Origin of the sequence: Colwellia sp. Arc7-D, from assembly GCF_003061515.1 — a bacterium.
Taxonomy (GTDB): Bacteria; Pseudomonadota; Gammaproteobacteria; order Enterobacterales; family Alteromonadaceae; genus Cognaticolwellia.
Genome location: NZ_CP028924.1, coordinates 1,153,428 through 1,268,770, shown reverse-complemented (window position 1 = coordinate 1,268,770; position 115,343 = coordinate 1,153,428). Strand labels below are relative to the sequence as shown.

The window sequence follows — 115,343 nt, the reverse complement described above, 5'->3', positions numbered from 1 at the left end:
TTGTGTTAGAAAAATACACACCTTGGAAAACAACAGTACATAAACTGTCTGAACAAGCTTTATATATGGTTTACCCATCAGGATCTGGCCCATGGCGTATTCAAACCGTGCCGGTTGAACCAGGATCATTCGAAGATAGAAAATCATTACCTGCTCCATGGGCTGGCTTGTCGAACGAAGCGCTGCAAGAAGTTACCGGTATCGACGATGCGATGTTCTGTCACAATGGCTTATTTATCGCCGGTGCAGAATCATTTGAAAGTACCATGAAAATGGCAGCTATCGCGCTAGAAACACCCTAGTATTGAGTTAATGATATAACTATAAAACGATAAAAAAAGGCATAATGTCATAAAGTGACTTATGCCTTTTTTATAAATCAGCCAATGATAAATTGTGCAGTTCAGGGATTATAACTTCGCTTAGCTTTACTTAACTGAGCTTTACTTAACTGAGTTTTACTTAATTGAGCTTTGCTTAACTTGCTTTGTGAGCAATATACTAAGTAGCCGATTTTAAATTTAGGGTATTCATAAATAGCCTAGGATCAGCAATTTTATCTAGCATCGAATTATCTGGCAAACAATCATCGTCCACATAATCAACAAAATCTCCAGCAGAATCAAACACTAAAATATCTAACGCTAATCGGTCTAAGCCATATAAACCACGATGGATCATATCAGCTGAAAATACCAGTAAATCGCCAGCAGCTAAGCTTATTTTTTTACCGGTTGATAAATCATCACTACTCAGCTTGCCCTTTTCTTCTTGTCGAACATTGAACTCTTCTTCGTTATCCCAACGCTTATGCGTTTCTGGCACAAGTTCCATACCTAGCTCATCAAAAAGTGGAACTCGTAAGTGCAGTACTTGTGTTTGTTGAATGGCAAGTTTCTGGCCTGCAAGATCATGATCATACTGGCAGTCACGGTGCCAGAAGTCTTTTTGGGCAGGATTAACAGGATTAAAAAATAATTGGGTATTCATAAATGCAGGTTTGTTAGCGATCACTGACTCAACAATATCCATCACTTTTTTCGAGCTAATAAAATTGAACAAGGCTATTCTATCGTCGCTTGCTAAATATTCGCTGCCGGTAATAAGTGAAGAATTAAACGCTTCTTCTTGATAAAACGTAGCATTGTCTTGCTGCCATAATTGATGAAATTTTAACACCACGGCTCTAAGTTCTGCTATTTCTCCAACACTGAAATAACTCCTCACCACAAAGAAACCTTGTTCTTCATAATTGCGCTGCCATTGACCACTACTTTTTAACATTCACTACGCTTGCCCTAGGGTATTTTATAACAGCTATTATAGCCGTTTGAAAAACCGAATGCCTAGTCAGTAACTTACTTTTGTTGTTATTATCTAACGATTACCGCTACCTATTGTTGAATAATGTTGAGACACATTTTTTATCAAATATATAATTAAAGATTGTCATCAATGTAATATTTAGCCATGGTATTGTACTTACATATTATTTCTAAAATTCAGTTTCAATATTAGTTAAGGAATACTTTTTTCATGACCGCATCGAATTATCTGGTTAAACAAATTATGACTTTTTTCAATTACCGAAAACTTATAACGACCTGTGCACTTCTACCAATGCTGGCAAACGCAACTATTGCTGACGAAAACTTTGAGCAGTGCAAAATCAACTTAGCAGAACGTGCAAAAAACACAGGATTTTCCACTTATATAACTCAAACCGTTATTGATAATATTACGCCTATTGAACGCGTTATTACTTTAGATAAAAAACAACCTGAATTTACCCAAACCTTTGAGCAATACATCAAAGCCAGAGTGAGTAATTATCATGTCCGAGTTGGCAAAGAGAAACTACAACAAAACAAAGTACTATTTGATAGATTGGAAAGTAAGTACGGAATCCCCCGCCAATATTTAGTGTCATTTTGGGGTTTAGAAACCGTTTTTGGTAAACATAAAGGTAAAATGTCAGTGCTTAACTCGCTAGCAACACTGGCATGTGATCAACGCCGTAGTGAATTTTTCACTCTAGAATTATTAAACCTGTTCACTTTAATTGAAACAGAAAAAGTGAAGGTTGAGCAACTACAAGGTTCTTGGGCAGGTGCTATGGGACATATGCAGTTTATGCCAACCGCTTTTTTAAAATATGCCGTTGATGGCGACAATGACGGCAACGTTGATATTTGGCAAAGTGAGGCTGACGCACTAACTACCGCGGCTAATTACTTAAACAAGATAGGTTGGCAGGCACAAGAACGTTGGGGCAGAGAAGTTAAATTACCTGAAAACTTTGCCTTTGAGAAAGTCAGCTTTGATCAATACTACCCGCTGAGTTACTTTCAACAATTAGGTGTTACCAAAACCAACAACCAAGCACTATCGAGCTACGATATTCAGGCAGAACTTTATCTTCCTTCTGGTCATCAAGGGCCCGCTTTTTTACTCTACCCTAATTTCAACGTTATTATGACGTGGAACTTGTCGAAAAGTTACGCGCTTTCAGTCGGTTTATTAGCAAATAAGTTAATTGGTGTTGACGGGCTTAAGTTTTTGCAAAGCCAACAAGCGTTAGATAACAGATATAGCTTTGAAGAAATGAAAACGTTACAAAGCCAACTCAATACATTAGGTTTTGAAACCGGTAAACCTGATGGGATTTGGGGGCCGAAAAGTCGCGACGCTATTCGCTCATTCCAACTAAAACATCAACTTATTGCTGATGGATATCCAAATAAAGCTCTGTTTTCAAAAATTAAATTAGTTATGAGTGAAAATGAAGAAGAAAAAACTGATATCAATAAACAGAGTTAATTATAGTTAAATAAATATTTGGTTTGATGGACTAAAATCCAACCTAAATAAGGCTTACGGGGAATAGCATAGCGTTGAATTATTGCTTTTTGTAGGTCGGATTTCAGTCCGTCAATCGTAAAGTGTGCGATTAACTTAAAGCAAATAACATTATTTATTTAATACCAACTCAACTCTTCAATCAATTCATAAAGCACTTTCAGTTCAAGGGTGTATTTTGCTTCGTTATAAGCGTCAGTTTCTATAACCCCTGCAGCTAATAAGGCTTCTGTTGAATTAGATAAATCTTTTAACCTGTTAACTTTAATGGCTTCTGGGCCGGTATAAAAACAAAGCGGGTTACTATCAAACATTTGTTTTTCGAACTCTAACCCTGTCCATAATTGTAATTCTGTTGTCGTTACACGGAAGTTTTTTAACTTAATGCGCTGCTTAGCTTTAGTAGTTCTTAACGTGTCGGTATCTTGGAAGAATATATATGCTGAGGTAACGAGCTTATCGTTATGGTCAACATAAGTAAGGGTTTTCCAAAATCCTGAAGGTATACGAACGGGTTCAAAGCCAACACCTTTAGTTAAAAAGCGATCGCAGGTAGTAAAAATTGGCCCTGTCATCACAATTAATTTATTGTCTTTTGATAAACTGAATTTAGAAACCGCTGTTTCTGGTACACGCCATTCGTCTTCATTAAAACACTTATGTTGCATAGAAGCATTAGTATAAGCACAGCTATCATTGCTAGCAGATAATGCTGTATTGTAATCCCCCAAGTAACTGCGGTACGTCTAGTTAAATGTCCTCTATCCCACGGTGTTCCGATATAAGCACTATTGGTTATTTGATTATTTCTCCCGACACGCGCATCAATAAACCATTTACGACCTTTATAACCCGATACCGTCTGCGCAATGGCGTTATCAACATTGGCAGCGGAAAATAGCGCCTGCTTGGTAGACTTACTCATAATGAGCGAGTAATGAATATAAGGAATGACTACATTGCCATCCAGTAAGCCCGGTGGTTGTAACACATCACCTGAAAGGGATAAGCTTGGCTTAGGCAACTCAATGTTGAATGAAGGTAAAAAATCTTTTTGATAACCATCGCGCACAGGGTAATTCCACCATCCTTGTTAATGTATAATTAAGTCTAGACAAGTTATAAAAATACACAATATGCAGCCCCACCTTAGAAAACCGTAAGCAAAGCGTAACGGCGCTTAAATAAACATCAAAATTCACTCGCCATTTATTACTGTTATAAAAAAGAAAAAGCAGCCGAAAATGGCTGCTTCATAGTCTAAGTAATGCTTTTCATTTAAAAACTAACCCGTATTTCGCATTCCCGTTGCGATACCTGTCATGCTAACCATTAATAGCTGTTCACAAACCGGATGTTCAGGTTGTTTTCGTAAACGTTTTAATGCTTCTATCTGCAATAAGTGCAAAGGTAGCAGGTACGGACGGCGTAAATTAAATGAAGTCAGGTTCCAAGGATCACTCTCCAAAGACTCTGTTTGTCCAAGTAACTCAAGCACTGTTTTTCTATCCGCGGTTAACTGTGTTCTTAATGCTTCGCCCATGGGCAGTAAGCTCTTTTCAACTAAGCTTTGATCGTATAATTTAGAGATATTAATATCAGACTTTAAATACACCATTTCAGTCAGCGAGATACGGGCTCTAAAGTATGGCCAGTTATCTAGCATATCTTTAATCGCGTCTTTGTGCGTTACACCTGCATCTGAAATCGCCTGACCAAAACCTAACCAACTGGGTACTACTAATCGATTTTGGCTCCATGCAAATATCCACGGAATAGCACGTAACGATTCAATACCGCCGTCAGACTTACGTTTACTAGGACGAGAGCCTAATGGTAAAGATGACAGCTCTTGCTCAGGGGTGGCTTGTCGAAAATAAGTAACAAAATCGTCTTGCTCACAGACATAGTCACGATAAATATCACAACTGCTTTGTGCCATGTCTTCCATCGCTTTTCGCCATGTGGCTTTCGGCGCAGGTTGCGGTTTAACTAAGCTGGCTAATATTGCACTGGCATATAAATGTAAGCTCCTTACGGCTAAATTAGGTAAACCAAATTTAAAGCGAATGGTTTCGCCCTGCTCTGTAACTCTTAGGCCACCTTCTAAAGTTCCTGGAGGTTGCGATGCAATAGCTGCATGAGCTGGCCCGCCGCCACGGCCGATAGTGCCACCTCGACCATGAAATAATTTCAGCACAATATTATGACTTTTAGCTGCTGCAACTAATGCTTCTTGAGCCTGATACTGCGCCCATGCTGCAGCTAGCACGCCAGCATCTTTTGCTGAATCACTATAACCTATCATTACGTGCTGCGCGCCATGCGTACGTTTTGTGTAATCTTTATCGGTTAATAACTTATCAATAACACCTGCGGCACTGTTTAAATCGTCTAGGGTTTCAAACAGTGGTGCAATCGGCATATCCCAAGTAAGGCCTGTCGCCTTCATTAATAAGTTAACCGTTAGAACATCGCTTTGCTCACTGGCCATCGAGATAATATAGATACCTAATACTTCTTTAGGTTGTTCTGCTATGAACTTGAACGTATCGAGCACTTCTTGCGTTTGCTCGCTCCATGTTACTTTCGGTAAGAGTGGTCTTGGGTTGTTAAGTTCTTGTTGAAGAAATTCACAACGTTTTTGTTCATTCCACGATAAATAATCGCCTAAGCCTAAACTTTGGGTAATTTCTGAAATGGCTTGATCATGAAATTCACTGTGTTGGCGAACATCAAGCTTAACTAATGAAATCCCAAAACAATGTATTTTACGAATAACGTCTAGTAACATTGAATTAGCAGCTCGGTCGAGTCCTGCAGCTAATAAGTTCTCACGACAAATAACTAAAGGCTTGAGCAATGCTTCTGGGCTAGCGATAACGCCACTAGTTTTATTTTCTTTCAACAGCGAAACACTACGCTCTAGTTGTGCAATGGTTTGCTTTAAAATATGACGATAAGGACCAATGTTATCAGTATCCGCAACGATTAATTCATCACTGGCTTTATTCATCGAAAGCTCAAGATAGAGACTTTGAAAATCGATTAAATACAACTCAGCCGCCAGCAGCCTTGCATTAATAATCGCTTGTTTACTTAACTTGGCAGTAACAAACGGATTACCATCACGGTCACCTGCCATCCAACTTGCCATAGTTATTGGTGTTGCATCTAAAGGTAATGCTTGGCCAGTAACCGCCCGACATAATTCGTCAAGCTCACGCACAAAAGTCGGTACAGCAAACCATAAGCTATCGCGAATAGCATCTAAACCCCAGCGCGACTCGTCTAATGGAGTTGGGCGTTGCGAACGTATTTCACTGGTGTGCCACGCTTGTTCAATTAACTCTTCAATGCGGCCATTTAAATCAGCACCTGATTGCGCTAATTCTTCTGCAACTTCATGGTATTTATGAATAAACGTACGACGATTAACTTCTGTTGGATGCGCAGTTAACACTAACTCAATATGGAGTTTATTAATGGCTGACAAAAATGCTTCTGGCGTACAACCATTCACTTGCTCTTTTAAAGAGGCTAATGGGTGTGGTAAATCAAGCTCTGCTAAGCCTTGTTCGCTAGTGGTATGTTGCTGCTCTGCAATATTAGCCAGATTCAGAAATTGGCTAAACGCGCGACCATAAATTAATAAGTCCTGTTCATCGCAAGATTCAAATAAGGTTTGTAGCTCATCAATAGCAAGCGTGTCTTGTGCAACACCATCTTTGGCAAGTAAGCGTACACGCTCAACATTTTCTAGCCAACGCTGGCCTTTATCATTGGCAATGGTTTTACCCAGTACCGAACCAAGTGAACGAATATTTTGTGATATGGTTTCTAACATACTTTGTTCTCTTATTAAGCTAAGTAACATAAGCGTAGAATTAATTTCAAATAGAGTCTAATATATAAAATTAATCTTTATCATAGACAAAAATCTATATGCCATTAAATTTGCAGTCAAACCGGCAGCCAACAATGAGGCAATTACAACTTATTCAAGCGTTGGCACGTTATCAAAGTTTGTCAGTTGTTGCCGAAAATCTGCATATATCGCAACCATCAGTGTCTATTCAGTTAAAGAATTTAAGCGATTTAATCGGCTTACCTGTCTACCAAATGCACGGGCGAAAACTAACCCTAACCGATGCAGGTAAGGCAGTGTTGCGCAGTGCAAATACCATATTTCAAAGTTTAGATAATCTCAAAACTGATATAGATAATTTACAAGGCGTGATCACAGGCACCTTATTAATTTCAGTTGTTACCACTGCACAATATTTTTTACCCTTGTTGCTAGCCGCCTTTGCCAAGCAACATCCAAAGGTCGAAATTAAGTTAGAGATAGGTAACCGAGAAAAAATACAAAGTCGACTCATTGATAATCGAGATGACTTTTATATTTTCAGTAATATTCCACAAAATGTAAAAGTGCTTGAAACACCTTTTTTAGATAATGAAGTGGTCGTAGTGGTGCCTGAAAATCATGAGTTAGCACAATTTCCAAAAGTGAGTTTAGCGCGCTTAAGCCATTACCCATTTATTTTGCGTGAGGCAGGCTCTGGTACTCGCGAATATACCGTAGAGCTATTTAAACAGCATGGCCTGACCTTAAATGAAAAAATGACCATTGCCAGTAGTGAAGCCATAAAACAAGCGGTTGCAGCGGGTTTAGGCATATCTGTGCTTAGCAAACACAGTTTAGATTTTGGTATTATGCCAAGGGTGAAAATTATTAATGTTGATCACTTTCCCATTCGCAGTAAATGGCGATTAGTGCAAAACGCCTCTCGACAGCCAACCCTACTCGCAAACGCTTTTCATAAGTTCATGGTAGAAAATGGCGACGATATTTTATCAACAGCCGTACAGAATAATTTGTAACAATGTGTAAAAATATGGCTAAGTTATCGACAATTTTTTACCAAATGATATAGTTACTTTAACTTTATAGTATTTATTTACCTAAAAACTCAATAATGTCGACTTATAGAATATAAGGAAATATTCAAATGCTAACTAACATTTCAACAAACTTTTATGACATTATGTTCGGAGATATTAATACTAATATCCCCATGAGTAAGCTAGAAACTAAAGTACTGCAAAAAGTTAAGCTTATTTTAAATACCCCTTCTAGCCTTAGCCAACAAATTCCAGTACTACCCGCGATGTTAGTTCGCTTGTTGAATGCAATTGACGATCCCGACACAAGTGTACTCAGCTTTGTTAAAATAATTGAGCAAGACCCCGCATTTGCTTTAGCTGTTCTAAAAGCAGCCAACTCCGCCCTTTATCATCGCGGTGACAAAGAAATAGTCTCGTTAAATCGTGCTATTACTTTTTTAGGGCTATCGGGTCTGTTACGTATCGCCACTACGCTCTTAATGGCTAAAGTTATTCCAAGCAAGCCGATTTATTACATTATGTTTGGTAAACAAATTTGGCTTCATTGTGTACATTGTGCAACGCTTTGTGAGCTTTTAGCGGCAAAGCATGATGAAAACGTTTTCGATGCTTACTTCTTGGGCTTAATTCACGATCTTGGAAAAGTCATCGTGTTTGATTGCTTATCACATGCGCTAGCTGAAGAATTATCAAGTCTGCCAGGCACAACCGTATTTAAAAAATTGATGACTGAAATGTCGGTTAGCATTAGTTATCTAATAGCCATTGAGTGGAAACTACCAAAAATTTACTGCGAAGCTTTGAAAGAACAACAAACTAAACCCAGCTCAGCTTTAGCTGCATTGTTGTATAAAGCAAATCAATTAACTGAATTATATTTAATGGTAGATAAAGGCATAATGTCTGATGCTGAGTGCGATAAAATACTCACTAAAAATGCCATAGATAAAAGTATTTGGCTTGAGTTTACTCATAAAGCCCCTGAAATAGAAAACAGCATAATTTAAAAATTCGTTTAAACAATATCAGAATATTTATAAGACCATTTATAAGACTAAAGACAATAAGCTTGAAAGATTTCAGCCGATTCTTATCGAGAAAAATGGTACTTTAGGTTATTAACAATAATGATTTGTTATCAAAACCGCTACGCCAAATCAATAAAATAAACGCCACATTATTTCATGACGCTATTAAACGTAAACAAGTTAATATAGCGAACTCAATTTAGTAAAGTAATTTACTTTTCAAGTGCTTCTAGCTTAAGTCTAAGTGACTCAACACGTTCTCTATTAACATTAAAGTCTGAATACCCAAGTCTAGACGCTGAACGAACATGTATAGTTGTTTGGTACATTGAAGATTCAGGGAAGTAAAACTCCACATCATCAACAAAACCAAAAAGGTCTGAGGTAAACTCAGCTCTAACATAACGACTTTCGGTCACGGTAACTTTCGAGTTTTCCAACGAGTTAATAACATTCAAAATGTTATTTTTAACTACACCATCAGATCCTTTAGAAACAATCGGGTTAATGTGGTGCGCTTCATCTTCTGCAAAACTATTAACACAATTAGGTTTATCTGGGCACGGCGTTAATTGGCCATTATCAACACCTAAAATGGGCGCATTTGATGAACAACCGGTTAACGCGATTAAACTTGATAAAATAATACTGGTGAAAAAAACTTGTGAACATTTGTTCATGGTGTTGACTCCTAAATGTATATATAAGCGCTATAATAATGGAGTCTGATCTTATTATCTGCTTTTTTATTTCAAGTGCTTAAGTAAGCATTGTTAGCTAATTACATTCAAACTAAAGCTTTTATATTTAGCGCAAGTTTGAAAAACTGAAGGTGAACTATCATTTGATCTTCAACAGATAAAACCGCACAATCCTCCCCCTGCGCTAAACCACAAACGTATACGCAAATAAACTTAAAGCTGCACATTTTAATTTCAATCAGCAAAGCAATCAGAGTAGAAATAATGTCTTCAAAAATACAACTGAGCAAAGAAGAGCTTAGAGAAAACAAACTTACCCGTGATGAATACTTATCGAAACCAAAAATCCCACTAATTGTGGTATTAGATAATGTAACCAACAGCTATAACATTGGTGCCTTTATTCGCTTGGCTGATGCTTTTGCTATTGAAAAAGTGATTGTTTGTGGCACAGGAGCATTGAGCATTTCAGATAAAAAAATGAAAAAAGCATCAAGAAATGAAGCTAAATGGGTTTGTGTTGAATATAACGAAAGTACCACCTCATGCTTACAAGCTTTGGCAGATGACGGCTATTCAGCTTACAGCGTTGAGCTATGTCGTGATTCAGTTGACTATACCTCAGTTGCCTACCCTGCTAAGTGTGCACTAGTATTAGGTAATGAACGCAAGGGTGTCAGCGAAGCCGCGTTAGAAATGAGTCATCAACAAATACACATCCCCATGTTTGGCATGGGTAACTCACTGAATGTTTCAACCGCTGGCGCTATAGTTTTAGCTGAATGTGCTAACCAAATTAGAAAACTACTCTAAAACAACACCAAACCGTTATAAAAAAGAGCTAACCAACTCAGTGGCTAGCTCTTATCAGTTCAAATGCACATGGATTTAATTCAAATGGTATTAAGGTTACAAAAACCCCTTAAGCGTATTTTTGTATGTGAAGATCCATTTGCGGGAAAGAACTATTTAAGACTTCAACTGCAAAGGTTTCTATATACTTTCTCGTTCAATTGGAAATACACGCCAAAATAACCTGGCGCATTAACCCAAGCTGACAGTGGTAAGTGAATAAATGCGCTTTATCTTGCGCTTCATAATGATGAACTAACAGATAGTCACCTATTTGCTAGTTCATCTCGTTTATGGCTCACTAAGTATGAAGTTTATCGTTCAGAAGTGTATAACTCTACTTACACTTATTAACCTTAACTTGTTTATTTTACAATCGCTTTCAGGTAGATAATAAGTGGATCAGAAGATTTCTTTACTATCACTGGCAACATACTAACTAAGGGTTCTAGGGCTAATGTGGTATTGGATTGCGCAGCGGTTTCTATAAATGCTAGATGTTGCCCTAAAGCCTGACAACCAATTGAACTAGCACTGCTTCGAATGGTATGCGCATGGTCAGCAAGTAGCTCTATATCTCCTTGCTGATAGGCACTACAAATTTGTTGCACTCCTTCATCTATTTCGGCCAAAAATAAATTGGATATCTGTACAAAAGCACTTATACCAATATCGTCTAATAATATACTGGCAGTATCTTGCACAAACCAATCTTTATCAGAGTCTTGTTTCGCTATATTCAACTGTTTTTTAGGAGAAATTGGTGCTGTATAGTTATCTAATGATTGCACAGGTAACCATTGCGATAGGTGACTATCAAGTAATATACGATCAATTGGCTTACTCAGCACTGCATCCATGCCACTATCAATAAAACGCTTATGATAGTGATCTCCAACATGTGCTGTTAACGCTATTATTGGAAGCTGGGTATTGCTCAGTGTTTCTCGCAATATTTTAGTTGCACTCACACCATCGAGAACTGGCATAGATACATCCATGAACACCAAATCATAATGCGTTTCACTAATTTTATCGATTGCTTGCCTACCGTCACCCGCGACGTCAACGGTAAGTCCTCTCCCTTCAAGTAAAATACGAGATAGAAATTGGTTAGTTTTATTGTCTTCAACTAGCAATACATGACCATTGAAAGATTGATCGACTGGCTGAATAAGCTGAGGTTTGATGATAGGCGTTTTAGCAACTTCAACAGGAATAAAAAAATAGAAAACCGCACCTTGCGCAGGTTTCGATTCAAAATCTATCGTTCCCCCCATTAACTCGACCAGTCGCCGAGAAATATTTAACCCCAAGCCTGTACCACTGTCTTTCTCACCTTGCTTAGCATCAAAAGTTAAAAAGGGTTTAAATATATTAGGCTGAATATCCAAAGGAATACCCAGACCTGTATCACATACACTTACCTGCAAATACTGCTGTTCATTCAAACTTACAGTAACTTTTATTTGACCATTTTCAGTAAACTTAACCGCATTACTTAACAAATTAATCAAGACTTGACGAATTTTAGCAGCATCAGCTCTAAGCCAAGGAGCAATATTATCTTCGATTAATAAGCTGAGTTCACTTGCTTGTTCTCGTGCCCGAGCATCAACAACCATTAAAGCAGATTGTAAAATATGTTTAAGATCAAAATCAATAGGCTGGTTTTCAAAACCACCTGCTTGCAGCTTTGAATAATCAAGCACATGGTCTACAACATATTTTAAATTTTCAGCCGAATTTTTTACAATACTAAGCATTTCACTATTGCGAGGACTCAATTCACTGTTATCGATTAATTCTAAAGCAGTAACTACCCCCGTTAGCGGTGTTCTCATTTCGTGGCTCATAATAGCAAAAAAGTCAGCCTGAATTTGACTCGCTTTTTCTGCTTTATCTCGGGCTTCTCTTAGCTCACCCGTCAGATTCTTTAGGTCAGCAATATTATTTTTTTCGGTAGACAACAGCATAAGTTGATCAAGCTGAGGATCCCAAGGCTTGAATTCATTCATCATTAATTGAGTGTCAGGCTGGTTAGTACTCATCCATGCTAACCAAGGTGCACCAACAAATATTACGTGCTCGCTGTCATCATCTAAGGTAACAAATTGTCCTCGCATGGCAAAATTACCATCGCATAGAACAAGCAATGCCATACTGTCTCGCGCATTTATAATACTAGAAAAGTCTTTGAGTCTATGGGGTCTGGTGACAGCAAATAAGTCAAAAAAATTTGCTTGCCAAATGTCAGGTTCGCATAAGTCTGTGTCTGGTAAATACTTGCATAAGGTAGGGCTTGGCTTACTGACTTTCATTTGTCTATTAACAGTAAAGAATACTGATGCAAGCTGCTTAATAACGTTAATACTATTATTTGTTGTTGCTGTATTCATGGGTAAGATAACCAGCTCAGATTAATGAATGACAAAGTGAATTACACTGGTTTCACCTTGACTAACCTGAACTTTCTCTACAGGTTCAAATGTTAATGTAGAGCCAAAACGTTTCGCTAACCCTTTTATAACACCGATCACAAATGGAGTGAGTCCTTCACGTTTACTTTCGTAACGAAGCGCAACGCGGTTGTCGTTGTTACTGACTTCAAAATATGGGGGGGTATAACCTATAAAAGTAGATGTGATACGGTCATGTAAATCATTGGTATGCTGTAAAAACTCCAACAAATTACTGCCTGTACTATCAAGTAATAGTCCATATGACTCTGGTGCAACGACTGTCGCCCAATAGTAACCAAACGCATCTAAACAATCTGCAGGACTTGCATTAAGCTGTTCTGAGGCAGCGCCTACCAATGCATATGTTACTTGGTCGTCATATTGTTGCATACTAACAAAAGAATCTACCGAAACGCCCGAAGCTTCAAATATTTTATTCCAACAATCAGCCCCGTGGTTTTCAGTAATCATAGCTTTCAATGATTTATTAATCAGTCCGTACATCTGCACTACTCCGGTGGAGCTAAAATACTATAGGTCAATTGAAGTCATCATATTAACCTTACGAGAAAATATGACCTAATTGAAGGTTATATCGTTAAGATTTTCCACCACTCGCTTTAATAGAAGCGCCTTAATTGGCTATTCTAAAACATAAAGCAGTAAATATTTGTGCCAAACTACATTACTATCTCTGCCAAACTATAACTAAGCATACGGTAATTATCAAATAAGCTATATCTGCAACATTGAGCACAACCTAAATTAAAAACTCATGACTGATAGCTAATCTCGTATTAATAATTGAACTCAATCGCCGTTAGCCTTAACATCTTATTTATCTGTTCATTGGCGTTTGAGTTAATGTCACTGACCTATACCTATTAACAATAGTGTTTAACAATAGTGTTTAACAATACCGAATAACTTAGCTGTTAATTATTACTGACTAAATTATCACGGCTAAAACCGTAACCACTTTAACGAGTGCCTAATAAAAATTAAGTGAGTTTTTGTGTCATCTTCTTTTACCAGCAAAATGCCTAATGTAGAAACCAGTATTTTTACCGAAATGTCGATCATGGCGAATCAATATCAGGCGATTAATTTATCTCAAGGTTTCCCTGAATTTGATACCCCTAATTTTTTGAAAGATAAAATTAATCAAGCGATCAGTGAAGGGAAAAACCAATACTCACCGTCAAACGGTTTGCCTGAACTATTAACGCAAATTGCTGAAATGGTGCATAGACAATATCAAACGCATTTACCCGATGCGCAAAAACTTGATGGACTAAACAACGTAACAATAACCTCTGGTGCTACTGAAGCGTTATGGGTTGCTATACAAACACTGGTGCGGCCAAATGATGAAGTTATTATTTTTGATCCCGCTTACGACTCATACGAGCCCGCCGTTGAACTTGCAGGCGGTATTTGTCGCCATATCACGCTTGATGCACCTGACTACGCAATAAATTGGCCACGAGTAGAGCAAAGTATTAATGAAAACACTCGCGCCATTATTATTAACAGTCCACACAACCCAACGGGTTCAATACTGAGTGAGTTTGACCTTAAAACACTGCAAAGCTTAGTTGAAAAACATAACCTCTATGTAATTAGTGACGAGGTTTACGAACACATGACTTTTGACGGCTTACGCCATGAAAGTGTGCTTCGTTATCCTAAACTGTTTAACCGTAGCTTTGTCGTTTCTAGTTTTGGTAAAACCTTTCATTGTACTGGTTGGAAAATGGGTTATTGCACCGCACCTAATGAACTTATGGCCGAGTTTAGAAAAATTCATCAATACGTGACCTTTTGCTCCTTTACGCCTGCACAAATTGCTATTGCACAAATGCTAAAAGAACAGCCAGCACATATCACTGAATTAGCGAGTTTTTATCAACAAAAACGCGATGTTCTGAATAATGCATTAAAAGACTCTCGCTTTACTTTGCTGCCATCTAAAGGCACATATTTCTTATTATTAGATTACTCGGCAATTTCAGCGCTAAATGATCGTGAATTTTGTCAGTGGTTAACTAAAGAAGTAGGCGTTGCTGCCATTCCGCTTAGCCCGCTGTACCCTGTTGAACAAAGGCCGACTTACCATAAAAATAATAAAGTGATCAGACTTTGTTTTGCAAAAAATGACGACACATTACGTAAAGCAGCGAAAATATTATGTCAACTTTAACCATAGTTGCCGTGTAATTCGACATACATTGCTTAGTTCAACACACTAATTTCAAACACTTAGAACAGCTGATTTTAGCGTATTTTATTGTCAATAAATCGGTTGATTTATAATTACTGCCTGAAACTTTTTTAGTTGATTTTTGTATCAATAGAGATGACATATAAGAGCTTAAAGATAGCAGTATTGCCTTAGTGTGGTTAAAGCAAATTACACATCAGTACAAAGGTGTAAGTGAAGCCGCATTAACATTAAGCAGGTGCTATCGTTTTAGCTGAGTGTGCTAATCAGTTCAGAAACTAGGTTAAAAACACTTTATCGTTATTATTTCATTGCTTTGTTCATCGCTCATAATATATAACATTAACCCAGTTTAAAGTTCAGTGTTGCTATCGTTAACTAGCAAAGCAACCAGTGGAATAACAACCAAGGAATACCCCATGATAAATGGCGCTCGTGTCTATTTTTGCATTTCTATTTTGTTTTTATCAATATTCTCAACCACGGCTAATGCTGCGGATAAAGTGTCGCAAGCAGCCGTAGCCATACCAGATAAATACGCGGCTAAAGTCGCTGAAGATATACTGCTGGCTGGTGGTAATGCGGTTGATGCTGCCATTGCAACGGGCTTTGCATTAGCCGTGACTTATATAGACGCCGGCAATATTGGTGGCGGTGGTTTTATGCTTATTTATATCGACGGCAAAGCCTTATTTTTAGATTATCGTGAAACCGCTCCCCTCACCGCACATCGCGATATGTATCTTAATGATGAAAAAGCGGTTATCCAAAATTTAAGTTTAATTGGTGCTAAAGCGCCAGGCGTACCAGGCACAGTTGCTGGCTTTTGGGAAGCGCATCAACGCTTTGGTAAACTGCCGTGGAGTAAGTTAGTAGAACCCGCTATAAAATTAGCAGAACAAGGGTTTATTCCAGCCAATATCTTGGTTGATGACATACAAGATAATTACCAACGCTTTAACGGACTAACTAATTTTCAAAGTTACTTTGGCAGCGTTGAACACGGAAAAAAATTCAAACAACCTGAGCTTGCAGCAACGTTAAAGCGCATAGCAAAAAATGGTAGCAAAGAGTTTTATCATGGTGAAACTGCAAAATTAATTGTTAAGCAAATGCAAAAAAGCGGCGGTATTATCAGCGCACAAGATCTTGCACAATACAAAGCAGTTTGGCGAGAGCCTTTAAAAGCTAATTGGCGCGATTACCAAATTTTATCTTCACCACCACCCAGTTCTGGCGGTTTTGGTGTTATTCAATTACTTAAAATGAAAGATTATTTAAGTAAAGAATTTGAAGGCGTTGCACATAACTCAGAGCAATATGTTCATTTAGTCGCTGAAATGGAAAAACGCGTATTTGCTGATCGCGCTGAATATCTGGGTGATCCTGCTTTTGTCGATATTGACATGACACACTTAATCAGCGACGAATACATTAAACGACGTGCAATGGAAGTTAAACCAAATGCCATATCGCGTTTAGAGTCAGTCAACCCTGGTCTACAATCACCTAACACCACTCACTACTCGATTGTTGATGCTGATGGCAACGCTGTTTCAAATACCTACACTATTAACTGGGCATATGGATCTGGCGTAGTGGTTGAAGGTGCAGGATTTTTATTAAATAACGAAATGGACGACTTTAGTGTTAAACCGGGTGTCGCTAATATTTTTGGCGTTGTTGGCAATACCGCTAATGAAATACAACCGGGCAAGCGCATGCTTTCATCCATGTCGCCCACCATACTTTTACAAGACAACAAAGCCGTAATGGTGATTGGTACACCGGGTGGCTCAACAATTTTCACCTCAGTGTTCCAAGCAGTGGTTAATATACTCGATTTTAAAATGACACCGCTTGAAGCTGCTAGCGCGAGTCGTTTTCATCATCAATTACTACCACCAGATTTAATCACCCAAAGCCCTTCACTTCCGCTTCCTGAAAGTACGATTAAGGCTTTAACCAAACGCGGTTATCGTGTTGAACCTCATAGCTGGGAATTTGGTGATATACAGGTTATTTACAAAGACGGAGAACAACTTATTCCGGCCTCAGACTCGCGCGATAGAGGCGTTTCAAAAGTAATTGATATAAAGTAATTGCTTGAAAGTAGTTGGTTTAAAGGAATAAGTTGAAGTTAAATCGTAAGGGTCAGCGTCATGGCAATATATAAAATGCACCTGACCCCATTTAACGCTTATTTTGCATGAGACTGACGAGTATCATCTTGGTTTTGGTCCACCCACTGAATATCCTTATAATTAAAACCTTTTTTAAGCGTTGGTTTTACAATTTCAAAATATGGCGACAAGTCAAAATCTCTTGGAATAAAGTGGCTGTAATGCTTTTTTTCTAAACGACTATTGGTAAAAATTTTAGGCTTCAACCGTGAAAAACCGCGAGCAGGTAATTCTGCGGTTTCTGTCAATTTATCCTCTTGAATTTTTAAAGGTAAAATAGGATAACGAATAGACTGAAAAGCCTGTGCAATTAAAGTAGAGCAAATCGCCTTAGTTGGATCACCACTACCAAACTCAAGTAATCTTCGTCGAAAATGAAGAGGTACTGGCGGCGTTGGCAGTAAATATCGCATCAAATCGATAATATTTTTAGTATCGTATTGCATGCCAATGCGAGAAGTAACAAATGCTAATAACGCTTCATTATCATTTTTTGTCAGGCCAAACGGTCGACAAATACGCATATTAAATCCAGCGTATTTTTCTAACGGAACAGTACAAACGCCATCAACTAAATCAGCCTCTAACAAAGGTAACATGTTAGGTTTATCGCCAATATAAATACATACATGAGACCAAGTAGACTGCGTTAAATATTTAATAGCAGTACTTATGCGACTATCACCTTCTATCAATAGTAAATCACCCGGCAAAAGACTCTCATTTAACTGCTCAATCGAAAGCGTACTAAATGTAGTATATGAGTCACGAGGCTTATTTAAAAACGTAGCTAATTTATCGCCAAATGCATTGCCAATACGAGAGAGAATGCTCTGTTTTTGATCTTGTTTATTTACCGACATTACCAATACTTAACCTGTGTTAAACGCTAAAGTTTTGCCAACATTAATCTCTCATCGGCACCGGTTTCTTATAATTAACAGCATAAACCTAGCAACTTTTGCATGCAACGTTCTATAAGCCCATAAACTGAAAAACAATATTTTCTTAGCAAACTTGATATAAAAATACTTACTGTAGTAGTTTTATCTGCTCACAATGATCAGCTTATAACGCCATACATTTACCGTAGTTCAAAAGCTAATTTTTGCTTATTTGTGCAATAAAGTTTCAATTAATCACATTTATTAAAAAAACACAGCTTCTAAAGCCACACGTAATATATTGATTTAAATATAAATAAAATAATTTCATCATTTTTTAAAATTAAATGTTGCACAAATTAAAAACGCACATTATTATCTCGCCGCTTCTTGATGATAGCCAATCCGAGTACATTACAAATTTAGTTTGTAGCAAGGCAAATGAGCAACTATCCAAGAGTGAATTTGACTGTGCATAAGCACTATTAATATCACTTAACTGACTCGCAGATAAATATTATCCGAGCAGTTGCTTAGGACGTAATAGATACGTTCTTTTACTCGGAGAATACCATGGCTTTATCAACACAATTAAAAGACTTCAAAATCAAAGTACCTGCAGCAACGGTTGCGGCTAACCAAAGTGAATGCTTTGCTTATACACAACCATCTAATCAAGAAGTTGAACAACTAGCAGCACAATTTGGCGCGCCTTTAATGGTACTTGACTGCGAAGCTATTCGTCGCCAATACCATGCACTTAAAAACGCATTACCTAATGTTACCCTGCACTTTGCATTAAAACCTTTGCCATTAGCGGCAGTTGTTCGCACATTGCTAGCTGAAGGCGCGAGCTTTGATTTAGCCACCAGCGGAGAAGTTGATTTAGTTGCAAGTGAAGGCGTACCAAGCGAGCGCACCATTCACACGCACCCAATTAAGCGCGATAGTGACATTCGTGATGCATTAGCCTACGGCTGCACAGTATTTGTGGTTGATAACATCAACGAATTAGAAAAATTTATTGCTTATAAAGACCAAGCAGAAATTTTAGTACGTTTAAGCTTTCGCAATAAAGATGCCTTTGCTGATTTATCTAAAAAGTTTGGTTGTAGCCCAGAAATGGCAATCGAAATTATTACTTACGCACAACAATTAGGCATTCGTATTAAAGGTTTATCGTTCCATGTTGGTTCGCAAACAGCTAGCCCAATTAAGTATGTTGATGCAATTAACGCTTGTGCAAAAGTTATTGCGCAAGTTAGTGAGCTTGGCTTGCCTGCATTGAGCACATTAGACATTGGTGGTGGATTTCCAGTGCCTTACAGCGCTGATGTATTGCCAATTGATGTGTTTTGCGCGCCAATTAATGTTGCCCTTGCACAATTGCCAGAAACCATGCAAATACTAGCAGAGCCTGGCCGCTTTATTGTTGCAAGCTGTGTAACTAGCGTGGCATCTGTCATGGGTCAATCTGTGCGTGAAGGTAAAACATGGTACTACTTAGATGACGGTATTTACGGCTCGTTCAGTGGCTTAATGTTTGATGAAGCAGCATACCCAATCGACAGTGCAAAACAAGACGGCATGCGTTTTGACTCAGTACTAGCAGGCCCAACATGCGACAGTATTGACGTAGTAAGCGAATCAATTATGTTACCTAAGCTAAACAATGGTGATTTAATTATCAGTCGAATGATGGGTGCATACACTCTAGCGACTGCTACCGATTTTAACTTCTTCAAACGTGCAGAAGTAGTGGTATTAAATGAGCAAGTTCACAGCCAAGTATTAACGGGCTAATAGCTTAAGCAAGTTCCCCCGCTATAGATACGCAGGCTTGTATCTGTACAAACATAAAGCGCAGTTTACTACTGCGTTTTTTCTTTAAACAATACTGGGTTTATTGAAAAAGTATAAGAGACATTGCATTACTAATTAACTATGCCACTATAATTGTGTTTTTAATAAAGCAAAAGCGATCCTGATGTTCTCAATTTCTAATACTTCACTCATTATTGTATTTAGGAAAGTGGATGTTTTGTTATTTCGCTTTATTCAATAACGGTTATATATGCTAGAATATAACCATATTATTAATTGAAAATTATTAGGCGTATTTCATGTCTGCACACTCAACTTACGACATTTGTGTTGAACCTATAGAACTTTATAAATTACTTAAAATTGCCAATATGGTTGGCGGTGGCGGCGAAGCTAAAACCATGATCAGTGAAGGTAATATTAAAGTAAATAACGAAGTTACCGTGCAAAAGCGTAAAAAAATTCGCCACGGCGATATTATCGAACTAAACGGTAAAGCTATTAAAATCGCTTATAACCCTGCTCAAAAATCAGCAGAGTTCATTAATACCGTTGTTTCAGCGACTAAAAATGCAAAAAAGAAAAAAAGAGCTAACAGTAAAGCGCCGGTTACTTCATCAGAAACGGTAACTAAACCTTCAGCTGAGCGAGTGAAAAGAAAACCTACTTCAGTTTAATTAGGCAAAGTTTTACTCTTAGTCGAGTTTACATAGTAGATTTTAAAAATAACATTCAACATGTTATAACTACAAAAACCGAAAAACTTAATGATAAGGCTTTTCGGTTTTTCTGTTTATATTCAGTAAAAATAAAATAGCCATAACGCTAACCTTATTGACCCGTTAAATTGCTGAGCTTTGCTTAATGATATAAATAATGGCTAAAATACCTCAACTTCTCGTCAATCGCACAATATATAAAGGTAATCATGTGATCAGAACTTTACTAGTTTTACTTAGCTTATTTATCTCATTACAAGTGTTTGCTGCAAATACGCAGGGACAATATATTCAACCGAGTAACTTATCCCCGAAAGTGCGTATAGAAACCAATATGGGCAATATCATTATTGAGCTTGACCGTTACCGATCGAAAATTGCGGCTAATAATTTCTTAGGTTATATCACCCGAGGACAATATGATAAAACGTTAATCCACCGTGTTGAAGAAGGCTATCTGATTCAGGCTGGTGGTTTTATGACTAACTACACTGAAATTGAGTCCGACGAGCCTATTTTTAATGAATCAGGCAACGGTTTAACAAACAGCGAAGGCACAATCGCGATGGCGAAACAGCTTAACGACGCGCATTCTGCAACCAGCCAATTTTTTATTAACCTTAATGACAATACCAATTTAGACCCAGGCAGCTCGTGGGGCTATGCTGTATTTGGCGAAGTTATTGAAGGCTATGAAGTATTAGAAGCGATCGCACAAGTAGAAGTGGGTTACAGTGAACAATTAGGCTACACCACAGTGCCGAAAAAAATGATCACCATAATAAGAGTTGTCATTCTTGATGAAGAAAAAGCAGATGAATAGTTAATTGGAATAACCATCAAATAATAACGGCCAACCAGTAAAATATATGAATTAAATTGATGCTTACTTAGATTGCTCGCAGCTAAGAATCAATAAACCTGACCCCCATTGATTCTTGATTCCTTTATAGCTGCATACAAGCAACGGTCAATGATTAAAAATACCTATATCTAACTAAATGGTCACGGCGAAAGATAGAAATTTAGTATTTATTGATCATAGTATTTATTACTTCAACAACCTCTTCTGATTTTTTTAGGTTTAATCCATCTGGGTGTGGCTGCGAAAACTGTCCTTTATCGTTATCAAAATATTGACCAGAATGTTCAGCAATACCTTCTTCTAATGCCAAACGTTTTAATATTTTCGCGCCAATACTTAAATCATGTCCTTCAACACCAAACCCTTCTTTTACCATTTTTGAGGCCAATAAAGATCCAGGATTAACGGCAATAATTGCAGGCCCTTTGCCACCAAATTTTTCGGCAAGTACTTTGCTCCACATAGTAATAGCCAATTTGCTTTGAGCATAAGCTTCCATATCACTCAGTTTTACTTTTCCAAGTAATGCCTGAATATTTACAGGTGATTGGGCGGCCGAAGAAAGGTTAATAATTCGTCCTGAACTCCCAAGTAAAGGTGAAAGCTCTTGGGCAAATATATATGGCGAAATTGTATTAACAACAAATCGAAGATCTAATCCATCTGGTGTTATTGTGTTATTTGATTTAAATATACCAGCGTTATTGATGAGTACATCAAAGCTCTTATATTCATTCTTAATATCTTCTACCAATTTTTTAACATCAGAAAGAACAGATAAATCAGCTAAATAACTGTTGATGCTGCCTGCATTGGGTATTGCAGCCAATAAGCTTTTAACTGCTTTTAACTTTTCAACATTACGTCCATGTATTAATAAGTTATGTCCATCAGACGCTAAAAGTTTTGCAGTTTCTAAACCAATGCCATCAGTTGCACCTGTGATCAGGATCATTTTTTTCATGTTGTTCTTCCTTCAAAAAGTAAAAGTTATACTGCAAAGTTATGCTAAAAATCTAGGTCAAAAAGTTAGGTTGTAAAATCAGGTAGTACTTCATTCGCAATACGTTTTAAAGTTGCTGGAGTAATCAATTTTAGATACTGAACTGTCAATCTAATCTTCTATAAGAATGACTAAAACAATACTAATCGGTTAGGCTTGAAAATACGATGGTAACCTCGACTAACCCATTCAAAATAAACTTGTTATAACAAGGAATCTATTTCAAACTTCACTACTTTTCATTTTCTTGTCTGTTTTACCTATTTACTTAAGTGCAATGCGCCAAAATTAACTAATTTAATATTAACGCATAACAAATTAAGCTAAGCCTCAATGCCTTCAATAAGAAAGTGATTGCTAATAGAACCTGCGCTGCGCGCTGCAAGATGCGGAGCATAGTCAGGATCTTTCATAAAGGCAACTGCTGACGCTTTTGCTGGCCACTCAATAATAACTCGTAGTGTTGCATTGTCACCTTCACCTTCTAAACGCTCGTGGTTTGCTGTTCGAGCAATATATTTGCCACCGTGTTTAGCGACTACAGCATTAGTTGGAGCAACATAATCAGGTATCCAATCTTCATTGGTTGGTGTTACTTCTATAACTGAATAATAAGTCATCATTTTTTCCTAAACTTTTATTAGTACAATATTAACTGGCAAAGCCGCTAAAGGGCTTTAACCAAAGAATGCATTAAACGTCTACAACTACTTTGCCCATGCCTTGACCACTTGAAAGGCGATCGTGTGCTTTACCTGCTTCTTCTAAACTAAAGGTTTGTTCATCTAATACCGGACGTAAAGCGCCAGCTTCAGCTATCTCAGTTAACGTGTTAAGAATGTGAGCATGGTTTTCACGTTTATAGTTATGCAACATAGGGATCAACATAAACACCACATGCAATGAAAGACCTTTAAAATGCGCTACGCTTAAATCTAATTCCACCATAGCAACCGTTGAAGCAACATGGCCATTTAACGAGGCGGCGTTAAATGAGTTAGTCATGTTTGCGCCACCAACTGAATCAAATACCACATCAAAACCATTACCTGCGGTATGTTTAGCAACGTATTCTTCAACGGTTTCGCTTTTGTAATTAATACCTTTTGCGCCTAGCGATTCAATTAAAGCTAATTGCTTGTCACCACCACTTGTAGCAAAAACATTAGCACCCATGTAGTTAGCAAGTTGAACGGCGATATGTCCAACGCCACCTGAGCCGCCATGTACTAATACATTTTGACCTTTGCTTGTATTAGCGCGTGTTAATCCTTCGTAAGCGGTAATGCCAACCAAAGGTATTGCAGCCGCTTCGCGCATAGTTAAATTTTTAGCTTTTTTAGCCATTAAGTTAGCATCGGCAACTATGTACTCTGCCAAGGTTCCTGGTAAATCTGCTAATCCACCAGCACAACCATAAACTTCATCTCCTACTGAAAACTGAGTAACACCAGTGCCTACAGCTTCAACAACTCCGGCAAAGTCCATTCCTAATACTGCAGGTAATGGTGGCGCAAGAGGTAAGTCATCACCCATTAGGCGGATCATGGTATCAACCGTGTTTATACTGCTCGCTTTAATATTAACAAGCACATGGCCAGCTTTAACTTCAGGCTTTGCGATATCTGCTACTTCAAATACTTCTGAACCACCAAAATTTTTTATGATCATTGCTTTCATGAGATTTACCTTTTTGATTAAGTCGTTAACTAATAGATGTCATTTAATCGAGTAAGTATATTTACTATTGATTATTTTGATAATAGACTTAGTTAAAGAATCACTTTATATTTTTTATTGATAATCATGAATATTGAACACCTTAAACTTTTTATAAGAATTGCAACGACTCATAACATTAGCTTAGCGGGCAGTGAGTTAAGGTTATCTCCTGCGGTTGCAAGTGCTCACATCAATAAACTAGAAGCTGAATTAAGGGTAAGATTAATTCATCGAACGACTCGTAAAGTGTCACTTACTGAAGAAGGAAGAGCTTTTCTTCCTCATGCTGAAGATGTTATCTCTAGTGTTGAAGCAGCACGAGCTTCTGTTGGCGCGGGTAACGCATTTCCCAGAGGAACATTACGTGTAACAGCCCCAGCTTCTTTTGGGCGAATGCATATACTGCCTGCACTAACAAAATTTTTAGCCTTATATCCTGATTTAAATGTTGATTTAAAACTCTCTGATACCATTGTTGATCTGGTTGAGGGTGGGTTTGATATCGCCATTCGTAACTCTGCATTAAAAGATTCGAGCTTAATTGCGAAAAAATTAGCCCCAGACAGCAGAATATTATGTTCATCACCCGCATATTTATCCAAAAATGGAGAGCCAAAAACTCCAGAAGAACTAAATGAACATCAATGTATTACATTAATAGGCTTGGATGATTGGGCGTTTAAAACGCCAAAAGGACAAGTAAACATTAAAGTGAAAGGTGCTTTAAGAACTGATAATGGAGAAGCGGTTCGAGATGCTTGTTGTAACGGTTTAGGTATAACCATAAGCTCTAAATGGAGTGTTCATAAACACCTTCAAAGTGGTGAACTTGTGCAAATACTTAAAGATTATCCTATTGCGACTAATACAGCTATTTGGGCTGTTTATCCTAGCTCTAGATTACTTGCGCCAAAAGTGAGAGCCTTTATCGATTACTTTGCTGAACATTTTGGGGATTCTCCTTATTGGGAATAAATAGCAATTTAATGTGTACCTGCCTTTAGTTATTTAGTTAGTTGGATAAAGAATGAAATCATCAAACACTTGCTTTTTTACTGGCAACTTTGCGTTTGGTAACCAGTTAACTAACTGTTCTAGGTGCTGTATTGTTAATTCTAATTTACGCTCATTTTTATGCGCTTTGGCTGTAAATGGATAGTCGACACCTGGTTGTTGTGTCATCTCAATATGAGTACCTAAAATGTGCTTTACTGTTTTTGTTTGAGCATATTTGTACAGCTTTTTCATGCTCTGACTAAAAGCCTCAAAATTTTCCTGTTTAAAGTAAATGCGTCCGGGATATAAAGAATCTCCGGTAAACAAAATCTGAGTTTCATAATCATATAACGCTAGGTGAGCATCTTGGTGTCCTGGTAATGGTAAAATATCAATGCGCCGACCGCCCAAATCTAATTGATACATGCCATCTGGCCAATGATTAAAACCAAAGAAACGCTTAACCGAGTCAAGATCTTTGCCAATTATTTGCGTATTAGGTTTGTCTATAAATAAGCTATCGCCCGCCACGTGGTCACCATGTCCGTGGCTATGACTAACAATAAGCTCAATGGTGTTGAGCTCGTTATCAATTAACCACTGTTTGATAACATTATCGACTATTTGGCGTTGACCAAAGTCTGACGCGCCAGAATCTTGCATTAATACTTTGTTTTTACCAAACAACAAATAGATAAAAGGGGCTTCAAAATTAGTACACACTGACTGGCGTATAATAAATAGATTTTCATCGTACTGATGCACTTGCCCCTTAGCTTCTGTCGCGCAATTAACACCATTTATCCACACTTTAGGGAATGTCTTAGGAAACACCTTTGAAGCTGCTGTCGAAGACCAACTTGTCAGTACTATTAAGGCTATTAATATGAAAGATGAATGGAATTTTTTTCTTAAATAAAGCGGAAACATATGGCGCACTCTTAAGCGTTTGGGTGTTAAAAACCTTAGCAGTAAGATGGATTTTTTTCTAGTTATTAACTGTGGTTAACTGAGCTAAACAAGCAGTGAACTAAAAAAGACGAGTTTGCCCTTAGCTCACCCTCGCTTCGCTTGCAGTTAAATCAATAAAGGCTCAAGCGCCTTTAACTATTCAAGTATTAATCTATAAATTCCCTTACCATCTACCGCAACATAGATATAGCCATCGGGTCCTTGTTTTACATTACGCACACGGCTTAGATCATCTTTAACTATTTCCGCCTTAACAACTTGGTTACCATCAAGTGTTAGCATAATGACCTGACCAAACTTTAATGAACCAACCAGAATATTGCCTTGCCAATTGGGATACTTGTCACTGGTTACAAACGTCATACCTGAAGGTGCTATTGATGGATCCCAGTACCATAGAGGTTGCTCCATACCCTGCTTTTTCGTTAAGTCGGTAAAAGAAGTACCTGAATAATTAATGCCATAACTAATCACTGGCCAGCCATAATTTTTACCTTTGGCAATAAGATTAACTTCATCACCACCACGCGGACCGTGCTCATGGCTAAAAATATCGCCTGTTACAGGGTGCTTGGCCATGCCTTGCGGGTTGCGATGACCATAGGAATAAATTGCAGTTTTAGCGCCGTTAGTTTTAACAAAAGGGTTATCATCGGGTATACGACCATCATCATATAACCGATATACTTTACCAGCATCACGGGTAATATCCTGCGGGTTAATATCTCTTTGGCCTCTATCACCAATAGAAAAATACAAATAACCTTCGTTATCAAACGCTAATCTGCTGCCAAAATGAGAATTTTTTTTACCGTAAGCTTGAGCAATATAAATATCTTCTTGTTCGCTTAGGCTTTTACCATCGAACTTTGCCCGCATAATGGCGGTACTTTTATTGCCTTTGCCGTCAGCTTTTACGTAAGACAAATACAGCCAAGCGTTATTGGCATAGTCGGGGTGTAAAGCAATATCAAGTAAACCGCCTTGACCTCCAGTAACTACCTTTGGCAAACCCGTAACATTCTCTGCACTACCACTGCCCTTTTTTACGACTTTTAACTCGCCACTGCGCAAGGTAATTAACAAATCACCATTGGGTATCCACGCCATGCCCCAAGGAATACCTGAGTCAGCAAAATACAACTCTGAGACAAGTTTTGTCTTTGTTACTTCAGCGCTATTAACGAAAAAAGGCATAAATACACAAGCCAAAAATGGCATCAGCATTTTTTTTCGTAACCTAATGCTAAGTAGCTTGATCTTAAGTAATTTTATCTGTTTTAGTGGTGGCATAATTGTTACTCCTTATGAACTCGACTAATGTCATGATAAGTGATTTAGTGACAATTAAAAGTAAAACTTATTTACTCAATTAAACAAGATAAGACATTATTTTAGTTAACAAGAAGTTATTACGGATGGCTTGATAAGTTTGGCTAATTTAAATCTAACAACACGACATAGAGACTTAAACAGCCAAACAGTGATATTGAACAGCATTAACTTCAATGCTAGTTGTCACGTTTATTTATCTTCCAATGTTGGCCAAACAAAAGGTGCAGGTTTGCTGGAGGTCTTTTCTACTGCTGCTGTTTTTTGAGAGAGTATGCCCCTGATCACATTCCCCGTTGCTTTATGCTTACTGCAAAATGTTTTCAGATATAAAATTTCAACTCTACTGCGTGCCCAAGGGGTTGTACGGAGAAATTTTAAACTTGATTTAAGACGCGGTTTATTAGTAAAACAACGAATATTAAGTAACTCACCCATCTTATCCCAACCAACTTCTTTCTCAAGTTCAGTGAGGATTTGTTCAAGTTTTATGCCGTGAAGCGGCTCATTACCTTTATTCATTAGCTACCTAAAATCAAAAAATAGCATTGTACCAAGTTTCCTTAAAATATTAACTATGCCACTCATAATAAATTTTAGCGACGTAAGCTGGCTAAGTCTCACCAAAAGATTAGAAGGTATATCAGGCTAATTAGGGTCAGGTACACATTAACAACATTTATCCATTTAACTCTTTGAAAAGAATACCCTAAAACCTTGTATTATATGTGTCTGAGGGTTGTTTACTTTGAGTAATAATATCCTTGAAATTTAATGTGTATCTGACCCTACTTTATACAAAGCCAATATTATAATAATTAGGGTCAGGTACACATTAACAAAATCTGCCCATTTAATTATTATTCACCCAAAACTCAGGTAAGATAAATAGCGGCTAGTTGTTTACTTTTAGGAAAGCTCTGCTGAAAATTTAATGTGTACCTGACCCTACTTTATATTTTAACCATACAAAGCAAAAAAAGCGTTGAGATAACTCTCAACGCTTTTATATTTGCTACTTAATATTAACTAACTCAGTATTTCTAACTCAGTAATGTCTCACTAAGTGTTAGTCCAACATATAGGCACGCAGTAACGACTGGTCTGTAGTGCTATTGTTTTCGTCAGTAACGATAATTCGCATATGGATAAAATCTCCCGCTACACCTTCATTTGGAATAGTGGCATACCATTGACCGTTGATTTTCTCTACAGTTGCGTTTTCATCAATATCCTCTGGCAACACTTTAGTGCGGTTGTAAGGAAAAGATACCTCTTCATCAACTCGACACGAAGTGAAACGATACATCTGACATTCTCTGCCAACGCGGTAAGTTACTGAAACATTTGTCAACTCAACGTCACCATCACCTTGGTTTTTACCACTGATTTTAATACGAACTGGCGAGTTAGCTTTTGCGGTATTCTCTAAATCCAAAGGAATATCGATCACAGGGATCAAAATATCTTGTAAACCCTGTTTTTCGGCACTCGTGGTAAATGTATGCATTACATATAATTCTGATCCTAAAAGTTCTTTAGCAACATGCACATTACCAACGCCGCGTTTATAGGTGTTAATAGAATAGCCAATTTCTACACTTTCATCCGGTAATTCTAAATAACCATTGGTTAAGTAAGCTTGCTGACCATCTACCGATATTCCAACTGCAGAGCTTAAACTGTAACCTAAGCCACCATCATGACCAGCAGCATCTCCATATGAAGCATTGTTAATGCTTAAAAGGTTTGTATCTCTGTATCCACGAGGAGTTCCGTTAGTTATTAACGTTGATCCCCAAGGCGCTTTATCCCAAGACGTTACTTCTCTTGCACCTTTGGTGAGCTCACGAGGGCCATCGAATAAGCCACCATCAGTATTAAACCTAACTGTTGGCATAACCAAATTAGTCCAAGTAATCGTTGGCTCTTCGAATTTTGCACGTTGTTTATCATTAACCGGCTTACCATCATTTTGCTTATTCGACTCTGAACCCGTGAAATATTCAGTACGCACAAGCGGCGCTATCAACATTTGTGGGCTACCCGTCGCATAAAACTCACCAGTACTTGGCAATGCAGCATAAACATCGGTAAATTTAGGGCGTTCAGCACCTTGGGTATAATGCTTTGCTTCAATAGCAGCTAAATCTTTGTCTTTAACACGTAATGTACCCGTTTTGATATAACCATCTTCTGAATGAACTAATGAATAAACATAAGGCGAATATTCATGCGCAGTGCCTGACCAGCTGACTTGTAAACTACCGTTAGCGTCTATTTCTTCGTACAACTTAGCCATTTCTTCCTGAGTGATTGTAACAACCGGAATCGCTGGATTACCTGAAATAGTAGCCTTGTAGCGCCCTGTTCTGTTTACAACTGAGCCTATAATACCTATTGCACCAGCATCAATCGCTTTAGTAACTTGTACACTGGTAATATAATAATCAGCGTCAACTAACGCAATTTTACCAGCAACATCAAATTGACTCCAATCAGTAGAATAACCACCATCGCCAACAGCTACTACTTCAGTAGAGCCTTCGCCATTGAATGTTCGTGCTCCACCAGCCAATATATAATCAATAGTGGTTCCTCCAGCAGTCGTTATAATAGGTTTAGGTGCAAATGCACGTGTGGTTACAAAGCTGTTGAAGCGAGGGTCATTACCTTTAGATAAACCATAAAAATCAGTAACATAGTCAGGCGCTAATTCAGTGGCAGCTAATTTCAGCACTTCTTGGTCACTTAAGGCATAAGTAAAGCCAAATGAGAAACCTTGCATTTCAGAAGGTTTATCCGTTTTGAATGTTATTTTTTCAGCGGTATTAGCGTCAAAAACAATCTCTTGATCAGATGCTAAATCAACACTTAATTCCGCCATCATTGTCGCAGACTCAACTAACCCACCGTAAGATGTAGGATTGTCGTAAGTCATGATATGTGCAACAACGCTATAACGACCTTTAGGTAACTCAATCGTTTTAGTGCCAGCAACAAAACTCGAACTTGAACCCCAGTCATCTTCATCACTAACAATATAGAATTTCGAAGGACTTGCCGCAGGCAAACCTAAGCGGTCTATCGCTGTTAAGGTTAAATTCATCGTCGGTGGTTCTATCCAAAATGACACTGGCACAGTAACTTTTTCATTGTCAGCACTTACCCAGTCACCACTTTTACGGCTATTTTTACCACGAGAATTCGATACTTCGCTGCCAATTAAGCGGCCAGTAATAGCGCCATAAGTCGCATTATCTAAAGCAACAGTAGGATCAATCCATAAAGGTACGCTGGCATTACCGTTTGCTGGAATCGTGATCTGTTCAACACTTAAACCTGCTAACTTTTCAGTTGCAATGACAAGTCCGTTGTCACCTAAAAAGCTTAACTCTAAATCAAAGGTTACATCTTCGTCGCTTAAGTTAGACAGAGAAACACTGGTTTGAGTGAGGCTATTTTCTTGTTGATAATCAAAAAAGCCTAGCTCCATATTAGGCGGAGCAATCACCGATTGAACAATCGCTCGATTGACATCCATTGGTCCTGCACCTTGGTCTAGCACATGGGCATCGGTTGTTGAAACTGACGACGTTAATACCGCTTTCAGCTGACGCGGCGTTAGGTCAGGTCTAGCTTGCAGTACTAAAGCAGCACCACCAGATACATGTGGAGCAGACATTGAGGTGCCTGAATATGCACGATAAGCAGTTTCACCTTTACCACCTGAAGCACTAGCAATAACAGCTACGCCCTGAGAAGTAATATCAGGCTTAGCTGAGTGACCGTCTGGAGAAGGACCACGACTTGAAAATTCAGCTGTTTGACCAATACGGTCAATAGCACCAACGGTTAAAGCACTGGGTGCACAACCAGGCGAACCTACGGTTTCACGTGTGAAACTGTTACCAGCAGAAACAACAAATAAAGCATCATCACTTAGCTCTTCTAACATGTCGACTAATGGACCGCTACAAGACGTTGCAGAGCCACCTAATGACATACTTACAATATCAGCGCCATTATCAACAGCCCATTGCATGCCAGACAAAATACCAGAAGTTAAGCCACCACCAGCATCATTAAGCACTTTACCAATTAATAATTGTGCGCCGGGTGCCATACCTACATATTTACCATTAGACTCAACACCAGAGCCAGCTACCGTGGAAGCCGTGTGCGTACCATGACCATTAAGATCGTCAACACTATTAGAGCCAGAGCGGTTAAAATCGTAAGATAAAATAACATTACTCGCTAAATCTGGATGATCAGTATCGTAGCCAGTATCCAAAACAGCCACTTTAACGCCTTCACCATTAAAACTCATAGCATGTGAGCCATATGCACCAGTTAAAGGAACAGTAGGTGATGTTTCATCAATATCAAAAAACTTATGCCACCATTTGTCTTTACCATTTTTATCTTTTTTGTTCTTTCCTTTAGCTTTATCTTTTGACTCTTTATGGGCTTGTACCATTGCATCAAGCCAAACACCTTCAACAGCGGTATTTGCCGATAGATTTTCTAAAACATTACTCAGTTCAGCTTTTTCAACCGACATCACGACACTATCGATAATATCGAATGTAGCTTTCAACTTTGCGCCAGGCATATCCATTGAAAATGGCTTGCCACTTTGTGTATTTTCACGATATTCGACAATAACTTGAAGTGAGTCTGAACGTGCATCGTCGTAACCTGCTTGATAAAGCTTGTCGATATTAAACAGCTCTAAATCTAGGCTGCCAGAGTCGATACGATCTTGCGCCGCTGCTGGGATCACATACGTTTCACCTCCGCGTTTAAACATACTGGTAAAAACATCGCCACCATCTTTGTCGACTAATCGAATACCGCCAATAGTGCCGTCAGTATTCAAACGTGCTGACACTTTATCGCCAGTAATTAAAGTAAAACTTAAATTACGAACAGACGAAGTGTATTCCGTGGAATTTTCGTTGGCCTGTGCCTGTGGTATTAATGCAGCCATTAACCCAAGACAAACGGTTGCTTTGAGAGCCAAAGTAACCATGTTGCTTTTAAATTTACCTTTCATGTAAATTTACCTCCCTATGTTATGTAGAATTATATTATTTGTAGTTATAAAGCGGATAAGAAATTAACGAACGGCTGTTAATGTTTCAAAATCCAGTGTGTAAATTGGTTTTTATCTCGTTGAAAGTTGCTCAAATCTATACCGACATTTAATGTTAATAATGCTTCATAGCTTCATCTAACCAGACTTTTTTAATAGTCGAATCATGCACAAGCTTGTTCCATACATGTTCGGCAACGTGCTTATTAAACGTGACTAATTGGCTATTAATCTTCTCAAATACCACGCTACTTATGTCGCTGCTAATAGCCTTTGGCTTATGCTGCTTATGGTATTTCACCAATACTGAAAAGGTGTTTAATGTGCTGTTATTTATAGTCATTTGGTATAGTTTGCTCATGTTGAACAATTCAACATCGATCAAACCTGAATCTACGTATTGTTGTGCTGACAGAGGAACCACATAACGGTAGCCATTACGTAGTGAAGTAGTAAAACCCACAGGTTGCTTATTTTTAGCTGACAGTAAGTTCATACCACTTTTACTTGCTAAAGAACGAGCAACAAGGGTGTCACCGTTTATTAAAGTGATGCTTATAGGATTTTGTATATTGGAGCTGTCATGTAAAACCTGCATATCATCGCCAAGAACTCGTGCGCTAGCCATCCCAATCGACAGCACCTCAATACTGGTAAATATTGTTAATCCCAAAGCCAGATAGAGCACAATTAGCGATGCTGTGACTTTACGAAACATATTCATCAAATTGCTCCTTCGAAGCATGATTAAGCAGAAAAAATTAAACTTAAATTGCTGTTTAAAAAATATTCAACAACGTTAAATGTAACTTTTTTTTAACTTTTTCCAACTTGATTTGTGTAGCATTTTGTAGCATCACTGAGTGTAATGAATAATAACTATAATAAATTCAGTGGTGTATACCATACTGAGTTGTGGGTAAGTAGTTTGTTTTACCTAAGCTAGTTGTTGATTGAATTGTTGTGATGGGAACTTGAGAACGTTGAAATAGCGCGGCAATCATAATGATTATTGGAATTACGGAAGATAAGCAATCACCCTAATCTCATCATAAAAGCGGTGTCTGGTTGGTTGGCTTGCTTATAATCACCAATTGGAGATTAATTATCGGTTTGTCGTTGGGGTGTCGAACGTTGCACACCAAAGCCCCTCTGCATATTAATTAGGGTCAGGTACACATTAACTACACTTAACCATTTAATTTTTTAAAAAGAATACTCTAAAGCCTTGTAAGATATGTGACTGAGGATTGTTTACTTTGAGAAAAATATCCTTCAAATTTAATGTGTATCTGACCCTACTTTATAATTTGTTGTGGACTAGGTTTAGGCATAACAGTTGGAACATGTAACGTATAGAACTGAACCAAATTAGTAAAATATTCTAGGATGTGAAATTAGTTCTTCTGTCTAAATATTCTTGATAAAGAGCTTCAGACGAATCTCTGCATAGTGTTGCGACCTGATCGAGCCATAAAAAGTAATCTTTAAGTCTTTGTTCATCCCAAGTAACAGGAATAGCTGACGCATTAGAGCACACATCAGCCAGCTTAATGCGTCGAATGTTGTCGCTAGCAGTAGGTAGTTTATCTAAAATATGCTGACGTCTACTTTCTAAAGACAATGATTTATCATCAGTTAGGGCTTTAACCATTTCCAATGTTTCAACACCAAATTCACTCAAGATTGTACTTTGAGTAATATTGGTGTCCTCTAAGCTGTCATGTAAAATTGCAGCACATAAAACACTCGGGGCAGTTTCATGCGCCAATTCAACTAATAATGACATAACTTCAATAAGATGATTTATATAAGGCGAGTTATCAGATTTACGTTGTTGTTCAGCATGCCCTTTTGCAGCAAGCATTAAGGCTTTTGAAATGAGTTTTACGTCACTCAGCCCACATTTTTCAACTTTTCCTAACATATCAACCACCAAGCACCACAACTGTATTAATATACAGTTTATATTGTTTTTACTATATGTAAATTTTTTATCTTCTGATTTCACTAAATATTAGTGAATGATCTAATTTACTATTGATTTTAAATAGTATTAAAAAATCATCAGTTAATATTTATGCTCTACTAAATTGATTATAGTGGCTTCAAAGAAAGCTCAAAATGAAGTCGCTTGAGGGATTAGGTTTAACCGTCACTTATGCCACAAACCTGACCTAATTCACTGGTCAAGCCATCCATGTTTTATGTTCACTTTGATACGAAACCGGACGTTAGCCTTGGCTTACCAGACGACAAGTGAACCGACAAATAAGACTTAAGTGAATTCAAAATGTTAGACGCTAATGAGGTAAACAACATTACTGACATTTCAACGAACCTGACCCCACAGGTATACCCTTTTGATCAATTAAACTATTATAGGGAGATAATATTTCAGACTCCAATTACTCAGCTTGTTATTAAATTATTGTACTAGACAATATAATCGTTATAGATCATATTACTTACTCTCAAATAAATGGACTTAAAGAGTAAAAATGCAGTTAATATTGAGATTTAGTTTCCTTTCATTGTTTTTTTATAGCCTCAACTCATACTCGCTCAATATCGTTAATAAAATTGAAGAAATTAAACTAATATCTAATAACGAAATAAAAACTGAAATGTTATTAAAGTTATTTAAGAATAAGCAGTTAGGTGCTAAAGCTAGATTTTTAGTATTAGACACTTTAACACTTCACCATTACTCTCAAGGGAATTTAAACGATGCTCTATCTCTTGCGAAGCAATCTTTGGGTATTGCCCAAGAATTCAATCTAATTTTTGAAACAGGTAAAGCATTAAAAAACATTGGAATCATGCACTATTTAAAAGCAGATATAGATATTGCAATTGAATCTTATAAGCAAGCATTGATCTATTTCAATGTGAGGGAATATCCAATTCCAAGGGCTAATGTACTGAATAATATAGCCCTCGCTTTTATAAAAAAAACTGACTTAATTGACGCTCTTGAATACTTCAAACAAGCTAGTTTTTTATATAAGAATCATGGAACTACTGTAGACTCTATTGATGTGAAATTTAATATGGCTGGTTTGTATATTCGCTTAGGACATGCAACAAATTCAATTGAAATGCTAAATGAGGTTATCAAGGAAAGGTTATTACTGAAAGATACCAAAGGGGTCTTTATGGCCTATGCTGACTTAGTCATTGCTCTTAAATCTAATGAGCAGTTTAATGAAGCTTTATCTATTTCTCATAAAGTAATAATCCATTATAGAGATAGACAAGATAATTATAATCTGAGTGCAGCGTTACATAATATTTCAGATGTATATATGAAAATATCTGAGCCTTTATTAGCTAAAAAATATGCTTTAGAAGGTCTGGAATTCGCTAAAAAGTCTAATCATAATCAAGCTTACATAGGTTCTTTTTATACTTTGTCAAAAGCTCAAATAGCACTCGGAGAAATTAACGAAGCATTTGAAACTATCCAGAAAAGTAATAAACACATCAAAACACTTAAAAATGAAACACTCTTAACTGTTAACGATGGAATTCACTCTTTAGTGTTAATGGCAAAAGGCCAATCGTCTAAAGCAATCGAGATATATCAAAAATATCTTGTAGGCATTAGAAAAACCCATAGTGAAAAATTTAACAATCAATTAGTTAAATTTGAATCAAATCAATTAAAACAAAAACTACTTAATTTGAAAAACCAAGAAAAATTGAACCTGCTCGAAAGTGAAAATGAAAGTAAATTTAAAAACATAATGATTATGTTCGCTGCGTTCATCATATCCATTATATTTTTACTTTATAAAAAAATAATGGATAAAAGAATAAAGCAATCTTTAGAACAACAAGTAAATAACAGAACAATAGAATTAAAGGAAGCTAATGAAAAGTTATTAGGTTTATCATATTTAGATGGATTAACAGAAATAAATAACCGTCGATGCTTCGATGACGATATTAAGTCACTGTGGGATAAAAAAGAAAATTCAAATAATAAATTTCACATTCTCATAGCTGACATTGACTTTTTTAAGTTATATAACGATTCATATGGTCATGTTGCTGGAGATAAAGCACTTATTAAAGTTTCAGAAGTTCTAAAAAACAACGTTAGAGAAAATGATAAAGTATATCGATATGGTGGAGAAGAATTTGCCATCCTTTTTTCAAACTGTAACTTCGAAATTGCAGTTAGTGCATCCCAAAGAATCCTAGAGACAATACACAACATAAAAATACCACATGCAGATAGTGAATTTGAGTTTATTACTCTAAGTGCAGGAATTAGTACCTTTGATCTAACTAAAATGATATCAATCGAAGACTTTATTAATCAAGCTGATCAAAAGCTATACAAAGCAAAGGAAAGCGGAAAAAATCAACTTTGTTGGGTGTAAATAGAAGATAAACTGGTAACGACAATAAATTCTAAGGACCGAGCAGTAACTAATGATTTCTATAGTGACTTAGTTGTCTATCAAGAGAAAGATATATCTACATATTTTGAATACTTTGAAAGCCTAAATAGAGAGTATTGCTAACGACCGAAAAGTCGGAGCAGCTGACGTTAACATAACAATGTCTAACGTCAGCAATGCGCACCAAGAAGACGTTAGGTGGTGTGATTTACATCTGGCTTTTGAGGGCTCTTAGAAAGAATAAATGTACGTAAACTGGACATAGTATCGTGCCTGCATATTAAGAAGATAAAAAGTGATAACAAAAATTCAATAAAAAAGGCGAACCATTTCTGGTTCGCCTTTAACATTTCACAAACTTAATTAAACTTTCACAAACTTAATTAATGGATGACAAAAAAACAACTAGTCTTCATAACTAGAAACCGGAGGACAGCTACAAATTAAATTACGGTCGCCATATACATCATCTATACGGTTAACCGTTGGCCAGAATTTGTTCGCTGCTGCCGCAGGCACTGGGAATACGGCTTCTTGAATCGTGTAACCACGATCCCAAGGTGCTGTAATATCCGCTAGTGTGTGTGGCGCGTTGTGTAGTGGGTTGTCTTCGCTTGTCCACTCACCTGACTCAACTTTACGTACTTCATCACGAATCGACACCATGGCTTCAATGAAACGGTCAAGTTCTACTTTTGACTCTGATTCTGTTGGCTCAATCATGAACGTGCCCGCTACTGGGAACGACATAGTTGGTGCATGGAAACCGTAGTCATTTAAACGCTTGGCGATATCGACTTCAGTAATTCCAGATGACGCTTTAAGCGGGCGTAAATCAACAATACATTCGTGCGCAACACGGCCATTTTTATCAGAGTATAAAATTGGGAAATGTTTGCTTAGTTTTGTCGCTAAGTAGTTGGCGTTAGTAATTGCGTATTTAGTCGCGTCAGTAACACCTTTTTTACCTAGTAAGGCAACGTATAGGTATGAGATACATAATATACCGGCACTGCCGTATGGTGCTGCTGAAACTGCGCCATTACCTTTGGTATTTTCGTTAACGTTAATCAATGCATGGTCAGGTAAAAATGGGGCTAAATGCGCTTTAACGCCGATAGGACCCATACCCGGACCGCCACCACCGTGTGGAATAGCGAAAGTTTTGTGTAAGTTTAAGTGTGAAACATCAGCGCCAATTAAGCCTGGTGATGTAACACCTACTTGGGCGTTCATGTTTGCGCCATCAAGATAAACTTGACCACCGTGCTCGTGCACTATGTTACAAATTTCAGCAATGGTCGTTTCATATACACCGTGCGTAGACGGGTATGTGATCATGATACAAGATAGGTTGTCGGCTAACTCTTCTGCTTTCGCTTTTAAGTCGGCCATGTCAACGTTACCTGATTTATCACAAGCAACTACAACTACTTTCATACCAACCATCATGGCAGATGCTGGGTTAGTACCGTGCGCAGATGATGGAATTAAACAAATGTTACGATGCGCATCGCCGCGGCTTTCATGGTATTTGTGAATAGCGATTAGGCCAGCGTACTCGCCTTGTGCACCTGAGTTTGGCTGCATTGAAATGTTGTCGTAGCCAGTAAGCTCTACTAACCAATCACCCAATTCGTCAATCATTTGCTTGTAGCCTTGCGCTTGGTCAACAGGGGCAAAAGGATGCATGTTGGCAAATTCAGGCCATGATACTGGGATCATTTGTGCTGTCGCATTAAGTTTCATGGTACAAGAGCCCAATGAAATCATTGAATGGTTAAGCGCTAAATCTTTGTTTTCTAACTTTTTGATGTAACGTAGCATCTCAGTTTCACTGTGATACGAGTTAAATACTGGGTGCGTTAGAATGGCTGATTCACGTTGTAACGTTGCAGGAATTGACGAATGACCATTATCAGTAATTTGCTGATCAAGTGCTGCTAAGTCTAAGCCGTGCCCTTCGCCTAATAAAATATCAAACAAAGTGTTTACGTTTTCACGTGTGGTGGTTTCATCTAACGAAATGCTGATTTGACCTTCAACGTCAGTACGGAAGTTAACGCCAGCAGCTAGTGCACGTGTAACGATTTCATCTTTATTACTTACGTTAAACGTTAAGGTATCAAAGTAGTTAGCGTGCGCAGCCGTTAAGCCTTTAGACGCTGTACCTAAACATAAAATATCAGCAAAACGGTGAATACGTTGTGCAATAATTTTTAAGCCTTTAGGACCATGATAAACCGCGTAAAACGCCGCCATGTTCGCTAATAACACTTGTGCAGTACAAATGTTTGAGTTGGCTTTTTCGCGGCGAATGTGTTGCTCGCGCGTTTGCATGGCCATACGTAATGCTGGGTTATTGCGCGTGTCTTTCGATACGCCAATAATACGACCTGGTAATGAACGTTTGAATTTTTCAGATGTTGTAAAGAATGCAGCGTGTGGTCCGCCGTAGCCCATTGGTACACCAAAACGCTGAGTTGAACCGATAACGGCATCTGCACCTAATTCGCCTGGCGCTTTTAATAGCACTAAACTCATAATGTCAGCAGCAACAGAAACAATACCTTTTTTCTCATGCACTTTAGCAATTAAGTCGCTTATGTCGGTGATTTCACCTGTGGCACTTGGGTATTGTAATAACGCACCAAATACGTCGTGATCAACCACTTCGTTGGCCGGTGCTACAACGATGTCGAAATCAAACATTTCAGCACGTTGCTTAACTAAGTCGATAGTTTGTGGGTAAACGTCGCTTGAAATAAAGAACAAGTTTGATTTCTTGTTTTTTGATACACGCTTCGCTAATGCCATGGCTTCAGCAGCGGCTGTACCTTCATCAAGTAATGACGCTGACGCTAGGTCTAAACCTGTTAGGTCGATACACATTTGTTGGAAGTTTAATAAAGATTCTAAACGCCCTTGTGCAATTTCTGGTTGGTAAGGCGTGTATGCCGTGTACCAGCCTGGATTTTCTAACACGTTACGTAAAATAACGTTCGGTGTCAGTGTGCCGTAGTAACCTAAACCAATATATGTCTCGTTTACTTTGTTCAAGCTTGCCACTTTTTTTAAATCGGCTAAGGCTTGTACTTCAGTTTTGCTTTCTTCAATAGCTGGTAAATCAGCTAAACGAATATCACTTGGTACGATTTGATCGATAAGCGCGTCAATTGATTCAGCACCAATATCGCTAAGCATAGCTTGCGTTTGCTCGGCATTAGGACCAATGTGACGACGAATGAAATTTTGCGTTTGCTCTAATTCAGCTAAAGATAACGAGTCATTATTTTGAGTAGACATAAAACAGCTTCACTATAAAGTTGATAGTATTTAAAAAGAAAGCCTCGAACTACTAGTCAGTCGGAGGCTTAAATATCGTTTTCGTAAACAATCTGCTTTTAGGCAAGGCGCTGAAGTTGTGAGTCGTATGAGCTTAGTGTACTAAGTGATTACGACGAATAACGAAAGCAACGCAGTATAAAAGTAGAGTGTGCCCGAAAACTAGTCTTCGTCGATCGAGTTTGCATAACCTTCAGCATCAAGCAAGCTTTCTAACTCACCTTCGTCTTCAATTTTTAACTTGAATAACCAACCGTCACCAAACGCATCTGAGTTTACTAACTCTGGTGAATCTTCAAGGTCTTCATTCACTTCAATTACTTCACCAGTTACTGGTGCGTAAATGTCTGATGCAGCTTTTACAGATTCAGCTACGGCAACGTCGTCACCTGTACTTACTGTATCGCCAACTTCAGGCAATTCAACAAATACCATATCACCTAAAAGGCCTTGTGCGTGTTCTGTAATACCTACAGTAACTACACCGTTACCTTCGTTACGTACCCATTCGTGTGATGTTGCATATTTTAATTCTGAAGGAATGTTGCTCATTATTTGGTTCCTAGTCTGTATTTTAAATTTTTGTTTAAATGACGATAGTATGAAGCTGCTTACGCTGATCAATCATACTATAGCTTAAATTTTTTTCATTTTTAATAAGGTTTTTCCACTCGCTAATAAAAGTTAGCGTAGACCCTATTTTTAAAAAACTTTTTTGCCGTTACGCACAAAGCTAGGCTTAATAACTTGTACTTTCACTAGTTTTTTACGCATTTCAACTTCTACTGTGCTGCCTAGCGCTACGCTACGTGGTACACGCGCCATCGCAATACTGTGGCCTAACGTTGGTGAGAATGTACCTGAAGTAATAATACCTTCGCCAGATTCAGTTAGCACTTTAAGGCCAGTACGAAGTACGCCTTTTTCTTCTAGCACTAAACCTACTAATTTAGGTTGGTCACCTGCGGCACGTTGTGAGGCTAATGCTTCACGACCGTTAAAGTTACGATCTTCTGGTTCCCAACTAATCGTCCACGCCATGTTAGCGGCTAATGGCGAAACGCTCTCGTCCATATCTAAACCATAAAGGTTCATGCCTGCTTCTAAACGTAAAGTATCGCGTGCACCTAAACCACAAGGTTTAACACCAGCGTCTAGCAATTGTTGCCAAAGGTCTGCAGCTTGCTCAGCAGGTAAAGCGATTTCGTAACCGTTTTCACCTGTGTAACCCGTAGTAGCAATAAATAAGTCGCCAGCTTGAGCTGAGAAAAATGGCTTCATACCATCAACGGCTGCGGTTTGCTCTGAAGTAAGTAACGTAGCAACTTTAGCTTTAGCTTGTGGACCTTGCACAGCGATCATGGCAAATTCTGGACGTTCTGTAATCGTTACGTCAAATGCATTAGCTTGCTCGTTTATCCACGCTAAATCTTTTACGCGAGTTGCTGAGTTAACCACTAAGCGATAATCAGTATTTGAGAAGAAGTAAACGATTAAGTCATCGATTACACCGCCTTCTTCATTACACATACCGGTATAAAGCGCTTTACCTGCAACGTCTAACTTGGCTACGTCGTTAATCACTAAACGACGTAAAAATGCTTGTGCATCTGCGCCTTTAACATCAACAATGGTCATGTGTGAAACGTCGAACATACCAGCGTCATTGCGCACGGCGTGATGCTCTTCAATTTGAGAGCCATAGTTAATTGGCATTTCCCAACCGTAAAAATCAACCATTTTGGCGCCAGCTTCTAAATGCTTAGCATGTAATACTGTTTTATTTGACATCGTACGTTTCACTCACGTTAGTTGTTTTATCTAGCTTTAAAGCGCTTTTGTCAGCACTATTTTATACTTTGGTGTATAAACCCTAGAATAAAGACGAATGATTTACAAAAAGTGGCAAAGATTATAACTGTGAGTAATCGTTGATTCAACAGATAAAAAGGCATAATGAAAATATAAAACCAACTAAATAATCTATTCGAAATTATATTTTCAAAAGCGCACCTTTTGAAAATATAATTCCTTTATGGCACAAAAACACAGCAACTAATTGGCTAAAATTTTATATCCTTAAAAATTAGCGAATAAACTATTTTTTTATAGCCGTATTTTATCAATTATAGCGTACCTAAAAGGGCTATTTACTTGACCTAATAGTCAACAAAATAGCCATATTGAGGAACAATACGGCGGTAATTAATTAAGTAATAGCGAGGAAGATACGATTACTTTTTAAACGTATATGTTGATTGCTAACTATTGAGTGTTATTTTGAGTTAGATTTTTGAGCTGCTTGATGTGAAGTGGCTTTCGCTAATTCAGGCAGGTTACTTTTAAAGCCTAATGCTTGATTGATCATCAAAGCTTTTGCCGGAGCAAACTTATTAAGTAATGACATACCTAAACCACGCAGCAATTTAATTGCACTTTGTTGTGGCGTAAAGGTTTGTTTAATGGCTTCCATCGCAGCGATCATTTCAGCTGCTTCACTTTTACGCCAGCGAGCAAACTGTTGCAGCGATTTATCGCTATACCAGTGGTTGTTATCAACACCACCATCATTTTTTGCTTGGTTAAGTTGTTTGCTAATCGTTTGTGACAGTGCCGCGGCATCGAGCAAACCTAAATTAACGCCCTGCCCAGCTAAAGGATGAATAGTATGAGCAGCATCACCAACCAATACCATGCGACCTTTAACAAACTCTTGGGCAAAGCGCATGGTTAATGGGTGCGTAAATCGCTCGCTAACCAGTGTTACTTTACCAAGCTTTCCATCGCTAGCGGCAGTAATTTCCTTACTAAAGTCTTCTACTGACAATGCACTTAAACGGGTTGCTTCTTCAGGGCTAGTTGACCACACAATAGAACATAAATCTTCTTGATATAAAGGTAGTAAAGCCAATGGGCCGGTCTCTAAAAATACTTGCCAAGCGGTACTTTGATGACCTTGCTGGCATTTAACTGTCGCTACAATGCTATGGTGATCATAATCTCGAAAAGTTAACGGTACGTTCATTTGCTTACGTACCCAAGAATTTGCACCGTCTGCACCTACAACCAATTTAGCCACAATTGGCATAGGTTGGCTGTTGTTACTGTTTGGCTCGAAAGTGGCAAACACTTCGTTATCGCTAGGATTTAATTGTTGAAGTTTGTTCTCGGTAAAAAACTCAATACCACTGTCTTGTGCCGCTTTATGCCACAAGGCATTACGAATAACTTTATTTTCAATAATAAAGCCTAATTGCTCAGGCCCATGACCTACCGATGAAAGATTAACATCGTTTAATGAAAAATCTAATTGTCCGTATCCGGCTTTATCCCAAATGTGCATATCGTGATAAGGCTGCGCGCGTTGGTCAATAATATCTTGCCAAACATTTAGGTTGCTAAACATTTGTTGACTGGCAGCATTAATAGCGCTTACACGCACTTCAGGTTCTTCGCTAAGTGTCTCACTTAACTCGCCATTTAACTCACCAACAGGCGCGTTATCAACAATAGCGACACTAAGTTCACTTTGTTGGCGAACAGCAAGTGCTAGCGTTAAGCCAACCATGCCGCCACCAACAATTAATAGATCAAATTTTTGCATGTTTTATTACATTCATTTTATGGCTAATAACCCATTGTTTTTTTAACAAGAGCATTTTTTAAACCGGGTAAATAGTTTACTACCTTTAAACCAATATTGCGCCCTGCCACTAGCGGCGGTAATTGATTCGAGAACAAGGTCACTAACGAGTCGGTTAAGCTAATAACTTGTTTTTGATCTTGTTGGCGAGCTTTACCATATTGCATTAAGTTGGCAAATGCGCCGATATCTTGTTGTTTGGCTAAGGCGTTTTTAATCACCTCAGTCATGTCGCTAACATCACGTAATCCTAAATTAAAGCCTTGCCCGGCAATAGGATGAATAGTGTGTGAAGCGTTACCAATTAATGCCATACGATGATAAACCTGCTCGCTCGCTTGCACTAATTTAAGTGGATAAACAACCCGTTTACCGACGTGAGTAATGTTGCCAAGCCAGTGTCCGAATGATTGTTCTAAGTGCTGAGAAAACTCGTTATCCGACAGGTTTAGCATTTTTTCAGCTAGCTCTGGGGTTAATGTCCACACTAATGAACATCGCCCTGCACTGTTTTGTTTTGCTCCATTTACACTTGCATTAGCACTCGCACTAACATTTGGCGCAGACGACAAAGGCAACATAGCAATTGGGCCTGTTTCGGTGAAACGTTCGTAAGCAATGTTTTTATGATGAATAGAGGTAGCAACGTTAGCAATAAGGGCTGATTGTTGATAATCACGACTGGTAGTCGCGATGTTCGCAAATTGACGGCATGGTGATTGTGCGCCATCGCATGCGAGTAATAACGCTGCTGATAATTTTAACCCTGAATTTAATTCAACATTAACGAGGTCAGCTTGCCATTTTACAGCACTAATTTTGTCAGGGGTAAACCAAGTGATATTACTTTTAGTGGCTAATGCTTTTAAGAACGCGGCACCAATATTGGTCATTTCAGCAACGTAACCTAGCGCCTCAACCTGATGGTGCTGCGCATAAAGTCGCGCTTTGCCATAGTAGCCGCGATCAGATATATGAATATTTTTAATTGGCTCGGCATGTGGCTGTAAATATTGCCATGCGCCAATACGGGATAAATAATTGGCGCTACCATGAGATAAAGCTAAAACACGATCGTCAAAGCTGGGTGTCGACTCAGATAACACAGGGTTAGCTTCAATAATGGCTATTTTGAGCGGCTTTTGGTTATGATCAAGCAACCCAGATAAGCTCAGCGCCATGAGGCTACCCGATAAACCGCCACCCGAGATAATTACATCGAAGTGCTGGGCATTATTAGCTGTATTATTTGAGCCAGTTGCACGCTTATCCATTATTTACCTTTACGATGAGTTTACTGCGCCATTAACGCTTCGATATCAGCGATAGTTTTCGGCGCATTAACCGTTAAGTTTTCAAAGCCTGTGGCGGTTACGAGTATATTGTCTTCAATACGCACACCTATTCCGCGCCATTTTTCGTCAACGGTTTTATCTGTACGCGGAATATAAATACCCGGTTCAATTGTCATTACCATACCGGCAACAAATGCGCGTAACTGTTCACGCTGTGGGCTAGCATGGTAGTCACCCACATCATGCACATCAAGGCCTAACCAATGCCCAAGACCATGAATAAAGTACTTTTTACAAGCTCGCTGAGCGAGTAATACGTTTAAGTTACCTTGTAAAATACCTAAATCATATAAACCTTGAGTTAGAAAATTACAAACAATACGATTTAGCTCTGCCAGCGTTTGCCCTGGCTTAATTGCATCAATAGCAAGATTTTGGCTATCAAGCACTAATTGATAAATGGTGTTTTGCTCAGCACTAAATTTGCCATTAACCGGAAATGTACGAGTAATGTCAGCAGCATAACCGGCTAACTCTCCACCCGCGTCAATCAATAATAAGTCACCGTTATTAAGTGTTTCGTCATTGTCGGTGTAATGTAAAATGTTAGCGTTGTCGCCACCGGCAACAATCGAGCTATATGCAGGGTATCGCGCACCATTAGTGGCAAACTCGTGCAATAACTCGGCTTCTATTTGATATTCAAATTTACCGACTTGAGTTTGTTGCATAGCACGTTGATGTGCAGCGCCACTAATAACATTAACTTGGCGCATAATATCGAGTTCAGCATTTGATTTATGTAAACGCATTTCGTTTATTATGTCGCTGCAATCAATCAAGGCCGCTGGTGCTTTAATACCTGTGCGAGCAGACTTTCTAAGCTGAGCTAACCACGACAATACTTTTTGCTGGAAATCACTTTGCTCATGCTGACAAATTAATACCGACGCTTTACCTACCATTAACGGTAATAATTGCTCATCGACTTCGTCTAAACTAAAACAGTTATCAAATTTATAAACGTCAATAGCTTGGACTTGACCAACGCGACGCCCATGCCAAATTTCTTGTAATGTATCTTTTTTACGGGAAAATAAAACACTTTGAGCTGCTGTTGAATCATTACCTTTTATTAAGGCTAAAACAGCATCGGGTTCGTTAAAGCCAGTAAGATAATAAAAGTGCTTATTTTGGCAAAACGGGTATTCGGTGTCATTACTACGGGTAACTTCAGAACCTGCAGCAATTAACGCTATGCTATTTATAGGCATTTGGTCGATAAATGTTTTTCTGCGCTGACAAAACTCGGCAACAGGCAATAAGGTATTTTTAATCATGGTTATCAGTTTAGTTCTGTCTAATTTTCAATAAAAATTTATAACATTATTTTTAACACTTAAGATTATTCTCTCAAATGTTGTAGCCTGAAAATGCTAATGTATGGTCGTTTTTGTATCTTGTGTCTCAGGTGGAGACCCTAGCTCGGTAAAGCAAAGCAAAGCTGAAATTCGAACGTATTCAGCGATTTCAAAAAATGCTTGTTCGGTATCTTCATCTTCTTCCATTTCGTCAGACAAGTTGGCGATCTCACCAAAATCGACCAACACTTCTTTCACATCTTCCGATAAAGCAGCATTTTTAGTTTGCTGTAATCCAAAGCCCAAGTTGAAGCCCTGAACCCATTTACCTATAGCATGACCACGTTCAATTATAGAGTCGTCATCATCGGGTAGCATCAATTGAAAGCTGTATGAATCATCAAGTATTTTTTGCCAAATATCACTGTATATGTTTTTAACCAAGCTTTGAATTGATGCAGGTAAACCTTCGGCGTTATTCAACATGTCGTTAACCATAGCGATATAATCGCTACTTTCGAACTCGAAGCCTGCGGCTATTAATCCGGTAAGTACACCATGTATTTCAGCAGCATGGGCTTCAATACCTTCACTAGTTAAAATTGCTTGTACTGAGGGGAAATCTAAAGTGGTGCTATTAGCCATAAAATATAAGTTCAATCAGGAGTATATTGTCGACTATGTTAACATTGGCATAGCCTTGATTCCAGAAAAAACCATAGAGATCACTTGCATAGTACAACACGCACCGTTATAGTTCCCCTTTATGGCGCACTACATTTTGGTTATCGATAAATTTCTTGATAATACAAGCTAGTAGCGCAATAGTTTGAGCTAATAACTCAATAAACTAAAAATAATGCATTGAGAATATCGCGCAATGAGCCAACACACAGTAACCATAAATGTTGCCAACAAACGACTTAAAGTCGCTTGTCCGGCTGGACATGAATCTGCGTTGTTGCAAGCGGCAAATGAGATAAACCAACGTTTAGAACAAGATGCTAAAAAATCTCACTCGGTAAAAACGCCTGAACAAGCCTTGGTGATGATGTCATTAAACCTTGCCCATGATTTGATTCAAGCCCGCAATGAGCTAGAGCAAGAACGCGAAAAAATGCAGAGTAAAATCGAACTACTGCAAGCCACCATAGAACAAGCCGTAAACCCAACTAAAACCGCATAAGATTATCTGCACTGAAGGATCAGAGCATGCATTCGAAAAAGTATGTCCTAGTAATTATTTTTATAATCGTGTTTATTTCGATTATAAAAGTAACATCGCTGTTTTATAACAATACTCCTAGCATCGCTTCTGACAAAATTTTAACTGATAACGTTACAACTACAATCACTCCGGCTTTTGATGACACTCAATCTATTACCAATAATCGAACTGAAAACTTTATTGGCAATTCAACAACCTCAGAAAAACAAAAAAGTAAACTGAGTCAGCTCATTGAAAATTGTATTAACAATATTGAACTTGCTGATAATAATGATGATGATATTACATCACAACTAGACTCTTACATAACTAGCCTTAAACTTAGCAATAATAGCAATGACATGCTGGCTTTGTTTATGCAAAACTATCATGCTAGCAATATTGTAGACACCGACTTTATTTTCCAACTTCCTCCAACGACATTACACAATGAGATATTATTTGAACAGCAACTAACCATGTGCTCAACAAATTTCAATGCGAAATTTTGCAATGAACGCTTATATTCACAAGCTAACTATATTGATAAAGACAACGCTTATTGGTGGTATTTAATTGCTCAAATTCACCTTTCTCAAAATAACATACCTGATGCTACTGATGCTTTTTATATAGCTAATGGCAAAGCTTATTACAATGAATTCTTTTTTGAAAAAATAAATTTTATTGAGCAAAATGCTGAACAACATAGCAGCTTAAATATTAATGTTAGGTTGGTTTATGCCGTCGGCATATCGAGTAGATTCAATTTAAACTACGCCATGTTAGTTGATTATTGCAAAGATAATTTAAATGATATTGAAATAGCCGATTTATGCTTACAAATGGGTATTAAACTTGAACACAGTGGTAAAACTCTTTTAGCTCATTCTTTTGGGCTTGCCTTACAAGAGATTAATTACCAACATCATTTAAAATACGATGAAGTGGCTGAAATAAAAATAAAACAAAATACTCAAAGAGATGCCATCATTAACAACAGTGATTATAAGGCAGCAGCATTATTAATGACCGTTGACGAAAGACTGGCAAGAACATGGTTGAACTCTGGCTTATCAAAAGGTGAAATATTTGCTATTTCACAAACAATTAACGAAGCAAAAGTATTTGCTCAAGATAAAAACTACCTCCCTTGCCAGTAATTTTGAGTACTGTGTAACTGGGTTTTAAATGCCATTTTGTAACTAAAGCCTTTTCGATTAAAGAAACTTCAATTTGTTCAAGCATTAAGCAGTCAGGTCTTACAAGTGATAAAAGACTTAATTCGGCTGACAATTTTAGTTATAATAGCCACGACTTCTGGGGTGTTTGTGTGTGAACTATGTCCCTGAGCCGATAAGTTTTACCTAAGGATGTTGATTATTAGCTATTGTGCAAGCCCGGCTCGTATCGGGAAGCCTACGGTTGAAATGATATGTCCGCCCTGAACACCCGGTGTTCAGGACAAATGTGAACCGCGGCACCTTGGAAGTCACTACCTCTTTATTTTTACCTTTCTAAAGCTATAGTTTTTCTTATACACCTATAATGTAACTTTAATTTAGCTTTGATTTTAAGTACTTTAGTTTATTTTAATTTCTTAGCATTAAACAATTTAAGTAGACTGAATAAGTTATAATTTGTGCTAGACGACAAACCATAACGCTCTCAAAATATGTATAGACCTGATTTACCTCTTGATAATATACTTGTTAGCATTATCAATACCTTTACCTTAGCTTTGTTTACTAAATGCCCAAGCAAATTAAAACAGATATATAAGCGAGTGCAACATTGAAAAGTAAGCCACAAACAACTAATACTGATCCTATTGCGATATTTGACTCTGGCGTTGGCGGCTTATCTATAGCTCAATGTATAAATCATCACTTACCTAATGAAAATTTACTTTATGTTGCCGATACTTTACATGCCCCCTATGGCGATAAAACAGCTGAATTTATTCAACAGCGTGTAAATGAAATTGCTTACTGGTTTATTGAACGCAATGCTAAGGCGATTGTTGTTGCTTGCAATACTGCGACCGTAAACGCTATCGATCAACTACGTAAAAACATTTCCATTCCTGTTATCGGTGTTGAGCCGGCTATTAAACCTGCGGTAAATCTAAGCAAGAATAAAAAAGTGGCTATTTTAGTGACTAAAGCAACCGCTGAAAATCAGCGCTTTTTAACTTTAGTAGCGCAATACAGTCATAACAGCGAAGTTATTATTCAACCCTGCCCTGGCTTAGTTGAACTTATTGAACAAGATAAGAAAAACTCACCTGAGTGTGAATTATTACTCAGTAAATATCTGCAACCATTGCTAGATAAAGGAGTCGACACTTTTGTGCTCGGTTGTACTCATTATCCTTTGGTTAAAGGCATCATTAATAAAATATGTGGTGCAAACGTTATTATAATGGAAACCGCATTACCTGTTACCGAGCAATTACAGCGACAATTAGCCCTGCATAACCTTATTAACCCAAGCGATAAGATAGGCACAACCCGTTTTTACAGTTCAAAACACAGTGACATGCAACAAGCGCTTTTTACCCACATTTGGCAGCAATCATTGCAATTGAATAGCTATCCTTAACCCGATTGATAACACACCATATATTAGCTACTGATTTTAAAGACTAAAATCCCATCAACTGGCAAATAACCGTTACACTTATTTTAAAAACAATAGCTTTATTAAGGACGTTTAGCCATCTAGGCGTAAATAATTCTAGGAATAAGTTTGTTTAACAGTTAGAATGTCGCCATTAAAGACTCATACCAATTTTACCGTTAGCACTAAGTAGCTCATTACAAAGTTAGGTTGGTATAAGATTGTTTTTCAGTTAATTTTTACAGAGGGTTTATGTCTACACACCTTTTTACTTCTGAGTCAGTGTCAGAAGGACATCCAGATAAAATAGCCGATCAAATTTCTGATGCGGTTTTAGATGCTATTATTGCTAAAGACAAGCACGCACGTGTTGCTTGTGAAACTATGGTAAAAACTGGTGTTGCTATTATTTCAGGTGAAGTTTCAACTACTGCCTGGGTTGATTTAGAACGTATTACCCGCGATGTTATTTCAGCAATTGGTTACACTTCTTCAGACGTAGGCTTTGATGGCGAAACCTGTGGCATTATGAATTTAATTGGTCAACAATCACCAGAAATTGCTCAAGGTGTTGATCGCGTTAAGCCAGAAGACCAAGGTGCTGGTGATCAAGGTTTAATGTTTGGTTATGCAACCAACGAAACTGAAACATTAATGCCTGCGCCATTATACTACTCGCATCGTTTAGTTGAACGCCAAGCTGAAGCACGTAAGTCAGGTATATTGCCTTGGTTACGTCCAGATGCAAAAAGCCAAGTTACTTTTATATATGAAGATAACAAACCGGTAGCGATTGATACGGTTGTTTTGTCTACACAACACAACCCAGACATCAAACAGCAAGATTTACATGATGCGGTAATGGAAAACATCATTAAGCATGTGTTACCTGCAGAATTGTTAACTAAAGACACTAAATACCATATCAACCCTACTGGCCGTTTTGTTATTGGTGGCCCGGTTGGTGATTGTGGCTTAACAGGTCGTAAAATTATTGTTGATACCTATGGCGGCATGGCTCGTCATGGTGGTGGTGCTTTCTCAGGTAAAGATCCATCAAAAGTTGATCGTAGTGCGGCTTATGCAGGTCGTTATGTCGCTAAAAATATTGTTGCTGCTGGCTTGGCTGATCGTTGTGAGATTCAAATTTCTTACGCTATTGGTGTTGCTGAGCCAACGTCAATTTCAATTGATAGTTTTGGCACAGGCAAAGTATCTGAAGAGCGTTTAGTCGAACTAGTTCGTGAACACTTTGACTTGCGCCCTTACGGTATCACTAAAATGTTAGACCTTTTGCACCCTATGTATCAGCAAACAGCTGCTTATGGTCACTTTGGTCGCGAACCTTTTGAAATGACCGTTGGCGATGACACTTTCACAGCATTTAGCTGGGAAAAAACAGATAAAGCTGAAGCATTACGTTTGTCTGCTGGCATTTAATTTATAATGCTTGTTTAACAAAACCGCTCTTTGAGCGGTTTTTTGCTTTTAAGCTACGGCTAAAATAAATAATATACCTTATCAATTGAATTTAGCAGCAGACGCCCTTATCTACAGGCTAGGCTTAAAATACAGCCAAGACCAAAAATTTCAAAATAAGTATTGGCCTTACATCAATAATAGCCTTTACGATATTAGATAATGTAAACTCAACCAATTAAAGCTCTATTGAAAATTTAATTAGCGAAAATGGAACACCCTTATGCGTAACCCTCGTATTTACCAAGCACAAACATTTGAAGTAGGTCAAACCCAAGCATTAAACGAAGATGCATTTGGCCATATTGTGCGCGTGTTACGTCTTAAAAATGGTGACGACATTACATTATTTAATGGTATAGCTGAACAAGCTGGTTATTTTGAGTATCAAGCCAAACTGACTAACGTTGGTAAAAAAAGCGCTGATGTAGAGGTTCTGGCTAAAAAGCTGGTTGAGAACGAATCACCACTGAATATACATTTAGCCCAAGGCATTTCTCGTGGCGATCGCATGGATTTCACCTTACAAAAGTCGGTAGAATTAGGCGTTAATACTATTACGCCAATTTTCACTGAACGTTGTGGTGTAAAGCTTAGCGGTGAACGCTTAGAGAAAAAGCATCAACAATGGCAAAAAATAGTGATCAGTGCCTGTGAACAAAGTGGCCGTTGTGCGGTCCCTATAGTGGCACCACCGATTTATTTAGACGATTGGTTACAGCAAGACAGTGAAGCATTAAAGCTTAATTTACACCCTAAAGCTCAGCATTCGATTATGAGTTTACCCATAGAGAATCAACGTGTGCGTTTGTTAATTGGGCCTGAGGGTGGACTAAATGACAGTGAAATAGCGAGTGCTAACAAAGCTGGCTTTCACGATGTTTTACTTGGTCCAAGAGTACTGAGAACAGAAACAGCCGCCCTAACCGCAATTACAGCATTACAATGCCGTTATGGTGATTTACATTAACTATTCGATAGTTATTAGTTAATTATATTTTAGTTATTAATGATTTATTAGTAAGTTTACATTCATTTAAATTGGCATATTGCATTCCAACAATGCGATAGCATTTATTAACAATACAATTAGGAAAAAACATGAGCATAAAAATTGGCGTAGTTATGGACCCTATTTCCGAGGTCAAAGTAAAAAAAGACTCTTCAATGGCAATGATGCTTGAAGCGCAAGCGCGCGGTTATGAAATTTATTATATGGAGATGCAAGATCTCTATTTAGAACAAGGTGTTTGTCGAGCTACAGCAGCAAAAGTAAAAGTATTTGATGATACTGAACATTGGTATGAATTAGACGAACGTGAAGATATCAACGTAGCCGACTTAGACGCCGTATTAATGCGTAAAGATCCGCCTTTTGATACAGAGTTTATCTACGCTACTTACATGCTAGAGCGTGCTGAAGTTGCTGGTACTTTAATTGTTAACAAGCCACAAAGTTTACGTGATTGTAACGAAAAGCTATTTACCGCTTGGTTTCCCGAGCTAACGCCAAAAACATTGGTTACACGTAATAATCAAAAAATCAGAGAGTTTCACAAAGAAAACAAAGATATTATTATTAAGCCATTAGATGGTATGGGCGGCTCCTCTATTTTCCGTATCGGTGAAAACGATCCTAACGTTGGTGTAATTCTTGAAACTTTAACAGCACATTCAACACAATATGCTATGGTTCAAGAGTACCTACCAGAAATTGTTGATGGTGATAAACGTATATTAATCGTGAATGGCGAACCAATGCCTTATTGTTTAGCCCGTATTCCTGCACAAGGAGAAACTCGTGGTAATTTAGCCGCTGGTGGTCGTGGTGTAGCAAGGCCATTAAGTGCCAGCGATAAATTTATTGCAGAAACTATTGCACCAGAATTGAAAAAACGCGGCTTATTTTTTGTTGGCTTAGATGTTATTGGCGACAAGGTCACTGAAATCAATGTTACTAGCCCAACCTGTATTCGCGAAATTGAAGCAGCATACCCAATAAATATTAGCGGAAAATTAATGGATGCCATCGAGCAAAACATTAAAAAGCGCTAAGTAACTCTGTTTGAGAACTACGCTATAGAAAGCTATTTTTTAGCGTATTTCTCCTCAATTATTAAGGTATATGTATGGACAGTTTTGAAAATCAACTTTTGATTGCTATGCCCAGCTTAGACGACTCGTATTTTAATAAAACGGTGACTTATATCTGTGAGCATAATGCTGAAGGGGCAATGGGTTTGATCATAAACCTGCCCATTAATGTCACTTTGAACGAATTACTAACCCAAATTGACGAAGACAAAACTGACGCGCCTGAACTTGATCAACAAGTATTAACGGGTGGCCCTGTTTCGCAAGACCGTGGTTTTGTTTTACACAGCACACAAGCGGGTTGGAATAGCTCTTTAGCGCTTAGTGAAGACGTTATGATTACTACGTCAAAAGACATTTTAATGGCGCTAGGCACAGCAGGTGCGCCCGCTAAGTATATGGTAACATTAGGTTATGCAGGCTGGGGACCCGGTCAATTAGAAGAAGAAATAAAAGCTAACTCTTGGCTTTTAACGCCAGCAGATGGCGATATTTTATTTAATACTCCCATTGAGCAACGCTGGAAAAAAGCCACGGAAAAACTGGGTATTGATATGGCACATTTATCCAATGAAGTTGGGCATGCATAATGGCAAGTAAGGCAGTGGTTGGCGAGCGAACTATACTCGGCTTTGATTTTGGTAAAAAGTATATTGGTGTGGCTGTTGGCCAAGAAATAACAGGCTCAGCTTCGCCTTTAGGCTCTGTGAAAGCGCGTGACGGTATTCCTGATTGGGAAGGCATGACCAAGTATATTAAAGAATGGCAACCCGATTTTATTGTCGTTGGTTTACCGCTAAATATGGACGGTAGTGAGCAGCAACTAACTCACGATGCTAAAAAATTTGGTAACCGTGTTTCAGGACGCTTTGGTCTGAAAGTTGAATTTCAAGATGAGCGTTTAACAACCGCTACGGCTAAAGAAGCGCTCTTTGAACAAGGCGGTTATCGTAATCTTAAAAAAGATAATATCGATGCCGAATCAGCAAAATTAATTATAGAAAGCTACTTTGAAAATCAATACTAACGCCCACCTTGTAACGCTTAATTTATTCGTATTACCATTAACTTATCATTCGTTGTTGATTAATTCAGCTTCTAACGTGGCTAATTAATGGATACTTTTACACTTATTAGTCCATTGATTATTGTAGGTCTTGTCGGTTTTTTATTGGCTAAGTTTAACTGGCTTAATAAAGCACAGGTTGAAGCAATAACCAAGTTTGCCTTTAACATCGCTATTCCTGCATTTTTATTTCAACAGTTAGCTAATGCTAATATGAGCAATATAGATTTAAATATTTATAGTGCTTTTTATTTACCATTGTTAGTGGTTTATGGCATAGCTTGGGCAATAAATTATTATTTTCATAAAGATTTAAATCATGATCTACCTGCATCCGCGGTTTATGCTTTCGGCGCAGGTTATTCAAACAACGTTATTGTCGGTATGCCAATCGCTTTAATGGTTTTGGGCGAGCAAGTATTACCGACCATATTTTTAGTTGTGAGCTTACACAGTGCGCTATTAATTGCTACCACGAGCTTACTCGCGGTTAACATTGCACAATTTAATTGGCGAATATTTTTAAAGCAGACTTTTTTAAACCCGTTATTAATCGCGATAATCGGCGGCTTTATGATTAATTTACTCGCAATTAAACTCCCCATGGTTATAAACAGCAGTTTGCTCATGTTAGGAAAGCCGGCCATTACTTTGGCACTTTTTCTACTCGGCGCCTCATTGGCGTTTTATAAAATTCGTAGTGAAGTTAAATTCATTATTACTGCCAGTATTTTAAAACTGTTGTTGTTACCAAGCTTAATCTTTTTAACCAGTTTTTATATCTTCCAATTTCCAGTCATTACCACCATGACTTTAGTTATTTTGAGTGCAAGCCCTTCAGGGGTGAATGCCTATTTAATCTCTAAACAACATAACAAGCATCAAGAAACGGTTGCCGGCATTGTGGTTGTTACTACCGTAATATCTATGGTCTCTATCCCCTTGTGGATTTGGGGCTTATCGAACGTATTTAGTATATAAAAAAGTATTCAATACCTTAGAACGGATTAAGCGAATATCCCTTATTTTGTAATACTGCATGGGCTGTCATGGCTGATAATGCCACTTGAACACCCGGCATGACCATATCATTGGTAATACCATGGTACGCTGCTGATTGGCCGCATAAGTATATGCTAACGTGGTTTTTCATTAGCGCTTGCACTAAATCATGGTTGGCATTTTTTTGTTGATACTTCTCTTGATATAACGATGGTTTTAGTAAGTCAAAGCCTGCCTTACCATGTACAACAACCGCTAAATTAATATTCTCTAGCGGCATGCCATTAGCCACATGCATATTAATAAAACGTGCTAGCGTTTCAATACTTCCATTTACTTTACCGACACTGCCTTGATCGCCAAGATCAAACGCAACTTTAAAAACAATGTTTTTATCAAGTTTGAGATCTTGCTGAACTTTCGCATGTTTACCGTAGTTTTTTATGACTGGCCCTGCCATAAATGTATCAGTATTTGCTGTGGCCGATGTTACACACAAAAGAGCGAAAATAAGGGTACTGAAACGAATTATAGTTAACATTTAACTGTCCTATTGGTCTATGTATTGCCCTGAAAAAATACAGGCAAATTAAGTTATATTATATTGAATAATACATTATATTTTTGGTGAGTTTTCCAATAAATATTCCTTTACTAAACCTGACGCTAAAGGCCTTGAAAAGTGAGAACCTTATAGCATCTTAATGTCTAGTGCTGATAGTTTATTGGCTTGCGCTTTGGTTTCAACTCCCTGAGCTACAACATCATAATTAAGCTTAACTGTCATATGTTTTACCGTTTCAATAATGACCATGTCAGTTGTATCTTGCATGTTTACAAAGGGGCGATCAATTTTTAAGGTATTAGCGGCTAAACTTTGAATGACCGATAATGATGAAATTTCATCGTATAACTGCAATACAGGGTCATTTAGACTGGCTAAGGGTTGTGGCTCATAATTCAATAATTGCCAGTTTACTGCTGCGATGCACGATTGTTGTAATGCCCAAATACCTATATTAATTATTAAGCCATACTGCTCTGCAATAGGAATAAATTTATCTGGTGGTATATTTTAGCTATCAAAATACAAAGAAGTAAGGCTTCAAAAGCAACGACTGTGTGAGACTTAGACGCGACGATAGGCTGATAAACTAAGCGAAGTTAATTAAAATGATGAAGAGCTTAATAGTTATCACCATTTGGTCGATGATATGAAGAATACAGATGGATAATAAATAGTAGGATGAAATATATGTTACTTCATCCTACTAACACACTATATTAATAAAAAACGTTATAAAAATTAATCTTCTTTCGGCGCTAAACCATCAATAGTGACACCTGACAATGAACCGGTTCCACCTTGATCATTACTGCGTAATTTAATCATTAAGCGTAAATCGTTTGGTGAGTCGGCATGATGCAGTGCATCAGCGTAGTTAATTAGCCCTTGTTGATATAAATTAAAGAGTGCTTGGTCAAATGTTTGCATACCTTGATCGGTAGATTTTTCCATCACTTCTTTAATACTACCCACATCACCTTTTTTAATTAATTCGGCAACATATGGAGAGTTTAATAACACTTCAATAGCAGCTAAACGACCATTACCATCGCGGGTTGGAATAAGCTGTTGGGCAATAATGCCGCGCAGGTTCAACGCAAGGTCAAACAATAACTTACCATGCTGTTCAGCAGGTACTAAATGCATAATACGATCAATTGCTTGGTTTGCATTGTTAGCATGCAAGGTCGCAATACATAGATGACCCGTTTCAGCGAAACTTAACGCGTGCTCCATGGTTTCTTGATTACGAATTTCACCAATTAGAATAACGTCTGGTGCTTGGCGTAAAGAGCTTTTAAGTGCCGCGCCAAAGCTTTCTGTATCAAGGCCAACTTCACGTTGTGTAACCATACATTTTCGGTGTTCATGAACAAACTCAACCGGATCTTCTATAGTTAAAATATGACCACGAGAGTTTTTATTTCGATAACCAATTAACGCAGCCATCGAAGTAGACTTACCCGTACCCGTACCACCCACAAATAGCACTAAACCACGCTTTGACATAACCACGTCTTTCAATACTGAAGGTAAGCCTAATTCATCGGCATCTGGAATTTCGGTAACAATGCGGCGAATAACCATACCAGCCATGTCTCGTTGCCAAAACGCCGATATACGAAATCGTCCTATATCGTCAATTGAAATTGCAAAGTTACATTCTTTTTCTTCATCAAATGCAGTTTTTTGCTTTTCTGACATGGCGTCATGAACCAAACCTAAAGATTCAGAGGCCGATAAAATATGATCGTCAATAGGAACAAGTTCCCCATTAACTTTTGCGCTTACAGCTAATTTAGCGGTAACAAACATATCTGATGCGCCGTGCTGCACCATTTTTTGTAATAAATCATGAAAACTCATTGAATTACCCTTTATAGATCAGAGACTAATAACCAGTAAATTGGTTTTTGTCTTGTGCTTTATCCATGGCATCTTGTCTGGTGATCATGCCGCGGTTGATCAGGTTTTGTAAACATTGATCCATTGTTTGCATGCCATGAGACATACCGGTTTGAATCGCTGAATACATTTGCGCAATTTTATCTTCACGAATAAGGTTACGAATTGCCGGTACACCCATCATTATTTCGTGTGAAGCAACACGACCGCCACCCACTTTTTTAACTAGCGTTTGTGAGATTACCGCGCGTAGTGATTCAGAAAGCATTGAACGCACCATAGCTTTTTCTTCACCCGGAAACACATCAATAATACGGTCAATGGTTTTAGGTGCAGAAGTTGTATGTAAGGTGCCAAACACTAAATGGCCGGTTTCAGCTGCGGTCATCGCTAAACGTATGGTTTCTAAATCACGCATTTCACCAACTAAAATTACATCGGGATCTTCACGTAATGCTGAGCGTAATGCCGCGCTAAAACTTAAGGTATCGCGATGAACTTCACGTTGGTTAATCAAACATGAATGGTTTTGATGAACAAACTCGATAGGATCTTCAATGGTTAAAATGTGATCATGTTTGGTTTTATTTATATGATCAACCATAGCCGCGAGTGTGGTTGACTTACCTGAACCCGTTGGTCCAGTAACAAGCACTAACCCACGAGGAAGCATAGATATATCTCTAAAAATATCAGGGCAACCTAAATCGTCTAATGATAAAATTTTACTTGGTATGGTACGAAATACGGCTGCAGGGCCACGGTTTTGATTAAATGCATTTACCCTGAAACGTGCTAAATTTGGCACTTCAAAAGAGAAATCGACCTCTAAATTTTCTTCATATTCTTTGCGTTGGCGATCATTCATAATATCATAGACCAAAGCGTTGACATCTTTTTCGTCAAATGCTGGTATATTTAGCTTACGTACGTCACCATCAACGCGAATTGACGGGGGTGTGCCGGTTGATAAATGTAAATCTGAAGCATTATTTTCAACACTAAATGCGAGTAATTCGGTAATATCCATACAAACCTCTGAGTTTAATTAATTATTAATTAACAACTGAATAAGTCATTGAGAACTGAAATAAACAATATGATTGCTATTAAAGATAATATTGCTGCTGTAGAACTGCAAATTTCTTCTGCTTGTCAGCTTGCCAATCGCAACGCTGATGAAGTTACTTTGCTTGCAGTTAGTAAAACTAAACCTATTGAAATGCTCGAGCAAGCCTATAATGCTGGGCAACGAAATTTTGGCGAAAGCTATGTGCAAGAAGCCGTTGAAAAAATTACCGCTTTGCAGAATAAAACTGATATTACGTGGCACTTTATTGGCCCAATTCAAACGAATAAAACCAAATTAATTGCCAGCCATTTTTCTTGGGTACATAGCATAGATAGAATTAAAGTTGCAAAACGCCTTAACGAGCATAGGTCTGGTCAAGATACCCCGCTAAACATTTGTTTACAAGTGAATATTAGTGGCGAATTAAGTAAATCTGGGGTTTTACCGCAAGAGCTTCCTGCGTTGCTTGATGTTATCGAAACATGCGATAACTTATGCCTACGCGGTTTGATGGCAATCCCAGAAAAAAATGCTTCTCAAGCAAGTTTTATCGAAATGCAAAATTTATTTTTGAAACTTCAAAAGCAATACCCAAGCATAGATACTTTATCAATGGGTATGTCTGCAGATTTGCAACTTGCTATTAATGCAGGCTCTACCTTAGTTCGCATTGGTTCAGCAATATTTGGTGCTAGAAGCTAAATAATTTAACTCAAAAAATAGTACAATGATGAAAATTAAGTACCCGCTAGCAATAGTGGCGGCTTTAACACAACAAAATTCTTATATTGAATGAAGAATTATATTCATTCAATCAGCAATACTTGATAGGAAACTTATGAAAAAAATAGCTTTTATTGGCGCAGGTAACATGAACGGTGCAATTATTTCGGGTTTAGTCAATGGCGGTTTTAACCCTGAACATATTATCGTATCGAACCCTTCTGCAGAAAAGCGTTTAGCACTGCAAGCAGCACACGGTATTAAGCAAACACAATGTAATATGGAAGCAACAACTTTTGCTGATGTCATCGTACTTGGCGTAAAACCTTACCTCATTGAAGAAGTTTGCCAGCACTTAGGCGAGAATATAGATATTACCAAAAAATGTTTTATTTCTGTTGCTGCAGGTTGCACCATTTCGCAAATAGAACAAGCGTTAGTTAAACCTTGCACTGTGATAAGAACGATGCCAAATACACCTTCACAACTCGGCTTTGGTGTATCAGGAATATATGCGAATGATCATACAAGTGAAGAAGAAAAAGCATTTACTACCACACTAATGGAGTCTGTTGGCATCGTTAAATGGTTGGTATCTGAAGAGCAAATTGACCATATCATTGCCGTTTCTGGTTCCGCCCCTGCTTACTTCTTCTTGTTTATGGAAGCAATGCAAAAGCAAGCGATAGCATACGGGTTTAGTGAGCAAGACAGTCGTGAACTTGTGCAACAAACGGCATTGGGCGCTGCTAAAATGGTGATTGAAAACGAACAACCTATCGGCAAACTTCGTGAAAATGTAACGTCTAAAGGCGGTACAACCCAAGCAGCCTTAAACTCTTTAATTGAGGGTGGCTTGGAAAAACTGGTATCCAATGCTATGAATTGTGCCGTTGCGCGCGCTAAAGAAATGGCGAAAAACGGTTAATCATATTACTATCGACATATTTGCAGTGTTTTATATTTGAAAAACAAGTAAAACACTGATTACCTTAATTTTTTATATTTTTGGAGTTTTAGATGGAAGCAATTAATTACTTGCTTAAATTTGCCTTTGACACCTTGTTGATGATTTTAGTGCTGCGCGTTTGGCTACAACTTGTTCGTGCTGATTTTTACAATCCACTTAGCCAGTTTATTGTAAAAGTAAGTAACCCTTTAGTTATCCCTTTACGCCGAATAATTCCGGGTGTTGGCGGTGTTGATCTAGCTACGATTGTTTTAGCTTATATTTTCGCGACCTTAACTTTTATCATTATTCCGCTACTCAATGGCGGCCCGATTGATATTATTTCAGCTTTATATTTAGGCTTAATTTACCTAATTAAACAAACAGGTATATTATTGTTTATCATCATGCTTGTTATGGCATTAATGAGCTGGGTAGTGCAAGGTTACAATCCAACTCAAATGATTTTCAATCAACTTACCGCACCAATTTTATCGCCTATTAGACGTATTATTCCCAGTATTGGCGGGCTTGATTTATCTGTACTTATCGCCTTTTTATTGTTGAATGTACTTAACATTTTGCTTGGCGGCTGGGTACCATATTGGTCAATGTTATAACAGTTAATTTACCCTGATACTCATCAGCAACTATACTTAACAATAACGACTTAAATGATAGGGACAACAACATGAAAATAATATTAAATAAGCTCATGTTAATATGCGCTTTGGCGTTAATCTTTACTACTTCGGTTAACGCTGAAAATATGAAAGAAATGGATGATATTAATGTCCATTATATTGCATTAGGTTCAACGTTTTTGACACCTGAAATTGCCAAAGCTTATGGCATTGAACGAAGCCGATATAAAGGATTAGTTAATATTGCAGTGCTCGATAACACGCAAGATGGCAATCCAGCAAAAACAGTAAATATTAACGGTAGAGCGCGCAATGACATTGGGCAAATTAAATCGTTAGATTTTATGGAAGTAAAAGAAGGCGATGCTGTTTATTATCTAGCGCAAGTTAGTTATAGCAATGAAGAAACCATTTACTTTGATATTATGATCACTGATAAAGGTAAGCAGCATAATTTAACTTTTTCGCAAAAATTTTATGTTGATTAGCTTAACCAAATAGTTAGCAGTAGAATGATAAATGGCACAATAAATATCACTGTGCCATTTTTGTATCTAAAATAGGCTAACTTAATTGCACCAACCTAGTAAGACTTCACTTTATTTATATTTATGGGTGAAGTTCAAGTCCCATTATCAGTATTTCTAAGCCGACTTAAGCCATTTTAACTTCGTGGTTTCAACCATAATCTGCGATAAATTTTGCTGCCAAAGGTATTCACCAATAAGCCCAGCATCACAATCATAATGCCGAATATTTGCTGTTCTGACATTTGTTCTTCAAGTAAGAACGACGCTGACATTATACCGATTACCGGTACACCTAGCGTTAATGGAGCCACTTGCCCAGCAGGGTAATGCGTTAATAAATAGCTCCACAAACTATAGCCAATAATAGATGCGGCAATCGCCAAATAAAATAAAACGGTAACACTTAACCAATTCAAATTTTGTAGACTATTTACTATGGCTACCTCTCCTTCTACCCAGTAACTGGTCACAAAAAACGGTACCATAGCTAGCCAAGACGACCAAACGACTAAACCAATATTCGCGCGATAGCCCCGTTGATTTATCATTCGATTAACAACATTACCTAAGCCCCACGCAATGGCTGCTGCAATGGTTAAACTAAACCCAAGCAGTGTCATACTATGTGCTTGACCAGAACTGCCAATGATATATAAACCACCTCCTGCTATGAGCATGGCCAGTACTTGACTATTTTTTACTTGTTCTTTTAATATGATTAACGAAAACAATAAAGTAAACACCGCTTGCGACTGCAATACTAAGGATGCAAGTCCCGCTGGCATACCAAACGCTAAAGCTGAAAATAGTAATGAAAATTGCCCAAAGCATAAGGTTAGTGCATAAAGTGCCATCCATCGCCAAGGTATATTAGGTTTAGCAACAAACATAGAGCCGAGTAAAGCGACTAATAAAAACCGTAAGCCCCCATAAGTAAGGGCGGCATTGACTGAATGCCCCAAGCAATAATGACAAAATTAAAGCCCCAGATAAAAATAATAACTAAACCAATGAAGGTATCTTTTAACGACATAGTGCCTCTGCGTTTTATTTAATTAGTGCTTTGATGCTCCCTCTTTGTTGTAGATTAAGGTATTATGCGCGCCATTGTTATGATTAATTAATTCTAAGGTATTCGTGATGACCACCATCGTATTAGCGACCGGCAACCAAGGCAAAGTTAACGAGTTAGCCCGTTTGTTAGCGGCTCAAAATATTGAAATTAAACCCCAGAGTGAATTCAATGTAAGTGATGTTGCAGAAACGGGTACCACCTTTGTCGAAAACGCGATAATTAAAGCACGCCATGCAGCAAAATCTACGGGACTTGCAGCCATTGCCGATGATTCAGGCTTAGAGGTTGACGCATTAAATGGTGCACCAGGCGTTTATTCCGCGCGTTATGCAGGTGAAAACGCCAGTGATGACGACAACACCAATAAGTTATTAAATGCACTAGTCGATGTTGCTGACGATCAGCGTTCTGCACGTTTTCATTGTGTTTTGGTTTATATGCGTCATGAGAATGATCCAACACCACTTATTTGTCATGGTGTTTGGGAAGGTAGCATTACCAGAGAGAAAATAGGTCAACAAGGATTTGGTTACGATCCCGTATTTTGGCAAGCCGATCATAAAATGACATCAGCACAGTTACCACGTGATTTAAAAAACCAACTTAGCCATCGCGGCCAAGCGCTAGAAAAACTTATTCCTCAGCTTTTAGAAGTATTACGTTAAATGTTAATTGCACCACCACTTTCGTTATATATTCATATACCTTGGTGTGTTGAAAAATGCCCATATTGTGACTTTAATTCTCATGCATTAAAACATGCTATTCCTGAGCAAGACTATATTGCACAGTTACTGCTGGATTTAGACAGCGACATTGAGCGCTTTGCATTAAATGATAGGCCTTTACATTCAATTTTTATTGGTGGAGGTACACCCAGTTTATTTTCAGCACCTGCGATAGATCAACTATTAACCAAGGTATTACAACGTTTTGAGCATAAGGCTGATATAGAAATAACCTTAGAAGCTAATCCAGGTACGGTAGAAGCAGAAAAGTTTATAGGCTTTTTTAACGGCGGTGTTTCAAGATTATCCATTGGTGTTCAGAGTTTTGCTTCAGATAAGTTGATAAAGTTAGGTCGAATACATGATAGTGAACAAGCCAAAGTAGCAGCTAATTTAGCAAGTGAATGTGGCGTAAAAAGCTTTAACCTTGACTTAATGCACGGTTTGCCTGATCAAACGGTTGCCCATGCACTAGATGATTTAAAAACGGCTATACGTTTAAATCCTAGTCATATTTCTTGGTATCAATTAACTATTGAACCCAATACAGCGTTTCATTCACGGCCACCCAAATTGCCACAAGATGAAGTACTGTGGAATATTCAAGATCAAGGCATTGCTTTACTTAATGAAGCCGGATATCAGCAATATGAAATTTCAGCTTACAGTAAGCCGGAATTTCAATGCCAACATAACCTAAACTATTGGAAGTTTGGCGACTACCTCGGTATTGGTTGTGGTGCGCATGGTAAAATTACTGATGTGAATAAACAAACTGTTCACCGTACCGTAAAAGTGAAGCACCCTAAAGGTTATTTAGATACCAGTAGAAAAGCACTAGATAAACTGCATACGGTAAGCGCTGAAGAGTTACCTTTTGAGTACATGATGAACCGCTTACGTTTGTTTTCTGGCTTTTCACTTGATGAATATCAAGCGTTTACTGGCTTAAGTGTTGATACTGTTTTACCCACATTATTAATTGCTAAAGATAAAAACCTGATGGAGTTTGATGGCACACTTTGGTCTGTTAGCAAGCTTGGGCACAGATACCTCAACGATTTACTAGAAATGTTTTTATAACTCATGTTAAAAAAAAATCTCACAAACAAAATTAACGTACAGCTCACAGATAAAGCCAACATTCCTACTGATGAATGCGATGTGCAAGACGCTTTTTCTGAAGAAGATAATCATTTTATGCGGCGAGCCATTGAACTGGCTAACCTTGCTGATAGCCATAATGAAATACCGGTTGGTGCTGTTGTTGTTTGTAATGGTGAGATTGTCGGCGAAGGCTATAATCAGTCGATTATGAATAATGACCCTTCTGCACATGCAGAAATGATGGCCATTCGCGATGCCGGTAAAAACTTACAAAACTATCGACTACTCGATTGTACATTGTACGTAACTCTTGAACCTTGCCCTATGTGTGCTGGTTTGTTGGTGCATAGCCGTATAAATCGCTTAATATTTTCCAGCAAAGATTTAAAAACGGGGGCCGCAGGCAGTGCATTTTCATTATTAAACCATGAAAAGCACAATCATCAGGTTCAAGTAAAGTCTGGACTTTTAGCTACAGAATGTAGCGATATGCTTTCAGCATTTTTTAAACGCAGAAGAGAAGAAAAAAAAGCGGAGAAACTCGCTAGAAAAAAATAAGCCAGATTTAAGAGATAACCCGATAAAATCCTACTATTTAAGATATGACAACGGATTGGCTAGCTAACCAAGATTTTGCCGACTCCACATCATAAAATTCGCGACGGTTTTGAAATTCAAACATTGCAGGTTGTTGATTTTTAGCCATGTCAGCGTAAATTTTTTGGTGATAAATAGCCGCCCAAGCAATACAGTTTTGTTTATTTAACCATAAGAAATAGTCGTTTGATATTTTGTGTGCCGCTGGTGTACTGCCTTCATAATTAGTGCAATTAAGTAAGACACTAAAGGCTTGGCCATTTAAGCTGTCAACCTTGGTTTGTATTTGTTTACAAGCCGACTTTGTTGCAATGTCGTTAAATGTGCCGACCAATATAATACTTAACAAGTTAACTTCAAGTGTTACAGAATAGTTTCCGTGTTCGACCATAGTTAGCATTACCTTTATAGCTGAAAACTTAATAAGTTCTCTAATAGATTTTTATACCAAACTTATAGTGCTGTGTCATCGAGAATTATCTCTATATATTGATTTACATAAAGCTGACTATTTTCGAATACTAAGATGTATATTATTATTTGGCAAAAGATACCAAAATACAGCTACTATAACTGCCTTTACGCTGTAATAAAAAAGTGGGGAGGAAAAGTTAAAAAGTAACACTTAATGATATAACGTTATGTAAATTGGCTGATGTTTACGTTAAGCGCTAATAATTAAACTAGCTAACTTTTCAAACTTTGATGGGATCTACAGGTGCAGTTCCACTATGAAATTGATCTGATGCAAACTGGGTATGGCGTCGATTTGCTAACCTTATTTTCTGACGACGTAATGTTCTTTTCCTTTGATTACTTACAAAATACCTTTTAATTTTCATATCAACCTCTTTGGAATACGCATTAACAATATGATAAATAGAGTATCAGGTCTATCGTGTTTACTAAAAAGACCTGATTATAGTTAACTTAGTATCGCCAACCTTTATGACACTTTAATGAAATAAGCAAAAATCCGTATTTACTTTACTTCTTCTACTTCTACTTCACTATTCACTGCTAATTCAGTTTTTAGTGCATTTTGTTTAGCCTGATCATCCATCCACGTTAAAGTATCGTAATATCGACGAATATTTTCGACATAGTTAACGGGTTCATCCCCTCTAGCGTAGCCATATCGTGTTTCTTTATAATATTTCTTTTGTTTTAATAGCGGTAAACGCTCTTTTACTTCCACCCAACGGTCTGGGTCTCCACCTTGTTTTTTTGTAATTTTACGCGCGTCATTTAAGTGCCCTAAACCAATATTATAAGAAGCTAAAGCAAACCAAAGCCTATCAGGAGAAGGGACTCGGGCCGGCATGCGTTCGATCATTTGTTTAAAGTATTTAGCGCCACCTCGAATGCTTTGTTCTGCGTCAAGCCTACTTTTAATACCCATTTGCTTAGCTGTTGGTAACGTAAGCATCATCATGCCACGCACCCCTGTGTATGAGCGAGCATGAGGTTCCCAATGCGATTCTTGGTAACTAATGGCTGCTAATAAGCGCCAATCAACATCTTGGCCATATCGTTCAAAGAGCGGTTGGTATTTAGGTAATTTTTTTTCAATTGCTTTAATAAACATGCGTGTATCAACATAGTTAAATTCTTCTATGTGTCCATAATGTTTATCGTTTAAAGCTAACAAAACACCGTTATGGTGCACTTGACCAAAAAATTCAATTAAGCTGGCAAAAATAGAATCATCGCTATGCTTATTGATCATCCAAGCCAAAGACTCTTCTTTTAGAATTGTAAAACCAATGCTGATTTCAGGATAATAACGGCGACTAATGGCCAAAGTATTGCTGTCTGCAATGGTGTAATCTATTTCATCTAAAAGCACCCGTAACAAAAGCTCTTCACTATCTAACTCACTGGTGGTCGACCATAATAGATCAGGGTTAGATATTTTTAATTGCGCTAAACTTTCAACATGGCTAGATTGTTCAAGGACTTCCAACGTACCGGTTAAGTCCGCTAATTTTCGAGGTCTGATATTGCCCTGCTTAAAAACGAGTTTTTGGCTAACGTTGTCATAGCTTGGTGAGAAGTGATAGTTTTTCAAACGTTCGTCAGTAACAGCTAAGCCTGCAGCGAGTAAGTCAACACTGCCATTATCAAGCTGTTGAAATAATTCGTTTAAGTTGTAACTGGGCATCATTTTTAATTCGACACCTAAAAATTGTGCATATTTTTGTGCTAGCTCATATTCAAAGCCAGCAGGCCCTTCAGCGTCAAGATAATAGCTAGTGTTGCCATAAAGTGTGCCAACCGTTACATAGCCACGATCAATAATTCGTTGCAAATTAGCTGAAGTTTCTTTTGTTTCACACGCCGATAAAAGAAAGATAAATGGCAGTAAAAACAAGGCCAACAGCTTTTTTATATTAACGTTATGAACAAATGATTTTATTTGTTTTTTTATCATAATCCCTATTGTCACGTGAATTGCTATATTTAAAAAGCTATTTTTGCTCTGTAGTGCATTTAGTCATCAGAAAGTTAGTTTGAAATGAGACAAATCGTTTCTATAATTGCCCTATTTAAACTATAATACGCGCGTTTTTTATCCTTAATTAATCTAACCCGGTGAAATAGACTATGTCGATGTTGATGAAAACCTTTCGCGGTGCACCAGCACTATCTGAATTTAGAGTAAACAAGCTACTGAATCAGTGTAGTGAGCTGAAACTGCCCGTTACGGATATCTATGCTGAGTTTACGCACTTCGCTCATATTTCTGAGGCATTAAACGTTGAAGAGACTAACGTTTTAGAACAACTGCTTAAGTATGGACCAACGATTGAAGAGCATGAGCCTGTTGGCCAGTTCTTATTAGTAACTCCACGACCTGGCACTATTTCACCTTGGTCTTCAAAGTCTACTGACATTGCCAACAACTGTGGTTTAAGTAAGGTTATTCGCCTTGAACGTGGTTTAGCATATTATATTAGCACTGAAAATGCCGCGACTTTAACACCTGAGCAACAGTCAACATTAAATAACTTAATTCATGATCGCATGATGGAATTTGTATTTAATGCGACCACTGACGCTACAGCCTTGTTTGCTAGCGCTGAACCCGGTGAACTAACGAGTATTGACATAGAACACGGCGGAAAAAATGCCTTAATTAAGGCGAATACAGAGTTAGGGCTTGCCTTAGCTGATGACGAAGTTAACTACTTATTTGAAAACTTCACTAAATTGGGCCGAAATCCTCACGACATTGAACTTTATATGTTCGCCCAAGCAAACTCAGAGCACTGCCGTCATAAAATTTTTAACGCTGATTGGACTATCGATGGCGTAAAACAACCTAAATCATTATTTAAAATGATCCGTAATACCCATGAAGTAAACCCTGACTTTGTACTAAGTGCATACAAAGATAACGCAGCGGTTATGGTGGGTAATAAAGGCGGTAGATTCTTCCCAAATCCTGAAACGAATATTTATGGTTATCACCATGAAGATATTCAAATTTTAATGAAAGTTGAAACCCATAACCACCCTACAGCTATTTCACCTTACCCAGGTGCAGCAACTGGCTCAGGTGGCGAAATTCGTGATGAAGGCGCAACTGGCATTGGGTCAAAACCAAAAGCTGGTTTAGTCGGTTTTTCAGTTTCAAACTTACGTATACCGGGTTTTGAACAACCTTGGGAAACAGATTTTGGCAAACCTAATCGTATTGTTTCTGCCTTAGATATTATGACGGAAGGTCCATTAGGTGGCGCAGCGTTTAATAACGAATTTGGTCGCCCAGCTATTTTAGGTTACTTCCGAACTTACGAAGAGCAAGTAAACTCTTTTAACGGCAGCGAAGTGCGCGGTTACCACAAGCCAATTATGCTTGCAGGTGGTTTAGGCAATATTCGTGATGAGCACGTACAAAAGCGTGAAATTGTTGTTGGCGCTAACTTAATTGCTTTAGGTGGCCCAGCAATGAACATTGGCTTAGGTGGCGGTGCTGCTTCTTCAATGGCATCAGGCCAATCGGCTGAAAGTTTAGATTTTGCTTCTGTGCAACGTGAAAACCCTGAAATGGAGCGTCGTTGCCAAGAAGTGATTGATAAGTGTTGGCAATTAGGTGAAGAAAACCCTATTGCTTTCATTCATGATGTTGGCGCAGGTGGTTTATCTAATGCTTTTCCAGAACTAGTTTCTGATGGTGGCCGTGGTGGTGTTTTTGAACTTCGCAACGTGCCTAACGATGAACGTAGCATGGCACCACATGAAATTTGGTGTAACGAGTCTCAAGAACGTTATGTTATTGCCGTATCAGACAAAAACTTAGCAACGTTTGAAAAAATATGTCTTCGTGAGCGCGCGCCTTTCTCTGTGGTTGGTCGAGCGACTGAAGAAGAACATTTAACCGTAACTGACTCACATTTCGCTGGTAATGATAAATTAGATACTCCGATTGATTTACCGCTTGAAGTATTATTAGGCAAAACGCCTAAAATTTTCAAAGACGTTGAATCTAAAGTAGCTAATGGTGATAACTTCAGCGTTGCTGATATCACATTAATTGATGCCGCTGAGCGTATTTTATCACTGCCAACGGTAGCAGAAAAAACATTTTTAATTACCATTGGTGACCGTTCAGTAACCGGTATGGTTAATCGCGACCAAATGGTTGGCCCTTGGCAGGTTCCCGTAGCTGATTGTGGTGTTACCGCTTCTGCGCTTGACTCTTATCATGGCGAAGCTATGTCGTTGGGTGAACGCACTCCGGTTGCTTTATTAAACTTTGGCGCTTCTGCACGTTTAGCCGTAGCAGAGTCGTTAACCAATATTGCCGGTACCGATATTGGCGACTTAAATCGTATTAAGCTGTCAGCTAACTGGATGTCGCCAGCAGGTCACCCGGGTGAAGATGCTGGTTTATATGAAGCTGTAAAAGCGATTGGTGAAGAGCTTTGTCCTGCATTAGGTTTAACCATTCCTGTTGGAAAAGACTCAATGTCGATGAAAACCAAATGGGACGAGAATGGAACTGAGAAATCAGTAACATCACCTATGTCATTAATCATCACTGCTTTTGGTGTTGTTGAAGACATTCGTAAAACGGTTACCCCTGAACTAAGAATAGATCAAGGTGATTCACGCCTAGTGGCTATTGATTTATCAAAAGGTAAAAACCGTTTAGGTGGTTCATGTTTAGCACAAGTCTATAAACAGCTTGGCAAAGAAACACCAGATGTTGATAGCCCTGAAACTTTAAAAGGTTTCTTCAACGCCATGCAGACCTTAGTGCGTGATGAAAAGCTTATCGCTTATCATGATATTTCAGATGGTGGCTTGTTCACTACTGTTGTAGAAATGGCATTTGCTGGACATACCGGTGTTGATATTGATTTAAGCAAACTCAGTTCAGCGTCAGGCAATGATGTTGATGTGCTCTTTAGTGAAGAGCTTGGTGCCGTGATTCAAATCCGCGAAAGCGATGTTGATGCTATTCATGCCGTTTTTGCCGAGTTTGGCATTGAAGATTGTTGCACTGACATTGGTCGCATTAATAACGAAGATACTATTCGTTTTAGCCGCGATGGCGAAGTCGTGTTAGAGAATTCACGTACTTACTACCGTACAACGTGGGCTAAAACTACACATAAAATGCAATCGCTACGCGATAACCCAGAATGTGCACAACAAGAGCATGATGTTAAATTTGATACTGAAGATCCTGGCCTGAATGCTGATTTAAGTTTTGATATCAATGAAGACATTGTGGCTGCTTTAATCGCTAAAGATGCACAGGCTAATGGCACTGAAGTTAGTAATCCTCGTATCGCTATTTTACGTGAGCAAGGTGTTAACTCTCATGTAGAAATGGCCGCTGCCTTTGATCGCGCTGGTTTCATTGCTATTGATGTACACATGTCAGATATATTATCGGGTCGTACTGATTTAGCTAACTTTAATGGCCTAGTGGCTTGTGGCGGCTTCTCATACGGTGATGTTCTTGGTGCTGGTGAAGGTTGGGCAAAATCAATACTGTTCAACAAAAATGCTAAAGCTATGTTCAAAACTTTCTTCGAACGTGAAGATACTTTCTCTTTAGGTGTGTGTAACGGTTGTCAAATGCTGTCAAACCTAAAAGAAATTATTCCGGGTGCTGAAGCATGGCCGCGTTTTGTTCAAAATAAATCAGAGCGCTTTGAAGCACGCTTTAGCTTAGTTGAGATACAAGAAACGCCGTCAATATTTTTTGATGGTATGGCTGGCTCTCGTATGCCAATTGCGGTTTCTCATGGTGAAGGTCGTGCTGAGTTTAGTTCTGATGACGCTATTGATAATGCTAATGAGTCTGGCACTGTTGCCATGCGTTACGTGGATAACTATGGTCATATTACAGAAACTTATCCTGCCAACCCGAACGGTTCACCGGATGGTATTACGGCATTAACCACGACTGATGGTCGAGTCACTATAATGATGCCACATCCTGAGCGTGTGTTCCGCACCGTTGCCAACTCATGGCATCCTGATGAATGGCAAGAAGATTCACCTTGGGTTCGCATGTTCCGCAATGCGCGTAAATTTATAGGTTAATTTCCCTTTAACTTATCGACTACATTAAAAAAGCGCCTTAAAGGCGCTTTTTTTTAGCCGTTAACTTAAGCTATCACTTAAGCAACCTGTTCACTTTAGCTAAGAAATCAGACTAGCTGCATCCGTGTTGATTACCTAATCTGTTGATTGGTATTACACGTGCTAGCTTTTAAAATCAGAGCATCGCAAGCTAAGCCATCAACCACATATTCAGTAGAGTGCCCCTTGAGTAAGTCAATTAAGCCATGGTGTTCACCGGCACCTAAAGTAACAATATCCGCATTATATTTTTTAGCTTCTTGTGGAATAACAAACTCAGGCAGGCCAGGCTCAACATGCATATGGTCGTACTCTACATTATGCGTTGATGCTGTACTTTTAAGGTGACGTAAATGTTCTTGTGGCGGTTCTTCAATGTTTTGTAAAAGTAACTCATCAGCTAAAGAGATACTTGACGTCTCTTGATAACAGTTAATTAAATGTACTTCACTATTTAATAATTTAGCTAAATACTGACTTTCATCAATCATAAACTGGTTAATATTTTGATGCTGCTCTGTAGACTCTTCTGTTTCTAATGCCGCTAAAATATTGCCATTATCTGGCCACTGCGTTTTACCTACAAGTAAGAGGTTAGTATTACCCTCTCGCAATAAATAATGGTTATCTGACCAAGAAAATCCCCACCTAAAATGGGCAGCATGAATATCTTTTATCAATAAATCATAAGACTGTTGGGTAATTTCAGCCAATATTTCTTTATGAGAAAAAGGTGCAGCACAATATTTTATATTAATATCAATGTTCAACGCTGAAAATTTAAAGCCGTTAACATTAGGAACGTTTTCAGTATTTTTTTGATAAATCAACTCGAGTTGTTCAGCCAATTCATTATCTTGCTGATTGGCGATAATCGTTAAACTAGCATGCGCTCGTTGTGCCAAAGTTAATGCCTTATGCAATACAGCTTGATTTAGGCCAATATCTTCGGTGATCACCAAAATATTTTTAAAAGTTTTCATTATAAGCCCTATTTATCCCTAAGTAGTTGCTGAATAATTTTAGTCCATTTACAGTATTTCGTTGGTTATTATTCATCCTGAAAGCCTGAACATTTCTCTTGCACCTTATTTACTCGTCAATAAGGTGCAAATAAATTTCATAAGTAATTGAAATAAGGGTTCTAAACTTAAAGCGCACCCTGATTTTATGCATTTAGTCTCTTTCATATATTGTTTTTGACTAAAAATTAACTTATATATTCCTATTGAGTTACTTATAATGCTTATTGATGTTCTATAAGTGTACAAAGAAACTAACTTTTGAAATTAGCGATGCCTGTAAAACCGTTCGAATTACAAAAAGCCATGATTGCTGCCTATGTATGGCTGCGGATCACGCTAAGTTATTGTGTTGTAGGTGCTGTTTTAGCCACGCTTATCTCTGCCTATATTCAAGTTACTCATCTCCCAAGTATTAGCCTAATCATGATAGTTTTTTTGTGTTTTGGTATGTATAAAGCGGATAACACACGACGTTCAATTGGGCTCAACAATTATTTCGTAGAGTTATCGAACCAAAAAGACAAAAATATATAAACACCTCTTTCACCTGCTTTAATCAAATTAATATTAACCAATAATATTCAATATTGTGCCTGTATAAACTTGCCTTATACCTTATTTTATCGATATGCTAACCACAAATAATGATAAGAGTAGTAAGTTTATGAAAACTCATGAAGCTTCGCCTTTAAGCGATTATGTTGAATACCCTGTTGATGAAATGCTGCAGCGTTCAGCTGATTTTTATGAAAATATTAAGCGCCGGCACAGCATTCGAAACTTCAGTAACCGTCCGGTTGCAAAAGCAATAATTGAAAACTGTATAAAGTCAGCAGGTACTGCACCAAGTGGCGCTAATCATCAACCATGGCATTTTGTCGCAATTCATAGTGACGAGGTAAAAAAACAAATACGTGAACAGGCAGAAATTCACGAAAGTAATTTTTACCAAGGTCGAGCAAGTGAAGAGTGGTTAGATGCATTAAAACCACTAGGTACTGATGCTAATAAGCCTTACTTAGAGCACGCTCCATGGCTTATTGCTGTTTTCAGTGAAAAAAAAGGCGGTATAACTATTGAAGAAAAAAATACTAACTATTATGTGCACGAGTCCGTTGGCATCGCGACTGGCTTTTTAATTAACGCTTTGCATACAAGTGGACTGGTTACGTTAACCCATACACCAAAGCCTATGTCGTTTTTAAGTAAAGTCTGTAATCGAGATGAGAATAGCCGCCCTTACATGTTAATAATTGCTGGTTACCCTGGTGAAGGTGCAACGGTTCCCCACCATGCAACGACAAAGAAAGCATTGGAAGATATCGCAACTTTTCTGTAAAAACACTAAATAAAGCGTTAAGTTATTTTTAACTTAACGCCTTAAATTACAAAGTCTAATGCAATGTCGGTACAACCTTTTGCACAATACAATCCTGTTGTTTTTTTGTCTTCCGGTAAATTAACTCGAATAAATGTTCCACATTGCGAACATGCGATTTCACGCCCTGCTAACACTTTTTTAATTAACGCTTTTTGATCGTTAAATGACTTAGCACTCACACTTTTTAGTCGCTTAAATTGCTGCTCATCCATTAGATAGCCTTACTTACTTGAGTCTACACAGTACCAACCATCATACTTGCCAGAAAATGGAGTAGCACTCGTCATCAGAAGTTCTTGATAAGCGGCAATGTTTTCATAACTTGCCGACATAAATGGATACGCAGTAATTTCCCACGGAAATTTATCATCACCTTGGTAAGGACAAAAAGACAATTTTTGGTTGTTTTCTAACAATAGTTGACCAAACTTTAACGCTTGTTCTTGGTTTGGAAAAATTATAGAAAACTCAAACTCTCGCTCAATAGTTAAATCGTCACCACTGGATAACATATCCCATAAAGCATTACCGACATTATCAAGGGGGAATAACTCTTCGTTACGTTGCATATTGTGTTCTCGTTTTAGTTTTACTAATGTTTACTTTTAATCGGTATTTTATCTTTCTCTGGCGTTAAAAACCAATTCCATTTCACTAAATTTAATCTAAATGGTTTTTTAGGTATAAATGTTGGCATAAGATGCTTTTAGTCATGCCCATTGCGCTCATAAACTTGTTAAACTAACCTGTCCCTATTTATTGAGTAGCTTAGTTTTGAAAAAATTTGAATGTCATATCAATATTGATCGTACGATTAATATAATTGAAGCGCTACAAATTCAATGTGATTTATCGGTAAGTGAAATTAAAAAAGCGATTGATAAAGGCGCATTATGGCATAGCCGCGGTAAAAGTACTCAACGTTGTAGACGTATTAAAAAGAAGTTACATCTCGACGATAAGCTGCACTTTTATTTTGACGAAAGTGTGCTGTCACAAATACCGACACCTGCAACATTAATTGCTGATTTAAGTCACTACAGTGTGTGGTATAAGCCTTATGGTATGTTATCTCAAGGCTCTAAGTGGAGTGATCATTGCACCATAACCCGTTGGGCACAAAAAAAATTACTGCCAGAACGTGCTGTATTCGCTGTTCATCGCCTTGATCGCGCCGCTACGGGTTTAATATTAGTTGCTCACAGTAAACAAGCTGCCAAAGCATTAAGCCTAATGTTTGAACAACATCAGTTAGAGAAAACCTATCAGGTAATTGTTCATGGTGATCACCAGCAACATCCACAGCCAGAAACAGTTGAAATGGAAATTGATGGTAAAACGGCTCGTAGTCACTTTCTCTGCCTTGAATATCAAGAAAAGCAGGATATATCTTTATTACAAGTAAATATAGAGACCGGACGTAAACATCAAATTCGTATTCACGCGGCGAGTATGGGTTTACCTGTGGTAGGTGATCGTTTGCATGGAAATGCAGCTGAGCGCATCAAACTCGATAATGAGCAATCGGCAGTAGACTTACAACTATGTGCTGTAACGTTAGCATTTACCTGCCCAATAAGTCATGAAGAACACATATTCTCCCTGCCCGAAACGTTACGCCCACAATTGTCGAACCTTTAAGGCTAAATAATAAAACAGCTAGTTATATGAACGTTTGTTATATGTAACAGAACTTTAGGCACTTTAATCATCAAGCTGAAATATGAGTTAACTTACTTGTAAAAAAAAACAGCGAGTAAATACTCGCTGTTTTTTATTTTAACATTAATAACTTACTTAGCATTTTGAATTAACTTCATTAGCAGCAGTATGTAAAATCATCATCTGCCATTAGCATCAATTTCTTACCAACTAATTCATCTTTTGACAATTCAGTCAGCAACGCTAAACCTTGCTCACGTTGTATTTTAGTCATTGCTTTATAAGGCATGCGAAATACTGGAGCTACAGCGCCTGTCATCATAAGTGCGGTATTAATGGCAATAGGATTTGGTTCACAAAAAAGCCATTCCATTAACGGTTGCAAGCGTTGTTGTAAAGCATCATTGGGTGAGTCCATTAACTGTCTCATTAAGCCCGGTACGATATTCGAGGTAACAGAAATAACACCATGAGAGCCATGTTGATGACGCCCTGCAGCACTTTCATCATCGTTGCCTGACCAACAAGCAATGCCTCGCTCTTCATAATAAACTATGCGTTCATTACCAGTACACTCTTTAACGCCAATAAAATTTTTGTGCTTTGATATAGGTTCGATTAAATCTGGCGTTAAATCCTGCCCTGTACGGCCAGGTACGTTATAAATAAACGCAGGTCCTATATCGAGTAGTTTTTCAAAATGTGCGTTCACACCGGCAAAAGAGCTTCGACCATAATATGGATTAATTTGTAATGTAGCGTCCATACCTGCTGCAAAGCCATATTGTGTCGCTTTAATAGCTTCTCGGGTGTTGTTACTACCGGTATTGCCAATGATAAGTAAGTCTTGACCGTGTTTATGTACACTGTGTGCAATAAGAATTAAATGCTCTTCCCAAGTCAGTAAATGCCCTTCACCAGTTGTTCCACCTACAATAATACCATCAACACCTGCTTTAATTTGCTCAGCGACTAATTGATCGTAGGTATTAAAATCTATATCGCCTTTGACATTAAATGGCGTTTTAATTGCCGTCATTAAACTCGCTGCTTTAAATTGCTTCATCCGAACTCTCAAAAAATGATTAATGGAAACTGGTCTTTGGAAGGCGATTATTTCACTACTGCCTTAACTGAGCGCAATATTATCAATAACTCGACGAAGGATAAACACTTCATTGCTCAAGATGTGTTGATATTCGAAAATTTGGCTATTTAAGGTTAACACTTGATAAGCGTGATAGTTATCATCATGTTCTAAGTCCGCGGCATAGTGCACTTCATTAATGAACTCACTTTTACTAATAGTGAAGTGGATATTACCTACTAAGCCCCAATCACCTGACTCTACCGATTGCTCTGAAACGTTGCCATGATCGTCGTGTTGAATAAACGTAAACTCATAGCGCCCATCAGATGAAATTTCGGCAAACTCGGTAAATAATTGCCCTTCATCATCTCGATCACTGCGATACCACTTACCAAACAAAAGTGCTCGATTGTACGACTGTATCTTGTTCATTTTAAAACGTCTTATTAATTTATAGGGGAAACTATAGGATTGGTGGTGATTCAACTATACCGTATTTATGCTTCATTTCGGCTATTTGTTGGCTGTTTGTATTTAAAAACTGATTAAATTCTTGAATAATTTCAGGATGTAAAATAGAAGAAAGATGAAAAGCATAACGCTCATGCTTAATGTGTTTATTTAAAACAATTGTATCTTCCTCCTTGCCCATCAGTTTAAGCGTATAATCTATCACATTTTTTTCAATATTTATTGCATCAACATTTCCGTATAGCAGGTGTTTAACTAGACTAAATGTAGAGTGCGATTCTACTAATTCGATAGAGTTATTTTGCACTCTATCGATCCAAAGAGTTGGATAGAAACCGAACATAGTTCCTAAACGTTTTATAGCATGTCGGGGTAAGTTTTTATTTTTTTTCAGTACAAAGCTACCCGCGATTAAATACAGTACGGGCTGACTATAAGTAACATTAAGTTTTTGCCCCTCAACCGTTCGCCAACGCTCATTATCCGGAAATTTAAAGTCTATATTTTCTTCAACATACCATTTATCGAACCGTTTCACTGGCAGCGAAACAAATTGAAATTTATAGCCTCTATGGTCAAAAAAAGCGCTGAGCAATTCCTTGGTAAAACTCTTTTGGTCAAGTTTCTCAGCGGAAAAGTCATAAAACGGGTAATAGCTGACGTCTTCAACACCAATAATATATTCTTTTACCAGTAACTTACTTTTTGCCTGAGCTGAATCAATAAAAAAACACATTAATATCGCACTTAATGCAAAAGCATTTAATGCCCGAATATTGATAGTTTTTGTTACTTGATTGCCCATTTTATTTACTTGCATTGAACATGTTCGGATTATAGTTTATCTCATAATCTTAGTGCAAATATTTGATAGTGTAAAAGCTGGGAGTTGTTAACGAAAAATTTCTGCACATTCGAACTGCTTTTTCGTTAACATAAAGTATCGTTTAAATTGAATTTTGGACCAGCATGACTACGCAAGTGAACTTATTGTTAACGGGCGACGAATTAATGAATGGTGATGTCATTGATACCAACTCGGTAATGTTTGCAGAACACTTAAGTGATATCGGCCTAACCATTAGAAAAAAAGTGACCATTGCTGATGATTTATCACTTTTACAGGCAGAAATTGTGCAATTAAGTCAATCAGCAGATGTGCTTATCATTAATGGTGGCCTTGGACCAACAGTAGATGATCTGACTTCACAAGCTTTAGCATTAGCCTGCGGTGTAGAACTTGAGCTTAACCCACACGCGCATTTGCATTTAAAAAATTGGGCTGAGCGAAGAAAAACCCAACTGAACAAACCAAACTTAAAACAAGCATATCTACCTATTGGTTGCGATATTATTGCTAATGAAACGGGCAGTGCTGTGGGGTTTAGCTACCAATTAAATCATTGTCTTATTTTATGTACGCCTGGAGTACCAAGCGAATTAACCCATATGCTAAAAGATGAGATAATCCCTAAATTAAAAGCATTATTTCCGATTATAAATAAGCACAAGATGACCAGAATGCAAACGTTTGGGTTAGGCGAGTCTACTTTACAAGCACTCATTAATGACAAAATCCCTACATGGCCAACTGAGATAACAATTGGCTTTAGAGCTGCAATGCCAATGTTAGAAGTAAAGTTAAGTGTAAGTTGCGCCAAAGGGCATAGCATATTAGCAAATTGGGAAAATAAATTAAGCTTACTATTGGGTGACCATGTTTTAGCTATAGGTAAAAGCAACAAAATAACAATCGCAGAGTATATCTTGCCACTGTTAACAGAGTCTCAGCAAAAGATTACTGTCGCTGAGTCTTGTACTGGTGGATTAATTGCAAGCCAGATCACTGCAATACCAGGCTCATCTGCCGTTTTTGAAGCCGGATTTGTTACTTATTCCAACAACATGAAACAAAAGTTACTCGACGTACCGGCCCAAACATTAATTAACCATGGCGCGGTGAGTAAAGAAACTGTATTAGCGATGGCTAAAGGCGCATTAGCAAAGTCTAGCGCTGATTTCGTTATTGCAGTTTCTGGCATAGCAGGACCAGATGGTGGCACAAAAGATAAACCTGTAGGCTCAGTTTGGATAGCTTGGGGAAACAAACAATCTTTGCAGGCTAAATATTATTGTATTCCAGTGGCTAGACAATATTTTCAGCAAATTGTTACCGCTAGAAGTTTAGATTTAGTCCGAAGAATGTTAATTAACAGTGAAGAAAGTCCATATTATAACCGTATAAATTAATTTAACGTCCCAAATGGGTAAAGATATGGGTTTTATATTGCTTAGTAATTCAATTATTTATATATTTGAGAATAGATAAATATTGGTAGTCCAAATTGATTTAAAAGCAATAAACTTCAACAGTAAATTTGATAAAAGTTAACGTGTGCTCAAGTCGTTTAAAAAGTGCGTAGTAACCGATTTAACAAAAAGGAGAATACTTTGAACGAAAAAAACTTTATAACCAGTGGCAGGAACACCTTAATTCACAAAAATAGAAAGTTTGACTTACTTGTTGTTAATGGTAACCACCCTGTTGTGATAGTTGGCCATGCTGGTATTGAATTATATAGCGGTGTAATGCCTGTAAAACGCTCTGAGGCAAAAAAGGCTTATCAAGAACTGGTTGATGTTAGTATGGCTGAAGTGTTTGGTGAAGAAAAAACCTTAATATTTGTGCAAGCATTAGACAATAAAGAATACAAACTAGATTATTCAAAAGTAGGCACAATAAATTTTATAAAAGTTCATCAGCAAAATTACATATAAAAAACGATGCTAATTATAAAATATATGCATATGGAGTTTTAGGCGTGTGACAAAGGCAAGTTTAGTAACTAACGATAAAAATAATATAGATCTAGTACTGTCTCCTATAAAAACAGAATCAGTGCTAACAGAAGCTGATATTCATGAATTAGTTGAAAATTCATCGTACAGCAATCTGTATGTCGCTAATGGTAATATTAAAAATGCTATTGCTGAGCTTAAAAGTGTTTTAAAACCGCTAAAAGAAAATCATACCGGTCGTGAAATAAAGTATCAAATACTTGAGCGACGAGATGCTACTTTTGCTATTGAAATTGCCAGTGACTCAATGTCAGCCAGCGCTGAAATCACCACAGCATTAGGCGGTAAACATTTAAACGCGAAAGAGATACTCGATTTAGCTCAAGCCGCTAATGTATGTAAGGGCTTTAGCAAAGATCAGCTAGTGAAACTTGCCGAGCGTGCAGCTAAAGAACCTGCGGGCTCTATTGTTAAAGGTGAGATAGCGCACGGAAAACTACCTATTGATGGTAAAAATGCCTACATTAAACATTTAGTAGCAAGTGCACAAGATAGAATATTACGCCCTAAAGAACGTGATGATGGTAGTGTAGATATGCGTGATTTAGGGGATATTATTTGTGTAAAAGTAGGTGATCCTCTTGCAAAAAAAGTCCCTCATACCGAAGGGATTTTAGGCTATACCGTTACTGGCGAAATTTTACAGCCAGCACCTGGTGAAGATATTGAAATGTGTGTTGGTGAAGGCACCGCTTTAAGCGAAAAAAATAACAGTATTTTAATTTCTACCCTTGTTGGTCTTCCACGTATTATTGAAAATGGTATGGAAGTTGATAGTGTTTACCGCCTCAAAAGTGTAGACATTAGTACGGGACATGTGAAGTTTGAAGGCAGTGTTATTATTGACGGTAACGTTGGTGAAGGCATGAAGGTAGCTGCTACTGGTGATATCTCAATTGGCGGATTTGTTGAATCGGCTACGCTAGATGCTGGCAGAGATATAACTATTGGTAATGGCATTATTGGTAAAAAACAAGATATAGCAGTAGTGGACATCGCCAAAGCTAGCATGAGCGTCAACATTAAAGCTGGGGGCAAGGTTTATGCAAAATACAGCCAATACGCTAACATTATTTGTGACTCATTAAGAATTGAAAAACAAATGATGCACAATATCGTCAAGGTTGATAAAACTCTGTGGGTGGGGAATCAAGATAAAGCCAATGGCAAACTTATTGCTGGTCACGTTAGTGCAGGAGAGTCTGTCAGTGCCGGTATAGTAGGTGCGACTGCAGGCAGTTTCACTGTTATCACTTTTTCAGATAAAATGAATGATTACTTACAAAGAATCGAAGAAATTGATGTCTCTATCAAAAGTGAAACAGACCAGTCTAATGAATTGAGATCTGCTGCGATTAAATTAAAAAGCCTACCAAAAGAAAAATCTAAACCTGAAATATTGACAAAAGTAGTGGCTAATTATAAGTATCATATCGAAAAAATGGCTGATTTAGCTTTTGAAAAAGAATCACTTGATGAAGTATTACAAGATTATATAAATAACGTCTATGTTGAAGCAAACGAACGGGTATATCATGGCGTTCAAGTCATTATTGGCGAGTTCCAAGAAAAAAGCCGTAGAGAATATGGCCCGAGTCGCTTTAGCTACAAAGCAAGAAAAGTTCAGATCAACCCCTTAATCTCAATTTAAACCTTACACCTAAACCACGATATAAAAATGGAGTGTTGTTATGGCATTTATTGCTCGCAGCCTATTAATTACTTGTTTATATATTAGCGCAGCAAACGCTCAGCAATGTGATATTAATTTTAATTATGGTGTGATTATTGACCCTGCTCACCTGCGTATAGTTGATCAAGGGCAAACCTATGTGCAAATAAATGGTCAGCATCAGTTGTTTGTTAATGGTCGCGAAGTTCAACTAAACAATGAACAAAAAGCTCAGCTTAGCGAATACACACTTGGTATAAGATCGCAGGTTCCAGCCATTGTATCAATTGCCATAGAAGGTGTTGAGTTAGGGCTAAAAGCCGTAAATAAAGTTATTAGCAGCCTAACAGGTGAAAACAGCGCTTCGCATCAACAGTTCCAAGATAAGTTTGATGAACTCAAATGGCGACTTCGTGCTCGCTTCAATCACAGTGATGAAAGCTATTACATAGCATCGCAAGATTTCGATGACTTTGATGAGATATTTGCGGGCGAATTCGAAAGTGAAATTGAGGCGATTGTTACTGACTCTGTTGGCTCAATTCTAATAGCCGTTGGTGAGGCGATGACCCATAAAGAAGAGCAAAGTACAGAGCAACGTGTGGAAACTTTTGATCAACGCATTGAAACAATGGGCAATGACATAAAACTCGACATTAGCAAGCAAGCTAATGCCTTAGAAAATAAAGCTGAGATAATTTGTTCAAGTTTAATAAAGCTTAATGAGATAGAAAACAAATTACAATTGGAAATACCAGCATTGGCAGCGTTCAATTTAATTGAGACTAATTAATTAGTTAAAATAATACGCTTTAAGCTTTATTCAATGAATAAATACAGCCATAACTCCTCGCCGTTCATCTTGTTTATTTCAGCTTAAATTCTAGATATAAAAAAACCTGCGACAGCAGGTTTTTTTTGAGTTTTTATTAACTACATATTTGGGTAGTTCGGGCCACCGGTACCTTCTGGTGTTACCCATGTAATATTTTGACTTGGATCTTTAATATCACAGGTTTTACAGTGCACACAGTTTTGCGAGTTAATAACAAACTTATCGCCTTCTGGTGTACTTTCCACTTCATATACCCCTGCTGGGCAATAACGTTGTGCTGGCTCAGCATATTTCACTAAGTTAACATCAATTGGAATGCTGCTATCCGCTAACTTCAAGTGACACGGTTGCTCTTCTTCATGATTAGTATTTGATAAAAATACTGAGGTAAGTTTATCAAAACTCAACTTATTATCAGGCTTAGGATAATTAATTACCGGTGCATCTGCTGCTAACTTCAATTGCTCATGATCTAAGCTATCATCTTTAAAGTTAAACGGTAACTTCCCACCAAAAATGTTTTGATCGAGTGTGTTATATGCCCCACCCCAAAACGTGCCAAATTTGTGCATGGCAGGACCAAAGTTACGCGTATTGTATAGCTCTTCATATAACCAAGAGTTTTGATATTTATCGGTAAAGCTGGTGAGATCTTTGCCACCTTCATCACCCGATGCAAGCGCTTCAAAAATAGATTCAGCCGCTAACATGCCGGACTTCATCGCGGTATGATTACCTTTAATTTTAGCAAAGTTAATGGTACCTGCATCACAGCCTACCAATACAGCACCAGGCATAGTCATCTTAGGTAATGAGTTAAAACCACCTTTGGCCATCGCTCTTGCACCATAAGAAACTCGTTTACCACCTTCAAGGTATTGGGCAATTTTTGGATGATGTTTATAACGTTGGAATTCATCAAACGGACTTAAATGAGGGTTGCTATAACTTAAGTCAACAATCAAACCAACAAAGACTTGGTTGTTTTCTGCATGATATAAATAACCGCCACCGTTAGTATCTTTTTCAAGTGGCCAGCCGGCTGAATGCACAACTAAACCTTCTTGATGTTTTTCAGGCGCAATATCCCAAATTTCTTTAAAGCCTAAGCCATAATGTTGTGGTGATTTATCTGCGTCTAAAGCAAACTTAGCAATCAGCTCTTTACCTAAGTGCCCACGACAACCTTCAGCAAATACAGTGTATTTAGCTTTTAGTTCCATACCTGGCATGAACGAATCTTTTGGCTTTCCATCTTTGTCGAGCCCCATGTCGCCAGTAATAACACCACCAACACTGCCATCTTCATTGTAAATAATATCTTGGGCAGGAAAACCAGGGAAAATTTCAACACCTAGTTGCTCTGCTTGTTCAGCTAACCAACGACAAACATTGCCCATACTCACAATGTAGTTACCGTCGTTATGCATGGTTTTAGGTACACTAAAATTGGGTAATTTAACCGAACTATCTTCGCCATTGAATAAATAAATATCATCGCCAGTTACTGCGGTATTTAAAGGAGCGCCCTTTTCTTTCCAATCAGGAAACAGTTCAGTTAATGCGCGTGGTTCAAAAACGGCGCCAGAAAGAATATGAGCACCAACTTCCGAACCCTTTTCAACTACACACACCATCAGTTCTTGTTCTTTTTCTTGTGCTAACTTCATAAGCTGACAAGCAGTTGAAAGGCCTGCAGGACCGGCACCAACAATTACAACGTCAAATTCCATTGATTCTCGTTCCATAATTTCTCCCCTCATTCAATTATTTTTGAAATATTCAAACACATGTTTGATTTTCAAACACCTGTTTGATAATATCAAACATTATAGATATTTTCGTGTTAAATACTATCCTGTATTACATTATTTACTGATAATATTTATTTAAAGCACAATTTAAGTAACGTTATCAACAGAAGACGTTGACGTAAACGTAATCTACAAGTAGTCTTTCAACCCATAATTATAGCGTTAAGTTGAATTACTTTAGTTTAACCAACATTACATGCGACAAGCATAATCAGAGGCAACGATGAAAGTATTAGTACCCATCAAACGCGTTATTGACTATAACGTAAAAGTACGTGTGAAAGCAGATAATTCCAATGTCGATCTTGCCAATGTAAAAATGGCAATCAATCCGTTCTGTGAAATCGCAGTTGAAGAAGCAGTTCGATTAAAAGAAGCAGGCACCGCAACTGAAGTTATCGCGGTATCTATTGGTAATAAGTCTTGCCAAGAACAATTACGTACAGCACTTGCTCTAGGCGCTGATCGTGCTATTCAAATTGATACTGACGAAAACTTAGATTCAATTAACGTTGCCAAGCTTTTACAGAAAATAGTTGAAGAAGAGCAACCACAATTGGTGATTCTTGGTAAACAAGCGATTGATAGTGACAACAACCAAACGGGTCAAATGTTAGCTGCCCTTACTGGCATGCCACAAGGTACATTTGCTTCCGCTGTAGTTATTGACGGCGACAAAGTTAGCGTAACACGTGAAGTTGATAGTGGTTTGCAAACTATCGCCTTAACGTTGCCAGCAATTGTAACAACTGACTTACGTTTGAATGAACCTCGTTATGCTTCACTACCCAATATTATGAAAGCAAAGCGTAAGCCATTAGATGTAAAATCTGCAGCTGATTTTGGTATTGATTTAACAGCACGTACCAACTTAATCAAGGTAACACCGCCAGCAGTACGTAAAGCCGGTATTATTGTTGAAAGCATTGATGAATTAGTAGAAAAATTAAAAAATGAAGCGAAGGTGATCTCATGAGCATTTTAGTATTTGCAGAACACGATAATAGCGAATTAAAAGCCGATACACTAAAAACAGTTGCCGCAGCACAAGCCATTGGTGGCGACATTCATCTTTTAGTTGCTGGTTATAACTGTCAAGCAGTTGCTGAAGCAGCAAGCAAAGTTAATGGTGTTGCTAAAGTATTAGTGGCCGACAACGCTGCATATGAGCACCAACTAGCTGAAAATGTTTCACTTTTAGTTACTGAACTTGCCGCAGATTATAGCCATATACTAGCGACAGCATTAACAACGGGCAAAAACTTTATGCCACGTGTTGCTGCCTTATTAGATGTTGCGCAAATTTCAGACATTATTGCAGTTGAAAGTAGCGACACATTTGTTCGTCCTATTTATGCTGGTAATGCGATTGCAACGGTACAAAGTTTAGATAGCAAAAAAGTTATCACTGTACGTTCAACAGGTTTTGACGCGGTAGCAACCGATGGTAATGCTGAAATTGTTGCTCTAGACAAAGTTACTGATGCGGGCAACTCAAGCCACGTAAGTGATGAGCTTTCTGTTTCAGAGAGACCTGATCTAGGTGCAGCAAGTATCGTTATTTCTGGTGGTAGAGGCATGCAAAACGGCGAAAACTTCAAACTACTTGAAGGTATTGCCGATAAGTTAGGCGCAGCTATTGGTGCTTCACGTGCAGCAGTTGATGCAGGCTTTGTACCAAACGACATGCAAGTAGGTCAAACTGGTAAAATTGTTGCTCCTGACTTGTATATTGCGGTAGGTATTTCAGGTGCTATTCAACATTTAGCGGGCATGAAAGACTCTAAAGTTATTGTTGCTATTAACAAAGATGCTGAAGCGCCAATTTTCCAAGTAGCTGACTATGGTTTAGTAGCCGATCTATTTGACGCCTTACCTGAATTAGAAAGTAAACTTTAAGTTAACTTTTTAAGACCCAGTAATGGCTGCCTCGCAATGGCTTAATTTGTACAAATATGTAAATTAAAGCTGAACAGGTATATAATAAAAACCACTCTAGTAGTGGTTTTATTTTATCTAAATTATAGAAATAACTATGACAAAAACATTTAACAGCCTCAGTGATTTAGCCAGTGCTTTTGGCAAAAGCATCGATGATAAAGCTCATCAAGAAGTTAGCCATGATGAAAACTTAGTATACTCAACAGCAGACGGCAGAATAAGCCAAAGCAAAAGTGTCGCTGTTACGCCTTCTGACGGTTTTGCAAAAGTTCGCAGAGAAACTAAAGGGAGAAAAGGTAAAGGTGTTATCACTATTAGCGGTTTGGGTTTAGACAATAAAGCTTTAAAAGCTCTCGCAACAAAACTTAAAAAAACCTGTGGCACTGGCGGCAGTGTTGTTGGTGAAGTTATTGAAGTTCAAGGTGATAAGCGCGAAGAAATAAAAGCAGTATTAGAAAAAAATGGTTTTAAAGTTAAATTCATCGGTGGCTAGGTGCACTATTTTCAATAAAAAATATAAGTAATTTTATGAACCCAAACGAATTATCTTTACTAGTTGTTGAGCCTTCTGATTTACAAAGAAAAATCATAATAAAAGAGCTAAAACAACAAGGCATTACTCAAGTTGCAGAAGCAAAAAATATAACAGAGGCTTATGAGAGTGCTAAAAAGCACCCACGTGATTTGATTACCAGTGCCATGTATTTTGATGACGGTGATGCGATTGAACTACTGCACAAGATTCGCAATAATCCTGCTATTGCTGACACTCCCTTTATGCTAGTAACCAGTGAGCATCGACGCGAACACCTAGAAGAATTCAAACAATCAGGGGTTATTGCTTTATTACCTAAGCCTTTTACCTCAAACCATTTAGCAACAGCACTAAGTACAACTATTGATTTATTGTCAACCGATGAGTTAGAACTTGAGTATTTTGATGTTCATCAGGTGCGTGTTTTACTGGTTGATGATAGTCGTTTGGCAAGAAACCATATTAAACGTGTACTGAACAATTTAGGCCTATTAAAAATAACTGAAGCGGTTGATGGTAGCGAAGCAATTAATCTATTAAAAGATAATATGTTTGATCTTGTTGTTACTGATTACAATATGCCTGAAATTAATGGTAAGGAACTAACCCGCTATATTCGCAGTGAAAGCGGACAGTCGCATATACCGATATTAATGGTGACCAGTGAGAGTAATGATACTCACCTTGCAAATATTCTAACTGAAGGCGTAACGGCAATGTGTGACAAGCCTTTTGAGCCTGAAAACGTTAAAAAAATACTGTATAAAATATTAGAAGAGTAGATAGTTTTATCTTAAAAACACTAGTGATTCTAACAAAGTAATGGCATCAACCTTTGATGCCAAACTGCCGTAATTTCATCGCAATTTTGTTATGAGACACTTTTAATCGTTCAGCTAGTTTTCGCGTTGTTGGGTAATATGGATACAAGCTGGTAAGTAATTGCTTTTCGAAGCTAGCCTGAGCACTCGCCCAGTCTTCTCCTTCAACTTCATGATTTAAATCTGCAGGGTCAGCAGAAGCTTTTTGTTTAAATTGCGCCAACGCCACATGTATATCGTGCGAAGAAATATCACCAAGTTCATTTAAAGCTACCGCCCTAAACAGCACGTTTTGTAGTTCTCTAATATTTCCAGGCCATTGATAAGCCGATAGAATTTTCATTGCACTTTCATCTATTTTTGTATGTTTTAAATTCATTTGTGTTGCAGCAAGCACTACAAAATGACGAGAAATTAGAGCAATGTCTTCAACTCGCTCACGTAAAGCGGGTGAATGTAAATTCAATACATTTAATCGATAAAATAAATCTTCTCGAAATTTATGTTTACTGATCATGGCTAATAAGTCCTGATGGGTTGCACTTACTACTCTTATATTTGCATGTAACTCTTTATTCCCACCAAGGCGCCTGAAGGTAAAGTCCTGTAAAAATCTTAATAATTTAGATTGTAAATATGGCGACATTTCAGCCACTTCATCTAAAAATAGCGTTCCACCTTCTGCCAATTCAAGTAAGCCAGGTTTTCCACCTTTTTGAGCTCCTGTAAATGCACCATTTGCATAACCAAATAATTCACTTTCAAGTAAGTGTTCAGGTAATGCAGCACAGTTTATAGCTAAAAAAGGTGCTTGTCGGCGATTGCTTGCATTATGTAAAGCCCTTGCGACAAGCTCTTTACCCGTACCTGTTTCGCCATTAATTAGCACAGGTAAGTCTAGTTCAGCAAAACGTGCTGTTTGTTCTTTTAATAATTGAATACTTGCAGATTGACCAATAATATTATCTATGCCCTGCGCATCTCGCGTTTGCATATTAGAAATTTGTCGACCTAAACTCGTTACCGACTTTAAAGAAATAACCGCACCTGAGCTGTTTTCTTGTTCACTTATCGGGCTTATTTCAGCTAAATAACTTTGCCCTGCAATATCAACATTTTGTGAACTCACTTTATCTAATAATGGCAACACTATGTCTATATCTAACAGACTATTTACGCTAGCCCCTTTAAGTTGCTCACCTTGCAGCGGTGATAGACCATTATGGCGTTGATGACTGACTAAAAGTTTTTCACTTGCTCTATTTAAAGCCATTACTCGCGCATTTTCATCAATATCTATAATAGCATCAGGCAAACGGTTAACTAATGCTCTTAAGTGTCGCTCACGGCTTTCTAAAGGCAATAAATCTATTTGCCGGCAATGAATAATTCCTACCACACTCAAAAGTGCACGCTTTACTTCATCGAAACTCACTTCATCTTTGCTTAAATGCACAAATATAAATTGTGAGCTGACTTCCATTGCTTGAATGTCTAACGTTAAACGGGTAAATGTCGCTAAAATTTCTTGGCTTATACCCATTCTGTCTTCAGATTTTATTTCTATTCGCACAAGCGTCCTTAGATAGCAGCTTTAAAAATTTAAGTACCAAAACTGTAATACAAATATTACATTGTAATAAAAAAATTACAACCAAGAAATATGTGGTAAAACCATAGTGTGCAGTGCTCAACAATAGATTTTTATAATATCGAGGTAATAAGAAAACAAACCTGTAATAAATATATTACAAACTTAAAAAACTAATCATCACAAATCCCTTTAAACCCTTGATAACTGAGTTATTAAATAAGTGGCAGCATAATTGCAGAGATTAAATATAAAAGTAACGATCTTACGCTAGCAACAATTTTAATTCTCCGGTAAATAAGGTATCTCATGTCAGAAAGTAAAAATATTGAAACTCAAGCAATTCATTCAGGCCGCATTAATGACGAGCAATTTGGCTCATTGGCTACACCTCTTTACCAAACGTCGACCTTTATTTTCGAAAACGCGCAACAAGGCGCAGATAGGTTTGCCGGTGAAGCTGAGGGTTATATTTATAGCCGTTTAGGTAATCCAACAACTCGTCAATTAGAGATGCGAGTAGCGGCAATGGAAGGCATGGAAGACGCTGCTGCAACTGCCACGGGTATGGGCGCAGTTTCAGGGGCTTTACTGGCAAATTTATCTTGCGGCGATCATTTGATTTCCTCTAAAGCTGTTTATGGTTGCTCATTTGCATTGATGAACCATCAGCTAACTCGATGGGGAATTGAAGTAACTTTTGTTGATATGGCAAACCCTGCAGAAATTGAAGCAGCGATTAAACCAAACACCAAGGTGATGTTTTTAGAAACCCCAGTAAATCCAAACTTAGCGGTATATGACTTAGCTGTTATAGGAAAAATTGCCAAACAGCACAATATTATTTCTGTGGTCGATAACACCTTTCTAACGCCAGTATTACAACAACCAAGAAAGTATGGGATCGATATTGTTGTACACAGTGCAACAAAGTATTTGAATGGGCATGGTGATGTTGTTGCTGGCATTATTTGTGGCACTACTGAAATGATCATGAATATAAAAATGACAGTGCTAAAAGATATTGGAGCAACAATGAGTCCGCACGATGCTTGGTTAATCATGCGCGGTTTAAAAACATTGCCAATTCGCATGGAGCGCCATTGTAGTAATGCTGAAAAAATCGCTGAATTTTTAGAAGCTCATGGAAGCGTCAGCCAAGTTTACTACCCTGGATTAAAAAGTCACCCTGGACATAAATTTATTGGCTCGCAAATGAAAGCGGCTGGTGGTGTGATCGCCTTCGAAATAAAGAGTGACTTAGCGGGCGGTGGCGATTTTATTAATCGTATGCAGCTATTTTCAATCGCGGTCAGCTTAGGCGATGCAGAGTCACTGATTCAACATCCTGCATCGATGACACATTCACCTTATACCCAAGAAGAGCGTTTAGCTGCGGGTATCAGTGATAGTTTAATTAGAATATCTGTTGGACTTGAAAATGTTGACGATTTAATGGCTGACTTAAGTCAATCGCTTGCCTTAGTTAAGCAATCAACCCCAATTAAAAGCGTTGCCTAAACAATAAGCACAGCGCTATTTTAATGGTTTAATACCTAACTATCAGTGGATAATATCGCTGATAGTTTAGGTAATATACGGTTTTTAATTGCAGTAAGCTCGTCATCAGAATATGGCGTTAGTGCTTGCTGTCCCCATATTGGTTTCGGCCAACAGGCATCACTTTTAAAGCGAACGATATGATGTAAATGCAATTGTGGTACTACATTCCCTAACGCTGCCACATTCATTTTATCACCATTAAATTCTTGCATTAACACTTCACTTAGCATACTTGATTCATTTAATAACTGTTGCTGCTGCTGCCAGTCAAGTTGATAAATATCTTGAATGTCTTCAACTTTTGGAACCAAAATAAACCAAGGGTAAGCACTGTCATTACATAATAATAAGCGCGAAAGTGGAAAGTCAGTAATAACAAAACAGTCATTAGCTAATTGTGGATGTAATTGAAATTGCTCACTCATATTGCTACCTTTATCCTTAAAAATTATTTAACTTTTAGCTTATAAAACCTTTAATACTTTAACAACTTCATCCATGAAGAGAATTAACGTTTATTACGGCGACCTCGGCCACGCGCTATTTTTTTAGCTTCTCTTGCTGCTATTTTATCTTCTTCAACTTTGTCAAAATGTATCACTTCTGCCATCACCATTTCTGGTGTTTCAAAAGAAATTGCACCTAAGGTTTTATCACGAATTTCATTAATCAGAATTTCAGATGCTTTATGAAAATCAATATGCCCACCACTTTTAACGCAACCTCTGCGCTTGCCAATAGCTTCAATTAACTCGACTTCTTGCGTCGGAAGATCTTCAATTTTATAGCGTTCTTTTAAACGTTCAGGGTAAGCGGCTAGCAAATATTCTGCAGCAAAGCAGGCAATTTCTTCATGATCAAATGCGGTATCTTTTACGGCACTCGTAATTGCTAAACGGTAGCCACTATTTTCATTAACTATTTTAGGCCAGAGCATGCCAGGAGTATCATATAAATATAAACCATCATCTAAGCGAATTCTTTGCTGACCTTTGGTTACTGCAGGTTCATTACCCACTTTTGCTTTCGCTTTTCCAACCAGTGTATTTAGTAGGGTAGACTTACCCACATTAGGAATACCCATGATAACAGCATTTATTTGCTTACCCGCTTCATCTTTACTCGCCGCTAGCTTTCGAATTAAAGCAGGAAGAGTCTTAGCAACAGAAGGCGACTCTGTAGTTAATGCAATAGCTTTCACGTTATGTTGAGATTCTAAATAATCAAGCCATAGCTGTGTAATTTTAGGATCAGCTAAGTCTGATTTATTTAAGATTTTAATTAACGGTTTATCGCCACGAATTTCAGTGATCATAGGGTTTTCGCTACTGAAAGGTAAACGTGCATCACAAACTTCAATCACTACATCAATTTGCGGTAATATCTCTTTAATCTCTCTTTGGGCTTTATGCATATGCCCCGGGAACCAATTAATCGCCATAATAAATCTTTAGTAAAATAAAACTGATTTTAACACTGATAATAATGAAAAGCTGTTGAAAGTCACTATTGTTTTTAGCATGAGCTTCCTTTCACTTGATAGCCAATAGATATGCGAATGCCAATCAGCGCTTGATTGGTCGTATTATGAATAAACAGTGTCACTATGAAGCGGTACCCATTAGGCGAGTAACGTAGCAGGAATTCACTGATTAACATTAACGATAATAAATGATCCCTAGTTTACCTGTGAATTTACAACTTCTGATTTAACCATAAAAAAAAGCGCTCTATGAGCGCTTTTTCAGTGGAGTGAATACAAGTCATATCAAATCAAAATACTCTACAAGATATTTTGATTTAGCATAGTACTAAGTTAAGCTGTTTTTTTCGCTTTAGGCTTTGCTTTCGCCTTAGCTTTTACTACTTTTTTCTTAGCCAGCTCTTCAACCCACTTGCCCTCAACATACTTTGCATTCCAACCTGTCGCTTTACCTTCAACCTCTGTCATCACATATTGTGATTTGGTTTTACGGCTATAACGTACTACAGCTAAATTTCCATCTGGATCTTGTGATGGTGCGTCTGCAAGGTAATAGAACTTTTCTGAAATTCTATCGCGAAAACGCGCTAACTCAACCACTTTAGGTGCACGTGTTTCACGTGATCTTGGGAAAGTGTTAGCCGCAAGAAAAATACCGGCAGCGCCATCGCGTAAAACAAAATGTGCTTCAGACTTTTCACATTCTAGTTCAGGCAATTGTACTGGATCTTCTTTTGGCGGCGCAGCTTCACCGTTAGCTAAGAGCTTACGAGTATTTTTACATTCGCTGTTGGTACAATCAAAATACTTACCGAAACGGCCAGATTTAAGCTCCATTTCTGATTCACAACGGTCACATTCTAAAATAGGTCCATCGTAACCTTTAAGTTTAAACTCGCCCTTTTCAACTTCTATCCCGTCACATACCGGGTTATTACCACAAACATGTAATTTACGAGTTTCGTCGATTAAATAGCTGTCCATCGCTGTGCCACATTTTTTACAACGATGCATAGCACGTAAAGCTTCAGTTTCTTGGTCTTCAGCTAAAACGCTAACAGCCTCTTCACCAGGCGTAAGGTTCATCGTTTTAGTACAACGTTCCTTTGGTGGTAAAGCATAACCAGAACAACCCAAGAAAACACCCGTTTGTGCGGTACGAATACCCATTTTACGGCCACAAGTTGGGCAATCAATATCGGTTAATACCGGCTCGTTATTGCGCATGCCGCCTTCTTCGGTCGGCATATCGGCTTGGCCAAGTTGCTTGGTAAAGTTTTTATAAAAACCATTAAGCACGTCTTTCCAATCCGCTTTACCCAGAGCTACTTCATCAAGATCTTGTTCCATGTTTGCAGTAAAATCGTAGCTCATTAAGTTTTTGAAACTTTCAGATAAGCTATCGGTAACAATTTCACCCATTTTTTCAGCGTAAAAACGTTTCGACTCTAAGCGCACATAACCACGATCTTGAATGGTTGAAATAATAGAGGCATAAGTTGATGGACGGCCAATTGAACGCTTCTCTAACTCTTTAACTAACGATGCTTCACCAAAACGTGCTGGTGGTTTAGTAAAGTGCTGTGTAGGGTTCAATTCTTTCAGTGTTAATACTTCACCTACAGATAAATCGGGTAAGTGTTTATCATCACCTTTTGATAATTGTGGATGAACACGAGTCCAACCATCAAATTGCATTACTCGACCTTTGGCTTTTAAATCAAAACCAGAAGCACCAACGGTAATCGTACTTACCGTGTAGCGTGCCGCTGTCATTTGACAGGCAACAAACTGACGCCAAATAAGGTCGTACAGCTTCTTAGCATCGGCTTCAATACCTTCCATAAACGCAGATTCAACTTTTACGTTCGATGGGCGAATAGCCTCATGAGCCTCTTGAGCATTGCCTTTACTGCTATAAATTTTTGCTTTTTCTGGTAGATAATTATCACCAAAATTGTCACTAATATAACCACGACACATTTCAACTGCGTCTTGACTCAAATTGGTCGAGTCGGTACGCATATAAGTAATATGACCCGCTTCATATAAACGTTGAGCTAAGCCCATAGTACGTTTAACACCAAAGCCTAATTTAGTACTAGCAGCTTGCTGCAAAGTAGAGGTAATAAAAGGTGCTGACGGTGTACTTTTTGACGGTTTGTCATCACGTTTATTAACGGTATATGCAGAACTTTTTAATGTTGCTAACGCTTTATTAGTGTCGGCTTCATTCGTTGGCTTAAAAGCTTTACCATTTTCGTGGGTAACATCTAATGGAAAATCTAAGCCTGAAGCTGTTTTCGTATCAGCACTAATTTCCCAAAACTCTTTCGGGTCAAAAGCTTTAATCTCACGTTCTTTTTCAACAACTAACTTTACCGCAACAGACTGAACACGGCCTGCAGATAGGCCACGAGCAACTTTTTTCCATAATAACGGGCTTACCATAAAGCCAACCACGCGATCGAGGAAACGTCTTGCTTGTTGTGCATTTACCCCTGGCATACTTAATTCACCAGGTGTAGCAAATGCTTGTTGAATCGCATTTTCGGTTATTTCGTTAAAAACAACGCGTTTATATTTATCGTCGTCACCGCCAATAATTTCTTTTAAATGCCAGGCAATCGCTTCTCCCTCGCGATCCAAATCGGTTGCGAGATAAACAGTGTCAGCGGTACTGGCAAGTTTAATTAATTCAGCAACAACTTTTTCTTTGCCTGCAAGTATTTGATAGTTTGCTTCCCAGTCATTCTCAGGATCAATACCCATTCGATTTACTAGTGCTTGCTTATCACGTTTAGCTTTATACTTTGCTTTCGCTGCAGGTGCCATTTTACGCACTTCAGCAGGAGATTTAGCGGCAACTTTTTTACCGGTACTGCTATGAGGTAGATCACGAACGTGACCTACACTCGATTTAACAATAAAATCTTTACCAAGGTACTTGTTAATTGTTTTCGCTTTGGCTGGCGATTCCACAATTACCAGAGATTTTGCCATAATATTTTATATTCCTACTAAGCTGACATTGTCAGTTGCGTCAAAGTTATTTGCACTGAGTAACTTAATATTGCGCGAGCAAAATATTAAGAAAATTTGCAATCATGAATAAAACTGAGACGAAAAATTAAATTTGATACTGAAATTACTATTAGATATATCTGTAAATTAGCGAGCTGACAAGCAAAAAATTTTTATATATATGCCTTTTTACAACTTTTAGCTATAATGATGCGAATTTTTCGGCGCCATCATAATAGACTTTTTAGCAAAATTTAAGAGCTGAAAGACAAATAACTTTAGTTTTTCATCTGTAATAACAATTTTTTACAATCACTTCAGGTAGATTGCGTTCATTTAAGTGAATTTCAATGCCTATTAATAGGAAGAGAATATACATGACGACTTCATGGTCAACCTTTAAAAATAAAATTAACCAATGTTTATGCCCACCAGGTAACGGGGTTTTTACCGTTAACACTGCCAAAGAGCGTAAGGAACGTTTACATAACGCCTTATTTGGCCAATCAACTAATATTGAAGCTCTATGGCAGCAAAGTGTAGAAAAGCTGCCAGAATCGTCTAATGCGGTGATCTTAGGCATAGCTTCGGATTGTGGTGGTGGTATTTTACGTGGCGCAAACTGGGGACCTTTGTTTGTTCGCTCTACTTTATTAGAGCAGTACCCTGATCTAAATGCTTACGATTTAGGTGATGTCCGTGTTATTCCACATTTATTACACGATAAATATCTTAATGAAGCCACTATTGCCAATTGTCGTAAAGCACTTTATCAAGACGAAAATAGTGTATTTCCCGTTAGTCCATTAACCATCACAGAAGATGTATTACATGACTTTTATGCTGTGTTTCCGAAAAAAGGTATTTTTGGCATTGGCGGTGATCACTCGGTAAGTTACCCATTAACGAAAGCCTATTTGCAAGCTAAAAAGAAACAAGGTATTCGTGCGGCAATTGTTCACTTTGACGCACATACTGACTTGTTAGTAGAACGTTTAGGTATCGATTTATGCTTTGGCTCGTGGTGTACTCATATATTAGATGACTTAACTGATCGCCGTGACTTAATTCAAGTTGGTATTCGTTCAAGTGGCAAACCTAAAACACATTGGGAAAGCACTTTTGGCGTTAAGCAACATTGGGCTCACGAAGTAAAAGAGCAAGGCGTTGAAGCAATTATTGCAAAAATCATCAAACAATTAAAAGATGATAAAGTCGATGAAGTTTATGTTAGTTTTGATATTGACGCGCTAGATGAAACCTATGCTTCTGCAACAGGTACTCCAGAGCCTGATGGTTTATCGCCAAACGAGTCAATGCAAATATTACGTGCGGTAGCCGCTCAATGTCCTATTACCGGCGCCGATATGATGGAGATTGCCCCATTTACCGATAGCACAGGTTTAGGTGAAGTTAGTCGTGATAGAACATTAGCAGCAGGAGCTGAAATATCGGCTTTCTTGATTGAAGAAATAAATAAGTAAACCACGGAAATAAATATAATTTGTTTTAGTTCGCATTTTTATATTTATCAGTATCATAAAAAAACCGCTATAAAGCGGTTTTTTTTGTGACTATTGATTATTGAGATTATTCAATAACAATATTAATACCGCTAAATACGGTTGTTAGGCCACCTGGGGTAGTCACTTCAATTTGAAGTGGTCCAGATGTTGGTTCAGCTTCACCTTTAACAGCAACACTGAATGCGCTACCACCATTACTGGCATCACTTGGCCATGTATAGCTTGAACCACCAAGAACAGCTCCGACTCCAGGAACAAATGTCACAGTAGTACCCGCTGGCATAGGTTGGTTGTGCAAGTCAGCAATAACTATACTTACTGTACCTGTACTCTCACCTGCAATATATAGTGAAGTGTCGTTTGAATCAAAGTTTGGATCAGAGCTAAGAATGGCATCATTGGTAGCTGTCACAGTGATAAACGGGGAACTACCTGACATTACTATAACCGCCGACCCACGCACATTGGTTGATACTTTTTCTGATTTTTTAGTTGGATCAGGTTCATCATCAGGGTTAGCACAATATTGATTTGTGGTTTCTGTTCCAGGGTTTGTTAAATCATTTAAACCACATAAAATACCATTATATACACCATCCTCAACATCGAAGGCGCCATTGACGTTAAAGTCTGCAAACTCTTCTAATTCGCCACCTAATTCACCACTAGATTCTGCGGGGTTGTATACACCATCCTCATTATGATCGACAAAAGCTTCTTTTAAGTCATAAAGTCTGTCGCCAACATCTAAACCTTGGAATAACGTGTATTCACTTTCATCAAAGCGACCATTACCATTTTTATCAGGAAAAGATTCTTCACCTATAGCTGTTGCTAAAATAGTTGCACGTCCACCATATTCTTGGCCTAAATAATTTTTGCCATTAGCAAGCGGAGGTCTAGCACAGAATACTGTTGGATCAGCATCATTAGCAACTGAACAGAAACTATTGGTTAGCCTTTGGCCAGCAGGTCTTGGGTTTTGACTACGCCAATTAACACTACAACGACCATTATCAGTTAAACATGATGATTCTATCGAGCCGCCTTCAGTAGTAAAAAATATTGCAGTATCATCAGGCACTGGATTGTTAAATGCGTCAGCCATATAGACTATAACAGGAACTTCAACACCATCTACACTCCACGCTTCTGGGTTTGCAATACTTCTAGATAAACTAAAGCTGTCTTGATCAGGTATACCTGTTGAGATGACTAATTGACTCGATTGGGTAAACACAACTGAGCCATCTAATGTCTCTGTTGAAGCTGTAACACGAACTGTAGCGCCAACACTACCAGAGTTAACAACTGTTTGTACGATGCCTTGCGCATTAGAGGTAGCAACAGTTTGGCTTAAATTAATACCACCAACACTCGTATTTAAAGCAAAGTTAACAGCTCTATTATTGTATGGGTTCCCGTCAGTATCTTTAACTTTAAAGATTACCGTTGAGCTTTCTGAACCACTAACAATACCAGCGCCAATAATACCAATATTTTCTGGTGTAGCTGATACAAACTCAATACTGCCGATATCTGCCGCTAATACACTGATTGTTGCATTGGCTGATAAGTTAATACCACCGGCATTTGCCGTTACATTGATTGGGTCATTACCGACACAACCTTGAGCTAAATAAGTACTCGTTGCCACACCATTAGAAGTGGTGATAGGGCTACTTAAAGAAGCTGTAGATTGAGCGACACAACCTGATGAAAAATTAACTTCCACAGGCTCGGTAAATAAATTACCTTGATCATCAATTATTGATACTGAAAGTACGCTTGTACCACCCGCTGAAATTTCAGCTAAACTAACCTCTGCAACACCTTCGACAAATGGTGTACCGCTGCCCATTGAAACAGTTGAAGAGCCTACAACAAATAATACTTGCCCTGTTTCTCCACTGGCAATAGAGGCAATAATTGTTCCTGCGCCTAAACTATCTCCAGCAAAAACATCCACAGTGGCCTGTCCGCTACTATTCGTTAACGCAGAAGCAATTGGTATGTCACCAACCGTTGTAGTAAAACTAACAATAACAGGAGCACTAATACCATTAATAGTTGCAATGGCTTTACCCGGTTTTGAAGAAGTTACAGTGTCGGTAGGGTCGCCGTCTAAATTAACTAAGGTGACTGTAATATTTATGTCACCCACAACATTTATATCATCACCTTGAGTGGTAAAGCCTATAGGCGTTGTAGAGCTTTCACCAGAAGAGATAGAGGCCGAAATTTCACTTGCCCCACGAACGCTTCCTGCGGTCAGCGTAATTGTAGCAACACCACTATCATTCGTTAGCGCCGTACCTGATATAGGTGAAAATGAGCCCAATCCAGTTGCAAATGTAACCGAGCGTCCTACAACTGGAGCTGTTCCCTGTATAACGGTTGCTGTAACCGTAACGGGTGCAGCACCTGTAACCGTTGTGTCTGAAATAGCTAAGGAAATTGTTATAGCGTCTGGTGTACTACCATCGCTGCCACCGGTAGTCTCTTCAAACCCACCACTACTACCACCACAACCAACTAAGGTTGCAAACAGTAAAATTAAACTAAAGCGTTGAAGTAGCGCCATAAAAAGCATCTCCCTGGTAATTATTTTTATCAACTCATTCCATCTTAACCGAATTTTTATAAAAAGGTCAGTGATTAACTGAAAAAACATAATTTATTAATATCTGATGTTATTTTTAGAGGGAAAACAACCATATTGGACAACTCAATTTATTGCGACTTATGCCAGTATGTTGACCTTATTGCTTATCAGCTACATTGAAATTTAGCACGTTAATTTCGCTGAACTATTTTTAAGCAATTAAATTACAAAGTGACCTAAAACTAGAATTATCGCCTTAAATCAATACTGGAGAGACTTTAATCATTTGATTTCTTTACCTAGCAACAACATAATAAGGAATCGCACAATAAAATTAAAATAATATGACTAAAAAAAAGCAAGCAAGTTTAACCACTAGAATTGTAACCGGTATGGTTGCAGGTATTCTCGTTGGCACTCTTTTACAATGGTTAATGCCCGACGGTTCAGATTTAGTTATTCCTTTATACCTCTTCGACTTTTCAATACGCGGCTTTTTTGTAGACGGTGTTTTTGAAGTCATCGGACAAATATTTATCGCTAGCTTACAAATGCTGGTAGTCCCCTTAGTTTTTGTATCTTTAATTTGTGGCACATGTTCACTAAAAGACACCACTAAATTGGGTAGAATTGGTGGTAAAGCCATTGGCATGTACTTATTAACAACCGCTATTGCGATCAGTTTTGCCATGAGCTTAGCCTTGCTTGTTAGCCCTGGTGAAGGGGTTAATATGGTAGCCGGTACTACCTTTGCTAGCCGTGAAGCGCCTTCGCTAGCACAAGTTCTTATTCAAATGTTCCCGAGTAATCCATTTGCTGCTTTTGCACAGGGTAATATGCTGCAAGTGATAATTTTTGCCTTATTATTTGGTATCGCTATAGCACTGTCGGGTAAAGCTGGCGATCGCATTGCTGCCATGTTCGAAGATATGAGTGTTGTTGTTATGCGTCTGGTGACTATCTTGATGAACATTGCACCTTATGGTGTATTTTGTTTACTGGCCGGTTTGTTTACCGATGTATCACTCAGTACTTTTGGTAATTTAATCGAGTATTTCTTGGTAGTTGTGTGTGCGTTATTACTACATGCTTTTATTACTTACCCGGTTTTACTCAAATTGCTTACGGGCCTAAATCCACTAATTTTCTTAAAGAAAATGCGCGACACCGCCATTTTTGCTTTTTCAACCTCAAGTAGTAATGCAACGCTGCCTATTACATTAGAAACAACCACTAAGAAAATGGGTGTTAAAAACTCTATAGCGTCATTTACAGTGCCATTAGGCGCAACAATTAATATGGATGGCACGGCTATAATGCAAGGGGTTGCAACCGTATTTATCGCGCAAGTATTTAGTCAAGACTTAACACTTTCTGATTACTTAATGGTGATATTAACGGCAACACTCGCATCAATTGGTACTGCAGGCGTACCGGGTGTTGGTTTAATTATGCTCGCCATGGTACTTGAGCAAGTAGGCTTGCCTGTTGAAGGTATTGCCTTAATTATAGGTGTAGATCGCTTACTAGATATGACACGCACCGCGGTTAATGTCACCGGAGATAGTATGGTAACGGTTATTGTTGGTAAGTCTGAAGATCAATTTGATGAAGACGTATTTAACGACCCTGATGCAGGTAAAAACATTGAAGAAATAGATTTTCATCACTTAGATAAAAGCTAACTTTAATAGTCACCTTTGATTGTTTAAAAAAAATCAATACCATCAAAAAAGGCGCTAATTAGCGCCTTTTTTATGTTACTACTTTAGCTAACTTACCATCCCTGCTTTTAAATTTGCAGTGTTAGTAAGTTATCCCTGTTATGGTTTATCCAGTAATTAGCGGTTTAAAACTCTTTACAAGATCATCAATTGCTTTCATTTGTGCTAAATAAGGTTCAAGTTTATCCAATGGTAATGCACAAGGTCCATCACATTTCGCAGTTAATGGATCTGGGTGTGACTCAATAAATAAGCCTGCAATACCAATTGCCATGCCACTACGCGCTAACTGCGCTGCCTGAGCTCGTCGTCCGTCTGCAGAATCTTCTCTACCGCCAGGTTGCTGTAAAGCATGTGTTGCGTCAAAAATAACGGGCGCGTAATTCTTCATTTCGTCCATCGCTAGCATATCAACAACTAAATTGTTGTATCCAAAACAACTACCTCGTTCACAAAGAATAATATCTTCATTACCCGACTCAGCAAATTTCTTAATAATATGACGCATTTCGTGAGCAGCCAAAAACTGAGGTTTTTTCACATTAATAATTGCGCCCGTTTTAGCCATAGCTACAACTAGGTCAGTTTGACGCGCTAAAAATGCGGGTAATTGAATAATATCAGCTACTTCTGCAACAGGTGCGGCCTGATAAGATTCGTGTACATCAGTAATAATAGGGACATTGAAGGTTGATTTTATCTCTTGAAAAATCTTTAAGCCTTCATCTAAACCTGGTCCTCTGTAAGAACTAACTGATGAACGATTAGCTTTGTCAAACGAGGCCTTAAATACGTAAGGAATGTTGAGCTTTTGAGTTACTTCAACATAATGCTCGGCAATCGTCATCGCTAAATCGCGTGATTCAAGTACATTCATGCCACCAAATAATACAAAAGGTTTATCGTTTGCGATATCAATATCGCCAAGTGAAATTAATTGCTTTGTCATAATATTTCCAAAAATATTTTATAGGTTAGTCGCTATTAGCTACCAACAATTCTTAACAATTGGCCACATAACCATGCCATATAAGTACCTAGAGCATAACCAAAAACGGCAAGTAAAACCCCAACAGGTGCAAGTGAAGGATGAAATGCCGATGCTATTACTGGCGCTGAAGCTGCACCACCAATATTAGCTTTACTACCTACGGCTAGATAAAACACGGGAGCTTTAATAAACTTACCAACAGCGAACAACAGTATTACATGTACAGCCATCCAAATTAATCCGATGACCATATATTTAGGCGCTTCAACAATTTGCGTAATATCCATGTGCAAACCGATAGTGGCTACGAGAACATAGAGGAAACTACTGCCTATCTTCGAAGCTCCTACCGCTTCTAGCCTTCTGACTTTGGTAAATGAAAGCGTTAAGCCGATGCTTGTTACTAAAACAATAATCCAAAATAATTTACTGTGTAAACTAAATTTCTTTAGTTCAGGGTAGTTATTTTGAAAAAATGGTACTAAATAATCTGCCGCTAAATGTGCTAATCCGGCTGCGCCAAAACCCACAGCAAGTATAAGCATATAATCTTTTAGCTCAGGTTGTTTTGAATTCTGTCGCGTCTCAGCTTCAACTTTTTCAATCAAACGGTCAATACTCGAGGTATCTGCCCCATTTTTTGCATCGATACGTTTATGATTAGCCGCCATATATAGTAAAACGGCCATCCAAATATTCGCGACAACAATATCGACAGTAACCATGATGGTAAATATATTACCATCAGCGCCATAAATTTCTTTCATGGCAAGCATATTTGCGCCACCACCAATCCAGCTACCCGCTAATGCCGCCATGCCACGCCATACTGCATCAGGTCCTGTTACACCAATTAACTCAGGCCATACTGCCGAAACGATCAATAAAGCTAATGGCCCACCGATAATAACCCCAACAGTACCCGTTAAAAACATTATGACGGCTTTACTACCTAAACCTGCAATCGCTTTAATATCTATACTAAGCGTTAACAAGACTAAACAAGCTGGTAATAAAAAATACTTTGCGACTTCATCAACTTGGCTAACGTCGGCACTAACAATACCAAAAGTATTTAATAACGAGGGTAATAAGTAGCACATTAATAATGCTGGTACATATTTATAAAATGAACGACAAGCAGCATTACTGCTATTTGAAGTATAAAAAACAAAGCCTAATATTAGCGCTAAAATTCCGAGTACGGTGGCATCGTTTGTGATCAATGGCGCGTTTGCCAAGACTGTTTCTTGCATTACTTATCCTTTTAATTTACTGAATTTACTTTGTTATTATTTTTATATTTTATTGCTAACAGGTAAATTTTATTAGTGCAGTATCGTATCTGAAATTGAAATTTTATCTAGTTGCAGCTTTAATAATTGTGCAGCTGGATCTTTTGGGCACTGCTCAACAAAGTATTGATAGTCATCATAAGCCACTTTAAAACAATCAAGTTGGTGCAATAAAAAGCCACGGTCACGACGTTCAAAAGGGTCATTTGGATTCAGATCTAACAACATATCAACACATTTTAATGCCTTATCGTATGATTGTTCACGGATAAATGCGGCTTTAAGGCTGGAAATATGTTCTAACACCAAACTTTCTTGTTTCATTATATCTAACGTTACTTCAAATGGGTCGCCTGAAATTTCATTCATGCGAACATCGAGTTCATACCAATTTAAAGACTCACCAGTGACAGGGTCAAATATAATGGCATAATTATCATCACATATAATTCTCAACATGGCTTGCTCTGGAACAAAAACAATGTCGGCTTTACAGTCACAGCTATTGGCTACATAAGCGATAAGCACGGCTTTTAAAATAGGTGAAATTAGCTTATGCGTTAACGCCAACGACGTTTGATATGAAATGACAGGCCAATTTTGTTGCTGATTATCAATAAAGAGTTGATCAACAAACAAAGCATTAATTAATACTTCAGCCCGCTCAACAGGGTCTTTCACTTCATCAGTTTCAGCTTGGCAATAGGCTACTAGCTCATCCAATTCAGATTGAACCGTAGCTTTTTGACCAAAAATATACTCTTCTACTAACAGAAAAGTTTGTAATAATTCATTTTTCTCAGATTTAATTTCTGATAACAACAATTCGTTCATGCATTCTCTATTAATATTTAATGCTTAATTTAACGGCTATAAGCCAGCTAAAAATACGGTTTCCTTACTGATGGCGATGCGTACAATGAGCATTACCCAACCTATTGCGCCTAAAAACCCAATAATTTGCATAGTACGATTACGCGCCAACTTTAAGGTGTAGTAACCGGTAAAAATATAAGCAAATACGGCAAATATTTTTTCGGCTAACCATAATTGTTCCGCTGGGTTTATTGACAGTTTAATCGCTAAAGCAATACCAAGACCCAGCAGTAAGGTATCGATAATATGTGGGGCAATTTTCAGCCATTTCAATGATAGTTTGTTTGAATTTGCTAAGGTTAATGCAAATCGAAAAGTGAACAGTAAAATACTGATCACGGCAATAGTCATATGTAAATGTTTAAGCATAATGAACTCCATTTAGTTTATTGTTATTTTTTATTTTATACTGAGTAACAAGCGAAAGTAATGCGATCGTTGTTACTATAATCTTTTACTGTTTCAATTTCACAGTAAGCTAAGTCAGCTAATATTTTTTTTACCGCAAGACTTTGTTCAAAGCCGTGTTCAATATATAAAAAACCACCCGGTTTTAAATACTTCCTAGCATTGAACGCTATAATTTTGATGTCTGCTAAGCCATTATCTGCGGCAACTAAAGCTGTTTTTGGCTCATATCTAACATCCCCTTCATTTAGGTGATGATCACACGCGTCAATATATGGAGGGTTACTCACGATAATATCAAAACATTTATCAGAAGAAACGTTATTAAACCAATCACTTTGATAAATTTTAACGTGAGCCAAATCTAAATTTTTAGCATTGCGCTGAGCAAGTGCTACTGCATCGTGGCTAAAGTCTATTGCCTCAACTTTCCACTGAGGTTTTTCTGATGCTATCGCTAATGCAATTGCCCCAGTGCCAGTTCCTAAATCCAAACAATAAAGGTTTTCGTCTACATGTTTAGTCAATACCGATTCAACCAATACTTCGGTATCAGGACGAGGAATTAAGGTGGCTGGTGACACTTGCAATGGCAAAGACCAAAACTCGCGTAAGTTAACAATATAGGCGATAGGCTCGCCCGCAACTCTGCGCAGCATTAACTCAATAAAGTGTTTGGCTTGTATTTGAGATAATTTATATTCTGGCCAAGTTAATAAATAGCTACGTTCTTTACCAATAACAAAACAAATTAATATCTCAGTATCTAGCTTTGCACTATCAGACTGTGGCGACAAAAGTTGCTCACCGCGAGCAATTAATTTAACAAAGGTCATCGAAGATACAAGTTCAACCGATAACCCATGCGTTACTTCAGGTTCAATCACTAATGCTGCTCAGAAAGCTCTGCCAACAGATCAGCTTGGCTTTCTTGCATAATTGGCTCAAGTATCAAGTGTAAATTACCTTCCATAATTTCGTTTAAACGATAAAGTGTAAGGTTGATACGGTGATCACTCATACGCCCTTGTGGAAAGTTATAAGTACGAATTCGCTCAGAGCGATCGCCACTTGCCACTAAGTTACGACGAGAAGACTCTTCAGCACTGCGACGTTTTTCATCTTCTGCTTGTTGCAGACGTGCTTGAAGCACTGACATAGCTTGCGCACGGTTTTTATGCTGTGAGCGTTGGTCTTGACATTCAACCACAACGCCACTTGGAATATGGGTAATACGAATAGCTGAATCAGTTTTGTTAACGTGTTGTCCACCCGCTCCTGAAGCGCGGAAAGTATCAACTTTCAAATCTGCTTTATTGATTTCAATCGCTTGCGACTCTGGAATTTCAGGCATAACAACCACAGTACACGCCGAAGTATGTACACGACCTTGTGATTCTGTTTCAGGTACACGTTGCACACGATGACCGCCTGATTCATATTTCATTTGGCCATATACGCCAACACCGTTAACTTTAACGACAATTTCTTTAAAGCCGCCTTGCTCACTTATGTTGGAGTTCATTAATTCGATTTTCCAACCTTGCTTTTCAGCGTAGCGGCTGTACATACGGAATAAGTCACCTGCGAAAATAGCGGCTTCATCACCACCTGCGCCAGCGCGAATTTCAACAAAGCAATTATTATCATCTTTAGGGTCACGAGGTAATAACAAAACTTGCAGTTCGCCAGTCATTTCTTCTACTGCTTTCTTAGCCGCTTTAAACTCTTCTTGCGCCATTTCACGCATGTCAGGGTCTTCATCTTTAAGCATTTCTTCCGCTGCAGCAAAATCATTTTCAGCGTCTTGGTAGGCATGAAAGGCAGTAGTAACTACTTCTAATTGCGAGAATTCTTTCGATAAAGCTTGGAACTTTTCTTGATTGGAAATAGTTTCAGGATCAGACAATAACGCTTGTACTTCTTCAAAGCGTTCGACAAGTATCTCAAGTTTTTGGTAAACAGATTTATTCATTAAATGATCTTATATAGTCAATAATTGATGAATTACCCGCGCATTATATTCGACTAAGACGATAATTAGCAGTAATTTATACAAAATGGGGAAATAAATACCCAATAGCGTGTTAGAGAAAGTTTACTTTAGTTATAAGCTAATTAGCGAAATACCAAGCATGAAAAGTAAATAGTGGTAAATGCCTAAGCGTGAGAAGTGATTAACTACACATTTAATGGCAATCAAATGGAGTATGTGCGAATACTAGCCTTGTCGCTATTCTTTATGGCTAATATCAAATATATCACGCAAATATACCAGTCTATCTAACTGACCACCCTGGGCAGCAGATTGAATAGCGCTAGTAGGTGCATGCATAAATTTGTTGGTTAACTTAGTGGCAAGTTCGGCAATAACAGCTTCTGGATTTTTATCTGCAGCTAATTGTTGCATCGCTTTTTCAAGCAGTTGATCGCGATTTTCTAAACACTGTTTACGATAAGAAATCACCGTATCTTGCGTATTTAACCCACGTAACCAAGACATAAAGCTAGAAGACTGATCAGATACGATACCTTCAGCTAACACCGCTTCTTTGCGACGATTATCTAAATTTTTAGAAATAATATTTTGTAAATCATCAACCGTGTATAGAAACACATCTTCAAGATCAGATACTTGCTCTTCTATATCACGAGGTACGGCTAAATCGACCATAAACATCGGTCGGTGCTTTCTTTTGGTTAAAGCTTTTTCAACCATACCTTTACCTATAATTGGCAAAGTACTGGCTGTTGAGCTGATAACGATATCTGCACTAGCCATCATTTCAGGGATCTGTGCAAGCGTTATCACATCTGCACCGAATTTATTCGCCATATTTTCAGCACGACTAAGTGTGCGGTTAGCCACGGTTATATGACCAACGTTGTTTTCATATAAATGCTTAGCAACGAGTTCAATGGTTTCGCCAGCTCCCACCAACAACACTCTGGTTTTGTCTAGACTGGCAAAAATATGCTTTGCTAAATTAACCGCAGCAAATGCTACCGACACCGCACTAGCACCTATTTCAGTGTCTGTTCTAACTTGTTTAGCAACCCCAAAAGTACGTTGAAACAATCTATCCATGACTAATGCCATTGAACCTGCGGCTTTAGCTTGTTTATAGGCTTGTTTCATTTGCCCTAATATTTGTGGCTCTCCAAGTACCAGTGAATCTAAACCACAAGCAACACGCATCATATGATTAACGGCATGTTGATCTGTATGCCAATATAAGCTGGGTGAAATGGTAGAAGCAGGAACATTATGATGCTGCTCTAACCAACGAACCAACCGCTCTTGAGTTAACGCAACGTCACCATCTTGTACTATATATAACTCAGTACGATTACAGGTAGATAAAATCGCAGCCTCTTTGCAGTCTACTGTATGTATCAGTTCCTGCAAGGCTGAGCTCAAGTTGTCAGGGTTAAATGATATTTTTTCCCTAACGGCAACCGGAGCGGTTTTATGATTGATACCTACTGCAACTATCGACATATGAATATATTGAGTCCAAAAAGGGTTAATGACCGAAAGAAACAAGGTGAGTGGTCAATATTCTTGCAGTTGATTATACGCTTAAACTGCCTAAATTGTGATTAAATATAAGCTTGTATAAGCTATTTAATATTATTATCCACGAGATTTTGAAAAAAACCTATGATCTATGATAAAAAATCGCGATAATTTTACGTAAAACTAGCTTAAATTGAAAGCATGTACGTTATATGTTTTCGTTATTTGTTATTGTTACTACGCTTAGCGTTAAATTAATGCCGTTCAATAACCACAGGAATACTATGTATTGTAAACAGTTCATTATACTATTTTTTATCAGTATATTAAGTGCTTGTAGTAGCATTAACGATGTACCCGTTGAAGGTAATCAAGTAAACCAGAATATTGAAACGCGTAATAAACAAGTAGCTGCACTCAATGAATGGACTATTACCGGAAAAATAGCCTTTATTAATAGCCAACAGCGTCAAAGTGCAACTTTATATTGGCAAAAAAATGAAACTGAAAAAACTGAATCATTAAATTTATCAACATTATTCGGCATAAAAGTATTAGAACTTGAACAACGCCAAGATAACTTTACCTTAGAAGTGGACGGTAATGTCTATGACACGCAAAATTTAGACGCTTTAATTTATTCTCTTACAGGCTTGAACTTACCGACTCGTGCGATGAATCATTGGCTAAAAGGATTAGCTTTTTTACCCACTGACAAAATAGTTTACCACGCGAAAACTCAACTCCCTCAAAGCTTAATAAGTCGTTATAACAATAAAGTTTGGCAAGTAAAATACAGTAATTATTATCATATTGAACAGTTTCAATTAGCAAAGCAATTGACGATCACCCAAGGTGATTTGCGCATTAAAATTGTTATACACTCATGGAAAACTTAGCGAGATAGTTTTGAATAAACAGTTATTTACAGCGTTTCCTTCACCAGCAAAGCTTAATTTATTTCTCCATATTGTTGGGAGAATGGATAATGGCTATCATCAACTAGAAACCGTTTTTCAGTTTTTAGATTATCACGACACAATAGCATTTAAGGTCACCAAAAATAGCACTATAACGTTACTAACGCCTATTCCTGGCGTCGACAATAACGACAACTTAATCATTAAAGCCGCAAGTTTATTGCAAAACTATACAAATTTTCAGCAAGGCGCAGAGATTAAGCTAGACAAAAAATTGCCGATGGGCGGTGGTTTAGGTGGTGGTTCATCCAATGCAGCAACCGTTTTACTTGCTCTTAATTTATTATGGAAAACTAATCTCAGCATTGAGCAACTTGCTGAACTTGGGCTAACGCTGGGTGCAGATGTGCCTATTTTTATTCATGGTTTTGCTGCTTTCGCACAAGGTATTGGTGAGCAACTAACACCTGCCTCGCCAAAAACTTATTGGTATTTAGTCTCAAAGCCAAACTGTAGTATTTCTACACAAAGTGTTTTTACCGCGAAAGATTTAACTCGAGATACGCCATCTATACGTTACAGCGACGAAAACATCGAAAATTATCATAATGATTGTCAATCTTGGGTAATTAAACACTACCCCGAGGTTGCCAAACTACTGGCTTGGTTGATAGAATATGCACCGTCCCAAATGACAGGAACTGGTGCGTGTATCTTTTCACGTTTTAGCTCTAAAAAAGAAGCGTGCTACGTACAATATTTACTACCTACAGGTATAGAATCATTCGTAGCCGAAGGACTAAATCAATCGCCCTTACATGCTGCAATTGCAGCGGTAAACGACAATTAAGTTCGGATAAATTAAAATAAATGCCATTAAAACTGGCAGAAATAAAATAATTTGCTGATATTTAACATACCGTTTTATTCAGTATCGTAATTTAAATGTCAAAAGTTTCTGAGGAACTGACAGTGCCTGACATGAAGATTTTTGCGGGTAACGCCACCCCTGAACTGGCCAAACAAATTGCTAATCGCTTATATATTACCTTAGGCGAAGCCAAGATTGGTAGCTTTAGTGATGGTGAAATTAGTGTTGAAATAACTGAAAACGTGCGCGGTGCGGATGTTTTTATTATTCAATCAACATGTGCCCCTACCAACGATAACTTAATGGAACTAATCGTAATGATTGATGCGCTTCGTCGTGCATCAGCAGGACGTATTACTGCCGTTATGCCTTATTTTGGTTATGCTCGTCAAGACCGTCGTGTTCGAAGTGCTCGTGTACCGATCACGGCAAAAGTTGTGGCTGATTTCTTATCAAGTGTAGGTGTTGACCGTGTATTAACGGTTGATTTACACGCAGAGCAAATCCAAGGCTTTTTTGATGTACCAGTAGATAACGTTTTTGGTACGCCAATTTTGCTAGAAGATATGTTAGCGCGTAACATCGAAAACCCTGTGGTAGTTTCTCCTGATATTGGTGGTGTTGTACGTGCTCGTGCAGTAGCTAAGCTATTAGATGATGCAGACCTTGCAATCATAGACAAACGTCGTCCTAAAGCTAATGTTGCGCAAGTTATGCATATTATTGGTGATGTTAAGGGCCGTGATTGTTTCATCGTTGATGATATGATTGATACTGGTGGAACACTTGCAAAAGCCGCTGAAGCACTAAAAGAACATGGTGCTAAACGTGTATTTGCATATGCGACTCACCCGGTACTTTCTGGTAATGCTGCTGAAAACTTAAGAAATTCAGTGATTGATGAAGTTGTAGTAACAGACTCAATTCCATTGTCAGATGAAATCAAAGCGCTTGGCAATGTTCGTCAACTTACCTTAAGCGGTATGTTGTCAGAAGCTATTCGTCGAGTTTGTAATGAAGAGTCGATCTCTGCAATGTTTGATGCTTAGTCATTAAACTAAAAAACACCTTTTAATAAAGCACCTTCGGGTGCTTTTTTATCATTACACCTTTTTAAAGTTAACGTTTAAAATGTAAAACCACTTGTCTTGAACAATTAAAGTCACCACTAGTTTTCTTATTACTTACTCACTCTTAAAACCATCCAAGATTAATAAACTCTTTAACGCTTTGCCGCAACAACAAAGATAAATACATAGTTATTAATAAACTCGATGACTTACAAGATTAGAGTATTGGCCACATTTCAGGCTTAACCCACACACCTTAAATATTAAAAACTATTGCGTATAAAACAACGTCAAGCATTACCATATATATGGCAAAAATTTCTAAGCCATATTTAACAAGCCGCATTGTTTAACTAAATTTGTTGAGGGAAATAAATGACTATATAACCGTATCAAAGTTATCCCGTATCATTTCAGTTCCAAAGCAGTTATTGCATCAGTTGGCTAGCTGTATTCTAGATTTTAAAAGCTAACGGCGAATACCAAGCGTTCGTTCAAGAATATGGTTTGAAATTAAATCTACATTACTTTCTAATATATTAGCCCTAATACAACATAACAATGGATATCACTGCATTTGGGTGTTATCATGCTGCGCCTTTTTTAGCTAAATACGCTTAACTTAGCGGTTAAGTGAGTAAATAGTAAAAAAGGAACAGGTTGCTTTTGGTCGCAAAAAGTAACAACTTTTAATTTTTATATAATGGATATTACCATGACAGATTTATTTACATTGGATGCTGAAGTACGTACAGATTTAGGGAAAGGTGCGAGCCGCCGCCTACGTCACGCGAACAAAGTTCCAGCAATTATATACGGTGAAGGCAAAGAGCCTGTTTCTTTAACGTTAGAGCACAAAAATGTTTTCCGTGCACAACAAGAAGAAGCATTCTACTCGCATGTTTTAACAATCAACGTTGACGGCAAGCCAGTTGATTGTCTTTTAAAAGATATGCAACGTCACCCGTTCAAGCAAGTTGTAATGCACTTAGATTTTTTACGTATTAACGCTAAAAATGCTGTACAAGTTAATGCTCCAATTCATTTCCTTAATGAAGAAGAAGCAGAGAAACTTGGTGGCACTATGGCTCACCATATGAATGAAATCGCAATTACATGTTTACCTGCTAACATTCCTGAGTACATCGAAATTGATGTTGCTAACTTAGAAGTTGGTCAAACGTTACATTTATCAGACATCACCTTACCTAAAGGCGTTACTTCTGATGAATTAGCAAAAGGCGAAAGCCACGACCAAGCAGTTGTTACATTGAACGCTGCTAAAGTTGTAGTTGAAGATGAAGACGAAGGCGCACCTGAAGCACCTACAGAAGCTCCAGCTGAGTAATAGTTAACATTATTCACAATGAATAGGCTTAAAGGGAAATGTTTTTACGACATGCCCTTTAAGCTTTTTAGTTTTAAATGTACTTGAATTTATCGACCTTATTTGAATAACAAGAGTAAATAATCAGATGGCGATTCAGTTGGTAGTTGGTTTAGGAAATCCAGGTTCAGAATACAGTAAAACCCGTCATAATGCTGGTGATTGGTTTGTTCAAGAACTTGCTTCACGTTATAACATTTCGTTAAAACCAGAAAAAAAATATTTCGGTCTCTACGGCAAAGGATTAATTGCAGGCCAATTAGTTCATCTTCTCATTCCAACCACTTTTATGAATCGTAGTGGACAAGCTGTAGCCCCTTTAGCCAATTTTTTTCGCATTCCTGTTGAAAACATACTCGTTGCTCATGATGAACTCGACATGCTACCCGGCGTTTGTAAAATAAAACTAGGCGGCGGCCATGGTGGGCACAACGGTTTACGTGACATTATTTCATCATTAGCTAATAACAAAGAATTTTATCGGTTACGCATTGGTATTGATCATCCAGGTCATCGTGATCGCGTTACTGGGCATGTGCTTGGTAAAGCACCTGCCATCGAACAAAACTTAATAGACCAAGCGATAGACGAAGCTGCGCGCTGTTTTGAAATTTGGCAAAAAGACGATGTAAAAAAAGCACAAAATCGTCTACATTCTTTTAAAGCGCAATAAACATTATTGCGTCAACATAATAGGTAAACATCATGGGTTTTAAATGTGGTATTGTTGGCTTGCCCAACGTAGGTAAATCAACACTTTTCAATGCGTTAACTAAAGCGGGTATTGAAGCTGCTAACTTCCCCTTTTGTACAATTGAGCCGAATACAGGTGTTGTACCTGTGCCCGACCCTCGTCTAGATGCCTTAGCAAACATAGTAAAACCTGAACGAGTTTTAGCTACGACTATGGAGTTTGTAGATATAGCCGGATTAGTTGCTGGTGCTTCAAAAGGCGAAGGCTTAGGTAACAAATTTTTAGCGAATATTCGTGAAACTGATGCTATTGGTCACGTAGTACGCTGCTTTGACAATGACAATATTATTCACGTTGCTAATAAAGTTAGCCCGAAAGATGATATCGAAGTGATCAATACTGAATTAGCGCTATCAGATATGGATACCGCTGAGCGTGCTATTTTTCGTTTAGCTAAAAAAGCCAAAGGCGGTGATCCTGAAGCCAAGTTTGAAATGCCCGTATTACAAAAAATATTAAAGCATGTTGAAGATGGTGAGATGGTACGCTCTTTAGAACTAACGAAAGAAGAAAAAGCAGCTGTTGCCTACTTAAATTTTTTAACCATTAAACCAACCATGTACATTGCCAATGTAAATGACGATGGTTTTGAAAATAACCCTTACCTAGATCAAGTACAAGCAATCGCAGAAAAAGAAGGTGCGATAGTTGTTGCTGTGTGTGCTGAAATCGAAAGCGAATTATCTGAAATGGATGATGAAGACCGCGTTGAATTTATGGCTGACTTAGGTTTAGAAGAACCAGGACTTAATCGTGTAATTAATGCCGGTTACTCATTGCTTCACCTACAAACCTACTTTACCGCAGGCGTAAAAGAAGTAAGAGCTTGGACAGTTAAGCAAAATGCCACTGCCCCACAAGCTGCGGGCGTTATTCATACCGACTTTGAAAAAGGCTTTATACGCGCTGAAGTTATTGCTTATGATGACTTTATTGAGTTTAATGGCGAGTCTGGCGCAAA

General features: G+C 38.0%; 99 protein-coding genes and 1 other RNA gene (2 of these 100 cut by a window edge). 50 read left to right on the top strand and 50 right to left on the bottom strand.

Going from position 1 to position 115,343, the window contains the following annotated elements; genetic code table 11:
• Window positions 1-302, top strand: the 3' portion of a protein-coding gene (locus tag DBO93_RS05565; protein WP_108457762.1) for an MYG1 family protein. Its footprint begins 571 nt before the window's first position; 302 of the gene's 873 nt are visible here — the last part of the coding sequence; its start codon lies beyond the left edge, outside the window; it ends in the stop codon at window positions 300-302.
• Between the two features lie 199 nt (window positions 303-501).
• Here DBO93_RS05565 and DBO93_RS05560 read toward each other — a convergent pair whose 3' ends face one another.
• Entirely contained in the window at window positions 502-1,284 is a 783-nt protein-coding gene (locus DBO93_RS05560; protein ID WP_108455438.1) for a phytanoyl-CoA dioxygenase family protein, read from the bottom strand.
• A gap of 252 nt (window positions 1,285-1,536) precedes the next feature.
• On the opposite strand from DBO93_RS05560, the gene DBO93_RS05555 reads away from it, so the two are divergent.
• Window positions 1,537-2,820, top strand: coding sequence for a lytic murein transglycosylase (locus tag DBO93_RS05555; RefSeq protein WP_108455437.1), 1,284 nt, complete (start codon window positions 1,537-1,539; stop codon window positions 2,818-2,820).
• A 158-nt stretch (window positions 2,821-2,978) separates the two neighbouring features.
• Here the strand turns inward: DBO93_RS05555 and DBO93_RS05550 are convergent, their stop codons facing one another.
• The 3 genes from DBO93_RS05550 to ppc all read right to left on the bottom strand — a co-directional run bounded on the left by DBO93_RS05550 (window position 2,979) and on the right by ppc (window position 6,706).
• Window positions 2,979-3,527, bottom strand: a complete 549-nt coding sequence (locus DBO93_RS05550) for a DNA/RNA non-specific endonuclease (RefSeq protein ID WP_204100698.1) — start codon at window positions 3,525-3,527, stop codon at window positions 2,979-2,981.
• Window positions 3,440-3,931: a DNA/RNA non-specific endonuclease gene (locus DBO93_RS19100; protein ID WP_108455435.1), complete on the bottom strand. Its 492-nt coding sequence runs from the start codon at window positions 3,929-3,931 to the stop codon at window positions 3,440-3,442. Before DBO93_RS19100 ends, DBO93_RS05550 begins: the two co-directional genes overlap by 88 nt.
• A 213-nt stretch (window positions 3,932-4,144) precedes the next feature.
• The gene (ppc, locus tag DBO93_RS05540; protein ID WP_108455434.1) at window positions 4,145-6,706 is read right to left on the bottom strand and encodes a phosphoenolpyruvate carboxylase; all 2,562 of its coding nucleotides are present in this window, start codon (window positions 6,704-6,706) and stop codon (window positions 4,145-4,147) included.
• A 134-nt stretch (window positions 6,707-6,840) separates the two neighbouring features.
• On the opposite strand from ppc, the gene DBO93_RS05535 reads away from it, so the two are divergent.
• Together DBO93_RS05535 and DBO93_RS05530 are read left to right on the top strand one after the other, a co-directional pair.
• Entirely contained in the window at window positions 6,841-7,746 is a 906-nt protein-coding gene (locus DBO93_RS05535) for a LysR family transcriptional regulator (protein WP_162533731.1), read from the top strand.
• A 128-nt stretch (window positions 7,747-7,874) separates the two neighbouring features.
• Window positions 7,875-8,777 (top strand): HDOD domain-containing protein, encoded by a 903-nt coding sequence (locus DBO93_RS05530; RefSeq protein WP_108455432.1) that lies wholly within the window; start codon window positions 7,875-7,877, stop codon window positions 8,775-8,777.
• Window positions 8,778-9,010: 233 nt separating this feature from the next.
• Here DBO93_RS05530 and DBO93_RS05525 read toward each other — a convergent pair whose 3' ends face one another.
• A complete protein-coding gene (locus DBO93_RS05525; protein WP_108455431.1) occupies window positions 9,011-9,478 on the bottom strand; it encodes a DUF1499 domain-containing protein in 468 nt (155 codons plus the stop codon).
• A 285-nt stretch (window positions 9,479-9,763) separates the two neighbouring features.
• Between DBO93_RS05525 and DBO93_RS05520 the strand changes: the two genes are divergently transcribed.
• Entirely contained in the window at window positions 9,764-10,312 is a 549-nt protein-coding gene (locus DBO93_RS05520; protein ID WP_108455430.1) for a TrmH family RNA methyltransferase, read from the top strand.
• Between the two features lie 404 nt (window positions 10,313-10,716).
• Here the strand turns inward: DBO93_RS05520 and DBO93_RS05515 are convergent, their stop codons facing one another.
• Both DBO93_RS05515 and DBO93_RS05510 read right to left on the bottom strand, forming a co-directional pair.
• Window positions 10,717-12,750: an ATP-binding protein gene (locus DBO93_RS05515; protein ID WP_108455429.1), complete on the bottom strand. Its 2,034-nt coding sequence runs from the start codon at window positions 12,748-12,750 to the stop codon at window positions 10,717-10,719.
• A gap of 21 nt (window positions 12,751-12,771) precedes the next feature.
• Window positions 12,772-13,317, bottom strand: coding sequence for a heme NO-binding domain-containing protein (locus DBO93_RS05510; protein ID WP_108455428.1), 546 nt, complete (start codon window positions 13,315-13,317; stop codon window positions 12,772-12,774).
• A 511-nt stretch (window positions 13,318-13,828) separates the two neighbouring features.
• Here DBO93_RS05510 and DBO93_RS05505 point away from each other — a divergent pair.
• Both DBO93_RS05505 and ggt read left to right on the top strand, forming a co-directional pair.
• Window positions 13,829-15,016, top strand: a complete 1,188-nt coding sequence (locus DBO93_RS05505; RefSeq protein ID WP_275403666.1) for a methionine aminotransferase — start codon at window positions 13,829-13,831, stop codon at window positions 15,014-15,016.
• Window positions 15,017-15,456: 440 nt separating this feature from the next.
• Window positions 15,457-17,139 carry a gamma-glutamyltransferase gene (gene ggt, locus DBO93_RS05500; RefSeq protein WP_108455427.1) on the top strand — a complete coding sequence of 561 codons (1,683 nt, stop codon included), beginning with the start codon at window positions 15,457-15,459 and terminating at the stop codon, window positions 17,137-17,139.
• A 98-nt stretch (window positions 17,140-17,237) separates the two neighbouring features.
• Here the strand turns inward: ggt and DBO93_RS05495 are convergent, their stop codons facing one another.
• On the bottom strand, window positions 17,238-18,083 hold the full coding sequence (locus tag DBO93_RS05495) for a YiiX/YebB-like N1pC/P60 family cysteine hydrolase (RefSeq protein ID WP_108455426.1): 846 nt from the start codon (window positions 18,081-18,083) through the stop codon (window positions 17,238-17,240).
• 594 nt (window positions 18,084-18,677) lie between these two features.
• Here DBO93_RS05495 and DBO93_RS05490 point away from each other — a divergent pair.
• From DBO93_RS05490 to DBO93_RS05480, 3 genes are all read left to right on the top strand, one after another.
• The gene (locus DBO93_RS05490; RefSeq protein WP_108455425.1) at window positions 18,678-19,907 is read left to right on the top strand and encodes a type III PLP-dependent enzyme; all 1,230 of its coding nucleotides are present in this window, start codon (window positions 18,678-18,680) and stop codon (window positions 19,905-19,907) included.
• A gap of 320 nt (window positions 19,908-20,227) precedes the next feature.
• Window positions 20,228-20,605, top strand: coding sequence for an RNA-binding S4 domain-containing protein (locus DBO93_RS05485; protein WP_108455424.1), 378 nt, complete (start codon window positions 20,228-20,230; stop codon window positions 20,603-20,605).
• Window positions 20,606-20,804: 199 nt separating this feature from the next.
• Window positions 20,805-21,470, top strand: a complete 666-nt coding sequence (locus DBO93_RS05480) for a peptidylprolyl isomerase (RefSeq protein WP_108455423.1) — start codon at window positions 20,805-20,807, stop codon at window positions 21,468-21,470.
• A 202-nt stretch (window positions 21,471-21,672) separates the two neighbouring features.
• Here the strand turns inward: DBO93_RS05480 and DBO93_RS05475 are convergent, their stop codons facing one another.
• The 3 genes from DBO93_RS05475 to DBO93_RS05465 form a co-directional block, all read right to left on the bottom strand.
• Window positions 21,673-22,476 (bottom strand): SDR family NAD(P)-dependent oxidoreductase, encoded by an 804-nt coding sequence (locus tag DBO93_RS05475; RefSeq protein WP_108455422.1) that lies wholly within the window; start codon window positions 22,474-22,476, stop codon window positions 21,673-21,675.
• 362 nt (window positions 22,477-22,838) lie between these two features.
• Window positions 22,839-23,138, bottom strand: a complete 300-nt coding sequence (locus DBO93_RS05470) for a DUF1330 domain-containing protein (protein WP_108455421.1) — start codon at window positions 23,136-23,138, stop codon at window positions 22,839-22,841.
• A gap of 70 nt (window positions 23,139-23,208) precedes the next feature.
• Window positions 23,209-24,195, bottom strand: a complete 987-nt coding sequence (locus tag DBO93_RS05465; RefSeq protein ID WP_108455420.1) for a zinc-dependent alcohol dehydrogenase family protein — start codon at window positions 24,193-24,195, stop codon at window positions 23,209-23,211.
• A gap of 126 nt (window positions 24,196-24,321) precedes the next feature.
• Between DBO93_RS05465 and DBO93_RS05460 the strand changes: the two genes are divergently transcribed.
• The gene (locus DBO93_RS05460; RefSeq protein WP_108455419.1) at window positions 24,322-25,212 is read left to right on the top strand and encodes a LysR family transcriptional regulator; all 891 of its coding nucleotides are present in this window, start codon (window positions 24,322-24,324) and stop codon (window positions 25,210-25,212) included.
• 33 nt (window positions 25,213-25,245) lie between these two features.
• Here the strand turns inward: DBO93_RS05460 and DBO93_RS05455 are convergent, their stop codons facing one another.
• The 6 genes from DBO93_RS05455 to DBO93_RS05430 form a co-directional block, all read right to left on the bottom strand.
• Window positions 25,246-26,067, bottom strand: a complete 822-nt coding sequence (locus DBO93_RS05455) for an MBL fold metallo-hydrolase (protein ID WP_204100652.1) — start codon at window positions 26,065-26,067, stop codon at window positions 25,246-25,248.
• A 273-nt stretch (window positions 26,068-26,340) separates the two neighbouring features.
• Complete coding sequence (locus tag DBO93_RS05450; protein WP_204100651.1) at window positions 26,341-27,498, bottom strand: PQQ-dependent sugar dehydrogenase; 1,158 nt, start codon at window positions 27,496-27,498, stop codon at window positions 26,341-26,343.
• A gap of 231 nt (window positions 27,499-27,729) precedes the next feature.
• Window positions 27,730-28,059, bottom strand: a complete 330-nt coding sequence (locus tag DBO93_RS05445) for a VF530 family protein (RefSeq protein ID WP_108455417.1) — start codon at window positions 28,057-28,059, stop codon at window positions 27,730-27,732.
• A gap of 547 nt (window positions 28,060-28,606) precedes the next feature.
• Window positions 28,607-32,599, bottom strand: coding sequence for a S8 family serine peptidase (locus tag DBO93_RS05440; RefSeq protein ID WP_108455416.1), 3,993 nt, complete (start codon window positions 32,597-32,599; stop codon window positions 28,607-28,609).
• 154 nt (window positions 32,600-32,753) lie between these two features.
• Window positions 32,754-33,362 carry a hypothetical protein gene (locus DBO93_RS05435; RefSeq protein WP_108455415.1) on the bottom strand — a complete coding sequence of 203 codons (609 nt, stop codon included), beginning with the start codon at window positions 33,360-33,362 and terminating at the stop codon, window positions 32,754-32,756.
• 660 nt (window positions 33,363-34,022) lie between these two features.
• Complete coding sequence (locus DBO93_RS05430; protein ID WP_108455414.1) at window positions 34,023-34,565, bottom strand: HD domain-containing protein; 543 nt, start codon at window positions 34,563-34,565, stop codon at window positions 34,023-34,025.
• Window positions 34,566-35,139: 574 nt separating this feature from the next.
• Here DBO93_RS05430 and DBO93_RS05425 point away from each other — a divergent pair.
• A complete protein-coding gene (locus DBO93_RS05425) occupies window positions 35,140-37,029 on the top strand; it encodes a GGDEF domain-containing protein (protein ID WP_108455413.1) in 1,890 nt (629 codons plus the stop codon).
• Between the two features lie 426 nt (window positions 37,030-37,455).
• Here the strand turns inward: DBO93_RS05425 and gcvP are convergent, their stop codons facing one another.
• The 7 genes from gcvP to DBO93_RS05390 form a co-directional block, all read right to left on the bottom strand.
• Complete coding sequence (gcvP, locus tag DBO93_RS05420) at window positions 37,456-40,356, bottom strand: aminomethyl-transferring glycine dehydrogenase (protein WP_108455412.1); 2,901 nt, start codon at window positions 40,354-40,356, stop codon at window positions 37,456-37,458.
• Window positions 40,357-40,557: 201 nt separating this feature from the next.
• Entirely contained in the window at window positions 40,558-40,947 is a 390-nt protein-coding gene (gene gcvH, locus DBO93_RS05415) for a glycine cleavage system protein GcvH (protein WP_108455411.1), read from the bottom strand.
• Window positions 40,948-41,097: 150 nt separating this feature from the next.
• Window positions 41,098-42,186, bottom strand: a complete 1,089-nt coding sequence (gene gcvT, locus DBO93_RS05410) for a glycine cleavage system aminomethyltransferase GcvT (protein ID WP_108455410.1) — start codon at window positions 42,184-42,186, stop codon at window positions 41,098-41,100.
• Between the two features lie 484 nt (window positions 42,187-42,670).
• On the bottom strand, window positions 42,671-43,999 hold the full coding sequence (locus DBO93_RS05405; RefSeq protein ID WP_108455409.1) for a UbiH/UbiF/VisC/COQ6 family ubiquinone biosynthesis hydroxylase: 1,329 nt from the start codon (window positions 43,997-43,999) through the stop codon (window positions 42,671-42,673).
• A gap of 23 nt (window positions 44,000-44,022) precedes the next feature.
• Entirely contained in the window at window positions 44,023-45,312 is a 1,290-nt protein-coding gene (gene ubiH / locus DBO93_RS05400; protein ID WP_108455408.1) for a 2-octaprenyl-6-methoxyphenyl hydroxylase, read from the bottom strand.
• Between the two features lie 20 nt (window positions 45,313-45,332).
• A complete protein-coding gene (gene pepP, locus DBO93_RS05395; protein ID WP_108455407.1) occupies window positions 45,333-46,673 on the bottom strand; it encodes a Xaa-Pro aminopeptidase in 1,341 nt (446 codons plus the stop codon).
• A gap of 96 nt (window positions 46,674-46,769) precedes the next feature.
• On the bottom strand, window positions 46,770-47,339 hold the full coding sequence (locus tag DBO93_RS05390) for a UPF0149 family protein (RefSeq protein ID WP_108455406.1): 570 nt from the start codon (window positions 47,337-47,339) through the stop codon (window positions 46,770-46,772).
• 235 nt (window positions 47,340-47,574) lie between these two features.
• Between DBO93_RS05390 and DBO93_RS05385 the strand changes: the two genes are divergently transcribed.
• From DBO93_RS05385 to DBO93_RS05340, 10 genes are all read left to right on the top strand, one after another.
• Window positions 47,575-47,880, top strand: coding sequence for a cell division protein ZapA (locus DBO93_RS05385; RefSeq protein ID WP_108455405.1), 306 nt, complete (start codon window positions 47,575-47,577; stop codon window positions 47,878-47,880).
• A gap of 26 nt (window positions 47,881-47,906) precedes the next feature.
• Complete coding sequence (locus DBO93_RS05380) at window positions 47,907-49,064, top strand: hypothetical protein (protein ID WP_108455404.1); 1,158 nt, start codon at window positions 47,907-47,909, stop codon at window positions 49,062-49,064.
• A 151-nt stretch (window positions 49,065-49,215) separates the two neighbouring features.
• A non-coding RNA gene (gene ssrS / locus DBO93_RS05375) (6S RNA) lies at window positions 49,216-49,397 on the top strand.
• 298 nt (window positions 49,398-49,695) lie between these two features.
• Window positions 49,696-50,505 (top strand): glutamate racemase, encoded by an 810-nt coding sequence (murI, locus tag DBO93_RS05370; protein WP_239059124.1) that lies wholly within the window; start codon window positions 49,696-49,698, stop codon window positions 50,503-50,505.
• Between the two features lie 270 nt (window positions 50,506-50,775).
• A complete protein-coding gene (metK, locus tag DBO93_RS05365; protein ID WP_108455403.1) occupies window positions 50,776-51,963 on the top strand; it encodes a methionine adenosyltransferase in 1,188 nt (395 codons plus the stop codon).
• Window positions 51,964-52,225: 262 nt separating this feature from the next.
• Window positions 52,226-52,972 carry a 16S rRNA (uracil(1498)-N(3))-methyltransferase gene (rsmE, locus tag DBO93_RS05360; RefSeq protein ID WP_108455402.1) on the top strand — a complete coding sequence of 249 codons (747 nt, stop codon included), beginning with the start codon at window positions 52,226-52,228 and terminating at the stop codon, window positions 52,970-52,972.
• A 131-nt stretch (window positions 52,973-53,103) separates the two neighbouring features.
• Entirely contained in the window at window positions 53,104-54,057 is a 954-nt protein-coding gene (gene gshB / locus DBO93_RS05355) for a glutathione synthase (protein WP_108455401.1), read from the top strand.
• A gap of 74 nt (window positions 54,058-54,131) precedes the next feature.
• Window positions 54,132-54,686, top strand: coding sequence for a YqgE/AlgH family protein (locus DBO93_RS05350; RefSeq protein ID WP_108455400.1), 555 nt, complete (start codon window positions 54,132-54,134; stop codon window positions 54,684-54,686).
• Complete coding sequence (ruvX, locus tag DBO93_RS05345; protein WP_108455399.1) at window positions 54,686-55,123, top strand: Holliday junction resolvase RuvX; 438 nt, start codon at window positions 54,686-54,688, stop codon at window positions 55,121-55,123. Before DBO93_RS05350 ends, ruvX begins: the two co-directional genes overlap by 1 nt.
• 87 nt (window positions 55,124-55,210) lie before the next feature.
• Window positions 55,211-56,143 (top strand): AEC family transporter, encoded by a 933-nt coding sequence (locus DBO93_RS05340; RefSeq protein WP_108455398.1) that lies wholly within the window; start codon window positions 55,211-55,213, stop codon window positions 56,141-56,143.
• Between the two features lie 16 nt (window positions 56,144-56,159).
• Here the strand turns inward: DBO93_RS05340 and DBO93_RS05335 are convergent, their stop codons facing one another.
• The 4 genes from DBO93_RS05335 to DBO93_RS05320 form a co-directional block, all read right to left on the bottom strand.
• On the bottom strand, window positions 56,160-56,705 hold the full coding sequence (locus tag DBO93_RS05335; RefSeq protein ID WP_108455397.1) for a DsrE family protein: 546 nt from the start codon (window positions 56,703-56,705) through the stop codon (window positions 56,160-56,162).
• 150 nt (window positions 56,706-56,855) lie between these two features.
• Window positions 56,856-57,128 carry an EAL domain-containing protein gene (locus tag DBO93_RS05330; protein WP_162533730.1) on the bottom strand — a complete coding sequence of 91 codons (273 nt, stop codon included), beginning with the start codon at window positions 57,126-57,128 and terminating at the stop codon, window positions 56,856-56,858.
• A gap of 342 nt (window positions 57,129-57,470) precedes the next feature.
• On the bottom strand, window positions 57,471-58,598 hold the full coding sequence (locus DBO93_RS05325; RefSeq protein ID WP_108455395.1) for a PilT/PilU family type 4a pilus ATPase: 1,128 nt from the start codon (window positions 58,596-58,598) through the stop codon (window positions 57,471-57,473).
• A 25-nt stretch (window positions 58,599-58,623) separates the two neighbouring features.
• Window positions 58,624-59,667, bottom strand: a complete 1,044-nt coding sequence (locus DBO93_RS05320; protein ID WP_108455394.1) for a type IV pilus twitching motility protein PilT — start codon at window positions 59,665-59,667, stop codon at window positions 58,624-58,626.
• 69 nt (window positions 59,668-59,736) lie between these two features.
• Here DBO93_RS05320 and DBO93_RS05315 point away from each other — a divergent pair, with 69 nt between their 5' ends.
• The 4 genes from DBO93_RS05315 to DBO93_RS05300 all read left to right on the top strand — a co-directional run bounded on the left by DBO93_RS05315 (window position 59,737) and on the right by DBO93_RS05300 (window position 62,513).
• Complete coding sequence (locus tag DBO93_RS05315; protein ID WP_108455393.1) at window positions 59,737-60,411, top strand: YggS family pyridoxal phosphate-dependent enzyme; 675 nt, start codon at window positions 59,737-59,739, stop codon at window positions 60,409-60,411.
• A gap of 136 nt (window positions 60,412-60,547) precedes the next feature.
• The gene (gene proC, locus DBO93_RS05310) at window positions 60,548-61,360 is read left to right on the top strand and encodes a pyrroline-5-carboxylate reductase (protein WP_108455392.1); all 813 of its coding nucleotides are present in this window, start codon (window positions 60,548-60,550) and stop codon (window positions 61,358-61,360) included.
• Between the two features lie 92 nt (window positions 61,361-61,452).
• Entirely contained in the window at window positions 61,453-62,001 is a 549-nt protein-coding gene (locus DBO93_RS05305) for a YggT family protein (protein ID WP_108455391.1), read from the top strand.
• Between the two features lie 71 nt (window positions 62,002-62,072).
• Window positions 62,073-62,513 (top strand): DUF4426 domain-containing protein, encoded by a 441-nt coding sequence (locus tag DBO93_RS05300; RefSeq protein WP_108455390.1) that lies wholly within the window; start codon window positions 62,073-62,075, stop codon window positions 62,511-62,513.
• Between the two features lie 176 nt (window positions 62,514-62,689).
• Here DBO93_RS05300 and DBO93_RS05295 read toward each other — a convergent pair whose 3' ends face one another.
• Window positions 62,690-63,517 carry an EamA family transporter gene (locus DBO93_RS05295; RefSeq protein ID WP_239059123.1) on the bottom strand — a complete coding sequence of 276 codons (828 nt, stop codon included), beginning with the start codon at window positions 63,515-63,517 and terminating at the stop codon, window positions 62,690-62,692.
• 175 nt (window positions 63,518-63,692) lie between these two features.
• Here DBO93_RS05295 and DBO93_RS05290 point away from each other — a divergent pair, with 175 nt between their 5' ends.
• The 3 genes from DBO93_RS05290 to tadA are packed head-to-tail and all read left to right on the top strand — an operon-like array spanning window position 63,693 to window position 66,023.
• Complete coding sequence (locus DBO93_RS05290) at window positions 63,693-64,295, top strand: XTP/dITP diphosphatase (RefSeq protein WP_204100650.1); 603 nt, start codon at window positions 63,693-63,695, stop codon at window positions 64,293-64,295.
• Window positions 64,296-65,441, top strand: coding sequence for a radical SAM family heme chaperone HemW (gene hemW, locus DBO93_RS05285; protein ID WP_108455388.1), 1,146 nt, complete (start codon window positions 64,296-64,298; stop codon window positions 65,439-65,441).
• 3 nt (window positions 65,442-65,444) lie between these two features.
• A complete protein-coding gene (tadA, locus tag DBO93_RS05280; RefSeq protein WP_108455387.1) occupies window positions 65,445-66,023 on the top strand; it encodes a tRNA adenosine(34) deaminase TadA in 579 nt (192 codons plus the stop codon).
• Window positions 66,024-66,060: 37 nt separating this feature from the next.
• On the opposite strand, the gene DBO93_RS05275 is transcribed toward tadA, so the two are convergent.
• Window positions 66,061-66,453 carry a hypothetical protein gene (locus DBO93_RS05275; protein ID WP_108455386.1) on the bottom strand — a complete coding sequence of 131 codons (393 nt, stop codon included), beginning with the start codon at window positions 66,451-66,453 and terminating at the stop codon, window positions 66,061-66,063.
• A gap of 591 nt (window positions 66,454-67,044) precedes the next feature.
• A complete protein-coding gene (gene mltF, locus DBO93_RS05270; protein WP_343215945.1) occupies window positions 67,045-68,511 on the bottom strand; it encodes a membrane-bound lytic murein transglycosylase MltF in 1,467 nt (488 codons plus the stop codon).
• Between the two features lie 170 nt (window positions 68,512-68,681).
• On the opposite strand from mltF, the gene purL reads away from it, so the two are divergent.
• Window positions 68,682-72,629 carry a phosphoribosylformylglycinamidine synthase gene (gene purL / locus DBO93_RS05265; RefSeq protein ID WP_108457758.1) on the top strand — a complete coding sequence of 1,316 codons (3,948 nt, stop codon included), beginning with the start codon at window positions 68,682-68,684 and terminating at the stop codon, window positions 72,627-72,629.
• 131 nt (window positions 72,630-72,760) lie between these two features.
• Here purL and DBO93_RS05260 read toward each other — a convergent pair whose 3' ends face one another.
• On the bottom strand, window positions 72,761-73,651 hold the full coding sequence (locus DBO93_RS05260) for a universal stress protein (RefSeq protein WP_108455384.1): 891 nt from the start codon (window positions 73,649-73,651) through the stop codon (window positions 72,761-72,763).
• A gap of 300 nt (window positions 73,652-73,951) precedes the next feature.
• On the opposite strand from DBO93_RS05260, the gene DBO93_RS05255 reads away from it, so the two are divergent.
• Together DBO93_RS05255 and DBO93_RS05250 are read left to right on the top strand one after the other, a co-directional pair.
• Complete coding sequence (locus DBO93_RS05255) at window positions 73,952-74,227, top strand: hypothetical protein (RefSeq protein ID WP_108455383.1); 276 nt, start codon at window positions 73,952-73,954, stop codon at window positions 74,225-74,227.
• A gap of 130 nt (window positions 74,228-74,357) precedes the next feature.
• Window positions 74,358-75,032: a nitroreductase family protein gene (locus DBO93_RS05250; protein ID WP_108455382.1), complete on the top strand. Its 675-nt coding sequence runs from the start codon at window positions 74,358-74,360 to the stop codon at window positions 75,030-75,032.
• 41 nt (window positions 75,033-75,073) lie between these two features.
• Here the strand turns inward: DBO93_RS05250 and DBO93_RS05245 are convergent, their stop codons facing one another.
• Window positions 75,074-75,286, bottom strand: a complete 213-nt coding sequence (locus DBO93_RS05245; protein WP_108455381.1) for a hypothetical protein — start codon at window positions 75,284-75,286, stop codon at window positions 75,074-75,076.
• 9 nt (window positions 75,287-75,295) lie between these two features.
• Entirely contained in the window at window positions 75,296-75,643 is a 348-nt protein-coding gene (locus DBO93_RS05240; RefSeq protein WP_108455380.1) for a ribonuclease E inhibitor RraB, read from the bottom strand.
• 205 nt (window positions 75,644-75,848) lie between these two features.
• Here DBO93_RS05240 and DBO93_RS05235 point away from each other — a divergent pair, with 205 nt between their 5' ends.
• Window positions 75,849-76,715 carry an RluA family pseudouridine synthase gene (locus DBO93_RS05235; protein WP_108455379.1) on the top strand — a complete coding sequence of 289 codons (867 nt, stop codon included), beginning with the start codon at window positions 75,849-75,851 and terminating at the stop codon, window positions 76,713-76,715.
• Between the two features lie 178 nt (window positions 76,716-76,893).
• On the opposite strand, the gene dapA is transcribed toward DBO93_RS05235, so the two are convergent.
• Genes dapA through DBO93_RS05220 form a run of 3 tightly spaced genes read right to left on the bottom strand, consistent with a single transcriptional unit; the run spans window position 76,894 to window position 79,102 of the window.
• Window positions 76,894-77,814: a 4-hydroxy-tetrahydrodipicolinate synthase gene (dapA, locus tag DBO93_RS05230; protein WP_108455378.1), complete on the bottom strand. Its 921-nt coding sequence runs from the start codon at window positions 77,812-77,814 to the stop codon at window positions 76,894-76,896.
• 51 nt (window positions 77,815-77,865) lie between these two features.
• Window positions 77,866-78,258, bottom strand: a complete 393-nt coding sequence (locus DBO93_RS05225) for a hypothetical protein (protein WP_108455377.1) — start codon at window positions 78,256-78,258, stop codon at window positions 77,866-77,868.
• A gap of 31 nt (window positions 78,259-78,289) precedes the next feature.
• Window positions 78,290-79,102, bottom strand: a complete 813-nt coding sequence (locus DBO93_RS05220; RefSeq protein WP_162533729.1) for a hypothetical protein — start codon at window positions 79,100-79,102, stop codon at window positions 78,290-78,292.
• A 164-nt stretch (window positions 79,103-79,266) separates the two neighbouring features.
• On the opposite strand from DBO93_RS05220, the gene DBO93_RS05215 reads away from it, so the two are divergent.
• The 4 genes from DBO93_RS05215 to DBO93_RS05200 all read left to right on the top strand — a co-directional run bounded on the left by DBO93_RS05215 (window position 79,267) and on the right by DBO93_RS05200 (window position 83,621).
• The gene (locus tag DBO93_RS05215) at window positions 79,267-80,547 is read left to right on the top strand and encodes a CinA family nicotinamide mononucleotide deamidase-related protein (protein WP_108455375.1); all 1,281 of its coding nucleotides are present in this window, start codon (window positions 79,267-79,269) and stop codon (window positions 80,545-80,547) included.
• 201 nt (window positions 80,548-80,748) lie between these two features.
• Entirely contained in the window at window positions 80,749-81,075 is a 327-nt protein-coding gene (locus DBO93_RS05210) for a hypothetical protein (protein ID WP_108455374.1), read from the top strand.
• Window positions 81,076-81,121: 46 nt separating this feature from the next.
• The gene (locus tag DBO93_RS05205; protein WP_108455373.1) at window positions 81,122-82,807 is read left to right on the top strand and encodes a FapA family protein; all 1,686 of its coding nucleotides are present in this window, start codon (window positions 81,122-81,124) and stop codon (window positions 82,805-82,807) included.
• Window positions 82,808-82,847: 40 nt separating this feature from the next.
• Window positions 82,848-83,621, top strand: a complete 774-nt coding sequence (locus DBO93_RS05200; RefSeq protein WP_108455372.1) for a DUF2884 family protein — start codon at window positions 82,848-82,850, stop codon at window positions 83,619-83,621.
• 140 nt (window positions 83,622-83,761) lie between these two features.
• Here the strand turns inward: DBO93_RS05200 and DBO93_RS05195 are convergent, their stop codons facing one another.
• The gene (locus tag DBO93_RS05195; RefSeq protein WP_108455371.1) at window positions 83,762-85,411 is read right to left on the bottom strand and encodes an electron transfer flavoprotein-ubiquinone oxidoreductase; all 1,650 of its coding nucleotides are present in this window, start codon (window positions 85,409-85,411) and stop codon (window positions 83,762-83,764) included.
• A 289-nt stretch (window positions 85,412-85,700) separates the two neighbouring features.
• Between DBO93_RS05195 and DBO93_RS05190 the strand changes: the two genes are divergently transcribed.
• The 4 genes from DBO93_RS05190 (at window position 85,701) to DBO93_RS05175 (ending at window position 88,735) form a co-directional block, all read left to right on the top strand.
• A complete protein-coding gene (locus DBO93_RS05190; protein WP_108455370.1) occupies window positions 85,701-86,453 on the top strand; it encodes an electron transfer flavoprotein subunit beta/FixA family protein in 753 nt (250 codons plus the stop codon).
• Window positions 86,450-87,376: an FAD-binding protein gene (locus DBO93_RS05185; RefSeq protein WP_108455369.1), complete on the top strand. Its 927-nt coding sequence runs from the start codon at window positions 86,450-86,452 to the stop codon at window positions 87,374-87,376. The genes DBO93_RS05190 and DBO93_RS05185 overlap by 4 nt, the downstream gene beginning before the upstream one ends.
• Before the next feature lie 190 nt (window positions 87,377-87,566).
• Window positions 87,567-87,911 (top strand): stress response translation initiation inhibitor YciH, encoded by a 345-nt coding sequence (locus tag DBO93_RS05180; RefSeq protein WP_239059175.1) that lies wholly within the window; start codon window positions 87,567-87,569, stop codon window positions 87,909-87,911.
• Window positions 87,912-87,946: 35 nt separating this feature from the next.
• The gene (locus tag DBO93_RS05175) at window positions 87,947-88,735 is read left to right on the top strand and encodes a response regulator (RefSeq protein ID WP_108455367.1); all 789 of its coding nucleotides are present in this window, start codon (window positions 87,947-87,949) and stop codon (window positions 88,733-88,735) included.
• A gap of 46 nt (window positions 88,736-88,781) precedes the next feature.
• Here the strand turns inward: DBO93_RS05175 and DBO93_RS05170 are convergent, their stop codons facing one another.
• Window positions 88,782-90,347 carry a sigma 54-interacting transcriptional regulator gene (locus DBO93_RS05170; protein ID WP_108455366.1) on the bottom strand — a complete coding sequence of 522 codons (1,566 nt, stop codon included), beginning with the start codon at window positions 90,345-90,347 and terminating at the stop codon, window positions 88,782-88,784.
• Window positions 90,348-90,674: 327 nt separating this feature from the next.
• Here DBO93_RS05170 and megL point away from each other — a divergent pair, with 327 nt between their 5' ends.
• Window positions 90,675-91,886, top strand: a complete 1,212-nt coding sequence (gene megL, locus DBO93_RS05165; RefSeq protein ID WP_108455365.1) for a methionine gamma-lyase — start codon at window positions 90,675-90,677, stop codon at window positions 91,884-91,886.
• A gap of 35 nt (window positions 91,887-91,921) precedes the next feature.
• Here the strand turns inward: megL and DBO93_RS05160 are convergent, their stop codons facing one another.
• From DBO93_RS05160 to topA, 3 genes are all read right to left on the bottom strand, one after another.
• Complete coding sequence (locus DBO93_RS05160) at window positions 91,922-92,353, bottom strand: HIT domain-containing protein (RefSeq protein ID WP_108455364.1); 432 nt, start codon at window positions 92,351-92,353, stop codon at window positions 91,922-91,924.
• Window positions 92,354-92,436: 83 nt separating this feature from the next.
• Entirely contained in the window at window positions 92,437-93,369 is a 933-nt protein-coding gene (ylqF, locus tag DBO93_RS05155; protein WP_108455363.1) for a ribosome biogenesis GTPase YlqF, read from the bottom strand.
• Window positions 93,370-93,744: 375 nt separating this feature from the next.
• Window positions 93,745-96,414 carry a type I DNA topoisomerase gene (gene topA / locus DBO93_RS05150; RefSeq protein ID WP_108455362.1) on the bottom strand — a complete coding sequence of 890 codons (2,670 nt, stop codon included), beginning with the start codon at window positions 96,412-96,414 and terminating at the stop codon, window positions 93,745-93,747.
• A gap of 398 nt (window positions 96,415-96,812) precedes the next feature.
• Here topA and DBO93_RS05145 point away from each other — a divergent pair, with 398 nt between their 5' ends.
• Window positions 96,813-97,919: an arginase family protein gene (locus DBO93_RS05145; RefSeq protein WP_108455361.1), complete on the top strand. Its 1,107-nt coding sequence runs from the start codon at window positions 96,813-96,815 to the stop codon at window positions 97,917-97,919.
• A 106-nt stretch (window positions 97,920-98,025) separates the two neighbouring features.
• Here the strand turns inward: DBO93_RS05145 and DBO93_RS05140 are convergent, their stop codons facing one another.
• Window positions 98,026-100,545 carry a hypothetical protein gene (locus DBO93_RS05140; RefSeq protein ID WP_108455360.1) on the bottom strand — a complete coding sequence of 840 codons (2,520 nt, stop codon included), beginning with the start codon at window positions 100,543-100,545 and terminating at the stop codon, window positions 98,026-98,028.
• 365 nt (window positions 100,546-100,910) lie between these two features.
• Here DBO93_RS05140 and DBO93_RS05135 point away from each other — a divergent pair, with 365 nt between their 5' ends.
• A complete protein-coding gene (locus DBO93_RS05135; RefSeq protein ID WP_108455359.1) occupies window positions 100,911-102,251 on the top strand; it encodes a dicarboxylate/amino acid:cation symporter in 1,341 nt (446 codons plus the stop codon).
• Between the two features lie 145 nt (window positions 102,252-102,396).
• Here DBO93_RS05135 and kdsA read toward each other — a convergent pair whose 3' ends face one another.
• From kdsA to hemA, 7 genes are all read right to left on the bottom strand, one after another.
• Window positions 102,397-103,239, bottom strand: coding sequence for a 3-deoxy-8-phosphooctulonate synthase (gene kdsA / locus DBO93_RS05130; RefSeq protein WP_108455358.1), 843 nt, complete (start codon window positions 103,237-103,239; stop codon window positions 102,397-102,399).
• 35 nt (window positions 103,240-103,274) lie between these two features.
• Window positions 103,275-104,537 carry a DUF819 family protein gene (locus DBO93_RS05125; protein ID WP_108455357.1) on the bottom strand — a complete coding sequence of 421 codons (1,263 nt, stop codon included), beginning with the start codon at window positions 104,535-104,537 and terminating at the stop codon, window positions 103,275-103,277.
• Between the two features lie 72 nt (window positions 104,538-104,609).
• On the bottom strand, window positions 104,610-105,410 hold the full coding sequence (locus DBO93_RS05120; RefSeq protein ID WP_108455356.1) for a tetratricopeptide repeat protein: 801 nt from the start codon (window positions 105,408-105,410) through the stop codon (window positions 104,610-104,612).
• Between the two features lie 36 nt (window positions 105,411-105,446).
• Window positions 105,447-105,821, bottom strand: coding sequence for a SirB2 family protein (locus DBO93_RS05115; protein ID WP_108455355.1), 375 nt, complete (start codon window positions 105,819-105,821; stop codon window positions 105,447-105,449).
• Window positions 105,822-105,856: 35 nt separating this feature from the next.
• Entirely contained in the window at window positions 105,857-106,696 is an 840-nt protein-coding gene (prmC, locus tag DBO93_RS05110) for a peptide chain release factor N(5)-glutamine methyltransferase (protein WP_108457757.1), read from the bottom strand.
• A gap of 50 nt (window positions 106,697-106,746) precedes the next feature.
• Window positions 106,747-107,835, bottom strand: a complete 1,089-nt coding sequence (prfA, locus tag DBO93_RS05105) for a peptide chain release factor 1 (protein WP_108455354.1) — start codon at window positions 107,833-107,835, stop codon at window positions 106,747-106,749.
• A 258-nt stretch (window positions 107,836-108,093) separates the two neighbouring features.
• Window positions 108,094-109,362 carry a glutamyl-tRNA reductase gene (gene hemA / locus DBO93_RS05100; protein ID WP_108455353.1) on the bottom strand — a complete coding sequence of 423 codons (1,269 nt, stop codon included), beginning with the start codon at window positions 109,360-109,362 and terminating at the stop codon, window positions 108,094-108,096.
• A gap of 230 nt (window positions 109,363-109,592) precedes the next feature.
• On the opposite strand from hemA, the gene lolB reads away from it, so the two are divergent.
• The 6 genes from lolB to ychF form a co-directional block, all read left to right on the top strand.
• Window positions 109,593-110,279: a lipoprotein insertase outer membrane protein LolB gene (gene lolB, locus DBO93_RS05095; RefSeq protein WP_108455352.1), complete on the top strand. Its 687-nt coding sequence runs from the start codon at window positions 109,593-109,595 to the stop codon at window positions 110,277-110,279.
• A gap of 10 nt (window positions 110,280-110,289) precedes the next feature.
• A complete protein-coding gene (ispE, locus tag DBO93_RS05090; protein ID WP_108455351.1) occupies window positions 110,290-111,150 on the top strand; it encodes a 4-(cytidine 5'-diphospho)-2-C-methyl-D-erythritol kinase in 861 nt (286 codons plus the stop codon).
• A 122-nt stretch (window positions 111,151-111,272) separates the two neighbouring features.
• The gene (locus DBO93_RS05085) at window positions 111,273-112,220 is read left to right on the top strand and encodes a ribose-phosphate pyrophosphokinase (protein WP_108455350.1); all 948 of its coding nucleotides are present in this window, start codon (window positions 111,273-111,275) and stop codon (window positions 112,218-112,220) included.
• 736 nt (window positions 112,221-112,956) lie between these two features.
• Entirely contained in the window at window positions 112,957-113,589 is a 633-nt protein-coding gene (locus DBO93_RS05080; protein WP_108455349.1) for a 50S ribosomal protein L25/general stress protein Ctc, read from the top strand.
• Between the two features lie 127 nt (window positions 113,590-113,716).
• Window positions 113,717-114,301: an aminoacyl-tRNA hydrolase gene (gene pth / locus DBO93_RS05075; protein ID WP_108455348.1), complete on the top strand. Its 585-nt coding sequence runs from the start codon at window positions 113,717-113,719 to the stop codon at window positions 114,299-114,301.
• Between the two features lie 32 nt (window positions 114,302-114,333).
• Window positions 114,334-115,343 carry the 5' portion of a redox-regulated ATPase YchF gene (gene ychF, locus DBO93_RS05070; RefSeq protein WP_108455347.1) on the top strand. 82 nt of this gene lie beyond the right edge of the window, so 1,010 of the gene's 1,092 nt are visible here — the first part of the coding sequence; it begins with the start codon at window positions 114,334-114,336; the stop codon falls past the right edge of the window.

Excerpts from the sequence above, each read along its gene's own strand:
- DBO93_RS05560 (WP_108455438.1), bottom strand. The coding sequence starts at position 1,284 with ATGTTAAAAAGTAGTGGTCAATGGCAGCGCAATTATGAAGAACAAGGT.
- DBO93_RS05555 (WP_108455437.1), top strand. The coding sequence starts at position 1,537 with ATGACCGCATCGAATTATCTGGTTAAACAAATTATGACTTTTTTCAAT.
- DBO93_RS05550 (WP_204100698.1), bottom strand. The coding sequence starts at position 3,527 with ATGCAACATAAGTGTTTTAATGAAGACGAATGGCGTGTACCAGAAACA.
- ppc (WP_108455434.1), bottom strand. The coding sequence starts at position 6,706 with ATGTTAGAAACCATATCACAAAATATTCGTTCACTTGGTTCGGTACTG.
- DBO93_RS05535 (WP_162533731.1), top strand. The coding sequence starts at position 6,841 with ATGAGGCAATTACAACTTATTCAAGCGTTGGCACGTTATCAAAGTTTG.
- DBO93_RS05530 (WP_108455432.1), top strand. The coding sequence starts at position 7,875 with ATGCTAACTAACATTTCAACAAACTTTTATGACATTATGTTCGGAGAT.
- DBO93_RS05525 (WP_108455431.1), bottom strand. The coding sequence starts at position 9,478 with ATGAACAAATGTTCACAAGTTTTTTTCACCAGTATTATTTTATCAAGT.
- DBO93_RS05520 (WP_108455430.1), top strand. The coding sequence starts at position 9,764 with ATGTCTTCAAAAATACAACTGAGCAAAGAAGAGCTTAGAGAAAACAAA.
- DBO93_RS05515 (WP_108455429.1), bottom strand. The coding sequence starts at position 12,750 with ATGAATACAGCAACAACAAATAATAGTATTAACGTTATTAAGCAGCTT.
- DBO93_RS05510 (WP_108455428.1), bottom strand. The coding sequence starts at position 13,317 with ATGTACGGACTGATTAATAAATCATTGAAAGCTATGATTACTGAAAAC.
- ggt (WP_108455427.1), top strand. The coding sequence starts at position 15,457 with ATGATAAATGGCGCTCGTGTCTATTTTTGCATTTCTATTTTGTTTTTA.
- DBO93_RS05495 (WP_108455426.1), bottom strand. The coding sequence starts at position 18,083 with ATGTCGGTAAATAAACAAGATCAAAAACAGAGCATTCTCTCTCGTATT.
- DBO93_RS05490 (WP_108455425.1), top strand. The coding sequence starts at position 18,678 with ATGGCTTTATCAACACAATTAAAAGACTTCAAAATCAAAGTACCTGCA.
- DBO93_RS05485 (WP_108455424.1), top strand. The coding sequence starts at position 20,228 with ATGTCTGCACACTCAACTTACGACATTTGTGTTGAACCTATAGAACTT.
- DBO93_RS05480 (WP_108455423.1), top strand. The coding sequence starts at position 20,805 with ATGGCTAAAATACCTCAACTTCTCGTCAATCGCACAATATATAAAGGT.
- DBO93_RS05475 (WP_108455422.1), bottom strand. The coding sequence starts at position 22,476 with ATGAAAAAAATGATCCTGATCACAGGTGCAACTGATGGCATTGGTTTA.
- DBO93_RS05470 (WP_108455421.1), bottom strand. The coding sequence starts at position 23,138 with ATGATGACTTATTATTCAGTTATAGAAGTAACACCAACCAATGAAGAT.
- DBO93_RS05465 (WP_108455420.1), bottom strand. The coding sequence starts at position 24,195 with ATGAAAGCAATGATCATAAAAAATTTTGGTGGTTCAGAAGTATTTGAA.
- DBO93_RS05460 (WP_108455419.1), top strand. The coding sequence starts at position 24,322 with ATGAATATTGAACACCTTAAACTTTTTATAAGAATTGCAACGACTCAT.
- DBO93_RS05450 (WP_204100651.1), bottom strand. The coding sequence starts at position 27,498 with ATGCCACCACTAAAACAGATAAAATTACTTAAGATCAAGCTACTTAGC.
- DBO93_RS05445 (WP_108455417.1), bottom strand. The coding sequence starts at position 28,059 with ATGAATAAAGGTAATGAGCCGCTTCACGGCATAAAACTTGAACAAATC.
- DBO93_RS05440 (WP_108455416.1), bottom strand. The coding sequence starts at position 32,599 with ATGAAAGGTAAATTTAAAAGCAACATGGTTACTTTGGCTCTCAAAGCA.
- DBO93_RS05435 (WP_108455415.1), bottom strand. The coding sequence starts at position 33,362 with ATGAATATGTTTCGTAAAGTCACAGCATCGCTAATTGTGCTCTATCTG.
- DBO93_RS05430 (WP_108455414.1), bottom strand. The coding sequence starts at position 34,565 with ATGTTAGGAAAAGTTGAAAAATGTGGGCTGAGTGACGTAAAACTCATT.
- DBO93_RS05425 (WP_108455413.1), top strand. The coding sequence starts at position 35,140 with ATGCAGTTAATATTGAGATTTAGTTTCCTTTCATTGTTTTTTTATAGC.
- gcvP (WP_108455412.1), bottom strand. The coding sequence starts at position 40,356 with ATGTCTACTCAAAATAATGACTCGTTATCTTTAGCTGAATTAGAGCAA.
- gcvH (WP_108455411.1), bottom strand. The coding sequence starts at position 40,947 with ATGAGCAACATTCCTTCAGAATTAAAATATGCAACATCACACGAATGG.
- gcvT (WP_108455410.1), bottom strand. The coding sequence starts at position 42,186 with ATGTCAAATAAAACAGTATTACATGCTAAGCATTTAGAAGCTGGCGCC.
- DBO93_RS05405 (WP_108455409.1), bottom strand. The coding sequence starts at position 43,999 with ATGCAAAAATTTGATCTATTAATTGTTGGTGGCGGCATGGTTGGCTTA.
- ubiH (WP_108455408.1), bottom strand. The coding sequence starts at position 45,312 with ATGGATAAGCGTGCAACTGGCTCAAATAATACAGCTAATAATGCCCAG.
- pepP (WP_108455407.1), bottom strand. The coding sequence starts at position 46,673 with ATGATTAAAAATACCTTATTGCCTGTTGCCGAGTTTTGTCAGCGCAGA.
- DBO93_RS05390 (WP_108455406.1), bottom strand. The coding sequence starts at position 47,339 with ATGGCTAATAGCACCACTTTAGATTTCCCCTCAGTACAAGCAATTTTA.
- DBO93_RS05385 (WP_108455405.1), top strand. The coding sequence starts at position 47,575 with ATGAGCCAACACACAGTAACCATAAATGTTGCCAACAAACGACTTAAA.
- DBO93_RS05380 (WP_108455404.1), top strand. The coding sequence starts at position 47,907 with ATGCATTCGAAAAAGTATGTCCTAGTAATTATTTTTATAATCGTGTTT.
- metK (WP_108455403.1), top strand. The coding sequence starts at position 50,776 with ATGTCTACACACCTTTTTACTTCTGAGTCAGTGTCAGAAGGACATCCA.
- rsmE (WP_108455402.1), top strand. The coding sequence starts at position 52,226 with ATGCGTAACCCTCGTATTTACCAAGCACAAACATTTGAAGTAGGTCAA.
- gshB (WP_108455401.1), top strand. The coding sequence starts at position 53,104 with ATGAGCATAAAAATTGGCGTAGTTATGGACCCTATTTCCGAGGTCAAA.
- DBO93_RS05350 (WP_108455400.1), top strand. The coding sequence starts at position 54,132 with ATGGACAGTTTTGAAAATCAACTTTTGATTGCTATGCCCAGCTTAGAC.
- ruvX (WP_108455399.1), top strand. The coding sequence starts at position 54,686 with ATGGCAAGTAAGGCAGTGGTTGGCGAGCGAACTATACTCGGCTTTGAT.
- DBO93_RS05340 (WP_108455398.1), top strand. The coding sequence starts at position 55,211 with ATGGATACTTTTACACTTATTAGTCCATTGATTATTGTAGGTCTTGTC.
- DBO93_RS05335 (WP_108455397.1), bottom strand. The coding sequence starts at position 56,705 with ATGTTAACTATAATTCGTTTCAGTACCCTTATTTTCGCTCTTTTGTGT.
- DBO93_RS05325 (WP_108455395.1), bottom strand. The coding sequence starts at position 58,598 with ATGAGTTTTCATGATTTATTACAAAAAATGGTGCAGCACGGCGCATCA.
- DBO93_RS05320 (WP_108455394.1), bottom strand. The coding sequence starts at position 59,667 with ATGGATATTACCGAATTACTCGCATTTAGTGTTGAAAATAATGCTTCA.
- DBO93_RS05315 (WP_108455393.1), top strand. The coding sequence starts at position 59,737 with ATGATTGCTATTAAAGATAATATTGCTGCTGTAGAACTGCAAATTTCT.
- proC (WP_108455392.1), top strand. The coding sequence starts at position 60,548 with ATGAAAAAAATAGCTTTTATTGGCGCAGGTAACATGAACGGTGCAATT.
- DBO93_RS05305 (WP_108455391.1), top strand. The coding sequence starts at position 61,453 with ATGGAAGCAATTAATTACTTGCTTAAATTTGCCTTTGACACCTTGTTG.
- DBO93_RS05300 (WP_108455390.1), top strand. The coding sequence starts at position 62,073 with ATGAAAATAATATTAAATAAGCTCATGTTAATATGCGCTTTGGCGTTA.
- hemW (WP_108455388.1), top strand. The coding sequence starts at position 64,296 with ATGTTAATTGCACCACCACTTTCGTTATATATTCATATACCTTGGTGT.
- tadA (WP_108455387.1), top strand. The coding sequence starts at position 65,445 with ATGTTAAAAAAAAATCTCACAAACAAAATTAACGTACAGCTCACAGAT.
- DBO93_RS05275 (WP_108455386.1), bottom strand. The coding sequence starts at position 66,453 with ATGGTCGAACACGGAAACTATTCTGTAACACTTGAAGTTAACTTGTTA.
- purL (WP_108457758.1), top strand. The coding sequence starts at position 68,682 with ATGAAAACCTTTCGCGGTGCACCAGCACTATCTGAATTTAGAGTAAAC.
- DBO93_RS05260 (WP_108455384.1), bottom strand. The coding sequence starts at position 73,651 with ATGAAAACTTTTAAAAATATTTTGGTGATCACCGAAGATATTGGCCTA.
- DBO93_RS05250 (WP_108455382.1), top strand. The coding sequence starts at position 74,358 with ATGAAAACTCATGAAGCTTCGCCTTTAAGCGATTATGTTGAATACCCT.
- DBO93_RS05245 (WP_108455381.1), bottom strand. The coding sequence starts at position 75,286 with ATGGATGAGCAGCAATTTAAGCGACTAAAAAGTGTGAGTGCTAAGTCA.
- DBO93_RS05240 (WP_108455380.1), bottom strand. The coding sequence starts at position 75,643 with ATGCAACGTAACGAAGAGTTATTCCCCCTTGATAATGTCGGTAATGCT.
- DBO93_RS05225 (WP_108455377.1), bottom strand. The coding sequence starts at position 78,258 with ATGAACAAGATACAGTCGTACAATCGAGCACTTTTGTTTGGTAAGTGG.
- DBO93_RS05220 (WP_162533729.1), bottom strand. The coding sequence starts at position 79,102 with ATGGGCAATCAAGTAACAAAAACTATCAATATTCGGGCATTAAATGCT.
- DBO93_RS05215 (WP_108455375.1), top strand. The coding sequence starts at position 79,267 with ATGACTACGCAAGTGAACTTATTGTTAACGGGCGACGAATTAATGAAT.
- DBO93_RS05200 (WP_108455372.1), top strand. The coding sequence starts at position 82,848 with ATGGCATTTATTGCTCGCAGCCTATTAATTACTTGTTTATATATTAGC.
- DBO93_RS05195 (WP_108455371.1), bottom strand. The coding sequence starts at position 85,411 with ATGGAACGAGAATCAATGGAATTTGACGTTGTAATTGTTGGTGCCGGT.
- DBO93_RS05190 (WP_108455370.1), top strand. The coding sequence starts at position 85,701 with ATGAAAGTATTAGTACCCATCAAACGCGTTATTGACTATAACGTAAAA.
- DBO93_RS05185 (WP_108455369.1), top strand. The coding sequence starts at position 86,450 with ATGAGCATTTTAGTATTTGCAGAACACGATAATAGCGAATTAAAAGCC.
- DBO93_RS05175 (WP_108455367.1), top strand. The coding sequence starts at position 87,947 with ATGAACCCAAACGAATTATCTTTACTAGTTGTTGAGCCTTCTGATTTA.
- megL (WP_108455365.1), top strand. The coding sequence starts at position 90,675 with ATGTCAGAAAGTAAAAATATTGAAACTCAAGCAATTCATTCAGGCCGC.
- DBO93_RS05160 (WP_108455364.1), bottom strand. The coding sequence starts at position 92,353 with ATGAGTGAGCAATTTCAATTACATCCACAATTAGCTAATGACTGTTTT.
- ylqF (WP_108455363.1), bottom strand. The coding sequence starts at position 93,369 with ATGGCGATTAATTGGTTCCCGGGGCATATGCATAAAGCCCAAAGAGAG.
- topA (WP_108455362.1), bottom strand. The coding sequence starts at position 96,414 with ATGGCAAAATCTCTGGTAATTGTGGAATCGCCAGCCAAAGCGAAAACA.
- DBO93_RS05145 (WP_108455361.1), top strand. The coding sequence starts at position 96,813 with ATGACGACTTCATGGTCAACCTTTAAAAATAAAATTAACCAATGTTTA.
- DBO93_RS05140 (WP_108455360.1), bottom strand. The coding sequence starts at position 100,545 with ATGGCGCTACTTCAACGCTTTAGTTTAATTTTACTGTTTGCAACCTTA.
- DBO93_RS05135 (WP_108455359.1), top strand. The coding sequence starts at position 100,911 with ATGACTAAAAAAAAGCAAGCAAGTTTAACCACTAGAATTGTAACCGGT.
- kdsA (WP_108455358.1), bottom strand. The coding sequence starts at position 103,239 with ATGACAAAGCAATTAATTTCACTTGGCGATATTGATATCGCAAACGAT.
- DBO93_RS05125 (WP_108455357.1), bottom strand. The coding sequence starts at position 104,537 with ATGCAAGAAACAGTCTTGGCAAACGCGCCATTGATCACAAACGATGCC.
- DBO93_RS05120 (WP_108455356.1), bottom strand. The coding sequence starts at position 105,410 with ATGAACGAATTGTTGTTATCAGAAATTAAATCTGAGAAAAATGAATTA.
- DBO93_RS05115 (WP_108455355.1), bottom strand. The coding sequence starts at position 105,821 with ATGCTTAAACATTTACATATGACTATTGCCGTGATCAGTATTTTACTG.
- prmC (WP_108457757.1), bottom strand. The coding sequence starts at position 106,696 with ATGACCTTTGTTAAATTAATTGCTCGCGGTGAGCAACTTTTGTCGCCA.
- prfA (WP_108455354.1), bottom strand. The coding sequence starts at position 107,835 with ATGAATAAATCTGTTTACCAAAAACTTGAGATACTTGTCGAACGCTTT.
- hemA (WP_108455353.1), bottom strand. The coding sequence starts at position 109,362 with ATGTCGATAGTTGCAGTAGGTATCAATCATAAAACCGCTCCGGTTGCC.
- lolB (WP_108455352.1), top strand. The coding sequence starts at position 109,593 with ATGTTTTCGTTATTTGTTATTGTTACTACGCTTAGCGTTAAATTAATG.
- DBO93_RS05080 (WP_108455349.1), top strand. The coding sequence starts at position 112,957 with ATGACAGATTTATTTACATTGGATGCTGAAGTACGTACAGATTTAGGG.
- pth (WP_108455348.1), top strand. The coding sequence starts at position 113,717 with ATGGCGATTCAGTTGGTAGTTGGTTTAGGAAATCCAGGTTCAGAATAC.